The organism is Desulfocurvus thunnarius (assembly GCF_055390965.1).
In genome coordinates this window covers 902,315-1,012,163 of record NZ_AP042411.1, presented here as the reverse complement: position 1 = coordinate 1,012,163, position 109,849 = coordinate 902,315, and the positions used below count along the sequence as shown (strand labels likewise).

The following is a 109,849-nucleotide window of genomic DNA, read 5'->3' as shown; positions in this document are numbered from 1 at the left end:
CGGTACACCGGGAAATCCGCCGCCAGGGGCCCGGGCATGCGGCACTCGCGGGCCATGAGCGCGCGGAAGTCCTCCGGGCGCGCCGTCAGGGCCTCCACGGCCCGGGCGTAGGCGGCCAGGAAGGCGGCGCAGGCGCCCATGCGCTCCTGGCGCAGGCAGACCACGGTCAGGGGCAGGTCCAGGGTTTCGTCCGTGGCCAGCACCTGCCCGCCCTGGCGTTCCACCAGAGTCGCCAGGGGCTCGGGCAGGATGGCGAAGCCGAGCTGCCCGGCCATGAGCATCTGCATGCGGATGGGAATCTTTTTGACCTCCATGCGCGTGAAGGTCCGGTCGGCCGCCGCGTCGCCCGGGGCCATGCGCCCGAGCAGGAATTCCATGACGGTGGTCCGCGAGTAGCCCAGGGGCGCGCCGGGGACGGCGCCCTTGGGCGAGGTGACCACGGCGAACATGCGCTGGCCCGGGGTGGTGCGGTAGCTCACGGTGGCCACGCGCATGGGCACCCCGGCGCGGATGAGGGTCAGGGTGGCCACCAGATCGCCGAAGTAGCCGTCGAGCTGCCCGCTCTGCATGGCCGTGTCGCGTTCCATGGCGCTGGCGAAGGGCACCAGCTCCACGTCCAGCCCCTGGGCGGCGAAGCAGCCTTCCTGCGCGGCCACGTGCAGGGGCAGGGTGTCCAGCACGGGCAGCACGCCCAGGCGCAGGGCCTGGGCCCGGGCCGGGCCCGCCAGGGCCAGCAGCAGCATCGCGGCCAGCGCCGCGCAAGCCAATCGCCGCATAGGGGCAGCCTCCTCGGGGGAAAACGGTGGCGTTCGGGCTCCCTGGATACAACGGGACGGCGGCCCCGGCAAGGGCGGGGCCGGGCCCTAGCCCTCGGTCAGGCTCAGGGCGCCCAGGCGGGCCTTGAGGTACTCCAGCAGCAGGATGCCCACGCGTTCGGCGCGGTCCAGGGTGTCGGCGTAGACGTTGCCGCGCATGAGCTTGCCGAAGTCGCCCCCGGCCAGTTCGGGGTGGTCGGCGTAGGCTTTTTCGAAGGCGGCGGCATAGGCCACGATGCGCCGTTCCAGTTCGTTTTCGGGCAGGGCGCCCAGTTCGCGGGCCTTGGCGGCGAGGTCCGCGGCGGGGGGCAGGCGGTCCGAGCCGAGCACGGCGTTGAAGGCGTCGGCAAAGCGGCGGCACCCGGCCAGGATATGCTTGGGTCGGACCACGTTCATCTTGGCCCACCCGGCGCGCAGCCATTTGAAGACCACGCTGGTGGTCGTGGCGCCGCCGGGGTTCTCCACGTAGGCCGTCACGGACCAGGAACCGTACATGTAGGTGTCCATCCAGCCCATGCCGCCCCGGGTCAGGCCGTCGATGCCGGAGTAGAAGTACTGCCAGTTGCCGTCGTCGAGCACCACGCCCTTCTTGCCCACGTCGGACAGGCCGTCCTGGGTGGCGATGGACAGCAGCACGGTCCGGCCCTTGTAGCGCATGAGCACCAGGGCGCGGTCCAGGGTGTAGCGGTAATAGCCGCCGCTGAAGGTGTCGGGGGTGATTTCCTCGAACTCGCGGCCGTGCAGGACCACGGGGGCGTCCAGCGTGTCGAGCACGGTCCACAGCCCGGGGTGGGTCAGGATGTCGCTGCCCGGCTCCCAGCCCGAGACGCGGATCACCGACGGATGGGTCAGATAGGCCGGGACCTCGGGGTTGTAGGCGTATTCGAGGATGCGCGCCAGGGAGCTGTCCATGATTTCGCTGCTCATGGCGCCGCTGGCACCGTCCATGGCGGGCAGGTCCAGCCCGTCGCCGGGTCCGGCCAGGATGTAGTCCAGCAGGGGCGCGGCGGCCTGGGGGTCGAAGGCGGCCCGGCGGTCGCCCGCCAGGGCCAGCAGGCCTTGCACGGCGGCCACGGCCTCGGCCGGGGGCTGGCTTGCGGCGCCCGGGGCCGCGGAAGCGTCGGAGGCGTTGGCTTCGCCCGGCGCGGACAGCATGGGCAGGCTGCCGTTGTCCGCCGGGGCGGGCGGCGCGGCCAGGGCCAGGGTCAACAGCAACAGCACGCCGCAGGCCCCGGCGCGGAAACAGGAGTACTTCATAGAATATGCCCGGAAAAATCCCCGGGTTGCAGGATTCCCGGAAGATGACGTTTTCGTGACCACAGGGTGACGATAATCGTGAAAGGCCGCCATGGCAAGGCCCCGGCGGCAGGGCGGGCCCCGGTGGCAGGGCGGACCCTGGGCGGGGGGCGGGTTCCGGCGGGGCTAGAAGGTGTAGCCCACGCTGAAGGAGCCGAAAAGCTGCCCGTCGTGCTGGCCCTCGAACTCCGGGGAGCGGTAGACGTGGGTGTAGGTGAACGTCCAGCGCCGCCAGATGACCGAGGCGCCGCAGAACACGTCGGCCACGAAGGGCTTGCGCGTCACGCTGTGGCTGTCGCGCCAGGTGTTGCCGTCCAGGAAGATGTTGCGGGCCACGGCGCGCCCGTCCACCCCGGCGAAGACGTTGTAGCCCAACTCGCCGGTGACCTGGGGGTCGTCCTTGGCGCCCGGGGCGCTGACGATGGAGCCCGGACGGATGAGGGAGGCCCCGAAGTCGGCGGGCAGGTTGCGCCCCAGGCGCACCTGGGCGCCCGCGTTGGCGTAGGTGAACACGTTGCCCAGGGTGCCGCCGTAGTGGGGCAGGGCGTCCACGGCCCAGCCTTGGCCCAGGTTCACGAGCAGCGGCCGCTGGGTGCGCTGCCAGGTCAGGTTCAGGGTCGGCTCGTCGTGCAACTGGTTGTCCCAGCCGCGGGAGCGGAATTTGTTGATGAGGTGGTGCCAGCTATCCTGCACGAACTCGCCCCCCGCCGAGGGCCCGACGATGCCCACGGTCATCTCGAAGGTGTCCAGGCGCGTGGCGTTCTTGGCGTGCAGGGCCAGGGCGGCGTAGGTGTAGCCCGCGTAGGGCCGGTCGTCGGTTTGCAGGGCCTCCTCGCGGGTGGCCGTGGGGGTGTAGATGCTGTTGCCCACGGAAAAGCCGACGTTGTAGGTCGTGCCCTCGGGGCGGCCGCTCATGAGCGGGATGGCCTCCAGGGCCTCGGCCAGCCAGGGTGCGTGCTCGCGCAGGAATGGCTCCTGGGCGTAGCGCGGCAGGTCCTTGGAGAGCACGGAGATGTGGAAGGCGTTGGTGTAGTGCTCGTCGGTCCCGGCGAAGAAGTCGTTCTCGTCGTAGAAGGTGACGGTGTAGGAGTCCTCGGGGGCCAGGGGCGCCTCTTCGCGGGCGTCCGCCCGGGCGGCGTCTTCGGGGGCCCCCTGGGCCGGGGCGGGAGCCGGAGCCGCCAGCAGGATCAGGCACAGCAGCAGCGAAACCAACGGGTTACGTGGCATCGAGGTCGTCCTTGTATTTGCGGTAGAGCCCCCGGAACTGGTGGTAGCCCAGGCCCAGCAGGCGTGCCGCCGTTTTCTGCTGGTGGCGGGCCGAAGTCAAGGCCCGGCGCAGCAAATCCAGCTCCAGGGCGCGTACGGTGTCCGGGAGAGACAGGGGCAGGGAAAGAGGCTGGGCCGGAGTGGACGGCACGGCGGGAGCCGGGGTGCTCCGCGCGGGGGCGCCGGGTTCGACGGGAGCGGGGCGCCAGGGCGAGGCGAACGGGTCCAGCGTCATATCCTCCGCCGCGTGCAGAGGGCCGCCCCGGGCGCGGTACACGGCGCGCTCCACGGCGTTTTTCAGTTCGCGGACGTTGCCCGGCCAGGGGTGGGCCTCCAGGGCGCGCAGCACCTCGGGGGAAAGCTCCGGGGCCTCGCCGCGGCCCAGCTCCACGGCCATGCGCGCCGCGAAGTGCCGGGCCAGCAGGGCCACGTCGCCCGGGCGTTCGCGCAGGGGCGGCACGGTCAGCACCTCGAAGCTCAGGCGGTCCAGCAGGTCGCGCTTGAAGCGCCCGGCCCGGGCCAGGGCGGGCAGGTCCACGTTCGTGGCGCCCACGACGCGCACGTCCACGCTCACCGGGCGCGAGCCGCCCACGCGCTCGAAGCTGCCGTACTCGACCACGCGCAGGATTTTTTCCTGCACCGGCAGGGGCATGGCTCCGATTTCGTCCAGGAACAGCGTGCCGCCATCGGCGCGCTCGAAGCGCCCGGCGCGGCGGGCGGCGGCCCCGGTGAAGGCTCCGGCCTCGTGGCCGAAGAGCTCGCTCTCCACCAGCGTTTCGGGCAGGGCCGCGCAGTTCAGGGCCACGAAGGGCCCGGCCCAGCGCGGCGAAAGGTAGTGCAGCCGCCCGGCGGCCAGTTCCTTGCCCGTGCCGCGCTCGCCGACCACGAGCACCGGCCTGTCTACCCCGGCGGCGGCGGACAGGCGCTCCATGAACTCCAGGAAGGCGTCGGACTGGCCCAGGGCCTCGGGCAGGGTGGGAAGATCCTGAGTTGGCATTTTTTACCATTTTTGAGTTTTAAAAACTATTTCAAAGCGAACAATACCATTGAGCCGGAGCAGGGTCAATGTAATGGAATCAAATGAAACCGTATGGTTATGTGCAGAATTTCCGGCGGCACACATCCTGCTTCAGGGCGGGCATGCACCGGCACACTGCGCGCCGCGATCCACAAGAAGACAAGGAGGCCGCCATGGGCGTTTTCAACCGTTTCAAGGACATCGTCAGTTCCAACATCAGCGCGCTGCTCGACGGCGCCGAGGACCCGCGCAAGCTCATCCGGCTCATGGTCCGCGAGATGGAGGAGACCCTGGTGGAGCTTAAGGCCAACTGCGCGGGCATCATGGCCGAGCGCAAGGCCCTGGAGCGCGAGCGCGAAACCGTGGCCGAGGCCGGGGCCAAGTGGCACGCCCGGGCCGAACTGGCCGTGGCCAAGGGCCGCGAGGACCTGGCCCGCGAGGCGCTCCTGGAAAAGACCGCCCTGCTGCGCCGCCAGGACGCCCTGGACGCCGAGGCCGCGCACCTGGAAGCCCTGGTGGACCAGGCCCGCGAGGACATCGCCCGCCTGGAGGACAAGCTGGCCTCGGCCCGCGAGAAGCAGCGCCTGCTGGAGCAGCGCCACGCCCGGGCCCGCTCGCGCACCCGCGCCGGGCAGACCCTGACCCGCGCCGACAGCTCCGACGCCATGCGCCGCTTCGACAGCTTCGAGAGCCGCATCGAGCGCCTGGAATCCGAGGCCGAACTGGCCGCCCCGGGCCGGGGGGCGAACCTGGAACAGGAGTTTGCGCTCCTGGAAAAGGACGATATCATCGAGGCCGAGCTGGCCGAACTGAAGGGCCGCTCCAAGGCGGCCCCCAAGGCGCGGGCCGCGAAGACCGACGCGAACGACTGACGCCCCCGGCGGACCGGGGGCCAACCCGAGGCGGTGGCCCATGCATGGAATGTTTGCCCTGTTCATCCTCATCCCGCTGCTGGTGCTGGCGGGGATCATCGCCCTGGTGGCGCGGCTGTTCCAGGGCTCCCTGGCGCGCAGGCAGCCTCAGGAGCGGGAGGACGAGACGCGGATGATCCAGGAAATCTACAATAAGCTGTCGCGGATGGAGGAGCGCGTGGACGTGCTCGAAACGCTGCTTCTGGAAGACGCGCGGCGCGACCGGGAGGACGGTCATGGCCAGACGTGACGGATATGGCTGCGGACGCGGCCACTCGCGGCGCGGCGCGGCGCGCGCCCGCACCGGCTCCGATGGGCGCCCCGGGGGCGGCGGGCCCTACCGCTCGCGCCGGGGCATGGTTCTCGGCGTGTGCCGGGGGCTGGCCGAGCATCTTGATTTTCCCGTGTTCTGGGTCCGTGTGTTCACGGCGCTGGCCATTGTGTTCACCGGGCTGTGGCCCGGGCTGGCCCTGTATTTCATCGCCGGGCTGTTCATGAAGTTCGAGCCCGTGCTGCCCGTGCATTCCCCCGACGAGCGCGAGTTCTACGACGCCTACGCGGCCTCGCGCGCCGGGGCCCTGGCGCGCATCCGCGACAAGTTCGAGCGCCTGGAGCGGCGCATCCGGCGCATGGAGGACGTGGTCACCTCGCGCGACTACGCCTGGGAGGAGCGCCTGCGCCAGCGGCGCTAGCCGGTTTGCTCCGCCGCGCCACCGGGCTCCGAGCCGGAAAGAGCCGGAGGGCATTGCCCTCCGGCTCTTTCCGCCCGGGGGGCGGACGTTTTTCCACTTCCGGCCCCGGCGCCCGCCAGCCCAGGCGGGCCGTGGATTCTCCTCGACGGCGCGGCACCAATCCGGTATCATTACAAATACGCCTCCGCTTCCGCGCGGCCCTGAAGCCGCGCCACTCCGTGCCGCTTCCTGGGCCGGAGCCGCCTCCCGGCGTTGCCCCGCCGCCGTTGCCGGGAGGGCGCGCATCGTGGCGGCCCTTCGCGCTTCCGCCCGGGGCCGTGCGGGCATCCGCCCGCCGGTGGTGCCCGCCGTGACCCGCCGCCGGGCCGTGTGGGCAACGGGTGCCGCCTGAACCTCAAACAGCGACGGACCATGACCGAACGTACATCCTCCCTCCCGCTCCCGGACGAGCCGCGCTTCCGCCATCCCGGGCCGCCCCTGTATTCCCAGCTTGCGGACTACCTGCGCCAGCAGATCACCGGCGGCGCGCTGCAACCCGGCACCCGGCTGCCCAGCCTGCACGAACTGGCCGGACAGTTCGGCGTGGCGCGGGTCACGGCGCGCCAGGCCGTGCAACTGCTGGTGGAGGAGGGCTTCCTGGCCAGCCGCCAGGGCCGGGGCACCCACGTGGTGCATCGCCTGCCGAGCATGACCTACGAGAACATGCGTACCTCGTGGAGCGCCATGGTCAAGCGCATCGAGGGCGCGCAGGTGGAGCTGCTGCACGCCGCCGACGTGACCTCCTGCCCGCTGCTGACCGCCGACGAACCGCACCCGGCCCCGGTCTACCATTACATGAAGCGCGTGCACATCAAGGAGGGCGTCCGTTTCGCGCTCATCGAGCTGTACCTCGACAAGCGCATCTACGACCTGGCCCCCGCGCGCTTCAACGAGACCACGGTCATCCCCGTCATGGGCGAAATGGACGTGTACATCGAAAGCGCCCGCCAGATTCTGACCATCGGCACGGCCTCGGTGGAGGCCGCGCGCCACCTGGACATCCCCATCGGTTCGCCCGTGGCCCTGGTCGATCGCGTGGCGCGCGACCGTTCGGGCTGCGCGGTGTACGTGGCCAGCATGGTCCACCCCGGGCAGCGCGTGCGCTTCGACATCGACCTTGTGCGCTAGGCGCGCCACGCCGCCCGCGCGGGCGGCCACAGCCTGACAGCCCCCGGTCGACTGGAGTCGGCCGGGGGCTGTGCGTATGGAGGTGAGGGGGGGAAAACGGGGTCAGGCTTCGGCGGACACCAGCGGGGTGAAGCGCTGCTGCATCCAAAGCTGGGCCGCGAGGATGCCCACGGCAGCCACGGTGACGGCCATGGTCTGGGCGGCGTCCAGGCCGGCGCCGAAAAGCACCACCCAGAACGCGACGACCATGCCCGCCAGGGCCAGGGGCCAGTCGCGCGCCGCGAAGGGCCGGAGCATGGCGCCGTAGAGCAGGCCGCTCATGGCGGTCAGGCCCACCAGGATGCAGACCAGGGAGCAGCCCGCCCAGACGGGATCGGCGAAGTCCCAGGAGAAGACGGGGTTGTAGACGATGAGGAACGGCAGGATGAAGCCGCTGAGGGCCAGGCGGAAGCCGTGAACGCTGGTGATGGCGTAGTTGCCGCCCGAGATGCCCGTGGCCGCCAGGGAGGCCAGGCCCACGGGCGGGGTCACCGCCGCGATGATGGAAAAGTAGAAGCAGTACATGTGGGCCTGGAGCAGGTCCACGCCCAGGGGCGTCAGGGTCGGGATGATGATGATGGCGCACAGGGCGTAGGCCGCCGCCGGGGGCACGGCGCAGCCCAGCACCAGGGCAACCAGCATGGTCACCAGCAGGGCGATGAAGAGCTGGCCACCGGCCAGCAGGTGGATCAGGCTGGCCAGCTTGCTGCCCAGGCCGGTGGAGATGAGCGTCTGGGCGACCATGCCGATGAGCGCCAGGGAGATGCCGATCTTGGCGCCGGTGATGGCGCCGCTGACCAGCGAATCGACCACCTCGCGCAGTGTGGGCCGGGTGTCCTTGACGGCGAAGCCGGTGACGGCCGTGACCACGCAGGCCCAGAAGGCCGTGTTGGCCGGGCCGTAGCGCAAAAGCAGCATGGCGAAGATCAGCCCGATGGGCACGATGAACACGAACATGCGCCGCCGGATGAGCCGCCAGTCCACCTCCAGATGCACGGTCTGAAGGTTCTTGCGCACGGACAGGAACTGCACGCCCACGGCCACGGCGAAGTAGAACAGCGCCGCGGGCAGCAGGGCCGCGACCATGACCACCGCGTAGGGCTGGCCGATGAAGGTGGCCATCATGAAGGCCGCCGCGCCCATGACCGGGGGCATGAGCTGGCTGCCCGTGGCCGAGCAGGCCAGCACGCCGCCCGCCTCGTCCACGGTGTAGCCCGACTTGCGCATGTACGGCAGGACGAAGGGCCCGGTGATGGCCACGTTGGCCACCGGCGCGCCGGAGACCATGCCGATGAGCGAGTTGGAGAACACGGCGGTCAGCCCCGCGCCGCCGCGCAGGCGGCGGCCCAGAATCTTGCCGACCTCCATGAGCAGCCCCTCGACCTTGAAGATGCCCAGCAGCGCGCCGAAGACCACGAACATGAACACCTGGTCGGCGCTGATGGACATGAACAGGCCGTAAAGGCCCGACAGGCCCACGCTCAGGTAGGAGATGACGTAGTCGAAGGAGAAGGGCGTGTGGTACAGCGGGCCGCTCAGCAGGTGCCCCAGGAAGAAGTAGCCCACGAAGACCAGGGCCACCACCAGCAGCGGCAGGCCCCAGCTCAGGTAGGTGCCCAGGGAGGTGCACAGGATGAGGCAGACCCCGACGACCAGGGCCGCCCGGCTGGGGAAGCCCTGGGACATCTCAAGTTCTTCGATGTTCAGGTACACGTAGGCGCAACCGGCCAGGGCCACGGCCAGGCACAGGTACAGGAAGCCCTTGAACGCCGGGCTCTTGGCCTTGCGCGCGTAGCTCACGAAGATGAGGAAGAAGAGGAAGGCGAAGTGGATGGTCTGGTGCTCCCACTGGCCGAAGAAAAGATACTGCGAGGCCACGGCGTGGTAGGCGACCATGCCCAGGGCGCCGATGGTCAACAGCAGCTTTGAAAGGGATATGCGTGATTCCATGATGCCTCTGCCCCCGTTCTGGTGTGTTGGTGCTGCGGCCCGGCCCGGGTCCGCGCCCGGGCCGGGCCGGTGTCCGGCCTAGAGGAGCCCGGCCTCCTTGTAGGCCCGCAGGGCGCCGGGGTGGAAATCTTCCACCTTCCAGCCCTTGACCAGGGCCTCGCGGCTCATGAGCGAGCCCATGGCGTGGTACTGGGCGAAGGCCTCGACGTTGTCGATCATGGCCTTGGTCAGGATGTAGGCGTACTCCTCGGGGAAGTCGGGATGCACGCAGAAGGCCTGGATTTCGGCACCGGCCCACAGGGGGCCGGCCTGGCCTTCCACGGTGTTCGCCGGCAGCTCGAAGGGCAGCAGGGTGATGTCCTTGACGGCGGTGTTGTCTACGGCCTCGCGGGTCCAGTCCAGGTGGGTCAGGCTGCGGCCCGAGGCCATGACCTCGACGGTCTGCGGGCTGGGCGAGAAGGCGGCGTGGATGGGGTCGAGGTAGCCGCCGATGACGGCGGCGTCCACCTGGCCGTTGACCAGGGCGTTGGCGGCCTCGGTGGTGCCCACGAACTGGATGCGCAGGCTCTTGTAGAACTCGTCGGTGTAGCCGTTGCGCAGCAGGGCGTCGGGCTCGTAGCCCCAGACGATCTGCGGCACGCGGCCCAGGGCGATGCGCTTGCCGTGCAGGTCGGCCATGGTCTTGATGCTCTTGTCGGTGGTCACCAGCCAGGTGATGGCGTAGTTCAGGGTGCCGATGACCTTCAGGGGCTCGTAGGTCTGCTTGAAGGGCTTCATGCCGCGCTGGGCCAGCCACTCGATGCCCGAGGTGGCCACGACCACGGTGTTCTTGCGCGCGGCCTCGTCGCCGCCGAGCTTCATGACGTTGAAGGCCTGGCCGGGGGTTTCGGCGTGGGAGACGGTCACCGGGTAGTCGCCCTGGTTGACGATGCTCTCCATGGCCGTGCCCAGCACGTAGCTGCCCGTGCCGAAGGGGGTGCTCAGCAGGATGATGGTCGGCTTGTCGGCCGCCGGGGCGGTTTGCGCCATGAGAAAAATGCACAACAGGGCCGCGATGCAGGTGGAAAGAATGCGTGTCATGGTCCGTCCTCGCAGGATGTCAGAGGTTCCATTGTTGGTTGTTGTCCCTACGCACACACCATATGGGCGACCTGGAACATCTTCAGGGCGTCCAGGTCCGGTTCCACCCCGAGCCCGGGGGCGTCGCTCAGGGTCATTCTGCCGTCGCGCAGCGGGGGATACGGCGTGGCCAGCATCTCGCGCAGCGGGTTGGCGTTGCAGTCCACTTCGAGCATCCCGTCGCCGCCGACGGCGGCCAGCAGGTGCGCCGAGGCCATGAGGCCGATGCCGCCGCCCAGATAGTGCGGGCAGTAGCGCTTGCCCGCCGCCAGGACGGCCGTGGCCACCTCGCGGCAGCGCGTGAGCCCGCCCCACTTGCATACGTCGGGCTGGACGACGCCGAAGACCGGCCCGGAGGTCGCCTCGGCGAATGCCGCCGTGCTGCGCATGTTCTCGCCGCCCGCCAGGGGCAGGGGGCTCGCGGCGGCCAGTTGCCGCCATGCCTGGGCGGGGCTGTCGCAGCGCAGGGGCTCCTCCAGCCAGAGCAGGGGCAGGCTGCCGATGCGCTGCACCATGTCCAGGGCCTGGGGCAGGCTCCAGGCCTGGTTGCTGTCCACGGCGAGGGTTTCGCCGGGCTCCAGGGCGCCCAGGGCGCTGTCCAGGTTTTCCATGTCGCGGGCCTCGCCGAAGCCGATCTTGATCTTGAAGGCCCGGTAGCCTTCGCTCCGGGAGCGGGCGATGGTCTCGGCCACGCCGGGGTGGTTGATGCCGCTGGCGTAGGCGGGCATGACCGTCATGCCCGCCGTGCCCAGCAGGGCGTGCAGCGGGCGGCCCGCCCTGCGCGCGGCCATGTCCCACAGCGCGATGTCCACGCCCGCCACGGCCTGGGCCAGGGGCCCGGGCTCGTCGGCCTGGAGCGCCAGCACTTCCACGCCCCGGGTCATTTCGTCGAAAGCCTCCGCGGGGTCGGCGAAGGTCTTGCCCAGAACGTGCGGCACCACGGCGGTTTCCACCAGCCGGGCCCGGTGCTCGGCGCCGCAGGAGGGGAAGTTGCACCAGACCTCGCCCCAGCCGTGGTTCCCCTGGCCGTCCTCCACGCGCACGATGACCGCCGGGCGGTCGTGCATCGTCCCGAAGGACGTGCGGACCGGGACGGCGATGGGCGCACGGAAGACGCGGATTTCAACTTTTGCGATCGTTACCGGACCGGCCAGTACAGCCATGATCCTCTCCTGTGGTTTGGTGTTGGCCTGTGTCTTTCCGCATGGCCCGGTGAGCCTGTGCGGATTCTCCTCGTATTGCAGGAGGTTGGCCGCCGCTTCCCCTCCACGGCACCCCGGCGGGAGCGCCTCTTGTGCTTAAAAGTACTAAGATACTACTCACCATACCTATTTTGAGTCAAGCGCTCTTTCGAGAGCGGGGCAACGTTGCCCGCAAAAGGTGAAACGACGCGGATTGTGCGATGATTATCTTTTTATTTTGCTATGTTGCATTTTAAGCAGCGCACGGAGGCCGCCGAAATCAAGCGCGAGGTTTTCGGGACGGGAACCTTCTTTTTTGTAGGATTGCCCTGCCGCGGGTGGTGGGCCGGGCGGATTGCGCTTTGCGGCACATGCGCCCCGGGCCGTGCCGCAAGGCGCTTCGGCGGAACGGCAAGCCCGGCGGCGCCTGCGCTCGGCCGGGACCGGGGAGGGGAAGCGGGAGGGGACGGGGAGCGGGAGGGCGCGCCGGGGCGAGCCGGGGAGCGGGCGATTTCCGGCGGCGTCCGCAGGGACCGGATGCGTTCCGGTCCCTGCGTTTCGGGCTGCCCCGGGGGGCCGCGCGCGGGAATGCAAAGGAGGAAATGAAAAAATTCCAGACACCTCTTGCCGGGGCGCGGTTTTTTTGTTTTCCTAGAGCGCAAGGTCACGGCCTTCGTCCGGCGGGTATCCGGGGCGCGAGACCGTGGCGCCACTGTTGCACCGCGCGGAACGGACCGCAGCGGAGGAAAACCAAGGAGAACCAGAGATGAAACGGATCATTGCCATTGGCCTGTCCACCGTGTTCGCCACGACGCTGTTCGCCGCCGCCGCCATGGCCGACGGCGCGGCGCTTTACGGCGCCTGCAAGGGGTGCCACGGGGCCGACGGTTCCAAAACCGCCATGAACGTGTCCCCGGCCCTCAAGGGCCAGAGCGCCGACGAACTGCTGACCAAGCTCAAGGGTTACAAGGAAGGCACCTACAAGGTGCAGGACAAGACCGCGCCCATGATGGCCAAGTTCGCCAAGAAACTGAGCGACGAGGAGCTGAAGACCCTTGCCGACTACATCGCCACGTTCTAGCCGGAGCCTTGCGGCCCGGTGCGGCCTTTGGGCCGTGGCGGCATTTCTCGGGGCGGCCCTTGCGGCCGCCCCGGTTTGCGTCGCCCGGGCCCAGGACGGCCACGCCCACCAGGACCACGCCGCGCCGCAGGGTGCGGCCACCGGGCACACGGGGCACGACGCCGCGGCCTCCGTGCCCGCTGGCGGCCAGGGCCACGGCGCCCATGCGGACCAGGACGGCCACGCGGCCCACGACCAGTTCACCCCGGCGCCGGACATGCCCGCCCACGACCACGAGGCCATGCAGGCCGAGGCGGCCAGAAGCGACATGCCCGTGGGCGTGGACGAACACCTGGGCGAATACGTGCCCCTGGATACGGTCTTCACCGATTCCCGGGGCCGCGAGACGACCCTGGGCCAGGCCATGGGCGCGCCCACGCTGATCCTGCCGGTGTTCTACACCTGCCCCAACGTCTGCAACATCCTGCAGGGGGCCATGGCCCGGGTGCTGCCCAAGGTCAGCCTGACCCCCGGGCAGGACCTGAAGATCGTCTCCATCAGCTTCGACGAGCGCGACACCCCCGAAACCGCCGCCCGCAGCAAGCGCAACTTCGACGCCGCCCTGGGCCAGGGCTTCCCCCCGGACCACTGGACCTTCCTCACCGGCAGCCGCGAGAGCATCGCCACGACCATGGACGCCCTGGGCTTCCGCTTCCAGCGCATGGGCGACGACTTCGCCCATCCGGTGGTGGTCGTGGCCGTGGCGCCCGACGGCAAGATCGTGCGCTATCTTTACGGCTCGGATTTCCTGCCCTTCGACGTGACCATGGCCGCCACCGAGGCCGCCAAGGGCACCCCGGGCATATCGGTCAAGCGCCTGCTGTCCTACTGCTACAGCTACGACCCCAAGGGGCGGCGCTACGCCTTCAATATTCTGCGCGTCACGGGATTCACGGTTCTTGGCACCATCGCCCTGCTGCTGGTGGTTCTGCTGGCGGCGGGCAAAAGGAAACGCCGTTAGCGGAGCGCACATGAACGACGCAAGCGCCGCCTCCGGGAGCTTCTGGGACGCCCGGGGCCTGGGCTCCTGGCTGTTCACCATGGACCACAAGCGCATCGGGCTGCTCTACCTGTGGTGCGTGCTGGGGTTCTTCATCGTCGGGGTCACCCTGGGCCTGCTCATCCGCCTGGAGCTCATCGCCCCGGGCCCGACCATCATGGGCCCCCAGACCTACAACGCCATGTTCACCCTGCACGGGGTGATCATGATCTTCCTGGTGGTCATCCCCAGCATCCCGGCGTCCTTCGGCAACATCATCCTGCCGCTGCACCTGGGCGCCGAGGACGTGGCCTTCCCCCGGCTGAACATGTTCTCCTGGTGGCTGTACGCCATCGGCGCCGTCACGGCCCTGGCCGCGCTGTTCACCGGCGACGGCCCGCCCGACACGGGCTGGACCTTCTACGTGCCCTTCTCGGCGGTGACGAGCACCAACGTCTCCGTGGCCGTGGCCGCCGTGTTCATTCTCGGGTTCTCGTCCATCCTCACCGGGCTGAACTTCATCGTCACCATCCACCGCCTGCGCGCCCCGGGGCTGACCTGGACGCGCCTGTCGCTCTTCGCCTGGGCCCTGTACGCCACGGCCTGGATCCAGCTCCTGGCCACGCCCATCCTGGGCATCACCGGCCTGCTCATCATCGCCGAACGCGTGCTGGACATGGGCGTCTTCGACCCCACCCGGGGCGGCGATCCCATCCTCTACCAGCACCTGTTCTGGATATACTCCCACCCGGCGGTGTACATCATGGTCCTGCCCGCCATGGGCGTGATTTCGGACATCATCCCCGTGTTCGCGCGCAAGGCCATCTTCGGCTACAAGACCATCGCCGTCTCCAGCCTGGCCATCGCCTTCGCGGGCTCGCTGGTCTGGGCGCACCACATGTTCGTTTCGGGCATGAGCGACACGGCGGTGATGGTCTTCTCGCTTCTGACCTTCGTGGTGGCCATCCCCTCGGCGATCAAGGTCTTCAACTGGGTCAGCACGCTGTACAAGGGCTCCATCCACATGGAGCCGCCCCTGGTCTTCGCCCTGGGCTTCATCTTCCTGTTCACCATGGGCGGCATCACCGGGCTGGTCCTCGGCGCGGCGGGCACGGACATGCACGTCCACGACACCTATTTCGTGGTCGGGCACTTCCACTACGTGATCTTCGGCGGCACGGGCATGGGCCTGTTCGCCGCCATGCACTACTGGCTGCCCAAGGTCCACGGCCGGATGTACAACAAGCGGGTGGCCACGTGGTCGGCCGTCATTCTCATCATCGGCATGAACGGGCTGTATTTCCCCATGTATCTCATGGGGCTGGCGGGCATGCCCCGGCGCTATTACGACTATCTGCCGCAGTACACCGCCATGCACGAGGCCTCCACCGTGGGCTCGTGGGTGGTGGCCGCGGGGTTGGCGCTGATGTTCGTCAACCTGTGGCGCGGGCTGCGCTCGGGCCCGCGCGTGGGGCCGAACCCCTGGGGCGCGGCCACCCTGGAATGGACCCTGCCCTCGCCGCCGCCGGCCCACAACTTCGCCACCGAGCCGGTGGTGGAGCGCGGCCCCTACGACTTCCGGGGGGTGCACGCCGATGAGTGAGCCGCACAAGGACTATGAAGGCGCCAAACTGGGCATGTGGCTGTTCCTGTTCACGGAGATCCTGCTCTTCGGCGGACTGTTCGTGCTCTTCGCGGTGTACATGGCGCGCCACCACGACGCCTTCCACGTCGCCAGCGGCAACCTCGACGTGCGCATGGGCACGGCCAACACCGTGGTGCTCATCACGTCGAGCTGGCTGGTGGCCATGGCCGTGGCGGCCCTCAAGCGCGGGCAGGTCGCCCCGGCCCGGCGCCTGACCCTGGGCACCATCGCCTTGGCCGGGGTCTTCCTGGTCATCAAGTACTTCGAGTGGAGCGCCAAGTTCCACCACGGGCTGTACCCCGGCTCGGAGCATCTGGCGGCCCAGCCCCCGGGCGAGGCCGTCTATTTCGCCATGTACTACGCCATGACCGGCCTGCACGGCATCCACGTCACCGTGGGCATGGCCGTGCTGGGCTTCGCGTGGTGGTTCATGCGCACCGGGCGTTGCACGCCGGAGCACTTCGTGTTCCTGGAAAACGGGGCCCTGTACTGGCATCTGGTGGATCTGATCTGGATCTACCTGTTCCCGCTGTTCTACCTGGTGGGCTGAGGAGGAGCGCATGACGCACGACACGACGCACACGCACCACGGCCCGGGCTACGGGATGCTTACGGGCATCTGGTGCGGCCTTCTGGTCCTCACGGCCGTCACCGTCTGGGTGGCGGGGGTGAACCTGGGCTTCTGGAACGTGGTGGTCGCCATGGCCGTGGCCACCGCCAAGGCCACCCTGGTGGTCCTGATCTTCATGCACCTCAAGTACGAGAATTGGGTCTTCAAGGGCTTCGTGCTGATGACCTTCGCCATCCTGGCCATCTTCATCGGCTTCACCTTCTTCGACACCGCCTACAGGTAGGGCCGCCATGACCGAGCAACTTTTCAGCGCCGCGAGCGAGGTGGACCGGGCCTTCCTGTTCATCCTGGCTTTCGCCGTGGGCGCCCTGGTGCTGGTGACGGTGCTGATGCTCTATTTCACCTGGCGCTATCACCACACCCGCAATCCCGAGGCCGTGGAGATTCCCGGCAGCCTGGGCCTGGAACTGCTGTGGACCATCCTGCCCACGGTCATCGTCATGAGCATGTTCTGGTTCGGCTGGACGAGCTTCAAGGCCATGCGCACCGTGCCCGAGGGCGCCATGGAGGTGGCCGTCGAGGCGCGCATGTGGTCCTGGGCCTTCACCTACCCCGGGGGCAAGCGCTCGGCGGTGCTCGTGGCCCCTGTGGGCGGCGACGTGAAGCTGTCCATGACCTCGCGCGACGTGATCCACAGCTTCTACGTGCCCGCCCTGCGGCTGAAGATGGACACCGTGCCGGGGCTGACCACCACGGCGTGGTTCAACGCCAGCGCCCCGGGCGAGTTCGACATTCTGTGCGCCGAATACTGCGGCCTCAAGCATGCCAACATGATCACCACCCTGCGCGTGGTGCCCGCCGAGGAGTTCCGGCAGTGGCTGGCGGGCACCGACGCGGTCGGCTCCCGGGCCCGGGAGCTGTTCGAGACGTACGGCTGCACCGGCTGTCACGACTTGGCCGGAGGCGCGGGCGCGGGCCCGCCCCTGGACGCCCTGGGCGGACGCGTGGCCGACGTGCTCCTGCCCGACGGCCGCAAGGAGCGGGTCACCGTGGACGCGGACTACCTGCGCCGCGCCCTGCTGGAGCCCGAGGCCGAGATCGTCGAGGGCTACGATCCGATGATGCCGTCGTACCAGGATCAGATTCCGGAAGAAGACCTGGAGGCCATGGTCCAGTGGATGCTCACCGGCGACACCGCCGGGCCGCCCCCCGGGCGCGAACTGGCCGAGGCCGAGGGCTGCATGTCCTGCCACTCCACCGACGGCTCGTACATCGCCGGGCCGAGCTTCCGGGGGCTGGCGGATTCCATGCGTTCCGTGCGCGACGCCTCGGGGGCCCTGCGCGAGGTGCGGGCCGACGACGCCTACCTGCGCCAGTCCATCCTGGACCCCGGAGCCCTGGTGGTGGAGGGCGAAACGCCCATCATGCCCGGGTACGATTCCCTGGACGCCGCGCAGGTGGACCAGCTTGTGGAGTACATCCGCAGCCTGGGCCCGCAGGACGGCGCCGGAGCCGGAGCCCCGCAGCAATGACGCGGCGCGACCTGCTGGCTCTGACCCGCCCGGGGGTGAGCCTGGCCGTGGGCGGGGCCACCCTGTGCGGGGCGCTGCTGGCGGACGGAGGGCCGGGCCCGGGCGCGGCCTGGGCCGTGCCGGGCGCCGTGCTGCTCTGCGCGGGCTGCTCGGCCCTGAACCAGCTCCAGGAGCGCGAACGCGACGCGCGCATGGCCCGCACGGCGGACCGGCCGCTGCCCGCCGGGCGCATGGCCCCGGGGGCGGCTCTGGGGCTGGCCCTGGCGCTGTGCGCGGCGGGGCTGGGGTTCTTCATCCTGGCTGGCGGCGCAGCCTTGGCCGGGGTGGGGCTGGCGGTGGTCGCGCTCTACAACGGCCTGTACACGCCCCTGAAGCCCCGGACGGGCGCGGCGCTCCTGGTGGGCGCCCTGGCCGGAGCCCTGCCGCCGCTGTGCGGCTGGCTGGGCGCCGGGGGCGCCCCGGACGCGCCGCTCATCTGGGCCGTGACGGCCATGGTCTACCTGTGGCAGGTGCCGCATTTCTGGCTGCTTGCGTGGCGGCGGCGCGCGGAGTATCAACGGGCCGGGTTCGCTCCGCCCTTCGCCGCGCTGCCCGCGCGCTCGCGGGGGCCGGTGCTGGCCTTGTGGACGGGCGCCTACTGCGTCGGCATCTGTCTGGCCGTGGCCCTGGCCCTGGGCGGGGCCGCCGGGCGGGCGGGCGCCGTGGGCGGGCTGGCGGCAGCCGCGCTGGCCGCCGGGCTGGCCGTGGCCGCCGTGGCCCCGGGGCGCGGCGCGCGGGCCCTGGCCGCCGTCAACGGTTCCATGGCCCTGGCCCTGGCCGGAACGCTGCTGGCGGCCTGGCCTTTCTAGGTTTTCGCTTCGGCCCGTCGCCCGGGGCGCTCCCCGCTCCGGGTCCGCAACCCCTGTTTCCCGCCGGAGGCGTTCATGCTCTGGATTCATCCCCTGGTGCAGCTTGCCGCGACCCTCTTGGCCCTGTGGACCATGGAAATGGGCGTGCGGCGTTTCTTTTTCGTCCACCTGGGGCGGCGCTCGGTGGTCTTCCCCTGGAAGGCCCACGTGCGCTGGGGCAAGGTGGCTCTGGTGGGCTGGCTGGCCGGGCTGGTCATCGGCGTGCTGGCCATGCGCCTGTCCTTCGGCACCTGGGGCATCAGCGGCGCGCACTATACCGTCAGCGCGGTCATGGCCGCGCTGATCGGCGCGGGCTACGCCAGCGGCCACCTGCTTGACCGCGTGAAGAAACGCCGCAAATACCTGCATATTTTTCATGGCCTGAACAACACGGTGCTGCTGGCCCTGGCCCTGTATCAGGTCTGGTCGGGCTGGGGGCTGCTGCACATGTTCCTGTTGTCCGAATAAGCCAGCTCGCTGTGCAGTCCGCTGCACATGCTTGTGCCGATTCCTGCGCCGCGCGCGGGGCCTGGAGCCCGCGCGCGGCGTTGTTTGTGGTCTATCATCCCGCCGTCATTGATGCCGCCGCCCTGGCAGGCCTCTTGCAATCCCGACTGCGCAAGTCGTGAATGTGTGCAGCCCCTTGCACGCGACCGGCGCCGCTCCCCGGCGGCCCGGGCGACCAAGCTTCGAGAGGTTCCCATGCGCAAGAGGATTTCCACCCCCGGCGGGTTGACCTTCGCGGTGCTGGCCCTGGCCCTGACCCTGGGCGCCGCGCCCGCCAAGGCCTTCTTCGGCCTGGGCTCCAAACACGCCGCCGTGCGCCCCCAGGGCGACGCCGTGCGCATTCCCCTGGCCGAGATCAACGACGGCGCCGCGCACTTCTACGAGTTGAGCGACGGCGGCAAGGGCATCCGTTTCTTCGTGGTCCAAAGCCGGGACGGCGTGGTCCGCGCGGCCTTCGACGCCTGCGACGTGTGCTACCACTCGCGCAAGGGCTACACTCAGGACGGCGCGCAGATGGTCTGCGTGAACTGCTCCCAGCGTTTCGACGTGGCGCGGGTGAACGAGGTCAAGGGCGGCTGCAACCCCGCGCCGCTGGAGCGCCGCGTGGACGGCGACACCCTGAGCATCCCTCTGGCCGCCCTGCGCGCGGGCGCGAACTTCTTCTAGCGGGGCGCCCGTGAACATCCTGACCATCGCCCTGCGCAGCGGGCGGCGCCGCTGGCCGCGGACCCTGCTGCTGCTGGCCGTCTTCACCCTGGGCGTGACGAGCATCGTGGCCCTGGGCCACGTGTCGCGCGTGGTGGGCGAGAGCCTGGAGAAGAAGCTCACGGCTTTCGGCGCCAACATCCTGGTTTCCCCACGTTCGGAAACGCTTTCGGTCAGCTACGGCGGGCTGCGCCTGGGCGACATGCTCGTGGAGGTGCGCACCCTGGACGAGGCCGACGTGCGCGCCCGCGTGGCGGGCATCGCCAACGCCGCCAACGTGGCCGCCGTGGCGCCCAAGCTGGTGGCCATGCGCGAGCTGGACGGCGTTGCCGTGGGGTTGGTGGGCGTGCGCTTCGACGAGGAGCGCAGGATGAAAGGCCACTGGAGCGTGGACGGCGCGTGGCCCGAGGGGCCCGGGCAGGTGCTGCTGGGCGCGCGGGTGGCCGAACGCCTGGGCCTGGACCCGGGCGACACTGTGGCGGGCCTGGGCGCTCCGGCCACGGTGGGGGGCGTGCTGCGGCCCACGGGCGACGACGACGACGGCGTGATCCTGGCCGACCTGGGCTTCGTGCAGGAGCTTACGGGGCGGCCCGGGGCCGTCAGTTTCATTGAGGTCGCGGCCCTGTGCTCCGGTTGCCCCATCGAGGACATGGTGGCCCAGCTCGGCGCGGCCATCCCCGGGGTGGAGGTCAAGGCCCTGCGCAGCGTGGTGGAGCAGCGCATGCTCTCCGTGCATTTCGTGCAGCGGCTGATCCTGGCCGTGAGCGTGGTCATCCTGCTGACCGCCTGCGCCATGATCGGGTTGTCCATGCTCTCGGCGGTGAACGAGCGGCGCCGCGAGATCGGGCTGCTGCGCTCCCTGGGCTACTCGCGCGGGGCGGTGTTCACCCTGTTCAGCGCCGAGGCGCTGTTCCTGGGGCTGGCGGCGGGGCTGGCCGGGTTCCTGGCGGGTTACGCCCTGAGTTTCAAGGTCGTGGCCGCGCTGCATATCGCCGACGTGGCCGAACTGGCCTTCATGCCTCTGGCCCTGGCGGCCACGGTGGCGTTCATGGCCGGGGTGTCCGTCGTCTCGGCGGCGGTCCCGGCGTGGAAGGCTTCGCGCGTGGAGCCCTCCGAAGCCCTGGTTTCCCTGTAAGGAGGCGCCATGCTCACGGCACGCGGCATCACCAAGACCTACCGTTCGGGCGGGGCGCCCGCCCCGGCCCTGGCCGGGGCCGATCTGGACGTGGCCCCGGGCGAGTTCGTGGCCATCGTGGGCCGCTCGGGCTCGGGCAAGTCCACGTTTCTGTCCATCCTGTCCACCCTGCTGGCGCCCGACGGCGGCAGCCTGACCCTGGACGGGCGCGACCTGACGACCCTGCCCGAGGCGGGGCTGAACGCCCTGCGGCAGCGCGATTTCGCCATGGTCTTCCAGCAGCACCACCTGCTGCCCTACCTCACGGCTCGGGAGAACGTGCTGCTGCCCTTCATGGGCAGCCTGGCCCCGGTGCCGCGTGCGGCGCGGGCCTTTGCGGGCGAGTGCCTGGAGCGCGTGGGCCTGGGCGGCAAGGGCGGGCGGCTGCCCGGGCAGCTCTCGGGCGGCGAGCAGCAGCGCGTGGCCATCGCCCGGGCCCTGGTCAAGCGCTCGCGGGTGCTCTTTGCCGACGAGCCCACGGGCAGTCTGGACAAGGCCACGGCAGAGGGCGTCATCGGCCTGCTGCGCGGCTTGTCCGCCGAGGGGCTGGCCGTGGTCATGGTCACCCACGACGCAGGCTACGCGGCGCGGGCCGACCGCGTGGTGGCCATGGCCGAGGGCCGGACGACCCCGGCGCCGGACGCGGGGAGGTGCGCCTGAGGAACGCGGCCGGACCGGGAGGTGCGCGGCGACGGCTCCGGCCCCGGAATTCGGCCTGCCCCCTGGCCCTGGCGCCGGGAATCTGCTATTCTGGTTTTAACCCGGATTCCGTGCCCCGCGCGGCGCGGGAGCCGGACATCGCGAGAGGGGGCGGAGAGGTAGGACAACTATTTGATTTTTCTATTGATAAAAAGACCATCGATAGACATTGACAAGGGATGGCGAATCCTTAGTATTCCAGTCGAGTTTTTGCCGACCACACGCCTCCGCCCGCCCGGAGGCGGCCTGGCCGGGCACCGGTATCCCCCCCCTCAATGCCGGTGACCGCCTGGGCCGCTTCCCGGCAGGCGGGGGCGCCCGTTTTCGGAAGCCCTGGTCCGGCGGAGCCGCCCGCCGCACCCGGGGTTCGCCTTTCCGGCGGCCCGTCCGGGCCCGGCCTTTGCCCCCTCCCGCCCCGCGCGCCCCTTGCGTTTCCTCTTGGCCTCCGCCGTTGTCCGCCTGCGCCGGGGCCGCCTTCCGCCTCCCGCCGCCGTCCGCCGTGCGGCACGTTTTACGGTTTTCGCGCTGCTTCGGGTCAGCTTTGGCCTCCGCGGGGCTTGCCCCCGGCGGGCTTGTGCGCCACAGTGGACCGGGGTCCGGCCTTGCGCCGCCCCGCCCCCGCGAGAACCATCACCGGCCCCAGCGGCCAGAGGACACGCCATGGAACTGACCACCGTCGCCGTCCACAACCCCGACGGCCTGAACCTGATCCTGGGCCAGTCGCATTTCATCAAGACCGTGGAGGACATCCACGAGGCCGTTGTCGGCGCCGTGCCCGGCGCGAAGTTCGGCCTGGCCTTCTGCGAGGCCTCGGACAAATGCCTCATCCGCCTGACGGGCACCGACGAGGACTGCATCGCCCTGGCCCGGCGCAACGCCGGGGCCATCGGCTGCGGCCACAGCTTCATCCTGTTCATGCGCGACATGTTCCCCATCAACATCGTGAACACCGTGCAGGCCGTGCCCGAGGTTGTCCGCCTGTTCTGCGCCACGGCCAACCCGGTGCAGGTCGTCGTGGCCGCCACGGAGCAGGGCCGGGGCATCCTCGGCGTCATCGACGGCTTCGCGCCCAAGGGCGAGGAAGGCCCCGAGGACGTGGAGCGGCGCAAGGGATTCCTGCGCATGATCGGCTACAAGCTCTAAGGGTCGCCGGGCCGCGCTGGTCGGGCGACCAGCGTGCCCGCGCCCTTGACAATATTGAAGCCATCTTCGTATAGGTCTATGCCTTTTAAAGTTTCCAGTGTGGGGACCAAAACCCGGTCCCGGACCACGGAGGGATCGGGTACAGACGGCTAACACAAGGGAGAAATCAATGTCGGATGCGCTGAAGAACCAGAGGACCTACGCCCTCGTCGGCCACGGCGGCTGCGGCAAGACATCGGTTGCCGAGATGCTGCTGTTCCAGACCGGTGTCATCAACCGTCTGGGCAAGATCGAGGAGGGCACCACCGCCCTGGATACCGAGCCCGAGGAAATCAAGCGCCGCGGCTCCATCCAGCCCGCCTTTGCCAGCTACCCCTGGAAGAAGGCCACCCACTTCCTGATCGACACTCCCGGAGACACCAACTTCACCGGCGACATCGCCTACTCCCTGACCGCCGCCGACGGCGTGGTCTTCGTCGTGGACGCCGTGGACGGCGCCAAGCCGCTGACCAAGAAGCTGTGGGACGAGGTTCTGGCCTCGGGCCGCCCGGCCATGGTTTTCGTCAACAAGATGGACCGCGACCGGGCCGACTTCGACATGGCCTTTTCGTCGTTGACCGCCGTGCTGGGCATCCGCCCCGTGCTGCTCTACATGCCCATCGGCGAAAAGGACGCCTTCAAGGGCGTGGTGGACGTGCTGGGCAACAAGGCCCTGTTCTTCGAGGACGGCGGGAAGCTGCGCGAGGGCACCGTGCCCGGCGACATGGCCGCCGACGTGGAGAGCCTGCGCGAGACCATGATCGAGAACATCGCCGAGAGCGACGAGACGCTCATGGAGAAGTACCTCGAGGAGGGCGAATTGAGCCCCGAGGAGGTCGGCCAGGGCCTGCGCTCGGGCGTGCTTTCCGGCGGGCTGGTGCCCGTGGCCTGCGGCTCCGCCCTGGAGAACAAGGGCGCGGGCTTCATCCTGGACATCGTGCAGGACCTCTTCCCCAGCGGGCTGGACCGCGGCTCCTGGCTGGGCGAGGACGGCGTCGACCGCGAAAGCTCCGCCGAGGCCCCGGTGGCCGCCTTCGTCTTCAAGACCCTGGCCGACCCGTTCGCCGGGCAGCTTTCGGTCATCCGCGTGCTCTCGGGCACGCTGTCTCCCGACAGCACCCTGCACAACACCGCCAGGGGCGACAAGGAGCGCGTGGGCCAGCTTCTGGTGCTGTGCGGCAAGGAGCAGAAGCCCTTGAAGGGCGAGGCCGGGCCCGGCGCCATCCTGGCCCTGGCCAAGCTGAAGCTCACCGGCACCGGCGACACCCTCTGCGACCCGCGGGAGCCGTTCACCCTGGCCAAGCCGAACCTGCCCCCGGCGCTGATTTCCTACGCCCTGGCCCCCGAGGAAAAGGGCGAGGAGGACAAGGTCTACTCCGCGGTGAACAAGCTGCTGGACGAGGACGTGTGCCTGCGCCTGACCCGCGACGCCGAAACCGGCGACATCCTGCTCTCCGGCTCGGGCCAGTTGCACATCGAGATCAGCGTGGAGAAGGCCCGGCGGCGCTACAAGGTCGGCATCGTCCTCAAAACGCCCAAGATTCCCTACCGCGAGACCTTCAAGGGCAAGGCCGACGTGCAGGGCCGCCACAAGAAGCAGTCCGGCGGGCGCGGCCAGTTCGGCGACTGCTTCATCCGGCTGGACCCCCTGCCCCGGGGCACGGGCTACGAGTACGTGGACGCCATCGTCGGCGGCTCCATCCCCCGGCAGTACATCCCCGCCGTGGACAAGGGCATCCAGGAGGCCGCCGCGCGCGGCGTGCTGGCCGGTTATCCGGTGGTCGACTTCCGCGTGACCTGCTACGACGGCTCCTACCACGCGGTGGACTCCTCGGAAATGGCTTTCAAGATCGCCGGGTCCATCGCCTTCAAGAAGGCCGCCGAGGTGGCCAAGCCCGTGCTGCTGGAGCCCATCGTCCAGGTCAGCGTGTTCGTGCCCGACGAGTTCATGGGCGATGTCATCGGCGACCTTTCCAGCCGCCGGGGCAAGGTGCTCGGTTCGGACTCCAAGGCGGGCATCACCGAGGTCAAGGCCCACGTGCCCATGGCCGAGGTGCTCCAGTACGCCCCGGACCTGCGCTCCATGACCGGCGGCCAGGGCACCTTCACCATGGAGTTCGATCACTACGAGGAGGCCCCGCCGCAGGTGGCCGAAAAGGTCATCGCCGAGAGCAGGAAGGACCAGGACTAGCCCGGCTCCGCCCACGGCGCCCCGAGAAATCCCAGGCCGCCCTCCCCCCGCCGGGGGGAGGGCGGTTTGTGCATTCCCGTGGCGGGCTTGGCCTTGTTTTGACACCGGTTTTCCCGTACATTGCGCGCATCGCGCCGTCACCCCAACGCGCCCTCGGGCGGAACGCAGTCCCTGATGCTACGCAACATCATATTTTATATTGCTTTTTTCCCATTGACCCTGTTCTTCTCCGCCGTGGCCGCCGCCTCGCGCCGGGCCGCGCCCTGGGCCGCGCGCACCTGGTCGACGTGGATCGTCCGCGTGGCCGGGCTGTCCGTGCGGGCCGACCTTGCGGCCCTGGACCCCGCCCAACGCTACATCTTCATCGTCAACCACCAAAGCCAACTGGACATTCCGGTGCTGACGCACGTTTTGCGCGCGCGCCATGTGGGTTTCGTGGCCAAGGAGTCGCTGTTCCGCATCCCGCTGTTCGGCAGGGCCCTGGAGTGCGCCGGGCACGTCAGCGTGGACCGCGGCAACCCCCGCCGGGCCATGAAGAGCCTGGAAGAGGCCGCAAACAAGGCCCGCGAGGGCGCCAACATCCTGGTCTTCGCCGAGGGCACCCGCCAGAGGAACCTGGAGGCCCTGGGCGAGTTCAAGGTCGGCGGCATGATCCTGGCCCTGAAGACCGGGCTGCCCGTGGCTCCGCTGGTTGTCCACGGCACGGGCGAGGCCCTGCCCAAGGGCCGCCTGCTGCTGCGCCGTGCGCCGATCCGCGTGCGCGCCCTGCCCCCCGTGCCCGCCGGGAGCTACACGCTGAAGCAGCGTGAGCAGCTCCGCGACGACCTGCACGCCATGATGAACACCGCCTACCAGGAGCTGCGCCGTGACTGAGCACGACGTGACCCTGACGCCCCTGGGCGGCCTGGGCGAGATCGGCATGAACTGCATGGTCCTGGAAACCCGGGAATCCATGTTTCTCATCGACTGCGGGCTGATGTTCCCCGACACCTACCTTTACGGCATCGACGTGGTCATTCCGCGCTTCGACTACGTGGTGGAGAACAAGGAACGTCTGAAGGGCATCGTGCTGACCCACGGCCACGAGGACCACATCGGGGCCCTGCCCTGGCTGCTGCCCCACGTGGACGCGCCGGTGTACGGCTCGGAATTCACCCTCGGGCTTGTGGCCGCTAAGCTGCGCGAGCACAACCTGGAGCAGTATACCGACATGCGCGTGGTTCAGGACCGCGAGCGCGTGCAGATCGGCAATTTTTACGTCAATTTCTTCCCCGTGTGCCATTCCATCGTCGGCGGCTACGGCCTGGGCATTGAAAGCCCGGCCGGGCGCATCGTGCATACCGGGGACTTCAAGATCGACCGCACGCCGACCCACGGCCAGGAGACGGACCTGGAGGCCTTCGAGCGCTTCGCGCGGCCCGGGGTGCGGCTCATGCTGTCCGACTCCACCAACATCGAGCGCGAGGGTCACGCCCTGACCGAGCGCGAGATCAAGGCCTCCCTGGGCGAAATCTTCCGCACCGCCCCGGGGCGGATCATCGTGACGCTGTTTTCCAGCCATATCCAGCGCATGCAGGAGATCTTCGAGCTGGCCGAGCAGTACGGGCGCAAGGTGGCCGTCAGCGGCCGGAGCCTGGTGCGCAACATCGAGCTGGCCCGCGAGCTGGACTACATCCGTGTGTCCTCGGGGGTGCTCATTTCCCTGGAAGACCTGCCCCGCCACAAGGACGAGGAACTGGTGCTGCTGGTCACGGGCTCCCAGGGCGAGCCCCTGGCCTCGCTCTCGCGCATCGCCGCCGGGGAGCACCGCCAGTTGCGCATCCGCAAGGGCGATCTGGTGCTCATGTCCTCGCGCTTCATTCCCGGCAACGTGCGGGCCATCACCCAGATCATCAACAACCTCTACCGCCTGGGCGCCGAGGTGCTCTACGAGAAGGTCCAGGCCATCCACGCCTCGGGCCACGCCCACCGCGAGGAACTGCGGCTCATGCTCCAGACCGTGCGCCCGACCTTCTTCGTGCCCGTGCACGGCGAATACCGCCATCTGGTCAAGCACTGCCGCCTGGCCCGCGAGTGCGGGGTGGCCGTGGAGCGGACGCTGATTCTGGAAGACGGCGACCCGCTGACCATCAGCCCCTCGGGCATCCGGCTGCACGAGCGCGTGCCCACGGAGTGCATCTACGTGGACGGCAAGGGCGTGGGCGACGTGGGCCAGACCGTGCTCAAGGAGCGCCAGCTCCTGGGCGGCGAGGGCATGGTGGTGGTCACCCTGGTGGTGGACAAGGAGACGGGCGAGATTCTCGTCGGCCCGGACCTGGCCTCCAAGGGCTTCGTCTTCGAGCAGCGCTACAGCCACGTGCTCGAAGACGCCAAGTGCATCATCCTGGACATCTTCGAGAACATCCGCCCCGGAGAGACGAGCAAGCTCAAGGAGCGCATCCGCTCGTCCCTGCGCCGCTTCTTCCGCCGCGTGCTGGACCGCGACCCGGTGGTCGTGCCGCTGGTGATGCTGGTTTAGGCCGATTCCTTCGCGCGGGGCGCTGTTCGCGCCCCGTGCCTTCCTTGCTCCCCCCTTCCTTGCTCCCCCCCTTCCCTGCCCGCAGGCGGGCGCCCCGTGCGGGCACAGTTGTTCCCGTTCGGGGACGCGGCTTCCGGAATCGCGTCCTCCGGGCGGAACGTTTTCCGGCCTCTGGGGCCCCGTTTTGCTGTGCCCCTGTGAATGTGTAGTTATTTCAAAGTATTATGTTCGTGGCACGGCCCTTGCCTTGAAAGCGGGCAGCGCGCCTTGAGAAGAGGCCCGCTTTTGCTGGAAAAACTACAAGGAAGGAGCACGACATGACATGCGTTTCCCGGAGGAATCTGCTCTGCGCCATGGGCGGAGCCGTGGTCGGAGGATTCATCGGTCTGAGGCCGCTTTCGGCGGCCATGCCCGAAATGCGGGAGGAGACGACCTGGACCGCGCACGCGCTTGACCCCGACGAGTGCGCACCCTACGCCTACGCGGGATACTGGAACAAGGGCTACGGCTGCTGCTACGGCGCGTTCTACAGCATCGTGGGCGTGATGGGCAAAAAGTTCGGCGCGCCGTACAACCAGTTCCCCTTCCATGTGATGGAGGTCGGCAAGAGCGGCATTTCCGACTGGGGCACCATCTGCGGCGCGCTGCTGGGCGCGGCCTCGGCCATGGCGCTGTTCTGGGGCCGCAAGGAGCGCGACCCCATGGTCACGGAACTGTTCCGCTGGTACGAGCAGACGGCCTTCCCCCTCTACGACCCGGGCGAGGACGCCATGGGCGTCAAGGGCGCGATTCCCACCCACGCCAGCGGTTCGGTGCTCTGCCACGTTTCGGTCTCCTCCTGGAGCTTCGCCACGGGTATCCCGGCGGATTCCAAGACCCGCTCCGAGCGTTGCGGGCGGATCACCGCCGACGTGGCCCGCAAGGCCATCGAGATCATCAACGCCAAGATCGGCGGCCGGTTCGCCCCGACGCTGGCCCGGCCGGAGTCCCTGACGTACTGCGGCGAATGCCACGGCAAGGACAAGGAAGCGCCCTTCCTCAAGGGGCTTCAGGAGTGTACGCCCTGCCACGCGGGCACGGACCATACCCAGAACAAGTTCCTGAATCACCCGTAATCGCCGCACCCGCATCCAGCGCTCCGCGCCGGGGGGAGACTCCCCCCGACGCGGGGCCTGCGGGCCCGGTGCCGCACGCCGCCCGAACGCGCCCGTTTCGCACGGGCAGGTGGGCGGCGCGCGGGTTCTTCCCTCCCGTTCGTCGGCCTTTCGGCCAGGGGGGCGGGGGCGCGGCGCGTGCCGCCCCTCCGGTCTTTTCTCCTGGCGAAACGGGTCGCTGCGGCCTTGTGCGCCGCGTCCTTCTTTTCTATACTGCAGGCGTTTCCGTGCGGAAACGGGTGGCGGCGAGGCGGGCCGCGCGGCTGTATTTCACCACGGGGAAAGGACAGCCGAATGCAGACGATTCTTTTGGTCGCCTGGGATGCGGAGGCGCGCGACGGCGCGTCCCGCGTCCTGCGCGAGGCCGGGTACGGGGTGGAGGTTGTGGAAGATGCCTTCCAGGCCATGGTCGCCCTGGGCTCCCGGCGCTACGGCCTGCTCATCTCCGGCGACAACCCCCCGGGCATGACCGGGCTCGAACTGCTGGCCAAGGCCGCCGAGCACTATGTGGCCACGGGCGTGTTTCTCATCGCCGAGCGGCCCGACGTGGCCCTGGCCGTGCAAGCCATGCGCCTGGGCGCCTTCGACGTGCTGACCCGGCCCTTCCCCGAGGAAACGCTGCTCCTGGCCGTGGAGCGCTATTTTCATCTCCGCAAGCTGCGCCACGACAGCCTGAACCTGTCCTCCTGGAAAGGCCTGGAAGACATGATCGGCGGCCTGTCCGTGCAGCCGGTCATCGACCGCATCCAGGCCCTGGCCGACACGGGCATTCCCGTGCTGATCCAGGGCGAGAGCGGCACGGGCAAGGAACTGGTGGCCGACGCGCTGCACCACCTGAGCTCGCGCCGCGGCAAGCCCCTGGTCAAGATCAACTGCGCCGCGCTGCCGGAGCAGCTTTTGGAATCCGAACTGTTCGGCCACGTCAAGGGCGCCTTCACCGGGGCCCACCGCACCCGCCAGGGCAAGTTCGAGTCCGCCAACGGCGGCACGCTCTTCTTCGACGAGGCGGGCGAGATGGGCCTGCTCATGCAGGTCAAGCTGCTGCGCGTGCTGGAGGAGGGCGTCATCACCCGCGTGGGCGGCAACGCGCCCATTCCGGTGGACGTGCGCGCCATCTTCGCCACCTCGCGCGACATCGAGGCCATGGTGGCGGCCGGGGAATTCCGCAGCGAACTGTATTACCGCATCAACGTCGTGCCCATCCTGTTGCCCCGGCTCCAGGACCGCGGCGACGACATCGCGCTGCTGCTCCAGCATTTCCTGAACATCTACCGCGAACAGTTCGGGCGCGGGCAGCTTACGCTTTCCCAGCGCGCCCGCAGCGCGCTGCTGGCCTACGACTACCCCGGCAACATCCGCGAGCTGCGCAACATCCTGCAGGGCGCGGTGCTCCTGGCCGAAAACGGCGTCGTGCGCCTGGGGCACCTGCCGCAGCGCGTGCGCCAGACCGTGCTGGCCCAGGAATCCGGCGAGACCGGGGAGGAGCGCCCCGGCCTGGCCGAGGGCGTGCGCCGCTACGAGCGCGACCGCATCCTCCAGGCCCTGGAGCACACCGGGGGCCGCAAGTGCGAGGCCGCGACATGGCTGGGCGTCACGCGCAAGGTGCTGTGGAAGAAGATGCGGGACCTGGGCATCCGGGCCTGAGCGCGGGCCGGGCCCGATGCCGCCTGCGCCCGGTGTGGGCGGCGGGACTATTCCAGGGGCAGGGCGATGGTGAAGCGCGCCCCGCCGTCGGGGGTGTTGCGGGCGGTGAAGGTGCCCCGGTGGTTGCGGGTGACGATGAAGTAGGACACCGACAACCCCAGACCCGTGCCCTGGCCCGGGCCCTTGGTGGTGAAAAACGGTTCGAAGACGCGGGTGCGCAGGGCCGGGTCCAGCCCGGGGCCGTTGTCTTCCACCTCGATGCGCACCCAGCCCGGAGCCAGGCCCGCGCGCAGCACGATCCGCGCCGGGCGGGAGCGGGGGGCGCCGTCCTGGAGGATGGCCTGGGCCGCGTTGCGCAGCAGGTTCAGGAGCACCTGGACCATCTCGGTGCGCACCACGGGCACGGGCGGCAGATCCGGGGCGTATTCGCGCAGCAGGCCCACGCGATTGAAGCCGCCCCGGCCGTCCTGGCCGAATTCGTTGGTCGCCAGGGCCACGGCCTCCTCAATCAGGTCGGTCACGTTCTCGAGGGTCCGCTGCGAGGTGGAGGGGCGGCTGAACGTCAGCATGCGGGCCACGATGTCCGCCGCGCGGGCGCCCGCCTCGCGGATGGCCTCCAGGGCGCGCAGGATGCCGCGTTCCTCCATGTATTCGCGCACCCGGGCCAGTTCCACGCCGCAGTTGTCCGTGGCGCGGTCGTTGGCGGGCACGCCGTCCTGCACGCGGCGCAGTGCGTTCTGGGCGCTTTGCACGATGATGCCCAGGGGGTTGTTGATCTCGTGGGCCATGCCCGCCGCCAGCCCGCCCAGGGAGAGCATTTTTTCACCCTGCACGGCGGCCTCCTCCAGCCGCGCGCGTTCGGTCACGTCGTCCACGCGCACCACGGCGCGGGTCTGGGTGTCGGCCAGGGGGAAGACGGTGATCTCCTCGTAGCGCAGGCGGTTGCCCTGGGTGTGCACGCGGCGCGGCAGGTGCCTGCGCGTGCCGCTGGCGGCGGCGGCGGCCAGCTCGGGCAGCACGTCCCGCAGGTGCGGCAGCAGGTCGTCCAGGCGCTGGCCCATGGCCTGGGGCCGGGGGATGCCCGTCTGCTCCCAGGCCGTGTGGTTCCACAGGGTGACGCGGCCCTCGGCGTCCACCCCAGCAAGCAGCGAGGGCATGGCGTCGATGACCCCGGCGATGGACCCCTGGGCCTCGCGCAGGGCCTTCTCGGCCTGGGCGCGCACGGTGATCTCGCGCTCCAGGCGCAGGTTTTTGTCCTCCAGCTCGCCGGTCTTGCGCCGGACCTGCACGCGCAGGGCCACGGTCCACAGGGCGAACAGCAGCAGCGCGGCCACGGCGACCCACAGGATGGAGTTCAGCCAGGGCGGCAGGCCTTCGTCACGAGGGGCGTCGATCCAGCGGCGCAGGGCCTGGTGGTAGGTCGATGCGGGGTCGGCCTTCATGGCCGCCAGGTCTTCGTCAAGGGCCCGGAGCAGGGCGGGGTCGCCGTTTTTCGGGGCGGCGATGCGCATTTCGATGGGGTTGAACAGGATGGGTGTGGCCCGGACCTTGTAGCCGCTTGCCCGGTGGGCGGCGAACAGGTGGTTGACCACGCCCAGGTCACCCTGCCTGGCTTCCAGCGCGCGCAGGATCGCATCGGCGTCGTCGGCGGCGCGTTCCTCGAACCGGACACCGAAGCGGCCCATGGTTTCCTTGAACGCGCGGGCGTGGATGTCTCCCGTCAGGAGCAGCACGCTGTGCCCCTGGATGTCGAGGAAGGTGCTCACGTCCACCCCGGGCCGGGCGTAGACCTGGGCCCAGTTGATCAGTGCGGTCAGACTGGTGAAGTTCAGGCGGGCGGCGCGCTCCTGGCAATAGGCCACGGCGGGCAGCAGGTCGACCTCGCCGCGCTGGGCCAGGGCCAAGGCCTCGGCCCAGGGGCGGTGGACCCAGGTCAGTTCCCAGCCGCGCGCACGCGCGGTGTGCTCCACAAGCATGGCGAACACGCCGACGGGGTTGCCGCTCTGGTCGCGGAACAGCACCGGGGGGTTGTCGTAATAGGCAACGCGGACAGCCCGGGCGTGACCGGGGGCGGGGCAGATGAAGCAGAGGACGAGAGCCAGGGCCGCGAGCAGGGATCGGATCATTGGGCTCCGCGCATGGAGTTCCGGAGAGTGGCCTGGGTTGGAGCGGGGCTCCGGGCCGGGCGAAGGCTCACGCTACCGCTGTGGCGGCGGGCAGGCAAGGAATTTGTGGGGCGCGCGGAATACGGCGCGGGGGGCGCCCGGGGGAGAGGATCAGCCCAGGAGTTCGCGGTCCTCGGCGACCATGCGCGCCGCGATGTCCTGGCCGTTCGCGGAGTAGGTTCCGGCCTCGACCATTGCTTTCAGCCGGGCGACTTTGTCGGCGCGGGTTTCCGGGGTGTTGCGGATGGCGTCCATGGCGGCGTTCATCAGCCGTGCGTCCTCGCTGACCACGACCTCGTCGCGCTGGACCGTCGATTTCTTGGCGGCCCTGGAGTTCTCGTCCAGGCGCTCGGCGTCCTGCTGGATCTTGATGTTCCCGTAAGGGGACTGTCCGTTCCTCACGCCATTGATGGTCACGCGGCACCTCCCTGGAGCGCGGCCGGGGCCGGGCGCTCCGTTGCATGCTTGGATACACTAGTCGCTTCCCGAGCGGGTTGTCAAACCCTTGCCCGGAAATATGCAACAAGCGGGCCAAAAAGACGGGGCCCGACCGGATGGCCGGGCCCCGCAGGCCAGGCAGGGCTGGGAGACGCGTTGGTGCCGGTGCGGTCGTCCTTTCGCCTTTGCGGCTACGGGGCGGGCGCGAAGCCGGCGGCGCCGAGGGACTGGATCAGTTCTCCCTTGGAGTTGTACACGGGCGACGCCTCCAGGGCCGGGAGCCGCGCGGCGAGGGCCTGGTCGCCCAGGGCCTGGCGCCGCAGGCGGGCCTTGCCGATCTCCTTCATCACGTTGGCGAAGGACTGGTCCCTTGGCGCGGGTTGCATCTCCAACCCCTTCCCGGACGCGATGAGCGGGGAAAGAGTCATGATGAAACCTCCTTGTTTCCACGGGCGCAATCCCTGAGCCGCTACCTGCCAGTTTCATCGGCCGGGAACCGGATTCTCTTTAGCGGAAAAAGAGTGAACGAAATCAGCACGCATCGCGGATGCAACAGAAAATGCAATGCGCGGCGGACTGTTGCGTCGTGCGCCTTGGAGTGCGGCCAGTGTTGCCGCATTGGGCTGATACGGCGTTCAACTTTTTGTTTTCAGACGTGGACAGCGCTCGGCCAGGGCACATCCGGCGCAGCCTCCGGAAAAGGGCAGCCCGGTGAGCAGGGCGTAGCGGCGGCACAAGGTGTCGTGTTCGGGCCAGGACAGGCCGAGTTCGTGCACGGCGGCGGTGATGGCGGGGTGCCCTTCGGGCACGGGCGCGCAGCCGTGGGCCGCCAGTTCCGGCGCCAGGGTCGCGGCGGCGGCCATGACGCAGTGCACGGCCAGGGCATGCTCCAGGAATCCCTGGGCCGGAGCCAGGGCAAAGCGGCGCTCCACTGCCTGCTCCAGGGCCTGGTCCAGCCACAGCAGCATCCAGGCGCCCTGGGTTCCCGCGTCGATGCGCCAGGCGTGCAGGGCGGCCAGGGTGGCGGGCCACAGGCGCTCCAGGGCCGCGAGGTCGGCCGGAGCCAGGGGCCCGGTCTGGGTGGTGCGGATCAGGGCGGCGGAGTCAAAAACCGGACGCGGATCGAGGCGGACGAGACGGTAGCTGGCGGGCAAGGAAGACGCTCCTGGACTGGCTGGAATCGGGCCCGGGCCGCTCCCGGGGTGGCGGCCTCCTCGCAACATCCATGCCAGCGCGCGGCCCGGGGCTGGACAGCCGGGCCCGGGAACCCTAGCATGATGCTGCGGGCATTGGCCGCCCGCAGCGGGAGGTTTCATGGCCCTGACCAGCGACAACGCCTACGCCAAGGCCCTGCGCGCGCCGCGGGTGACCCTGCCGCCGTACACGGTGCACACGGCGCGGGCCTCGGCCCGGGCCGACGAGGCCGCGCGCGACGCCGTGCGCCAGGAGGGCTTTGCCCGGCGCACCCAGGCGGGCGCGAGCCCGCAGGATCTGTTCATGCGCTCCCAGGGCGGGGCCGCCCCGGCGCGGGGGCCCGAGGCCGAGACCGGGCGGCTGCTGGAAGCCCGGGCCTAGCGGCCCGCTCCCGCAGGGCGGACTGCCGCCGCGTCGCCCCAAAAAACCGGCCCGCGCGCCTGTTCCGCTTCGCGCCGGGCCTGTTTTTTGCGCCGTCGGCGCACCGTTGCCGCACGGCCCGGGAAAAGGAGGGGAGCAGCCGGTCAGCCGTTCTCGCCGCTGAGGTCCAGGGCGATGCCCTCGTTGCGCGAACGCAGGGCCGGGTCCTTGGCATAGGCCGCCTCGCGCAACTGGCGCGCCTCGCGCAGCTCGGGGTTCTGCTCCAGGGCCTGGAGGCTGAAGGCCACGGACTGGGCGTAGTTCTCGCTGTGGAAGTGGGCCCGGGCGATGTTGAACAGCAGGTGGTCGTCGTCCTCGGCATGCAGTTCCAGGGCGCGCTTGTAGTATTGCAGGCACTCCTCGAACAGGCCGCTCTTGCGCAGGCTGATGCCGAACTCGTTGAACAGGTGCTTGTGCTGCGGGGCGAACGCGCTGGCCATGGACACGATCTTGCGGAAGGTGTGCCGCGCGCGGGTCTTGTCGTCCAGGCTCAGGTAGGTCAGCCCCAGGCCGAAGTTGGCGCGGATGTGGTCCTCGTCGATGGCCAGGGCGTTGCGGTAGGCGTACTCCGCGCTGTAGAATTCCTCCTTGGCGCGATGCTCGTCGCCCGCGTCGGTCAGCCTTTCGACCTCGCGCATGCGCGGGGCGACCTTCTCCATGTAGATGCCCGGCTCGGGGTAGAAGCGGTCCACCACGTCCTGCACGGGCACCTCGCGGGGTTCGCCCGAGGGCAGGTATTCCTTGTTCAGGCCGCGCACGGTGGTCCGGCCCTCGCCGTCGCGCTCCAGATACCAGAAAATCTTCTTCTTTTCCTTGCGCTTGGTCGCCCCGAACCCCACGGTTTTGGTGATGACTTCGGAGAAAACCCCCCGGAAGGGGAAGGGAATGGCCAGCCCGCCGGGGTCCTGGCCCGCGGCGGGGGCGGGGGAGGCGGGCTGTGTCTGTTGCGTCTGGGGCATGGATGCGGTTACCTTCCTGGTGTGGCTTCCCGCCCTCTGCGGTCCGGTTCCGGCAGGCTGTCGCCTGGGGGCTGTCGCAAACGGGCACGAATCTACCCTGACTTTAATCTTCTCGATTCGGCGGTCAATACCCGGGAATCGCGGCCAAGTCCGTTCAGGGCGATTTTACGTCATGAAGCTTGAAAATGGTCCATTTTAGTGAGGATCGGTGCAAATTGTGCGTTGATAATGGAATCCAACACGTTGGCGAAGTGTGTCTTTTCCATGACCCGGATCGGGCCCGGCGCGGCGTCGCGTTGCGGGCCGGGCTGCTCTCGGCCCTGCTGCTGCTGGTGTTGGCGCTTCCGGCGCGGGCCCAGTACCTGGGGCCGCTGGACGCGGCGGGTCTGCACGCCCTGGTGGACGCCCAGCGCGGCAAGGTCGTGGTGCTCAATTTCTGGGCCACGTGGTGCCCGCCGTGCCGGGTGGAAATGCCCGAGCTGACGGCGCTGCGCGCGGCCTTCGACCCCCGGGAGCTGTTCATGGTCGGGGTGTCGCTGGACTATGGGCCCGAGGCCCCGGCGCGCTTCGCCCTGACCGACAACCCCGGCTACCCGCTCTACCTGGCCGAGGACGACGTGCTTGCGGCTTTCAAGGTCGGTGCCATTCCCAGGACCATGATCTGGGCCCCGGACGGAACCCGGGCCGAGGATCACGTGGGCGTCCTCGACCGCCGGGCCTTGGCGGGCACCGTGTCGCGTCTGCTCGGGCGGGCGGCGCAGTAGGCTCCGCCCCCCGGGGGGGCCGCTCTTTTGCGGCCTCCGGGCCGGGCGGTGAATTTCAGGAACCACTCTTTTCTTTCATTGTCCCTGGTTTTGCCCTATTCTGACACGACCACGCGCCCCCCACCGGGACGGGGGTGTCGCAGGGAGGAGAGATCGACCGTACTGGACACCGGGATTTGGTGCATGAAGATCCGTACCAAAATACTCACGGGATATTTCCTCATCTTCACGGTGACCATCCTTCTGGGCATCGGGATACTCTACTCGCAGCTCAAGACCTCGCTGCAACGCAACATCGAAACCGAGCTGGCCAACAGCGCCTCGTCCATCGCCGCCATGGTGCGTACCGCGGTGGACGTGTCCATCCGCAACCATTTGCGGGCCGTGGCCGAGAAGAACCGTGAAATCCTCGCCGGGCTGTACGCCCTCCAGCAGGCCGGAGAGTTGACCGAGGCCCAGGCCCAGGCCCAGGCCGCCAGGCTGCTCGGCTCCCAGCGCATCGGCCAGACGGGCTATCTCTATTGCCTGAACAGCAAGGGCGTGGTGACCTTCCACCCCCGGCCCGGCAACCTGGGCCGCGACGTGTCCGAGTTCGCCTTCGTCCGCGAGCAGACCCAGGTCCGCGAGGGGTATCTCGAATACCAGTGGATGAACCCCGGCGAGACGCACCTGCGGCCCAAGGCGCTGTACATGACCTATTTCGCCCCGTGGGACTGGATCATTTCCGCCAGCTCCTACCGCGAGGAGTTCCGTTCCCTGGTCAACGTGATGGACTTCCACGACGGCATCCTGGCCCTGCGCTTCGGCCACGACGGCTACGCGGCGGTTTTCGACGACACGGGCAACGCCGTGATCCACCCGCACCTGAAGGGCAACGTGCTGGACGTGCAGGACGCACACGGGCTGTATCTGATCCGCGAGGTGGTGGCCCGCAAGTCGGGGCTGCTCTACTACTGGTGGCGCAACCCCGGGGAGGCCGAGGCCCGCGAGAAGATCATCACCTTCAACTATCTGCCGGAACTGGGCTGGATCGCCGGGACCACGGGCTACGCCGACGAGTTCTTCGCGCCGCTGCGCTCCCTGCGTCTGGCGGCGATGGTGGCCCTGCCTCTGGTGCTGCTGCTGGGCCTGCCGTTTTCGCTGTGGGTCGGGCTGTCGGTGTCGCGGCCGCTGGAGGCCCTGCGGCGCAGCCTTGCCCGGGCCTCGGAGGGCGACTTCACCCAGCGCGTGACCCCCGACGGCACCCAGGAGATGGCCCAGCTCGGAGGCTATTTCAACGGCTTCATGGACCGGCTGGACCAGTACAACACCTCCCTGCGCCGCGAGGTGGCCGAGCGCCAGCAGGCCGAGCAGCGCGAGGCCCGGGCCCGGGCCCACCTGAAGGACGTGGTCGACTCCATGGCCTCGGTGGTCATCGGCCTGGACGGCGAGGGCTGCGTGACGCTGTGGAACCGCCGGGCCGCCGAGGAGTTCGGCGTCGCGCCGGAGCTGGCCCTGGGGCGCCCGGCCGGGGAGGTCTGCCCCATGTGGGGCCTGTGCCGCGACGCCGTGGCCGCCGCCCTGCGCGAGAATCGCTCCGTGGTGCGCGACAAGCTGCCCGGCCGCCGGGGCGGGCGCACGGTCTACAGCAAGATCGAAGCCACGCCCCTGTGGGCCTCGGGCGATGCCGGAGTCGTGCTGCGCATCGTGGACATCACCGACCGCGTGCGCATGGAAGAAGTCATGGTCCAGACCGAGAAGATGATGAGCGTGGGCGGACTGGCGGCGGGCATGGCCCATGAGATCAACAACCCCCTGGGCGGCATCCTCCAGGGCGTGCAGAACGTGCAGCGGCGCATGGCCGAGGATCTGCCCGCCAACCGCGAGGCCGCCCGGGAGGCCGGAACGACCCTGGAGGCCCTGCGCGGCTACATGCAGCGTCGGGGCATTTTCGCCACCCTGACGGGCATCCGCGAGAGCGGCCTGCGCGCCGCACGCATCGTGGCCAACATGCTGGAGTTCAGCCGCCGCAGCGAGTCCAACCGCATGCCCTGCGACGTGACCGACCTGCTGGACAAGGCCGTGGAACTGGCCGAAAGCGACTACGACCTCAAGAAGCGCTATGATTTCCGCAAGATCAAGGTAGTGCGCGACTACGAGCAGGGCCTGCCGCCGGTGAACTGCGCGGGCACGGAGATCGAGCAGGTCTTCCTGAACCTGCTGCGCAACGCGGCCCAGGCCATGGGCGGCGTGCACGACGACTCCGCGCCGACCCTGCGCCTGGGCGTGCACCGCGAGGGCGACTGGGTGCGCGTGGAGGTGGCCGACAACGGCCCGGGCATGACGGAAATCACCCGCAAGCGCATCTTCGAGCCCTTCTTCACCACCAAGGACGTGGGCGAGGGTACGGGCCTGGGGCTGTCGGTGTCCTACTTCATCGTCACCCGCAACCACGGCGGCACCTTCGCCGTGGAGTCCGAGCCCGGCCAGGGCGCGACCTTCATCATCCGTTTGCCGCTGTAGGCGGGCGCCGCCGGGGTGGGGGCTCAGGCGTCCGTGCGGCCGTTGCCCGGGCGGCGCTTGAGCTGGGCCATCAGGCAGTCGTAGGACTCGCCGCAGGTCAGCAGCGCCCGCTCCAGGTGGTCCAGGTTGCGCGAGATGGCCAGGGCGTAAAGGTCCTGGTCGATGCCCCAGCGCTGGCGGAAATGGTGGACCATGGAGCGCATCTGCCCGCCCAGGGGGCCCTCCATGCGCGGACGGGCCACCTTTTCGTAAAAGGAGCGGGTCTTGAGCATCAGGTCCAGTTCGGAGCTGAAGCCCGGCAGGCCGGCCTCCTCGAACTCCCGGAACAGGCTGGGCAGCTTTTCCAGGTAGTTGCGGTCGGCAATCTGCGCGGCCAGGTCGGCCGTGCCCAGGATGAGCCCGGCCCTGGCGGCCTGGGGCGTGCGGAAGGGCACCTGCGCGGGGTCGCCCGCCAGCTCGGTGCAGCGGATCATGGCCCGGGCCTCGTCCAGGTCGTCGTCTCCGAAGCCGAGGGGGCCCAGGAAGGCGCGCATGATTTGCGCCGAGCGCAGCTCGTGGCCCACGGTATGCCGGGCGCCGGTGCCCAGGGTTTCGTCGCGGCCCTGAATGAGGCCGGTGTCGTGGAAGTAGGCCGCGGCCACGCCCAGCAGGAAGGGCTCCGGGGCGACCTCGCCCAGGGCCAGGGCGTTGCCGTGCAGCAGGCGCAGCGTGGCCAGCACCACGGACAGGGTGTGCTCCAGGTCGTGGTAGCTGGTGTTGCTGGCGCGGTAGTCGGGGTGACGGCCCAGAAAGAGGTCCGTCACGGCGGCGTGGACCCGGCCCAGGGTTTCGCCCTGGGCCGCAAGCCCGAGGGAATCGGCCACCAGCCGCACTTCGGCCAGGACGGCGGCTTCGTCTGCGGGGTTCACCAGATCGTAAAGCTGGGGCGGCTCGGACACGCGCGCTCCTCTGGCCCCGCCTGGGGCCGCTGCAAGGATGCTCCGGGCCGAGGCCCGGCATACAGGGATCGTCCTGAATACGGCAAAACGTCACGCAAAGGCAAGGGTTGCCCGCCCCGTGCGGCTAGACCTCCTGGATGGGATGGACTTCGTTGCAGAAGTCGTCCCATTCGGCGCAGGTGTCGGGGGAGATGGGCGCCGGATAGTCCCGCCCGCAGTGCGGGCAGTGGGCCAGGGCGATGGGCGCCTCCCCGGCGGCCAGGGCCTTGGCGTGGGAGCCCTCCAGAGCCAGGGGCGCGTCGCCGGCCAGGGCCTTCATGTCCTCGGCGGCCAGGGCCAGGGTCGTGTTGCGCCCGCAGTCGGGGCAGGTGCCTTGCACGGTGTATGTCTTGGGGCTCATGGCGTCTCCTGTGGTTGCGGGCGCAATGCCCGGTTGCCCACAAGATAGCATCTCTTGGCTGGCGAGGAAAGCCGGGATCGCCCCGCACTCAACGCGGGGCGGGCGTGGCCGGGGCGCGGCCCGATGCGGCGAGAAAGGCGCCGTTGCCAAGGATTTCCTCCAGGGCGGCGGCGGTGAGCCCGGCGGCGCGGCGCAGATTGCGCATTTCGTCGCCGGGGTCGAAGAGCGGGTAGTCGCTGCCGAAGAGGATGCGCTCGCGCGGGTGGCGGCGGAAGACGGCCACCAGGTCCTGCGGCTCGATGAAGGGCAGGGAGCTGGACGTGTCGATGTACACCCGGCTGCCGATGAGGCACTCCAGGGCCCATTTCCAGTGCTGGTAGCCGCCCATATGCGCGGCGATGAGCGTCAGCCCCGGGTGGTCGGCATGTACGCGCATGAGTTTGAAGGGGCAGGAGGGATTCCGCTCCGGAGGCAGGCGGTCGCCCACATGGACCATCACCGCGAAGCGCCCGGCCATGGCCTCGAACATGGGGTTCAGGCGCGGGTCGTCCAGGCGGAAGCCCTGGAAGTCGGGGTGCAGCTTGATACCGCGCACGCCGCGCTGCTCCAGCAGGTCGAGCTGGGCCTCCCAGGGGCCGTAATCGGGATGCAGGGTGCCGAAAGCCGTGACCTGGGGATTGTCGCGCTGGATGTTCACGGCCCAGGTGTTGGCGGGCACGACCTGGTCGGGGGTGGTGGCGGCGTTGTGCACCACGCAGCCGTCCAGCCCCGCGCGGGCCACCCGGGCCAGCAGATCGTCCAGCGTGCCGTCGCCCACGGGGCGGATGCCGTAATGGCCGCTCAGTTGTTCCAGGACCTTGTGGGCGATCTTGGGGTGGAAGGCGTGGGTGTGGACATCGAGGCGCATGGGTTTGTGCATTGCCCCAAACCCGGGGCCGCCGCAAGGGAATCTTGATTGCGCGATCAATCATTCTCAAGGCCGCGCTAGAGCTCGACTTTGAAGGCACTGCCTTCCTCGCTGCGGACCGTGCGGAAGAATTCGCAGCCCATGCAGTGCTGGAGCCTGCGCATGGAGTCGCCCCGGGCGCGGTGATGGGCGTCGGTGTCGGCCAGGCTCCAGCAGATGCGCCCGGCGCAGGGTCCGGAGTTGGTGCCGTGATGGTATTCGGCCTCGGCCGCCGGGCAGACGCCCAGCTCCCGCGCGCTGTGCCCCCCGGGCTCGCGGCCGCAGTTGCGGTGCACCCAGCAGGGCGTGCGCAGGCCGTGGCCCTTCCAGAGTTCCTGGGGCCGAAAAAGAGTGCGCAATGCTTTGAAAAAGCCTTGGAAAAACGTCCGCATGGTCACCGCCGGGAAACAGTGGCCGCCGTTATGATTGCCCTTCGTCAGCAGACGTATCATATGCGAAAACCGATTGGAAGCGGCGAGACGCAAGGTATTTGATTCGTGTCACGATTGACTTGCCGCTGTGGGCGCACTGCGTGGCGACCGGATGGAGCCGGGGCGGGGATGCGTCGACGTGGCGACTTTAAGTCGCCACGTCAGGAGGCACTGCATGGCATAACCCTGCCGGGACCATGCAGCGGGCGGGCAGCGGCATTGCCGGAGCGCAGGCGGGGCGCCGGGCCCGGGCGGGCTCAGGGCTCCTGAAACAGGGCGCGCAGCCAGCCGGGGATGCGCACCGGGCGGCCCGCGAGGTCCACGCAGGCGTGGCGGGTGCCGCCCGTGGCGTGCAGGGTTGCGCGGTCCTCGGCGTAGACCTCGTAGGCGAAGCAGACCGAGGCCCCGCGCCACTGGCTGATGCCCACGCGCACCAGGGCCAGGTCGTCGTACCGCAGGGGGCGCCTGTAGCGCACGGTGGCCTCGGTGATGGGCAGGGCGATGCCGCGCTCCTCCACCGTGGCGTAGCTCATGCCGCGCTCGCGGATGAAGAAGGAGCGCGCGCGCTCGAAGTAGTGCAGGTATTCGGCGTAGTAGACCACCTTCATGGCGTCGGTTTCGCCGTAGGACACGCGGTGTTCCAGCCAGGCGTCGGGCCGGGGGAAGCCGTCCGGGCCCAGAGGCGCCGCCTGGGCGGTCGGGGCGGTGGGTGTGGTCGCGGTGGGGGGCATGGTCATCCTCGCAGGCGCTCCAGCGCGTGGGGCAGCAGGTCGTGGCCGTGGTCCAGGGTCAGGCCGGTGGCGGCGGCGTTCGCCTCGCTGAAGGCGGGCAGGCCGTGGTCGGCAAGGCGCGGGTGCCACAGCACGAAGGGCACCGGGTCCGGGGTGTGGGTGCGCCGGGCCAGGGGCGTGAAGTGGTCGCAGGTCAGCAGGATGGCCGTGTCGGTGCCCTCCAGGGCGCGGACGATGGGCCCGACCACGCGCTCGTCGAAGCGGCGCACGGCCTCGACCTTGTCCGCCGCGATGCCCGAATGCCCGCATTCGTCGGGGGCCTCCACATGTAGGAACACGAAGTCCCCGCCACGGGCCAGGAAATCCAGGGCGGCGTCCACCTTGCCCTGGTAGTTGGTGTCCAGCAGGCCGGTGACGCCCGGCACCTCGGCCACCTCCATGCCCGAGGCCCGGCCCAGGCCGCGCACGAGGTCCACGGCGGAAACCACGGCCCCGCGCAGGCCGAAGGCCTGGGCAAAGGCGGGCAGCAGCAGCGGGCGGCCCTGGCCCCAGGGCCAGATGGCGTTGGCGCGGGTGGCGTTGGCCGGGGCGGCCAGGCGCGCGGCGGCCCGGCGGCGCAGCTCCGCCAGCCGGGACGAGGCGGCGAAGCGCTCCAGGTCCGGCCCCTGGGGCTGGTCGGTGATGTCGTGGGGCGGGCGGATGTCCAGCGCGGCTTCGGGCTCCCGGGCGCCGCCGCGCTGCACCAGCAGGTGGCGGTACTGGATGCCGGGCACGAAGGTGAACGTCCCGTCGCCCAGGTGGGCCTGAAGGTCTTCCACCAGCGGGGTGGACTGTTCGGTGGTGATGTGCCCCGAGGAGTAGTCGAGCATGGCGTCTTCGGGCCCGGGCCCGGCCACGCGCACCAGGTTCAGCCGCCAGACGAGGTCGTCGGGGTCCAGCTCCAGGCCCTGGGCGGCGGCTTCGATGGGCCCGCGCCCGGTGTGGTGGGCGGCGGGGTCGAAACCCATGAGGGACATGTTGGCCACGTCCGACCCCGGGGGCATGCCGTGGGGCACGGTGCGCGCCGTTCCGGCCACGCAGCGCCGGGCCAGGGCGTCCATGTTCGGGGTGGGCGCGGCCTCCAGGGGCGTGCGCCCGTCCAGTTCGGCCACGGGCCAGTCGCCCATGCCGTCGGCCACGAGGAAGAGGAGTTTGGTCATGAGGGCTTCGCGTGTCGCGGGGGTTGGCGGTCAGTGGGAGAACAGCAGCGGCGCCAGCAGGGCCAGCAGCAGGATGAGCACCGCCGCCACGGCCGCGATGGTGGCCGCCGGGCCCGGGCCTCCGGGGGGCAGAACCCTGCGGAAGAACGTGGCCAGAAGTTGCTGCAGCATGATCCTCCTGTGCGCCCGGAGCGGGGTCGGGCGCGGGGCCGCCGCCCGGCCCGCCGCGTGCGGGCTGCGGGCGGCCGGGCGCCCTGGCCGTGCCGGTCCGGGTCAGGATGCCCTTTCCCGGCCCTTTCGTCCAGTGCCCCCGGCCCCGCCGCGCCTAGAGGATGCGGTAGTGCATGGTCGTGCCCAGGGTCAGGCCCAGAGCCTCGACCTGGCGCATGGCCTTGTGGATGGCGTCGGCCGCCGCCTCGTGGGTCAAAAACACCAGGGGGATGCCCTCGCCCGCGTCGCTGCGGCTCTTCTGGATGACCTGTTGCAGGCTGATGTCGTGGTCGGCCATGACCCCGGCGATGTCGCGCAGCACGCCCGGCGCGTCGGGCACGATGAAGCGCACGTAGTGTTCGCTCACGGCGTCGTCGAGGTCCAGGATTTCCGCCCCGGGCAGGCGGGGGTCCACGAAGCCCAGGTTGTCCGGCGCGTCGTGGCGGATGGTGGCCATGATGTCGGCCAGCACGGCGCTGCCCGTGGGCATGTCGCCCGCGCCGCGCCCGTGCAGCACCACCGGGCCCGCGTTGCCTTCCAGGCGGATGGCGTTGTACGCCCCGCCCACCGAGGCCAGCAGGTAGCCCTCGGGCACCAGGGCCGGGTAGACCCCGGCCTCGACCTTGCCGTCCACCAGCCGGGCCTGGGCCAGCAGCTTGATGCGGAAGCCGAACTCCCGGGCGAAGGCGATGTCCATGGGCGTGACGACGGTGATACCCGTGACGGGCAGTTGGGCGAAGGGATAGTCCACCCCGAAGGCCAGGCGGATGAGCAGCACCAGCTTGTGGGCGGCGTCGATGCCCTGGATGTCCAGGGTCGGGTCGGCCTCGGCGTAGCCGAGCTGCTGGGCCTGACCCAGGGCGGTGCCGAAGTCCAGACCCTTGTCGGTCATCTCGGTCAGGATGTAGTTGGCCGTGCCGTTCAGGATGCCCAGCAGGCTTTGCAGGCGGTTGCCCGCCAGGGCTTCCTTGAGCGGCTGGACCACGGGGATGCCCCCGGCCACGCTGGCCTCGAAGCCCAGATGCACCCCGCGCGCCTGGGCCTGGGCGAAGAGGTCCATGCCGTTCTCGGCCAGCAGGGCCTTGTTGGCCGTGACCACGTGCTTGCCCGCGGCGATGGCCTCCTCCAGGAAGCGCCGGGCGAACCCGGTGCCGCCCATGAGCTCGCAGACCACGGCGATGTCCGGGTCGTCGAGGATCTCGCGGTGGTCGGTCACGGCGCGGGCGCCGATGGCCTCCACGGCGGCGCGGCGGTGCTCGCTGCGGATGAGCACGGCCTTGATGCGGATTTCCTTGCCCGTGCGGCGCAGGATGGACTCGCGGTTCTCGTGGATGAGCCGGGCCAGGCCCTGGCCCACGGTGCCGAAACCGGCCAGGCCGATGTCCAGTCGCTCGGGGCGCCCGGGCTGCTGCGGGTCTAGCACGCGCCCCCCTCCAGGACCTTCTTGATGCCCTTGATGGCCTGCTTGGTGCGGTGGGCGTTCTCGATGAGGGCGAAGCGCACGTGGTCGTCGCCGTAGTGCCCGAAGCCCAGGCCCGGCGACACGGCCACGTGGCCCTCGCGCAGCAGCAGCTTGGCGAACTCCACCGAGCCGAGCTTGCGGAAGGGCTCGGGGATGCGCGCCCAGGCGAACATGGTCGCCTTGGGCGGAACGATCTCCCAGCCCACGCGGTTCAGGCCCTCGCAGAGCACGTCGCGGCGCTCCTTGTAGACGTTCACGATGTCCTGCACGCATTCCTGCGGGCCGTTCAGGGCGATGATCGAGGCGATCTGGATGGGTTGGAAGATGCCGTAGTCCAGGTAGCTCTTGATGCGCGTCAGCGCCTGGACCATGTCGCGGTTGCCGCAGCAGAAGCCCACGCGCCAGCCGGCCATGGAGTACGACTTGGACAGGGAGAAGAACTCCACGCCCACGTCCTTGGCGCCCTTGGCCTGCAGGAAGCTCGGGGCCTTGTAGCCGTCGAAGACCAGGTCGGCGTAGGCCAGGTCGTGGATGACGTAGATGTTGTTTTCCTTGGCGAAATCGACAATGCGCTGGAAGAACTCCAGATCCACCACCTGGGTGGTCGGGTTGTGCGGAAAGCTTATGATCAGCAGCTTGGGCTGGGGCCAGGTCTGGCGCATGGCCAATTCCAGGTCCTCGATGAAGTTGCGGTCCGGGCTGGTGGGGATGCGCCGCACGTCCGCCCCGGCGATGATGGCCGAATAGGGATGGATGGGGTAGGTCGGGTCCTGGGCGAAAACCACGTCGCCCGGGGAGAGCATGACCATGGCCAGGTGCGACAGGCCCTCCTTGGCGCCCATGGTCACCACGGCCTCCTGGTCGGGGTCGATGTGCACGTCGAAGCGCCGCAGGTACCAGTCCGAAATGGCCTTGCGCAGGTTGGGCAGGCCCCGGGAGGCGCTGTAGCGATGGTTGATGGGCTTCTGGGCGGCCTCGACCATCTTGTCCACGATGTGCTGGGGGGTGCCGATGTCGGGGTTGCCCATGCCGAGGTCAACGATGTCGATGTTCTGGCGGCGCATCTTCATCTTCAACTCGTTGACCACGGCGAACACGTAGGGGGGCAGCCTGTGGACCCGGGGGAACTGTTGCATGGGGCCTCCTTGGCGGATGTGTCTTTGCGCCATCCCGGGCGCATGCGGGTTGAGCGCCCCGGCCCGGGGGCCTTGGGGCGCGGGAGTCGCACCAGGGTCGTCATCCCCCCGCGACAGGCCGGGGGGACCGGGATGGCGGGGGGGGGCCGCCTACTCGAACAGGTAGGCGTACTTCTCGGCGACGGCGGCGGTTCGGCCGGCCAGCGCCTGGGCGGCGGCGTCCACGGTGGCGGCGTCCACGGTGCCGACTTCGCTGGCGAGGTAGTGCGTGAGCACGGTCTCGTCGGCGGCGTAAATCCACACGGCGGCATAGACGGAACCGACCTGTTCGCGGCCGGGAAATTCGGGCTGGGTGGTGAGGATGACCTTGATCTTGCGCTCGTCCTTGGCCGAGAGGGCGAAGAGCGACGAGGCGTTCAGGGTTTCCTTGAGGCGGAAGGCCAGGCGCGTGCCGAGCTGGTCCGTGCTGTCGTTGACCACGGCCACGGAGGTCACGAAGCCGCTTTTGGCGGGCTCCGCGGGGCGGTCTTCCACGGCCTCGGCCTTGGGGGCCTGGGGGGCGGCCTGGGCGAAGACGCGCGGCGCGCACAGCAGAAGCGCCGCGACGGTGGCGGCAAACAGCAGGAGATATGTGCGGCGGCGGCCCATGGATGCCCTCGGAAAACAGATCATCTGTGGTGTCCTATCGCCGCTAGTCTTGAGGGGTAAACGCCGTTTTGTCAATACGTGTCTTGTGTTGCAGGAAAGCGTCCACGGCGGGGCGCTCGCGTCCGAGCAGGCGCAGGTCGGCCACGGGCAGGGGCGAGCGCTCGCCGCCGTAGAGCAGCAGGGCGCGGTCCACGAATCCGGCCAGCACGAAGCAGGCCCGCAGGCGCCGGGCCCGGGGCGGGCTGCCCCACACGGCGGAAACGGCCAGCACATGCCCGCGTCCGCCCGGGCCGACGAGCAGATCGCCGCCGCGCAGCAGGGCCTCGCGGGCCGCGCGCGGCACCACGGCGGCCCAGCGTCCCAGGCGCTCCAGAAAGGCCGGATGCACGGCCAGATAGTGGAAGGGGTCGATCTTGACGGCCAGGGACACTCCGGGCACGCCGAGGATCATGGGGTCCTCGCGCCAGGCACGGCCCAGGCCGCGCTGGAGCCGGTCGAGAGTCCGGGCATAATCCTGCATGGCGCGCCTCGCCGTGCCCCGCCGCGCGGGCGGGGTCTACTCCGGAGGATAGTTGGGCTGCGCGCGGACCTGGGCCACGGCCGCGCGCACGGCGTCCTCGATTTCGTCCTGGCGCACGGGCTCGCGCAGCACGATGGACCCCTGCTGCACGTAGCGCGGGGGCAGGCTGTTCAGGGCCAGGGCGTAGATGTCCTGCAAATCTATGGTGTTGGGGATGAATCCCGGATGTTCTCCCAGGACACGGGGAATGGCGTCGATGACCCGCCGCTCGTTGCGGTTGCGGATGAAAAAGAGGCTGGTGTCCCCGATATCGTAACGCGCGATGAGTTCCCTGATCTTGGCGTCCATGACGACCCCCGTGAGGAATATCAATAAGAATAACCGGTCGGGGGTTTTATTTCAAACCGAAAAAAAGACGCGCGGGGCAGGGCCTAGAAGTCGAAGCGCAGGGGCCGCCGGGATGCGGCCCTGTTCTTTTCGCCCTTGCGGCCGTTCCGGCGTCCGGTCACGTGGCGCAGGAATTGTTTGGAAGGCGTGAGGTCCGGATTGATGCGCAGGGACTCTTCCAGGTAGCGGATGCAGTTGGGCAGGTCCTGCATCTCGAAGTAGGCCCGGGCGATGTTGTGCAGCAGGTGGTCGTCCTCCCCGGCCAGGGCCAGGGCCCGCAGGTAGTGTTTGAGGGCCAGGTCCAGCAGGCTTTGCTTGCGCAGGGAAACGCCGAAATCGTTGAACATGTGCTTGTGTTCAGGCACGAAGGGCGCGTCCATTTCGGCCAGCCGGGTGAAGATGTCCACGGCCTTGGCCTTGTTGCCGCGCCGCAGGTAGGTCAGGCCCAGGCCGAAGCCCGCGCGGGCGTTTTTCTCCACGTCCTCTGGGCTGCCGCTCAGTTCGAATCCCTCGATCTCCACGCGCAGCCCGGGCAGGGGCTCCGGGGCGGGCTCGGGCGCGCGCAGGTCCGGGCCGTCCTCCCGGCGCGCCCTGTCCGGGCGCTGGATGTAGAAATCCGGCTCGGGGGTGAAGCGTTCCAGGAGGATGTCCAGCGGCACCATGCGCTTGCGGCCCACGGGGATGAGCTGTTCGTTGATGGGCTGGACCTCGGCCTGGTCCGGCGCGGTCTGGCGCACGAGCCAGTACTGCGTGACGGTGGTCCGGCGCTGGGTCTGGCCGGTGCCGACCTTGCGGGTCTCCCGGGTGGAGAACACGCCCTGGACGGGCGGAGGGGACGGGCGGCGGCTGGGCATGGCGCTCTGGTGCGTGGCCGGGGCGGTTGCCGGGCCGGGAATTCCGGCGCCGGGGCGGGGTTTGCTCCCTGGAGCGGATACTAGCCTGGATGGGGCGGGGGCACAAGCCCGCCGCCGTTTTCGCACCGGGGCGACTGCCGGGGCCGTCAGCGGCCCAGCAGCCCCAGCAGGAAGACCGCGCCCACGGCCAGCACGGTGCCGACCAGGAACCACAGCAGGCTGCGGCGGATACCCGGCCCCGACCGCGCGGGGCGGGCCGTGGCCGCACGCCGGGCCTCGGGCGGGGGCGCCTCCAGGGGCAGGTCCTCCCATGGGGTGTGGCGGTAGTCGGGCACGGGCGCGGGGTGCGCGGGATGCGGCCCGGCGGGGGCGGGTTCCGGGGCCGTGGCCGCCGGGGCAGCCGGGGGCTCCGGAGCGTCCGCGGGGGCGGGCGCGGAAGGCGCCTCCAGGGGCAGATCCTCCCACGGGGTGTGGCGGTAGTCGGGCACGGGCGGGGCCTTGCGCGGGCCTTGCCCGGCGGGGCGCCCGGCCCCGGCATGCGGCGCGGGAGCCGGTTCCCGGGTGTTTCCACTTCCGGCGTCTTCCTCGGCGTCTTGCGCTTGCTGCGCTTCCCGTGCCTCCGCCGCCGCGCGTTCCAGCAGCCGCCAGGCCGTGTGCAGCAGGTCTTCCAGCAGGGCCATGCGCGCCGAGCGGCCCTGCAGGCAGAGCAGCCCGTGCAGCGAGGTCGCGCGGACCAGGGTGCCCTCCGGGCGGCGGGTCAGGGTCAGGACCACCCGGCGGCCCATGTTGGCCAGGGAGAACGGCGGCTTGGCCAGCAGCAGGCCCATGGAGCGGTCGGCGGACAGCAGGCCCAGGCCGCGCAGGTCCACCGCCGCCGCCAGGGCCTCCCAGACCGCGTCGCGGCCCAGGGGACCGTCCGCGCCCCCGGGGCCGTGGGGGAACGTCCAGGCCAGTTCGGTCTGGCGGGCGGAATAGGTCGCGCTTTCCAGCACGGGCTCGTGGTGCCCGGGGGCGGCGCTCCGGGCGCTGGGGGCTGCGGTGGCGGCCATGGGCTCTCCTTGCCGGGGCCGGAGGCCGGAGCGGATCGCAGGCCCCCGGAACCCAAGGCGGACCCACGATGCACCAAATTGCGCCCCCCGGCAACCGGATCGGGCGCCGCGCGCATTGCCCCGGCTCCCAGGGGCTGGCGGCTTCCGGGTCGGCTTTCGCACTGGCGGATGATCCGGAGGGCGGCGGGTGCCGCGTACGGCAGCGTCGCATCTTCGAAACATAGCGTTATTTTTGTATAATACTTTGGAATAAAATATTTTTATCTGCGGTTCCCGGGTGTCGTCTCCCGGGCGCGACACGAGGAGCCAGCGCCCGGGGCGTCATCCGCCGCCGCGTCCAGGGCCGCACGGGCCCGGGCAGCGAAGGCCGCGACCAGGGCCGGGTCCTTGCGGCCGCGCGCGTCCTCCAGGCCGGTGTGCGCGTCCACCCCGGCGGGGCGCACGGCGCGGATGGCCGCCGCCACGTTGTCCGGCCCCAGGCCCCCGGCCAGGATCAGCGGGCGCGGGCAGGCCCGGGCCAGCAGGGCGCTGACGGCCCAGTCGTGCACGCGGCCGGTGGCCCCGGTGGCGCCGCTGGCGGGGTCGAGGCTGTCGGTGAGCAGGGCGTCGCAGTGCGCCGCCAGGGCCCGGGCCTCGGCCAGCAGCGCCTCGCGCCGCTCGGGTGTCGGGTCCGGCGGCACGATGACGCTTTTGACGACGTACAGGTCCGGCCTGCGGGCGCGCAGGGCCGCCAGGGCCGCCGGGGCCATGGGCGCGTGGAGCTGCACCGCCCGCGTGCCCACCGCGCGGCACAGGGCGTCGATTTCCGTCGGGTCCGTCGCGTAGGTGATGCACACCGCCAGCAGTGCGGGCGGCAGGGCGGCCACGATGCTCGCGGCCTGGGCCTCGGTCACGTCCGGGGCATGCACGGCCAGCCGCAGGGGCAGGCCCACGCTGTCCACGCCCAGGCGGGCCAGCATCAGGGCCTCGTCCAGGTCCCGCACTCCGGCGACCTGCACCCGCGGGCAGGGCCTCATGGGGTGCGGCCCCCGCTCCGGGCCGCATCCAGGGCCCGGGTCAGGCGCCGGACGTACAGGGCCGCGATGGCCTCCGGGGCCATGTCCGCCTGGGCGGCGAGGTCGAAGTCCGGCGCCGGAAGCTCCGGCGGGCGCGGCGCCAGGGGCCGGGCCAGGGCGAACTGTTCGCGGGCGGAGGCCTGATCCCCGGCCTCCCGCGCGGCCAGGGCGCGGTCCAGGGCCGACAGCGCGTCCGGCCCCGCGTCCGGGCCGAAGGCCGGGGCCAGGGCGCCGGGCAGGGGCCGCCCGCCCAGCAGGGAGCCCACGGCCCGGCGGGCCAGGGCGGGCCAGCGCGTCAGTTCCGCTTCGGGCAGGGTGAAGTCCACGCTCAGGCCCTCGGGCGGCCAGCGGCGCAGGACTTCGGCCCGGGCGATGTCCGCCCGTTGGGCCAGTTCCGTGGCCTTGGCCTCCAGCCCGGAGCGCGAGTCGCGCAATTCGGCGTCGCGCTTGGCCAGGCTCTCGGGGTTGTGGGCGAAGACGTGGGCGGCCAGCCCCACCGTGGCCTGCTCCAGGTCGCGCAATTCCTGCTGGGCGGCGGCGAAGGTCCGCTTCTGGCGTTCCAGGCGTTCCACGGTTTCGGTCGCCGCACGCAGCGCCCGGGCGCGATTGAGCGCAAGGATTTGCGTTTCCAGGGCCTTGCGCTCGGCCAGCAGTGTGTTCATGCGCTCCTCGGCCTCGTAGTAGCGCAGGCCGAAGGCCGTGAGGGCCAGATCCTGGTCCAGGTCCGCCAGGGCCTTGCGTGCATCGGCGGCGGCCCGGGCGGCCTCCTCGGCGGCGGCGCCCAGGCGCAGCAGGCGCTGCCCGGGGTCCTCGGCACTCTGCGCCGTCACGCGCGTGCGCACCAGCCCGGGCGCTCCGGGCACGGGCGCCAGGGTGCAGGACACGGCGTACTGCGCGCCGATGAGTTGCGCCAGGAGCAGCGCCGTCTCGGCGTCGTCGCCTCGGGGATGGTCCAGCCCGGCTTCGCGGGTCACGGCGCGCAGCAGCCCGTAGGGCGCCGGGCGCGGGGCGTCCAGCCCGCTGACGGGCCCGGCCACGGCCTCGTGCAGCAGCCATTGCAGCGCGCGGCCGACCCCGGGCAGGGCCGGGCTCTCCAGGCGCGGCCGGGCCAGCACGGCCAGCCCCGGGGCCAGAGGTTCCTGCCCGCCCTGGAGGGCCGAGCGCACCAGCCCGCGCGCCCGCAGCCGGTCGGCCAGCATCGCCAGGGATGCGGCCTCGGCGCGCAGGGCCGCCGCGAATCCGGGCGGATCGTCGTCGGGGTAGGCCGTCCACAGGGCCGTGGTCTTCTCGGGGTGGCCCGCGAACCAGTGGCACAGGCCGAGATAGATGGTCGCCACCGGTTCGTGGGGCTCGTGGGCCAGCACGGCCTCGAAGCGCGCCCCGGCCACGGCGTAGCGCCCGGCCTCGAAGGACTGGCGGCCCGTGTCCAGCACGGAGGACAGGGTGGTCAGCACGGGCACCCGGCGCAGGCTCGACGCGTCGTCGACCACGGGCCGGGGGTTGGCGTCGGTGGTCGGCGGCGGCACCGAGGGCGCGCAGGCCGCCAGCGCCAGGGCCAGGACGGCCCCGCGGAGCAGGCAGGCGAGGGCGCCGGGGCGCGGGGCGGGGAGCGGCGTGCGGCGCGGCATGGGGCGCATCCTACGGCAAGCCTCCGGGCTGCGCCAGCACCCGTTCGCGCGGGCCCCGGGCGACCACGCGCCCGGCCTCCAGGCGCAGGCACAGCCCCACCGCCGGGGGGATTTCCGCCGGATCGTGGGTCACGAAAACCAGGGTCACTCCGGCCCCGGCCAGGGCCTGCACCACTTCCAGGAAACGTGCCCGGGCCTCGGGGTCCAGCCCGGTGCAGGCTTCGTCCAGCAACAGCAGCTCCGGCCCCGGGGCCAGGGCCCGGGCGATGAGCAGGCGGCGCATCTGGCCGTAGGACAGGGTGCGCACCCGGCGCTGCCGCATGCCCGCCAGCCCGACCATATCCACCAGCGCCCCGGCCTGCTCGACCTGCTCCGCGCTGGGGCGGTCGTAGAGGCCGACGCTGGAAAAATGCCCGGACAGCACGGCTTCCACGGCGGTCACGTCGTAGCGGTACGCGGCCTGCAATTCCGGGGACACCAGGCCCATGCGGCGGCGGATGTCCCACACGTTCACCGGGCCGGGCAGCCCGAACCACGAGGCCCGGCCCCGGGTGGGCCGCAGCGCGCCCTGGCACAGGGCCACCAGGGTGCTCTTGCCCGCGCCGTTGGCCCCCAGCACGGCCCAGTGCTCCCCGGGGCGCACGGTCCAGTCGATGCCCGCCAGCACCGTGCGGCCCTGGCGCACAACGTCCACCCCGCGCAGGGCCACGTAATGCTCCGGCACCTCCCGGCGCGGCCCGCCCGCCGCCCGGGGCAGGGCCAGGGCCGGGCCCGCCGCAAAGGCCCGCGCGGCCTCGCCCAGCACGGCGTCCGCCGCGCCCTGGCGCACCACCTGTCCGCCTTCCAGCACCGCCGCATGGGTCGCCACGGCGCGCACTTCGTCCAGATGGTGCGTGGCCATGACGAGCTGCGTGCCGCCCGCGGCCAGCCGCACCAGGGCCCGGCCCAGCCGCGCGCGCGCCGCGGCGTCGAGCCCCTGCATGGCTTCGTCCAGCAGCAGCAGGCGCGGCTCGCGCACCAGGGCGCGGGCCAGCACGGCCAGCCGCCCCTGCCCGCGCGAGAGCGAGAGCACGTCGCGCCCGGCCAGGTCCGCCGCGTCCAGGTTTGCCAGGGCGGCCCGGGCCCGTTCCAGTTCCTCCCGCGAGGGCTCGCGGAACAGGTATTGCGTGTCGTGGATGCCCGTGACCACGAAACGCTCCACGCTCATTGCGCGTTCGTCGCGGGTCAGGGCGTCGTGGTCGTCGGGGGTGACCAGGGCCACGGCCGCCCGGGCGTCCAGGGCGCTTTCGGTGCGGCCCCGGCCGAAGTTCCAGCAGCGGGCGCCCCGGTGGCCGAAATGTTCGCCCTGGGCGGGGTGGACCTCGCCGCGGGCCAGACGCAGCAGGGTGGTCTTGCCCGCGCCGTTGGGCCCGGCGAGCACCCAGTGCTGCCCGGGCAGCACCTGCCAGGAGGCGTCCTTGAGCGCGAAGCCGGGGCCCAGGCGGACCGTGCAATGGCGGATGTCGATGACGGGATCGTGCGGCATGGGGGCTGTGGTATCCTCTGCGCCGCCCGGGGGCAAGGGCGCCGTGCGCCCGGGGGCTGGGCGGCCGGTTTCGCGCCCGGCCCGAACGTCCCGGGCCCGGCCCACGGTGGTTGACCGTGGGGCCGGGCCCGGTATGGGGCAAGGGGCCGATGGCCCCTTGCGGAGAGTGTCGGGGCGGAGCCCCGGCGGGTTACTTCGCCGCGTCTTCGGCAGTGGCGGCCTTGCCGAAGCCGTACTTGAGCATGAAGGCGCCCAGGGCGATCACGGCGGCGGCCACACCGCCGATGACGGAGGCGTTCATGGACATGCTGAAGCCGAGGTCGGACAGGATGATGAACGAGGCGCACACGGCGGTCATGAAGGTCGCCGGGACGGTGCAGATCCAGTGGAAGCGCCCGGTCTTGGCCAGATACACGGCGCCGGACCACAGCACGAGCATGGACAGCATCTGGTTGGAGAAGCCGAAGTAACGCCAGATGGACTCGAAGGGCGACTGGGAGATGAGGAAGCCGATGACGAACATGGGCACGGCGATGAACAGCCGCTTGGCGGCCTTGGCCTGGTTGACCTTGAAGGTCTCGGCCACGATGAGGCGCGTGGAGCGGAAGGCCGTGTCGCCCGAGGTGATGGGCAGGATGATGACGGCCAGCACGGCCAGCGCGCCGCCGACGGGTCCGAGCAGGACGTTGGAGGCTTCCTTGACCACGGCGGCGGGGCTGCCCGCGGCGACGACGGCGCCCAGGGCCGCGGAGCTGTCGTAGAAGCTCAGGCCGATGGTGGCCCAGACCAGGGCGATGACGCCCTCGATGATCATGGCGCCGTAGAAGACCATGCGGCCTTCACGCTCGTTCTTCACGCAGCGGGCCATGAGCGGCGACTGGGTGGAGTGGAACCCGCTGATGGCGCCGCAGGACAGGGTCACGAACAACAGCGGCCACAGGGGCAGGTTCTTGGGATGGACGTTGGTGAAGAAGTCCATGTTCGGCAGGATCGGGTGGTCGCTGGCCATGAGCGCGATGGCGATGGACACGGTCATGACCAGCAGCAGGCCGCCCAGGGCGGGGTAGAAGCGGCCGATGACCTTGTCGATGGGCAGGATGGTGGCCAGGAAGTAGTAGGCGAAGATGGCGGCCACGAAAATGGGGGTGGCGACGCCGGTCAGGCCGGTGAGCAGCTTGGCCGGGGCCAGGACGAAGACCACGCCCACGAGCATGAGCAGGATCACGGAGAACACGCGCATGACCTGACGGGCGGGCATGCCCATGTATTCGCCCACCAGCTCGGGGATGCTCGCGCCCTTGTTGCGCACGGAGAGCATGCCGCTCATGTAGTCGTGCACGGCGCCGGCGAAGATGGAGCCGATGACGATCCACAGCAGGGCGGCCGGGCCGTAGAGGGCGCCCAGGATGGGCCCGAAGATGGGTCCGATGCCCGCGATGTCCAGCACCTGGATGAGCAGGAGCTTCCATTTGGGCATGGGCACGTAGTCCACGTCGTCACGCATGGAGTAGGCCGGGGTGACGGCCTTCTCGTCGGGGGCGAGAATGCGGTCCACCACCGCGCCGTAGGTCATGTATCCCAGCACCAGGGCGGCGAGGCACACGAAGAAATAGAACATGGCGATCCTCCGGTTGGCTTGCCCGTCCGAATGGCCCGGACGGCTTCATTTTGAGGATGCCATAGGGCAGGGCCGCACGCTTGTGCAACGCCTTGCGCGTGAAGTGTCGGTTTTGGCGTCTGAAACGCCCTGGGCGGGGCGCAAGCCGCCGGACCGCGCGTCGCGGCTAGGCGGCGGCGGGCAGGGCCTGGCGCGGGATGCGCATGGCCACCAGGGTGCCGCCGCCGGGACGCGAGCCGATCTGCAGGCCGAACTGGGCGCCGTAGATCTGGCGCAGGCGGCGGTTGCAGTTGGCCACGCCGATGCACCGGCCGTCGCCCTCGCTCTCCAGCAGGGCCCGGGCCTTCTGGGGCGGCATGCCCACGCCGTCGTCCTCGACGATGACGTGCAGCTCGCCCGCGAGCACGGCGGCGCGCACGCTGACCATGCCGCCCTCCTCGCGCCCGGCCAGCCCGTGTTTGATGCCGTTTTCCACCAGGGGCTGGATGAGCAGCGCGGGCACGGGCCAGTCGCGGCAGTCGTCGTCCACCAGCAGGGTGGCGTGGATGCGCTCGCCGAAGCGGGCCTGTTCGATGGCCAGATAGGAACGGACCTGATCGAGTTCCTGGGCCAGGGGGATGAACCCGTCGCCGCCGTGCAGGTTGCGGCGCAGGAACACGGCCAGATCCTGGAGCAGCTCGCGGGCGCGCCCGGAGTTGGTGCGGCAGAAGGAGGCGATGGTGTTCAGGGCGTTGAACAGGAAGTGCGGGTTGATCTGGGCTTGCAGGCGACGGATTTCCTCGCGGGCCAGCAGGCGTTCCTTGATCTGGATGTCTTCGAGTTCGAGCTGGGTGGAGAACAGGGCGGCCAGGCCCTTGGCGATTTCGTAGCGCACGGCGTCCAGGCCGTTGCCCTTGGTGCCGTAGAGCTTGAGGGTGCCGACGATGGCCCCGCCCTTGCGCAGGGGCACGATGGCCCCCGAGCGGAACGGGCAGTCGGGCGTACCGCAGCCGATGGCCGCGGCGTCGCGCACGAAGGCCGGGATGCCGGTTTCGAGCACGGCGCGCGTGGCGGAGGTCATGATGCGCTGGCCGGGCAGGTGGTGGTCGTCCCCTTCGCCGACGTGGGCCAGCACGCGCGAGGTGTCCGTCACGGCCACGGCGGCCACGCCCATGCGCTCGAAGATGATCCGCGCGGCGGCCTCGGCGGTTTCGCCCGACAGGCCCAGGCGCAGGTGGACCACGGTCTGCCCGGCGATGGCCAGGATCTGCTGGGCCTGGGTGGACTCGTGCTTTTCGCGGTAGTGCGAGACGACGATGAGCGTCTGCACGAACAGGGCCGCGCCGATGGTGTTGACGATGATCATGGGCATGGCGATGAGCTGCACGAGGCTCACGGCGTCGGCAAAGGGCCGGGCCAGGGCCAGCACCAGGAGCATGTGGAAGCTCTCGCCCGCGAAGGCCAGGGCGGCGGCGGGCTTCCAGTTCAGCGGCTCGCGCAGGCGCAGGGCCAGGAACCCGGCCACCGTGCCCTCCAGGAAGGTCGCCAGCCCGCAGGGCAGGGCCGAGAAGCCGTAGAAATCGATGAGGTTGCGGTGCAGCCCGGCGATGAACCCGGCCCCCGCGCCGACCACCGGCCCGCCCACCAGCCCGGCGGTGATCACGCTCATGGCCCGCAGGTTGGCCACCGAGGCCTGCACCGGGCCGCCGGTGTAGGTGCCCAGGATGCCCATGCCCCCGAAGAGCAGCGTCAGGAAGACGGTGTTGCGCAGGGTGGTGGGCCGCAGGTCCACGTCGCGCAGGGCGCCCAGGGTCATGATGACGAAGGCCGCCGTGAGCATGAGCCCGAAGCGTTCCACAAGGATGACCAGCAGTTCCAGTGTCGTCATGGCTATGCTCCGGCCTAGAGGCCGAGGTGTTCCTTGAAGGCCGCGACGCGGCCCCGGCTGACGGTGACTTCCGAGCCCGCGGCGTCGTCCATGGTGCAGGCGTATTTGCCGTTGAACCAGGGCGAGAACCCGCGCACCCGGGCCAGGTTGACCAGGGCGCCCCGGTTGGCGCGGAAGAACGAATGCGGTCCCAGGCGTTCTTCCAGGGTTTCCATCGTCGCCGGGCCGTGGCAGGGCAGGGCGCCGCGCGCGGTGTGGGCCACCACGCGGCGCTCCTCGGTGCTCAGGAAGACGATTTCCTCGGGCCGCAGCAGGGCGATGCGCCCGCCCTGTTCCACGGCCACGCGGGTCAGCCCGCGCGTGGGAGCCAGGGCTTCGAGCAGGCGCAACACCTCGCCGTCCATGGCCGCGCGGTCGGTGGGCAGGCCCCGGGGCGCGGCCAGGGCGCCGCGCACGCGGGCCAGGCTGCGGGCCAGGCGGTCCTCCTCCACGGGTTTGAGCAGGTAGTCCACGGCGTTGGCGTCGAAGGCGCGGATGGCATAGTGGTCGAAGGCCGTGGCGAAGACGAACTGCGGCGGCCGCTCCGGCCCTTCGGCCAGCACCTCGGCCACCACGTCCAGCCCGCTGCCCCCGGGCATTTCGATGTCCAGGAAGGCCACATCGGGCGCGTGCTCGCGGATGGCGGTCACGGCCTCGCGCGCCGAAGCCGCCTGGGCCACGATTTCCACGTCCGGACAGCGCGAGAGCATGAAGGCCAGCTCGTCGCGCGCGGGCGGCTCGTCGTCGGCGATGACGGCGCGTATGGACATGGGCGGGGTCTCCTTCCGCCGGGCCGGGGCAATGGGCGCGGGCGGCATCGGGCGGATGCCCTCAGCTAATGCCGCCCGGCGGGGGGTGTCAAGGTCGGGGGAGGGACGCCTTTCCTCCTGCTCCTCAGAAGGCGCCCAGGGTCATGCGGTAGATGCGCGCGAGCATGGCCGGGGCCGGGGTGGCGTCCCAGTGGCCGGTGGCCCGGGCCCAGGCGTACAGGGTCAGGAGCACGGCGGCGCAGCCCAGGGCGGGCAGGGCCCAGGGCAGGCGCCGCCCGCCGGGCAGGGCCGGGCCCAGGCAACCGGGCACGGGGCAGGCTCCAGCGCATTCCATGCAGCCCACGCAGTCCGGCGAGTTGACGCGGAGCTTCTCCTGCACGCGGATGCCCCCGGGGCAGACCCGGGTGCAGCGCCCGCACTGCACGCACGAGGCCGCGTCGCGGCGCACGGCCAGGGGCGAGGCCAGGGCCGCGAGCCCCAGCAGCGCGCCGTAGGGGCACAGCGCGCGGCACCAGAAATAGGGCAGCACCAGCCCCAGGGCGCCCAGCAGGGCCAGGACGGCCAGGGTCGTGCCCGAGGGGTTCAGGAAGAAGGCCAGCATGCGCGCGTCGGCGGCGATGTTGAAGGGCGTGCGCAGGAAGCTTTCCAGGGCCCGGGCGTCCATGGCCACCCAGGTGGTCCAGATGAAAAAGGCCAGCAGCAGGTACTTGGGCACGGCCAGGGCCAGGGCCGCGCGCCGGGGCAGGGGCCGCGCCCAGCCCAGGGCCCGCCCGGCGCGGGCCAGCAGGTTGTGGATCAGGCCCACGGGGCAGACGTGGCCGCAGAAGCCCTTGCGCAGCAGCAGGGCCATGAGCAGCGCGGCCACCAGGATGGTCAGCCCGGCGGGATGGACGGGGTCCCACTGGTCATCGGTCAGCAGGCGGCGCAGGGCCATGAAGGCGCTGATGGGCAGGAAGCCCTCCACCGAGGGCGGGCGCGTCGCCGGGCCGGGGCCCTGGCCCATGATCCAGCTCACGAAGCGGTAGAACTCCCACCCGGCCCACAGGCAGGTCAGGGCGAAGGCCGACTGCACGGCCAGGCGCAGCCGCGCGGGGCGGTGGCCGGGGAGGGCCGTCCCGCGCGGGGCGGCGGTCGGAGCGGCGGATTGGTCGGCGGGAGCGGGGCTGGCCGGGGACGCGTCGGGGGCGGATCGGGACATGCGTGGACTCCTTGGGCTTTGCCAACGGCGGCGGGGTGCCGTACCGTGGCGGGGCGGCGTCAGGGTGCCCCGGCGGTCGCCCCGGCGCCTTGACCCGGGTCAAAAAGAACCGGACCGCGCTGCGGGCGGCGGGTCGGGCGCCAGAGCGTCCCTGTACGCCCGGGCCGGGCCCGGGACAAGGCGGTGCGCCGGAATTTGCACAAGAAAATGCGCCTCCGGGCGCGGGAGGACGGAATGGATCAGGAGACGACGGCGTCGGCCCGGGTGATCGGCGCGCTGACGCGGACGGCGGCACGCATCCGCGAGCTGGAGTGCGAGGCCGAGGCGCTGCTGCACGAAAAGGGCGATCCCGAGGGCTCGGCGGCGAAGCTGCGCCGCAAGGCCGAACTGCTGCGCGACCTGCCCGATGAACTGGACGGGCTGCTGGACGGGCTGGACCAGCGGACGCGCGGCCTCGTGGAGCGCAAGGCCGAGAACCTCTGCGCCCGGGCTTCGGCGGCCCTGGGCCAGGGCAGCGTGTTCTGGATGCGCAACCTGCTCTACCCCGAGGACTACGCCGAGGGCGAGCCCAACGAGCTGGAGCGTTTCATCACGAGCCTGGGCCGCTGACCACGCGTTTCAGATCCAGCCCGAAGCGGCGCATGCGGTTCTGCACCGTGCCCCGGCTGACGCCGAGCAGGGCGGCGGCGCGGCTCTTGTTGCCGCCCGTGGCCAGCAGGGCGTCGATGAGCGCCTGGCGCGGGTCGGCGGGCAGGGCCGGGTGCGGGCCCGGGCGCTGGCCTGGGGTGGCCCATCCGGCCCCGGGAGCCGGGGCTTCGGGGGCTGGCGGCGGGCAGGCGCCCGCCGCGCCGCCCACAACGGCGGGGGGCAGGTGCCCGGGGCCCACGGGCCCGGAGTCCGTGAGCACGCAGGCGTATTCCAGGGCGCTTTTCAACTCGCGCACGTTGCCCGGCCAGGCGTGGGCCGTGAGCAGGCGCAGGGCCTCGGGGGTCAGGCCCTGGGGCCCCCGGCCCGTGCGGCTGCGGATGTCGGCCAGGAAGTGCCCGGCCAGCAGCGGAATGTCCTCGGTGCGTTCGCGTAGCGGCGGCACGTGGATGGGGATGACGTTGATGCGATAAAACAGGTCCTTGCGGAAGGCGCCCTCGGCGACCATGCGCTCCAGGTTGCGGTTGGTGGCCGTGATGACGCGCGCGTCGACCTCGATGGGCCGGTTGTCGCCCACGCGCTCGATGCGCTTGCTCTCCAGCACGCGCAGCAGCTTGACCTGGGTGGCCGGGGGCACGTCGCCGATCTCGTCCAGGAAGATGTCGCCGCCGTCGGCGGCCTCGAAGCGGCCCTCGCGGTGGCGGATGGCCCCGGTGAAGGCGCCCTTGACGTGGCCGAACAGTTCGCTTTCGAGCAGGCTTTCGTTCAGCGCCGCGCAGTTGAACTGGATGAAGGGCCGCTCGGCGCGCCAGCCCAGGGTGTGAATGGCGTGGGCGGCCAGCTCCTTGCCCGTGCCCGACTCGCCGAAGATGATCACCGGCGCGTCGGAGCGCGCGGCCTTTTCCAGGATGGCGTACAGCCGCAGCATGGCCGGGGAGTCGCCGACCATGCCGTGGAAGCCCGTGTCCCAGTGACGCGAGAGTTCCTCGATCTTGCGGTCGCGCTCCACCAGTTCGGAGAGGTCGGTCAGCGTCTCCACCCCGGCGATGACCTCGCCGTTGTCCATGAGCAGGGTGGCGTTCTTGACCACGTCCACGCAGGAGCCGTCCTTGCGCACGATGCGGCAGCGCTTGCGGTTCTGCTTGCGTTCGTCGAACAGGCGGCACCAGTGGTCGCGGCCCTCGCGGCGCGAGATGCGGCAGGCGTCGCAGTTGAGCACGGTGCAGGGCCGGCCCAGCAGCTCGCGGCGCGAAAAGCCCGTCAGCCGCTCCAGGGAGCTGTTGACCATGGACAGCCGCCCGTCGGGCCCGACGATGAACAGCCCCTCGTTCATGGTCTCGATGATCTCTTCCAGATACTGCTTCACCGAATCCTGGTTCATGCCCGCCGCCTTGATTTGCGCAGTTGATTAACCACCTGCTCAAATAGCGATCAATTTCCGCCGTGGCAAGGCGATCGTCACATGGCGGAATTTTGGGAATAAACGTTGTCATTTCAGCTTGAAAGAATCATGGCGCTGTGCTGCGTGGTCTTCCGGCACAAGGACTGCTATAGCAGGATAGACCCGAAGAACCTGCACGGCACGGCGGCGCAACGGGTCGCGCCGCAAACGAATACGGAACGTCATGAATCGCAGAAAGTTTCTGAAGACCATGGCCCTGGCCGGGGCCCTGGCCGTGCCCGGCGCCGGGGCGGCCCGGGCCGGAAGCGCCGGGGCCGATGCGCCGGTGGAGCTGGCCACCCTGCTGGACCTGTCGCGCTGCGTCGGGTGCGGCGAGTGCGTGGCGGCCTGCCGCGAGGTCAACGCCGCCAAGTTCCCCGAGCCGGTGCGGCCCTTCCCGAAAATGTTCCCCGCGCGGGTCAGGGCCGAGGACTGGTCCGCCCGGCGGGATGAGGACGGGCGACTCACGCCCTACAACTGGCTGACCATCCAGACCGCCGTGGTCGAAAAGGACGGGCAGGAGCTGGAGGTGCACATCCCCCGGCGCTGCATGCACTGCGTGAACCCGCCCTGCGCGAACCTCTGCCCCTGGGGCGCGGCCTACAAGCGCGCCGACGGCGTGGTGCGCATCAACGACTCCATCTGCCTGGGCGGGGCCAAGTGTCGCGACGTGTGCCCCTGGGGCATCCCCCAGCGCCAGACCGGGGTCGGCCTGTACCTGGACCTGCTGCCCGCCCTGGCGGGCAACGGGGTGATGTACAAGTGCGACCGCTGCCACCAGCGCCTGGACGCCGGGCAGCTCCCGGCCTGCATCGAGGCCTGCCCCATGGACGTGCAGAGCATCGGCCCGCGCGAGGAGATGGCCGCCCGGGCGCGTGCGCTGGCCGCCGAAACCGGGGGCCACGTCTACGGCCTGGAGGAGAACGGCGGCACCAACACCTTCTATGTCTCCCCCGTGTCCTTCGAGGCGCTGGACCGCGCCGTGACCCACGGCCCGGGGCAGCCGCACCTGCGCCCGGTGGCCGATGTCATGGCCCGCGACGAGGCCTTCACCGCGGCGGTGTTCGGCGCGCCGCTGGCCGGGCTGGCCGCCGGGCTGCTCACCGCCGTGCGCGGCCTGCGCGGCGCGGGCGGAGCCGGTTCCGGCAAGCCCGGCTCCGCCGCGGGCCCCGGGAAGGAGGGCGGCCATGACTGAGCGCCGCGCCGCCTCCGGCCGCCCGCACCGCGCCGCGCGCTGGCCGTGGATCACCCTGTGCCTGGCCCTGGGCTTCACCGGCGCGGGGCAGATGCCCATCTTCAAGCGCTATTATCTGGCCGACCTGCCGGGCATGGCCTGGACGGCGGATTTCCTGCTGCTGCACAGCCTGCACCTGCTCCTGGCCGCCGTGTTCCTGGCCTGGGCCGGGGCGGCGCTGGGCGCGTGGCTGGTGCGCCGCCGGGCGCCGACCGCCCTGGGCGGCTGGCGGGCGGGTGTGATCGCCGCCCTGGCGCTGACGGGGCTGGCCCGCGCGGCCAAGAATCTGCCCTGGGTCTGGCTGCCGCCGGAGACGGTCATGGCCGTGGACTGGGCCCACCTGGCCCTGGCTCTGGCCTTTGGAGCCCTGGGGCTGGCGGCCCTGCTACGGCGCGCGGAGCATGTGCGCTAGTCAATTATTGCGCGGCATTGCAGGGTAATTCCGCCCACACTGTAGCATATTGAAATAAACGCCTACATTTTTTTGGGGGAACACTTGGAAATCGCGGCATGAGGGCGTATCGTCTGCGCAGCGGTCAACCCGGGCATGGGGTCCGGGGCCGCAAGCCTTCGCGGAGAAGCCTTCATGAAGTTGTCCACCAGAAGCCGCTACGGAACCAGGATGCTCCTGGACATCGCCGAAAACAGCAACGGCCGCCCGGTCTCGGTGAGCGAGGTCTCGGCGCGGCTGGGGGTCTCGGTGAAATACCTGGAGCAACTCATCCGGCCCCTCAAGCGCGGGGGGTACCTGGCCAGCGTGCGCGGGCCCAAGGGGGGGCACATGCTCACCCGCTCGCCCGAGGAGATCACCGTCGGAGAGGTCGTCCGCCTGCTGGAGGGCGGCATCAACCTGACCGACTGCGTGAGCGACGGCCGGACCTGCACGCGCAGCGGCAAGTGCAACGTCCGCAACGTATGGGTGGAGGCCACGGCGGCCATGAACCGCATCCTGGACTCCATCACCCTGTCGCAGATCAACTACGAGAACTGCGACACGAAGCGCTAGCGCGGGGGGGCGGGCCTCCTGCGCGGCACGGGCCGCAGGGCCGCCGCCGGGGTCGTCGCGGCGGCCCGGCGGGCAACCTGAAACGCAGGGGGTGTCTTCATGAACCGTTTCCCGTCGTTGCGCCCGCGGGCGCTCCTGGCGCTTGTCGTCCTTGTGTGCGGGGTATGCGCCGCGCCGGTGGCCCGCGCGGCCACCGACACGTCCTCGCCCGCCCAGGGCGGCGAGGCGGCCCCGGGGCGCCAACTGGCGCGCCAGGCCACCAAGGATCCGCAACTCTGGATCACCTCGGACCACACCAAGCATGAAGTGCTGCGCCAGCACTTCGCCAAACCCGAGGACGTGACCCGCGCCTGCCTCACCTGCCACACCGAGGCCTCCGCGCAGTTCCACAAGACCATCCACTGGACCTGGATCGACCCCAATGCCGAGCCCGCCGAGCGCATGGGCAAGGGCGGGCTGGTGGTCAACAACTTCTGCATCAGCATCCTGTCCAACGAGCCGCGCTGCACCTCGTGCCACGCGGGCTACGGCTGGAAAGACAAGGACTTCGACTTCACCGATCCGGCCAAGGTGGACTGTCTGGTCTGCCACGACACCACGGGCACCTACGAGAAGTTCCCCTCGAAGGCGGGCTACCCGGTGAGCGAGCCCACGCCCTTCGGGCCCAAGAAGACCTTCCAGCCGCCGGACCTGGCCAAGATCGCCCAGAATATCGGCCGCCCCGACCGCGACAACTGCGGCACCTGCCACTTCAACGGCGGCGGCGGCGACGGCGTGAAGCACGGCGACATGGACAGCTCGCTGACCGCGCCGAGCAAGAAGCTCGACGTGCACATGGGCGTCGACGGCCAGAACTTCCACTGCACGCGCTGCCACACGACCACGGTGCACAACATCGCCGGGCGCATCTACGCCAACCCGGCGGCCACCGAGCGCAAGAGCCTGCTCGAAGACGACCTCGCGCCCCGGATCACCTGCGAGTCGTGCCACAGCGCCACGCCGCACAAGGCCGGGCACAAGGCCAACGACCACACCGACAAGGTGGCCTGCCAGGCCTGCCACATCCCCGAGTACGCCCGCGAAAAGCCGACCAAGATGAACTGGGACTGGTCCACCGCCGGGAAGCTTCGGGACGGCAAGCCCTACAAGGAGGAAGGCCCCTACGGCAAGGACTCCTACGATTCCATGAAGGGCGACTTCGTGTGGGAGATGAACGTGGTGCCCGAATACTACTGGTGGGGCGGCTCCATGACCACCGTGCGCGCCACGGACGTGATCGACCCCTCGGGCGAGGTGCGCCTGTCCTGGCCCGTGGGCTCGGCGGACGATCCGCGCTCGCGGATCATGCCCTTCAAGGTCCACCGGGGCAAGACGCCCTACGACACGGTGAACAGGACCATGGTCGTGCCGCACCTGTTCGGCAAGGACGCCACCGCCCTGTGGGCCAACTATGATTGGGCCAAGGCCATCCAGGCGGGCATGGACTACGCCGGGCTGGACTACTCCGGCGAATTCGGCTTCGTGGAAACGGCCTGGGCCTACCCCACCACGCACATGGTGGCGCCCAAGGACAACGTGGTGGCCTGCTCCGAATGCCACGGCCACCGCGGGCGGCTGGCCAACCTGGCCGGATTCTACATGCCCGGGCGCGACGGCGTGGCCCTGGTGGACTGGGCCGGCTGGGCCGCCGTGCTGGCCTCCCTGGCGGGAGTGCTGATCCACGGCGCCATGCGCGCGGCGTCCCGGTCGCGCAATGCAAAGGAGGATCGGTCATGAGCGGTTCCGTGAAGAACGGCCTGAAGAAGGTCTACCTGTACACGCGTTTCGAGCGATTCTGGCATTGGTTCCAGGCCGCGCTGATCCTCGTGCTGGCCGCCACGGGCCTCGAGGTCCACGGCTCCTTCAGCCTGCTGGGCTTCGAGCGGGCCGTGGCCGTGCACGAATGGTGCGCCTGGGCCTGGCTGGGGCTGTACGTGTTCATCGTGTTCTGGCTGTCCACCACCGGGGAGTGGAAGCAGTACGTACCCACCACCAGGAAGATCTACGAGGTGGCCATGTACTACGCGAGCGGCATCTTCCGCGGCGAGCCGCACCCCGTGCCCAAGACCCAGCGCGCCAAGCACAACCCGCTCCAGCGCCTGACCTACCTGTCCATCGCCACGCTGCTCATCCCGTTCCAGATCGCCACGGGCATCGCCTACCTCTACTACAACGACTGGGCGGCCCTGGGCCTGGCCAGCCTGTCCCTGGAAACGGTGGCCACCCTGCACACCATCGGCGCCTTCGGCTTCCTGGCCTTCGTGGTCGTCCATGTGTACATGACCACCACCGGGCACACCGTCTCGGCCCACGTGATCGCCATGTTCACGGGCTGGGAGGAGGTCGAGGACGAAAAGTCCGTGCCCGAGTGGGAGCGCAAGACCAGTCCCATGTGACCCCCTGTCCGGGCGCGGGGCGGCGCGGCGGCGGTCGCCGCGCTCCCCTGCGCCCTGGTTTCCGGGCCCCCGCCCGGCGCGCGACGGCGTGCCCGGGCGGGGGCTCCCGCTTTGGCGGGGGCCGCGACGATCCGCGCGTGGAGGATGACTTGCGGACTACAGCTTAGGAGACTGCCGCCCCGCGCGCGGAGGATGAAATTCGCTGTCACGAGTTGCAGTGATGGCGAAAAAGCGTCTATGATTCCGGCTCGGAGTCGGCCCGGGCGGGACAGTCCCGCCCCGGGGGCTCCGCAAGCAAGGATACAGGGAGGGCGCCATGATCGCCAGCATGACCCAGGGCAGGCTGCGGCTGCGCAGCGGAGCCTTGAAGGTGGAAGAGATTGCCCGCGAGGCCCGCGAAAGGCTTCTGGACCTCAAGGGCGTGGTGGAGGTGCAGGTCAACCAGCGGGTGGGCAGCCTGCTGGTGCTCTACGACAAGGCGCGCATCGGCGCCGAGGCGCTGCTCAAGCGCGCGGCCGAGCTGCTGCACGTGGACCTCGAGCGCCTGAAGGCCGGGGTGGCCCGGGCGGACAAGGCCCTGCGCACCCCCGAGGCCCGGCGCGCCGTCAAGGCGGGCATGGCCGGGGCGGTGGTCCTGGCCGTGGGCGCGCTGGCCGTGTCGAGCAAGGTCCACGCCGGGGCCGGGGTGCTGTTCCTGGCGCTGGCGGGGGTCCATGCCTTCCAGAACCGCCGGACCCTTTTGCGCTAGCAAGCCGGGCCCGCGTCCGGAAAGCGAACGAGGCCGACGCGCGTTGTGCGCGTCGGCCTCGCGGCGTTTTGGGGGCGGGGGCTAGTGCCGGGGCAGCACCGGGCGCATGCTGTGGGCGCAGGTGAGCACCGTGCCCGCGTTGTGCAGCAGGGCCAGCAGGGCCGGGGAGATCAGCCCCGTCACGCCCAGGGCGATGAACAGGGTGTTGCTGCCGACGATGAAGCCGTAGTTGCGCCGGATGCGGCGCATGGCCCGCCGGGCGATGGCCATGGTGTCCAGCAGGCCGTCCAGGCGCGGGGTGGTCAGCAGCACGTCGCAGGCCTCGCGGGCGATGTCCGCCCCGTGCTTCATGGACACGCCGACATCGGCGCGGGTCAGCGCCGCGGAGTCGTTGATGCCGTCGCCGACCATGGCCACGGTCAGCCCGGCGGCGCGCAGTTCGTCCACGATGGCCGTCTTGTCCGTGGGCAGCACGCCCGCGCGGTATTCTTTTATGCCCAGTTCCCCGGCCACGCGCCTGGCGCTGGCCTCGCCGTCGCCGGTGAGCATGATGATGCGCTCAAGGCCCAGGTTCTCCAGGCGGCGCACGAAGCGCGGGGCGTCGGGGTGGATGGGGTCCTCGATGCAGATGACCCCGGCCAGTTGGCCGCCGATGGCCATGTACAGCGCGGTGTGCCCGCTGTCGGCGCAGCGGCGGATGGACTCCTCGGCGGGGTCCAGGTCCACGCCCTCGTCCTCGTGGACGAAGTGGCGGCTGCCCAGCAGCACGCGCTGGCCGTCCAGGGTGGAGGAGATGCCGTGGGCCAGGATGTATTCCACCTCGGCGTGGCGCTCGCGGTGGTCCAGGCCCTCCTCCTCGGCCTTGCGCACCACGGCCTCGGCCACGGGATGGGGGAAGTGCTCCTCCAGGCAGGCGGCGTGGCGCAGGATGTATTCGCGCGAGTAGTCGCCCACGGGGCAGACATCCACCACACTGGGCCGGGCCTGGGTCAGGGTGCCGGTCTTGTCCAGGATGATGGCGTCGGCCCGGGCCAGGGCTTCCAGGTGTTTGCCGCCCTTGACCAGCACCCCGCGCCGCGCGGCCTCCAGGATGGCCGCGCGCACGGCCAGGGGCGTGGAGAGCTTGATGGCGCAGGAGTAGTCGGCCAGCAGCACGGCGGCGGCCTGGCGCACGTTGCGCGTCACGGCGAAGACCAGCCCGGACAGGATGAAGGAAAACGGTACGATGCGGTCGGCCATGCGCACGGCCTGGCTGTGGACCTCGGCGCGCATGGACTCCGACTCGGTGATGACCCGGGCGATCTGGGCCAGCCGGGTGTGGTCGCCCACACTCTCGGCCAGGATGGTCAGGTCGCCTTCCTCGACCACCGTGCCCGCGTAGACCTCGTGGCCCACGGCCTTGCGCACGGCCAGGGGCTCCCCGGTCATGGAGGACTGGTTGACCATGGCCGTGCCGTCGGCCACCACGCCGTCCACGGGGATGGCCAGGCCGGACCTGACGATGACCAGATCGCCCGCCTGCAACTCGGCGGCGGGCACGCGCTCGGGCTGGCCCCGGCGCAGCACCCAGGCCGGGCGGTCCTCGCCGCGCAGCATGGCCGCGATGTTCCCGCGCGACTTCTCGCGGGTCCATTCCTCCAGGGTTTCGCTGATGTCCAGCAGCAGGTGGATGGTTCCGGCGGTATTGAAGTCGCGCAGGGCCATGGACGAGCCGATGGCCGCCGCGTCGAGCACGGCCACGTCCAGCCTGCCCCGGGCCAGGGAGCGCGCCCCGGCGAGCATGAGCGGCGCGACCTCCCAGGCCAGCCACCAGGGCCGCAGCCACATGGGCAGCAGCAGGCGGCGCAGGGAGAACCTGGCGACCTTGCGGGCGATGATGAGGAAGGGGTTTTCCAGGGCGCCGCGCGCGCGGTCGGCCTCGCAAACCCCGGGCAGCACGCACTCGGCCCCGGGGGGCGTGCGGCGGCACACGGCGGGCTGGCAGCGGGATGCCCCGGCTTCGGGCAGGGCCGGGAGCCCGCCCCCGACGGGAGACGCAGGAGCCTGATCCTTTGCCGCTGCGGGCGTGGGCAGGGCCGGAGCCGAAGTCTGGGCCAGCAGGATGCCCGCGGCCAGGGCCGTCAGGGCCTCGTCGGCGCGCAGTTGGAGCAGGGCCCGGCGGGTGCGCGGGTTGTAGCTCAGGTCCAGGGCCTGGCCGCGCAGGGCGGGGGCGGCTTCCAGGGCCCGGGTGGCGGCATCCAGGGCCGCCGGGCTGCCCGGGGTGAAGCGGATGCGCCCGGGAATCTGGTGGTTGACGATCATGGTCCTTGGGGGGCTGGGGTGGGCGCGCGGGCGCGCGGGGCCGCCCGGGCCCGCCGGGGCCCGGGTGGAAACCGTATCGTGCGGGGCGCCGGGTTAAGCCCCGGCGGAGCCCTTGCCGCCCCGGCCCCGGGCCGGAGCCTTGGCTCCGGCGCGCGGGCCCTTGCCCTTGGGCGCGGCGGTTCCGCCCGCCTTGGGCTTGGCAGCCTTGGTAGTTGCCTTGGGCCCGGCCGTCGCCGAGGCGGCGGGCTTGGCCTTGGCCGCGCCCGCGCGGGGGCCCTTGGCTCCGGATTTGGCGGCAGGCGCCGTCTCGGTCTGGGCGTCCTCCTTGGCCTGGGTCTGCTGGCGGTGGCGGGCCTCGGCCAGGGAGTCCTCAACGTCCTCCATCAGCCGTTCGGCCCAGGCCAGCAGGTTTTCCTTGATGCCGTAGCCGCCGCGCACCAGCCCGCCCAGGGTCTGGCGGGCCTTTTCGTCGCCCGTGGCCGCCGCGACGCCCGCCGCGCCGAGCACGGCGCCAGCCAGGAAATATCCGATGTTGCTCATGACCGGGGCGCCTCCTCGGGGGTTTGGGCCGCGTCCCCCTGGGGGCGGGTCAGTTCACGGGCCTGGGCCACGGCCTGCTCGACCAGGGGCACAAGCCGCTCGCGGTTGCGCCAGGCCAGGTAACAGGCCGCGCCCACGGCGGCGCCGGCCACCAGCCACAGCGCCTTTTCTCCGAGTTCTTTCATAGGGTTCTCCGCTACGGGTAGGGGTTGGAGCGTTCAGGATAGCACGCCGGAGCCGTTCGGCAAAGTCCTAGTCGCCGCCCTTGCGGCAGTCCTCGCACAGGCCGTAGAGGATCATCTTGTGCCCGGTCAGCTCGAATCCGTGGCGCCGGGCCAGGGCCTCCTGGAGGGTTTCGATGCGGGGGTCGAGCACCTCGATGTTGCGGTTGCACCCGGTGCAGATGATATGGTCGTGGTGCGCGCGGCCGAAGTCGTATTCGTAGCGCGCCACGCCGTCGCCCAGGCGCAGTTCGCGGGCCAGCCCGGCCTCCTCCAGCAGCTTGAGGGTCCGGTAGACCGTGGCCAGCCCCAGGCCGGGGTCCAACTCGCGGCCGAGGGTATGCAGTTCCTCGGGGGTCATGTGGTCGTGGCGGTCCATGAAGATGCGCAGCACCACCTGGCGCTGGGGGGTGAGCTTCTGGTTCTTGGCGGCCAGAAACTGCCTGAAGGCGTCGATGGGGTCTTTCATTGGCGTCCTCTCCGGACTGGGGGTCGGGCTGCCGCGCCGGGCCGTTGCGCCGACCAGGTTATTGCCGGGCCGGCCCGCGCGCGGACGGGTGCGCGCGGGCCGGCGGCGGAATGCGGACGGAGGCGGGCCGCCGTCCGTTGGCGGCTGTGGCTAGAGGCGTGTGCCCACCTGGTAGACCAGGGTGGCCGCGCCGAAGGCCAGGGCCGTGTTGAAGACCATGGAGAAGGCCGCCCAGCGCCAGGACGATTCCTTGGCGATGGCCACCACCGTGACGAAGCACGGGGCGTAGAGCATGGTGAACACCAGCAGGCTGATGGCCGTCCAGGCGTTGAAGGCCGGGTCGGCGGCCAGACGGGCCGACAGGCCGCCGGTTTCCTCGGGGTCCACCTCGCCCAGGGAATAGGCCGTACCCAGGGTGGAGACGATGACCTCCTTGGCCGCGAACCCGCCCACCAGGGCGATGTTGGTCCGCCAGTCGTAGCCCGCGAGGCTGGTCACGCTCTCCAGGGCGGTGCCCACGCGCCCGGCCAGGGAGTTGCGCAGGGCCTCCTCGGCCTCCACGTTGTCCACGTCGGCCAGGCGATCCTCGAAGGCCGCCAGGGCCTCTTCGCCCGCTCCGGCCGCCGCGGCGGCGTCCATCTCGGCCTGGACGGCCTCGCGCTGGGCCTCGAAGGCGGCGGTCTGGTCGTCGGGCAGGCCGGGGAAGGTCATGGCCGCCCACAGCAGGATGGAGATGGCCAGGATGATGGTACCGGCCTTCTTGATGTACTGCCAGCCGCGCTCCCAGGTGTGGATGAGCACGCCGCGCAGGGTGGGGATGCGGTAGGGCGGCAGCTCCATGAGGAACGGCGTGGCCGCGCCCTGGATGACCGTGCCGCGCAAAAGGCGCGCCACCAGCAGGGCCATGGCCCAGGCGCCCAGGGTCAGCACGAACATGGCGTTGCCCGCCACGTCGGGGAAGAAGGCGCCGATGAGCAGGATGTACACCGGGACCTTGGCGCCGCAGGACATGAACGGGGCGGTGAGGATGGTCGCCAGGCGCTCGGGCGGGCTGCGCAGGGTCCGCGCGGCCATGACGCCGGGCACGGCGCAGCCGCCGGGGATGCCGCCGGAGATGATGAAGGGCATCACCGAGCTGCCGTGCAGGCCGAAGAGCTTGAACACGCGGTCGAGGATGTAGGCCAGGCGGGCCATGTAGCCCAGGTCCTCCAGGAAGGCCAGGCACAGGAACATGACCAGGATAAGCGGCACGAAGCCGAGCACGCCGCCCACGCCGTCGATGATGCCCGAGATGACGAGGGACTGGAACAGGCCCTCGGGGATGGACGCCTCGGCCACCCCGCCCAGCCAGCCGAAGAACGTCTCCAGCCAGCCCATGGGGATTTCACCCACGGCGAAGGTGAGCTGGAACATGCCGTAGAGCACGGCCAGCATGATGATCGGCCCGAGGAAGGCGTTGGTGACCACCTTGTCCACGCGGTCGGACAGGCGGATGCTTTCCACGGAGGTGTCCTTGCGGACCACGCCCTCGCGCAGCAGGGCGGCGATGTAGCCGTAGCGGTGGTCGGCGATGATGGACTCGGGATGGGCGTTCTCCGTGCGGCGCACATGGGCGGCCACGCGGTCGGCGATGGAGGCGAGGGCGGCGGCCAGGGCCTTGTCGCGCTGGCTCATGGCGATCACGTCGGGGTCGCCTTCCAGGAACTTCAGGGCCACCCAGCGCGCGGGCACCAGCGAGGCCATGAGCCCCGAGCCCTTGACCAGGGGCTCCATCTCGTCCAGGGCGGCGTCGATGTCGCGGCCGTAGGACAGGCGCAGCGGCTCGGTCCTGCCGCGGTTGGCCTCGGCGTAGGCCACGGCCTCGCGGATCAGGGCGTCCTTGCCCTCGCCGTCGCGGGCGATGGTTTCCACCACCGGCACGCCCATCAGCTTCGAGAGCTTGGCGGTGTCGATGCTCATGTGCCGACGGCGGACCTCGTCCATCATGTTCAGGGCCAGGATCAGCGGGGCGCCCAGCTCGAGGAACTGCACGGCCAGGTACAGGCTGCGCTCCAGGGTGTTGGCGTCGAGCACGTCGATGACGGCGTGGGGCTTTTCATTGATGAGGAAGTTGCGGGCCGCCAGCTCCTCCTGGGAGTAAGGCGTCAGCGAGTAGGTGCCCGGCAGGTCGACCACGCGCACGTCGCGGTTGCCCACGCGCAGCAGGCCTTCCTTCTTGGCCACGGTGACGCCGGGGTAGTTGCCCACGTGCTGGCGCGCGCCCGTCAGGGCGTTGAACATCGTCGTCTTGCCGGAGTTGGGGTTCCCGGCCAGGGCGAAGGTCAGTTTCTCAGACATCGGGACACTCCAGGACGGTGACGGTGATGTGGTCGGCCTCGTTGTTGCGCAGGGTCAGGGTGAAGTCCCGCAGGCGGATGGCCACGGGGTCGCGCAGGGGAGCCTTGCCGATGACCTGGATCTCCGTGTCGGGCACGAGGCCCATGTCGCGGATGCGTCTGCCCAGTTCGCCTTCCGCGGTGATCTGGCGGATTTTCGCCCGGCAGTTGATCTTGAGCTGCCGCAGCCCTGTCGTTTGTTGTTCCATGGGGTATCCTCCCGTGCCGGTCCTGCTCCGCGCAGGCAGCGGCGAAAATCGTTGGCGTCTGTCCGCCGAAGGGGCTGGCGCCCGGGCGAGGCTGGCGCTGGCGGCGGAATGCCGTCGGTCGGTTTGCGGATGTCGGCGCGCGGGGCCCTGCACGGCAGGCCACCCGCCGCGCGCGGGCACGTCAACGCTGATATTGAAAATGGTTCTCACTGTCAAGGTTTCCTGGCAGAAAAATGGGATTTGGGTTCGCAACTCCCGGCGTCCGGGCGCAAACCTGCGCGGGGGGGGGCGATTTTCGGGCTGCGGGCGCTGCCGCAACCCGTCCCCGGGGGCACGGTCAGGTGGTCTTTTCCCGAGGTCGGCCAGGCCCCGTTGCCGCAATCCGTATGCGAGGCCGCGTCGCGCGGCGTTCGCGCCAGGAGTTGCCGCATCCCCGCACGGGCGCGGGCGTGGCACGGACGGCAAGCCGTACGGCGAGGACATCTACACACCCACCCCGCGTGCGTGGCCGTGTCTGCGCCTTCCAAAGTTTTGCGGTCTGGCAATCCGCGCATGGCCGCCGGGCCCCGGCCCCGGGGCGCGACCTTGCGGGAGGCGGGCCCGGCGCGGGCGCGGCCGACGGGCAGGGACGCGGCAGGCGATGCGCAGTGGGGAGCCGGGCGGGTCCGGTTCCCGCGCAAGGCGGCGCATGGTTCGTTTCCGCAGGGGAGGCGCCGCGCCTCGGCGCTGTTTTCCGGCCCGGCTGGCAGGGGCGGCGGGCGCCGGTGGATGCCGGGCGACGTTTTGCTGGCGCGGCTGCGCGAAAGCGGTTTCAGGCGACGTGTCGCCTCGGGCTCGGACGGGACCGCCGTCCCCTGCCCGGGGTCATGGCGCCCCGGCCCTGGATTTTCCCTGGTTCGCTCCGGAAATCCCGGCTTGGCTGGAATTCATTATTGACATTGATTTTCAATTTCAATTAGGGTCGGCTCCGCGACGCCCGCCGGGGCGGCGCCTGCCGGACGACGTGTCGGCCCGTGCCCGAAGGCGGCCTTCGGAGGCGGGCCGGGGCGGCTTCCGCCGGACCGGGGGGAATCCGCATGAAAGTCGATACCAAGCTGTCCCTGATTCTGGGCCCGCTCGTGCTTGTGCCAGCGACCACCGCGCTGTTCCTCGCCTACCACGGGCACCTGGAGCAGCTCGAGCTGTTTTTGTGCCTGTTCATCATCCTCTTCGTCATCGGCCTCAAGCCGCTGGCCCACTCCCTGGGCAACGTCATTTTCATGGCCGACATCCGGGCCATGAACAACTTCTGCCTGCGCGTGAAGCAGGGCGACTACGACGCGGAATGGCCCCTGCCGCCCGAGGGTGAAGACGAGCACGAACTCATGCAGCTCAAGCGCAATTTCTACTGGATGGTCCATGCCATCGCCAGCCGCGAGGACTGGCTGCGCTGCCGCCTGAACGACACGGCCCAGAGCATGGAGAAATTCGAGCAGTTGTCCTTCCTGGACGGGCTGACGCGCATCTTCAACCGCCGTTTCTTCGAGATCCGCGTGCGCGAGATGGTCGCCCGGGCCCTGGAGCGCGGCGAGGTCTTCCACCTGATGATGATCGACTGCGACGGGTTCAAGGGCGTGAACGACACCCTGGGGCACCTGGCGGGCGACGACCTGCTGGTGCGCCTGGCGGAGATTCTGCGCCTGTCCACCCGCGAGGAGAAGGACACGCCCTTCCGCTACGGGGGCGACGAGTTCGGGGTGCTGGTGGCGGGAGTGTCGCGCAAGGGCGCGGTGGATCTGGCCGAACGCATCCGGCGCCGCTTCGCGGACCTGGGTATTCCCGGCACGTCCCTCAGCGTGGGGCTGGCCGAGGGGCCAGGGGCGCACCTGGGCGAGGTGGAGCACGTGGCCGACGAACTCAAGCGCGCCGCCGACGAGGCGCTGTACGCCGCAAAGCGCCAGGGCAAGGACCGCGTGATCGCCGCCTGGAACGAGGCCGCGCCCGGAGACGAGGCTCCGGCGGGCGCCGTGGCCGCCCTGGCCGGGGCGGACCCCGCCGCCTAGCGCCTGCGCTGGACGCCCGGCCCGGCCCCGAGCCCGGCGGCTTCGGCGGGGGAGCCTTCGGGGGCGGGTTCGGCCTCGCGGCGCTGGCGGGCCAGCTTCAGGTAGCGCCTGCGCATCTCGTCGAAGGATTCGCGGGTTTCGCGGCGCGCGGCGGGCGTCAGGAACGATGAGAGCTTCTTTTCCAGCACGTGGGGGTTGGTTTCGGTCTTGATGGCCGTCACGCCCTCGACGATGAGCTTGTGCACCAGGATTTCGCGCTCGGTCTTGCCGCGGATGTTCTCGGCGACGGGCGCCAGCACGAAGGTGCCGAGCAGGATGCCGTAGAGCGTGGAAATGAGCGCCACGGGGATGTACTTGAGGATTTCCCCGGTGTTGCCCAGGCCGAAGAGCAGGCCGATGAGGCCGATGACGCTGCCCGCCAGGCCGAAGGCCGGGGCGTAGGCCGCCATGGCCCGGAATACGCGCTCCTGCTGGTGGCGGCGGATCTTGAAGAAATGGATTTCCGTCATCAGGATGTCGCGGATGTCGTCCACGGCGTAGTTGTCGGCGACCATGTTCAGGGCTTCGCGCAGGAAGTTGAAGGTCGTGCGCTCTCCGGCGTGCTCCAGGCTTTGCAGCCCGTCCACCCGCGAGCGGATGGCCAGGTCCAGCAGCACGCCGATCACGTCGTCGGGGTTGGTGCCGCCGTGGCGGTAGGCGCCCCGGGCCACGAGGCAGGCCGTGCGGATGTGCCCCAGCGGATAGGACAGCAGGGTCGCGCCCACGGTGCCCGACACCACCACGAGCATGGCCTCCAGGTTCAGGTAGGCCGCCGCGTTCCCCGCCAGGGCGAAGGTGGCGATGAACACCGCGATGCACAAGGCGGCGCCGATGGCGTTGGAACGGCTCATTGCCCTTCTCCCTTGTAGTCGATGGGTGCGGGAGCCTCGGGCCGTTTCAGCTCGATCTCCACACGGCGGTTGCGCAGCCTGCTTTCCGGGGTCAGGTTGGGCGTGCGCGGTTTGTACATGGAATGCCCGGACACGGTGATCCGCCCGGGGTCCACGTGCCCGGCGTCCATGAGCACGCGGGCCACGTTCAGCGCCCGGGCCACGGACAGGTCCCAGTTGGTCGGATACTCGGGGGTGTGCACGGGGGTGTTGTCCGTGTGGCCGTGGACGTGCACGTCGTAGCTGGCCTTGGCCGCGATGGCCGCCACGGCGGCCAGGAAGCGCAGGCCCTCGGGCTGCACCCGGGCGTCGAAGCGGTCGAAGAGCATGGGTCCGTGCATGCTGATGCGCACGGTGTCTCCGTCCAGCTCCACATGCACGTCGGTCAGGGCCGATTCGGTAACCGCAGCGCTGACGGACTCGAAGAGCTTTTGCGGGCCCGTTTCGGGCAACAGGCCGGGCACATGGCGGTCGTACACCGGCACCTCGCCCTTGCGCGCGCCGACCTCGGAAATCCGGTCCACGTTCTCGAACTCCACATGCCCCCGGAACGCCTGGAGATAATCCATTTTCGCGCTGGCGTAGACGAACAGGACCGTGAACAGCACGAACATGGTCATCATCAGGTCCGCCCAGGGCACGGACCAGTGGACCTCGGGCACGTCGGTGTCGCCGCCGAAGATATCCTCCTCGTACAGCTTGATGCGTCGTGCGCGGGCCACGGCCTCGTCGCGGACGGGGCCGTCCGGCGCGGGCGTGGCGCCTTGCAGGGTCTGGTCGATGGCCATGCGGTCCTTCCTCCTGGGGCGGTCGCCCATGGAAAGCAAGGAACGTGCCTGCCGGGAGCCTGCGGGCTCCGGCCGGGGAGCGGGCCGCGAAACGGGCGGCCCGGGCCGCTTTTCGCGCCGGGGCGTGCGCGCGGGGCGGCGGCTGGCGCCTGTACGGGGCCGGAAGTGTCGGAAAGCCGACGCGCCCTCAGGGCGCGGGCGCGGCTTCCGCGTAGCAGTCCGCCGGGCCCTGGATTTCCGTCAGCAGGGCGTGGAAGGAGCCGACCACGACCTTGCTGGAGATGCGCACCGGGATGCGCCGCTCGTCGGCGGTGACCCAGATGTGCAGCGCGGCGCCGGGGCTTTTCTTGAAGATGCCGCCCACGTGGGACAGGTCCGGCTCCACGAGATAGCAGTCGAACACCCCGGCGGGCACCTCGATGGTCTCGCGGGCCAGCACCGTGGCCCGGCCGAGCACGCATTTGACCCCGTCGGTCACCGGGCGCAGCACCGTGGCACCGACCTCCAGGGGCATGATCCGGAAGGCGTAGAACACCGACAGGGGGTCGAAGGTGTCGGGGTAGACGCCGATGGGATCCTTGGGGCCGTTGGTCAGGTTGGAATACTGGGCCTTGAAGCGGTCCCAGTCGAAGCGCACGGTGATGTCGCGCTCGTAGGAGCCCTCGCGCTGCTCCTTCAGGTAGAGCAGCGAGCGGTTCAGCCCGGTGTCGGTGAAGGCGTCCACCCGGTCGCGGACCTTGTAGAAGAAATCGACGAATTCGGTCGTTTGGGCCCGCATGCGGAAGTGCAGGGCGGGCTCGCCGTCCACATCGGCCACGGGCAGGACCTCGATGGACGATTCCCCGGCGGTCAGGGCGGCCCAGCGCAGCGTGTAGACCAGGCGCTCGCCCGGGCAAAAGGGCAGGCCCTCCAGAGCCGGGGCGGGCGCGGCCCACGCGGCGGCCACGGCCAGCACGGCCAGGAGACGGACCAGGGCGCGCGCGGCGCGGCGGGGGCGGAGCGGGAAGGGCATGGCCCATGATACATCAGGCCCGGCCCGGAGAAAAGGGGGCGCCGGGGGAGCGGCGGGCCGCTCCCCCGGCGCGGGGGTTGTTCGTATCGTCCCTGTGCCGTTATGCCTTGGCGATGGTGATGAAGTGTTCCTGCATGGCGATGGCGCCGCCCGCGGGGTCGATCTTGAACAGGCCGCCGACCATCATCTCCTGGTCGGCGATGCCCCGGGAGGAGCGGGACTCGGCGGGAATCTTGTGGCCGAATCCGTGGACCATGAAGGCCGCCTCGGGGTGGATGAAATCCGTGACCAGGGCCACGGACTGGGCCGAGTAGCCGCCGCCGGAGACGGTGATGGCGTCGCCGTCGGACAGGCCCAGGGCCTTGGCGCGGTCGGTGTGGATCCACACCGGGTTCACGGGCATCTGCTCGTTGAGCACGAAGTTGTTGACCGTGTGGCCCTGGGTGTGCAGCGCGCAGCGGCCGAAGGCGATGCGGAACTGGCCTTCGGGCGGGGCGGCCGGGGATTCGTAGGGCGCCAGCGAGGGCAGGCCCATGCCTTCGAGCTTCTGGCAGACGACCTCGATCTTGCCCGAGGGCGTGCCGAACTTGAGCTCGTCCCAGGTGCGGTACTTGGGCTTGTCGGACAGCCAGACTTCGCCGGTGGCGTCGAAGTCCTCGGGGGTGTAGCCCGTGCCTTCGAGCTGGTAGTTCCACATGTCGCGGGCCGTTTCGAAGGCCAGCTCGGGGCGGCCCAGGCGCTTGGCCAGCCCGCCGAGGATCTCCCATTCGGCCTTGGTGTCGTAGCGCGGCTCCACGGCACGGTCGCGGCGGAAGAAGTAGGTCTTCACGCCCTTCTTTGTGGCGATGGGCGACTCGCGCTCCAGGTAGGTGCTCAGAGGCAGGATCACGTCGGCGTGCCACGCGGTGTCGGACCAACTGAAGGTCGTGGACACCAGCAAATCCAGGTTCTCCCAGATTTTCTTCATCTTCGGCTGGTCGGGCATGGCGTGCAGCGGGTCGTGGCGATGCACGATGTAGGCCTTGATCGGGTAGGGATCACCGGTTTCGATGGCCTCGTAGGCCTTGTTGATCAGGCCCGGGCCCGCGTCGATGTGCTTGAGCTTCCAGCCCGCGCCGTCGGCGCGCTTTTCCTCGGGCTTGGGGAACAGGGCCGCGAAGGACTTCAGGCCCTTCTTGTCGAAGTGGCCGGGGCCGTTGACGAAGGGCAGGCCGCCCTTGGCGCCGATGGCGCCCAGCAGGGCGTTGATGAGGTACGCCGTGCGGCTGACGTAGAAGGACGTGGTGTAGCGCGCGGTCATCCAGCCCGGGTGCCAGATCACGGCGGGGGCGGCGGCCTTCAACTCCTTGCAGAACTTGACCAGCGCCTCGGCGGAGATGCCCGTCTCCTGCTCGGCCCATTCGGGCGTATAGGGCGCCACGAACTCCTGGAGCGTCTCCAGGCCTTCGATGAAACGCTCGGCGTATGCCTTGTCGTACCAGCCGTTGTTCAGCAGGGTGTGGATCACGGCCAGGTTGAAGGCGTAGTCCGTGCCGGGGCGCACGAGGAAGAAGTTGTCGGCCTTGGTGGCGGTGACGCTGGCGCGGATGTCGATGCAGGTGATCTTGCATCCGGCTTCCTTGCCGTCGAGCACGCCGTTGACTTCCTTGACGTTGATGGCCTCGAAGATGTTGCGCGTCTGCAGGATGAGGTGCTTGCAGTTCTTGTAGTCGTAGCCCACGTCCTTGCGGCCCATGCCCATGACGGACTTGGCGGCGTGCTGCACGTTGCGCGCGCAGGCGGCGTCGTGGTTGCAGTAGTTGGGCGAGCCGATGGCCTGCATGAACGCCTTGTGCAGGTCGGCGAAGGGGCCGCCGCGGTCGGACCACAGCACCGCGCGCGGGCCGTACTCGGCCGTGATGGCCTTCAGCTTGTCGGCCACGTAGTCCAGGGCCTCGTCCCAGCTTACGGTCTTCCATTTGCCCTCGCCGCGCGCGCCCTGGCGGATCATGGGCGCCTGGGGGCGCTCCTCGTCCATGAGCAGGGCGTAGCCGGCCCCGCCGCGCGGGCACAGGCCGCCGGCCATGCCGGGATCGTGAGGATTGCCCTGGATGAACGTGACGTTGCCGTCCTCGGTGTCCACCGAGATGGGGCAGCGCACGGAGCACATACCGCAGACGCTGTAGACGGTTTTCTTGGCCATGCTGATTCTCCCTTCGTCTTGCCCCGGGGGGCGGTCATGCCGGAAGCGTTCGGGTTGTTCGGCGCGCCGCAAAGGCGGCACGAGTTCCGTGGATACCGCCATGTACAGCAGTCCGGAAGGGACTGACAACGGATCGGGCACTATTTGTGAATTAAATAATTTGTGATTCCCATGAAGTTTGGTCCGCTGTTTCATCAGGAATTCCGGGGTGTTGATCGCTCAGTGGTTGCAGGGTGGCTGGCGCGGGTGTAAAAAATACTTGCCCCGGGCTCCGGGATGGGGCCTGCTCCACCGCAGGCCGCTGCGGGCGCAACCGGCAACCCCGGGCGCGGCCCCCCGAAAGGGCCCCTCGGGCAGGTCGCGCGGAAGGGCTTGGTATTCCTGGGCTGGCGCAATTGCATCTGCGGCGGGTAAAGACGAGTGAAGCAGTCGGGATGCAGTGCCATAGTATGCGCAGGTTCGTGTTCCGTAGAAAAAAGAAACCATATAAGGATATAGTTCGGGAGCATGTGAAATATATCTAAAAATGGGACCGGGCTTGACACAGACTGTGGAAATGTGGTTCGGAGTACTAGCCTCTGAGACGAAAGGCCTGTTTTTACAGGCGTGCTGTGACCGCTGGAAGCGATGTGGGGTGTCGCTTCCCGGTCTTTCCCGCGAAGCGTCGAGAACACAAGGAGAGAAGGCCATGGCCTTCACCCGGCGGAACCTGACGGAAGCGGCGGCCTGCATTCTGGCCGCCTCGTTCGTTGCGGCCCGCTCCGGGTTTTCCCGGCAGACGCTTCCCGGCGGTGTGGTGGCGCCGCCGGTCGCCTTGCGGGCGGGAGGAACCGAGGCCCACGGTCGGCTTTCGGCCGCGTCGCACCCCGCATAGAGGCGTCGTTCCCGCGCGCCCCCTTTGGGCGGGGCGCGGGGAGTGTCGCAGTAGTTTCAACGGTGTGTGGCCCAATCAACAGAGAGGATGTGTCCCGTGCAAACGCGCTACAAGCCGATCGCCATCGTCGCGGTGCTCCTGGGAGCGCTGGGGGTGGGAGGGTATCTGAGTCCGGGTTCCACGGAAGAGATGCCGACCCGCCTGCTTTTCGAGAACGCTGGCGGCAAGGTGGTCTTCACCCACAAGGTGCATGCCGAGAAGTACCAGATCCCTTGCCAGCAATGCCACCACGAGAGCGATCAGCCCTCGACCAAGCCCCTGCCTTGCGGCTCCTGCCACCCGGCCACCTTCGAGGAAGGATTCATCGCCGGGCATCAGCAGGGCATGGACCAGCAGTACTGCAACCGCTGCCACCACGCCGAACTCTCCGAGCTGAAGTTCGACCACGAGGAGCACAAGGATTACGTGGGCGGCTGCACCGACTGCCACCACGACAGTTCCATCGAGCCCGAGCCGTCGGCCTGCTCCGACTGCCACCAGGAAGAGGGCGACGAGTCCATGCCTTCGCTGATGGACGCCACGCACAAGCGCTGCGCCGACTGTCACGCCGACATGTTCGAGCAGAAGCTTGAGGGATGTGAGAACTGCCACGGCATGGAGAAGGGCGGGAGCATGTACCCCTCCTGTTCCTCCTGCCATTACGAATCCAAGGACATCCCCCTGGCCGCCCGCATGGAGGCCTACCACGTGGGATGCATGCAGTGTCACAAGGAAAAGGGCGCTGGCCCCCACACCCCCCAAGACTGCAACAAGTGCCATTTCCGGTGAGCGCCATGACCAAGCCGAGCTTCAGCCTTCTTAGCGGCGACAGCGGTCCCGTGCAGGCCGGCCCCGAACCCGGGGTGGTGCGTATTCCCCTGCGCGGTCATTCCACCAAAACCATCAAGAAAAAAGCGCCGGTGAACCCCGGGACGCTGGTGGCCGAACACCCCGGTTCCTCCGTGGGCGACGCCCATTCGCCCGTCCTTGGCGTGGTCACCGATATCACCGACTTCGAGGTCGTCGTTACCGCCGGTGCGCCCCAGCCCGCCAAGGAAGGGGAACCCGCGCCCAGCGCCCCCGCCGTGGAGCCCGTGAGCCTGGACGGCCTGTCGCGCGACGACCTCAAGAAGGCCCTCAAGGGCCTGGGCGTGTCCGCCTCGGCCTTCCCCAAGGCCGCAACCCTCATCGTCAACGGCCTGAACCCCGAGCCCGACACCGCCGTGGCCGAGGTACTCCTGGCCCAGTGCAAGCCGACCCTGGAAAAGGGCCTGGCCGTGGTGCAGCGGCTGGTGGAGCCGACCTCGGTGCTGCTGGCCGTGGCTGCGGGCAGCTCCGCCACCCTGGCGGCCAGCACCGCCAAGCAGGTCGCCCCCAAGTATCCCAACAGCCTGAATCCGCTGGTGATCAAGGCCCTGACCGGCAAGGAATCCGCAAGCGGCGTGACCGTGGTCAGCGTCATGGATCTCTATGCCGTGGGCCGCGTCGCCGAGACCGGCCTGCCCCTGGCCGAGACCGTGCTCACTGCGGGCGGCAAGGCCTTGCTGGTCAAGATCGGCACACCGCTGGCCGATGTGCTGGCCCAGGCCGGGCTGACCCCGGCCCCCGGCGATCGGGTGATCGTCGGCGGTCCGCTGCGCGGCAAGGCCGTGCCCTCGCCGGACGCCGGGGTGGCCAAGGGCGACTACGCCCTGACCGTGGTGCCCGAGGCGGCCTTCCCGCCCGTCACCGACAAGGCCTGCCTCAACTGCGGCGAATGCACGCTGGTCTGTCCGTCGCGGATCATGCCCGGCTTCGTGACCCGCTATGTCGAGTTCAAGCTGTTCGACATGGCCAAGAAATTCCACATCGAAGCCTGCATGGAATGCGGCCTGTGCGGCTATGTCTGCACGGCCCGCAGGCCCTTGCTGCAGTTCATCCGGCTGGGCAAGCAGACCCTGGAACTTCAGGCCTCGGCCCTCACCGCCTGCCGCCTGCAGGGCGAGTAACCGAGAAGAGAGGACGCTCCCATGGCGAAAGAGGCAACCGCTCCCACCCTGTACACCGTGGCCGCGCCGCCCCACTGGCACTGCGGCCGCACCGTCACCGGGGTCATGCAGCAGTATATTCTGGCCCTTGTCCCCGCCGCCGTCATGGCGGTGGTCTACTACGGCCTGCCCGCCCTGCGGGTGATGGCCCTGTCGTGCGCCACGGCCGTGGCCGTGGAGGCCCTGTGCTGCCGGGTCATGGACCGCGAATCCAGCGTGGACGATTTCCACGCCGTGCTCGTGGGCCTGCTCCTGGCCTTCCTGCTCCCGGCCATGGCGCCGTGGTGGCTGGTCGTCATAGGCTCGGGCCTGGCCATTCTCATCGGCAAGATGTTTTTCGGCGGCCTGGGCGGCAACCCGCTGTGCCCGGCCATCGTGGGCTGGGCCATCGTCGCCCTGTCCTGGAAGACCCAGATCGACCCCGACGCCATGGTGCTGAACACCATGCTCGTGAACCCGCTGACCCAGTTCAAGTATCTGGGCCTGGAGGCGGCCGCCCAGGTCAGCCTGACGGACATGCTCCTGGGGCGCCAGCTCGGCGGCCTGGGCGCGGCCCAGGTGCTGGCGCTGCTGGCCGGTGGGGCCTACCTCATCGCCCGCGGCATCCTGCGCATCTACATCCCGGCGGCCTTCCTGGCCGGGGTGCTGCTGGCCGGGCTGGGCTTCTACATGGCCGACCCCTCCGTGCATCCGGACCCGCTGTTCCACATGCTGACCGGCAGCGTGGTCCTGGCCGCCTTCTTCCTGGCCACGGACCCCAGTTCCTCGCCGGTGACCCGCTCGGGCATGATCGCCTACGGGCTGACCGCGGGCGTGATGACCGTGCTCATCCGGACCTTCGGCATCTACCCCGACGGCGTGCCCTTCGCGGTGCTCTTCGCGGCCCTGTTCACCCCGGTGTTCGATCTCATCCGGCCCAAACCCTTCGGCGCGAGGTGAGCCATGCGTGAAATCATCAGCATGATCGTCGTGCTCTCGCTTATCAGCGGAGCTTCGGGCCTGTCCCTGGCCTATCTCAAGGAGATCACGGCCAAGCCCATCGAGGACCAGGTGCTCTTCTACGTCCAGGGCCCGGCCATCAAGAACGTGTTCGCCGGGGTGGACAACGACCCCTTGGCTGAACGCAAGAGCTTCGACACCCCCGACGGCCCGGTGACCGTATTTCCGGCCAAGAAGGGCGGCAAGCTCGTGGCCGTGGCTCTGGAAGCCTTCGGCGTGGGCTTCGGCGGCGACATCGGCGTCATCGTCGGTTTCGACCTGAGCGACGACACCCTGGCAGGCATCGGCGTGACCACCCTCAAGGAGACCCCCGGCCTGGGCACGCGCGTGACAGAGCCCAAGTTCCAGGCACAATTCCGGGGCCTGCCCCTGGACCGCGTGGGCCTGGCCAGCAAGGGCGGCAGCATTGATGCCGTTTCCGGCGCCACGGTGTCCAGTACCGGCACGGTGATGGCGGTGAGCAAGGCCGTCGATATCTACAAGGGCCTCAAGCCCCAACTGGAAGGGGCCTTCTAGGGCCGCCCCGAGGAGAAAACAATGAGTTTCGTCAGTGAGTTCACCAAGGGCCTGTGGAAGGAGATTCCCCCCTTCCGGCTGGTGCTCGGCCTGTGCCCCACCCTGGCGGTGACCAAATCCGCCTCGGACGGCCTGGGCATGGGCGCGGCGGTCATCTTCGTGCTCGTCCTGTCCAACGCCATCATCTCCCTGGTGCGCAACATCATCCCCAAAAAGGTGCGCATCGCCTGCTTCATCGTCATCGCCGCTTCGCTGGTGGTCGCGGTGGAGTTGCTCATGCAGGCCTATGCCTATCCGCTCTACCAGAGCCTGGGCATCTTCGTGCCGCTCATCGTGGTCAACTGCATCATCCTGGGCCGCGCCGAGGCGTTCGCCTCCAAGAACCCGGTGCACCTGTCCATCGCCGACGGCCTGGGCATGGGCATCGGCTACACCCTGGCCCTGACCTTCCTGGGCTCCCTGCGCGAGATATTCGGCGCAGGCAAGCTGTTCGGGACGGTGATCTTCGGGCCCGCCTTCAAGCCCTTCACCTTCATGGTCGAGGCGCCGGGCGCCTTCGTCTGCCTGGGGCTGATCTTGGGGGCCATGAACTATCTGTCCATCTGGCAGAGCAAGCGCAAGGGGCTGCCCGAGCCGTCCCTGGCGGCGTCGTGCGGCGGCTGCCGGGCGTGCAGCATGGGCGAATCCAAGCAAATCCTGCAGGAGGGCTAGGCCGTGAACTACTTCGAGTTGTTCATCGCGGCGATCTTCGTCAACAACATCATCCTGGCCCAGTACCTGGGGTGCTGTCCTTTCGTGGGCTGCTCCAAGGACCGGGGTGTGGCCATCGGCATGGGGGCGGCGGTGACCTTCGTGGCCTCCATGGCCACGGCCTTCACCTGGCTCATGCAAAAATACGTCCTGAATCCTTTCGGCCTGGGGTATCTCCAGACCCTGGTCTTCATCCTCGTCATCGCTTCCCTGGTCCAGTTCGTGGAGATGTTCCTCAAGAAGATGGTTCCTCCGTTGTACAAGTCGCTGGGCATCTTCCTGCCGCTCATCACCACCAACTGCGCGGTTCTGGGTCTGGCCATCCTGGCCCAGCGCAACGAGTTCGGGTTGGGTGTGTCGGTGTTCTACGCGTTCTCGGCGGCCCTGGGCTTTACCCTGGCCCTGTACCTCATGGCCGGAATCCGGGAGCGCCTGGTCATCTCCCGGGTGCCCAAGTCCATGCAGGGAACCTCCATCGGCCTGGTCATGGCGGGGCTCATGTCCCTGACCTTCTTCGCCTTCCAGGGCATGATCGGCTAAGGGCCGGCGGATAGCCGCGCAAAGTAGAGGGAGATACCATGATAACGTCGTCGATTCTCGTCATGTTCAGCCTGGGCCTGGCCTGCGCCGTGGTGCTGGCCGTGGCTTCCAAGCTCCTGGCCGTGGAGGAGGACCCCCGGGTGGAGGCCGTGCTCGAGGTGCTGCCCGGCGCCAACTGCGGCGGGTGCGGGTTCGCGGGGTGCGAGTCCTACGCCGCCGCCGCCGTGCGCGACCCCGACGTTCCGGCGGACCGCTGCTGCGCCGGTGGGCCCGATGTGGCCGCCAAGGTTGCGGCGCTGACGGGCAAGGCCGCCGGTTCGGCCGAGCCCATGGTCGCCTTCCGGCGCTGCGCCAAGAGCGAAGGCAACGTCGCCAAGCGCTACGATTACCAGGGCGTGCCCAGTTGCGCCGCGGCAAAACTCCTGGGCAGCCCCGACGCCTGCTCCTATTCGTGCATCGGCCTTGGCGACTGCATGCGGGCCTGCCCCTTCGACGCCATGTACATGGCCCACGGCATGGTCCATGTCATCACCGAGAAATGCACGGCCTGCGGCACCTGCGTGTCCGTGTGCCCCAACCGCGTCATGCAGATCGTGCCCCAGGCGGCGCGGGTCATGGTCCTGTGCTCCTCGCTGGACAAGGGCAAGGCCGTTTCCGACGTGTGCGGCGTGGGCTGCATCAGTTGCATGAAGTGCGTCAAGGAATGCCCGGCCAAGTGTATTGCGCTTGAGGGCGGAAAGATCCATATCGATCATGCGGCCTGCCTGGCCTACGGCCCGTCCTGCCAGGAAGTCTGCGCCGAGAAGTGCCCGCGCGGGATTCTGCGCCGCCTGGGGGCCGGGGCTGCGGCTCAGGCCGAGGAAGCGGCGGCCTAGTCCTGCAACGCTGAACATTCAGCCCGCGCCCTCTGGGCCGGGCATTCGGAGAAGCGCATGAAAAAGGCAACCACTGTGAATATCTGCACCCGGCGTGAGTTCCTGCGGTCCTGCGGCGTGCTGGGCCTGGGGCTGGTCGCGGTGGGCTCCGTGCCCGCCGCCGCCCGCGCCGCCGTCAGGCTGGGTTCCGGCGACCACGTCGTGACCCGGACCCTGCCGCTCATGGGCACCCTGGTGGGCATCACCGCCGTGCACGGCTCCCCGGCTCTGGCCGAGGAGGCCGTGGGCCGCGCCTTCGAGGAAATGCAGCGCCTGTGCGCCGTGTTCGACCGTCATCGCGGCGACACGGCCCTGTCAGTGCTCAACCGCGACGGCCGCCTGTCGGGCGCGCCCGCCGAGCTGCGCGCGGTGCTGGAGCGTTCCCTGTCCCTGCACTCCCTTTCCGAGGGCGCTTTCGACCCCAGTGTCGCCCCGCTGGTGGACGCCCAGCGCGCCCAGGGTTCGGCCCTGTCCCGCCAGGAACTGACCGAACTCATGCCCCTGGTGGACGCCCGCCGGATCGTCGTGGGCAGCGACCACGTGGCCCTGGGCAAGAGCGGCATGAGCCTGACCCTGGACGGCATCGCCAAGGGCTTCATCGCCGATCAGGCCTCGGCCGTGCTTACGGCCTGCGGCGTGGTCAACCATCTGGTCAACGCGGGCGGCGACATCCGCGCCGCCGGAACCAAGGCCCCGGGCCAGCCCTGGACCGTGGCCGTGGAAGACCCGGCCAAGGCCGGGCACTACCCCGCCGTGCTGCACCTGAGCGGCGGCGCCGTGGCGACCTCGGGCAATTACGAGAACTACTACGACCGCCGCCGGGAGGCCCACCACGTGGTGACCCCGGGCAGCGGCATGTCGCCCCACGAGATCGTCAGTTGCACGGTCAAGGCGCCCACGGTCATGGAGGCCGACGCCCTGGCCACGGCGGTGATGGCCATGGGCGCCCGGCGCGGCCTGGCCTTCGTGGATTCCCTTCCCGAACGAGAATGCCTGCTGGTTACGGCCAGCGGTGCGCAATTGCCTTCGCGCCGCTGGGGGTAGGGGGCAGTCCTTGGAACTTACGCCGCCCGGCCGTGCCGGGCGGCGTTGCCCGTTGTAGTCCGCACATTCCAGATACTGTGTTCCAAGAGGAGGCTGAGGATGGCTCGTCGGTTGTTTGGATTCCTGGCCCTGGTGGCCGTAGTGATGGCGATGGTGGCCTGGCTGGCCCCCGACGCCCTGGCGGCCGGTGGGGACCTGCACCACCAGGCCGAGGAAATCGGCAAGGAACTGGGCGGCCTGTGGGTCGTGCCCTTCGCGTGCATGCTGTTGTCCATCGCCATTTGTCCGTTGGCGGTCCCGCATTTCTGGCACCACCATTTCGGCAAGGTCGCCGCCTTCTGGGGTCTGGCCTTCCTGGTGCCCTTCACCATCCAGTTCGGGGCCTCTTTGGCCCTGTACGAGGTGGTCCACACCCTGGTGCTGGAGTACATCCCCTTCATCATCCTGCTGTTCGCGCTGTTCACCATCTCCGGCGGCGTGTGCCTGACCGGCTCGCTGGTGGGCAAACCCGTGGTCAACGTGATCATCCTGGCCATCGGCACGGTGCTGGCGAGCTGGATGGGCACCACCGGCGCGGCCATGCTGCTCATCCGCCCGCTGTTGCGCGCGAACGCCCACCGCAAGTACCGCGTGCACACCGTGGTCTTCTTCATCTTCCTGGTGGCCAACATCGGCGGCTCCCTGACCCCGCTGGGCGATCCGCCGCTGTTCCTGGGCTTCCTCAAGGGCGTGGATTTCTTCTGGACCACCGTGCACATGTTCCTGCCCATGGCCTTCCTGGCCGTGATTCTGTTGTCGCTCTATTTCGTGGTGGACACCATGCTCTTCGCCAAGGAGGGCAAGCCGGTGCCGCCCAACGCGGGCAACGAGAAGCTGCGCCTTGAGGGTTCCTTCAACCTCGTGCTGCTGCTCGGCGTGATCGGCGGCGTGCTCATGAGCGGCATGTGGAAGCCCCACGTCGAGTTCAGCGTGTACCACGTGCACGTCGAGCTGCCGAACCTGACCCGCGACGTGCTGCTGCTGCTGCTGGCCTACGTCTCCCTGAAGACCACCTCCACCGCCACGCGCCAGAAGAACGAGTTCGACTGGTTCCCCATCGTCGAGGTCGCCAAGCTCTTCGCGGGCATCTTCGTGTCCATGATCCCGGCCATCGCCATCCTGCGCGCCGGGGCCGACGGCGCCCTGTCGGGCATCATCGCCCTGGTCACCGACGCGAACGGCGAGCCGGTCAACGCCATGTACTTCTGGCTGACCGGCGCCCTGTCCAGCTTCCTGGACAACGCGCCGACCTACCTGGTGTTCTTCAACACCGCCGGTGGCGACGCCCAGTACCTCATGCACCACGTGGAGACCCTGCTGGCCATCTCCGCCGGTGCGGTGTTCATGGGCGCCAACACCTACATCGGCAACGCGCCGAACTTCATGGTCCGTTCCATCGCCGAGTCCGGCGGCGTGAAGATGCCCAGCTTCTTCGGCTATATGGCCTGGTCGGTGGGTATCCTCATCCCCTGCTTCATCCTGGTGACCCTGCTGTTCATCTAGGGCGCCCGGCTTCCCGGTCCTTCAGGCCCCCGCAGCCCTGTGGCTGCGGGGGCTTTTTGCGGTCCCGGGGCGGTCTCCTCCCGCTGCGGAAGGCCCGCCGCCCGGCCCCTGGCAACGGCCACCCAGGGAGCGCGCCGCCTGGAGGCAAGCGGAGAAAGAAAATTTCCTCCGCCGCGGAAAAAAGCGCGCCCGCCCCTGGAGCCCTGAAGGGATATGGGCGAAGGGGATTCCGAGTCGAATACAATGAAATCAGCGTGTTGAAATCGGTTCTGCCCGGAGCAAAGCGAGAGACTCCAACATTTGTTAAAATAATCACAATTGTGGGGTTTCGTTGGACCGCCGTCCGGCTTTCTGGTGAATGTACGTGAACATCGAGCCGGGAGCGCCGCTGGGAGTGTGGCGCCGAGGCAAAGCCCAGCGAGGGATAAAACCATGAGCAAGTACATGTTCAAGACCAATCAGGACCGGTGCATCAGCTGCAATGCCTGCGAAGTGCATTGCAAACAGAAGAACCACGTCCCTGTGGGCGCCAAGCTTGGCCAGATGGTCACCGTTGGCCCTCTGGACCGTGCAGGCAAGCCCAGGATGATGAACATGTTCATGCCCTGCTACCACTGCGAACAGCCGTGGTGTGTGGCGGCCTGCCCGACCAATGCCATGGTCCGGCGGGAGGAGGACGGCGTGGTGTACGTCCAGCGCGACCTGTGCGTCGGCTGCAAGGCGTGCATCATGGCCTGCCCGTGGGACATCCCCCAGTGGGACGAGGCGGCTGGCAAGGTGATCAAGTGCGACCTGTGCATGGACCGTCTGGACGCCGGGCTTCTGCCCGCCTGCGTCACGGCCTGCACTTCGCACGCCCTGGAGTTCGTCTCCCCCAACGCGCGTTCGGCAAAGACGCGCACGGAGCATGGGCAGAAGATGTTGTTGAAGAAGGTGCTTCGGTAGGCGAAGCCGGGACATTGCAAACCAACCTTAGGAGGGTGGCACAAACATGAGAAACAAGAAATTTCTGCTTCTGGCCCTGCTCGCCGTGGCCGTGCTCCTGATGAGCACGCAGTCGGCCATGGCCGATGCGCTGTCCGAGGCCATTACCCAGGCCACGGAAGCGGGCAAGATCAACGCCGCCGACGCGGCAGGCTACATGGGCATCCCCGGTGCGCCGCAGATCTCCATGATCGTGGCCCTGCTGTGGGCCGTGTGGGTCGGCTGGATCTTCTCGACCGTCGGCGCCTTCGGCGGCATCATGGCCGGTGTCGGCCACATCACCGTCTACGGCCTGGGCAACTACGCCAAGGGCCTGGGCAAGGAGATGAAGCTCAACAAGCTGGTCACGGACTCCATCCGCGTGTCCAACCAGTGGCTGGTGGGCTGCTCGGCCGCCCTGTCCTCGTTCAACTACTACAAGGCCGGACGCCTGGTGCTGCCCCTGGGCATCTCCCTGGCCATCGGCTCCATGGCCGGTTCCCTGCTCGTGCCCTGGCTCACCGCCGGCAAGATCAGCCTGTCGCAGTACGTCGGCTACTTCGGCCTGTTCGTGCTCTTCCTGGGCTGCTACCTGGCCTACGAGATGACCCCCGGCGCCCAGGCGAAGAAGAAGGAGGCCCAGGCTGCGGCCAAGGCCTTCCAGGCCAGCGTGAAGTCCGGCACTCTGGACATGGCCACCCAGGGCGTGAAGATCAAGACCTTCACCCCCTCGCGTTGCGAGTTCACCTTCTTCGGCGTCGAGTTCTCCTTCAACCCGATCATCCCCGTGGTGGGCGGCTTCGTCATCGCCTCCCTGGCGTCCTTCCTGGGCGTGGGCGGCGGCTTCCTGCTGGTGCCGTTCCTGACCTCCGTGGCCGGCCTGCCCATGTACCTCGTCGCGGGCACCTCGGCCCTGGCCGTGTTCATCGGCATGATCAACTCCATCTTCTCCTACATGTTCCTCAAGAGCGTGGTGGTCGACTGGACCATGATCGGCGCCGAGCTGGTGGGCATCGTCATCGGCTCCACCGTGGGCCCGTACACCTCCAAGTACCTGCCCGACAAGGCCCTGAAGATTCTCTTCATCGTCCTGGCCTTCTACGTCGGCCTCAACTACACGGCCAGGGGCTTCCTGGGCCACAACATCCTGCCCCCCTACTGAGCCGGGGCCAGACGACAGCAACCGACCGGCGGGCTTCGGCCCGCCGGTCGGCCTCCCTGGAATCTGCGGAAGGGACGCCTCTTACTCCCCCGCCCCCGAAAGGCCACCGCCGGGGGTCCCCGAGCCATCCGGGAGGTGTCCCTTCCCCAGGTTCCATTCCCGGCTCCGCCCGCCCGGCCCGTTCCGCCCCTTGCCTTGCGGCGTTCCCCGGGATACCCTGCCTGCATCGGGGGTCGGCCCCGGCTCCTTAACCATCAGGACTGCCCATGCTCATCGAATTCGAACAAGCCCTGGACCCGCTCTTCATCTGGATGTTCCGCTTTCCGCTGCCGCCGCTGGCTGCCTTCGGCGTGGGCCTGACCCTGCTGGCCCTGGCGGTCACCATCGTCGGCGAGCTGGCCATGGCCGGGGCCTATTTCCTGAACCGCAAGCATTTCGCCAAGATCAACCGCGAAATGATCCTGAACAACAACAACTCCATCCGCGCCCTGTCCCACGGCGACAAGGTGAGCTACAAGGCCTGCAACAGCCTGGCCAACGACGCCTTCGGGCGCAATTTCTTCTCGGGGCTGGCCCTGTTCGCGTCGAGCATCTGGCCCGTGGCTTTCGCCCTGGGCTGGCTGGCCCTGCGCTACGGCTCCGTGGAGTTCCCCCTGCCCCTGGTGGAACGCACCGTGGGCGCCAACTTCTTCTTCGTGCCGCTGTACATCGTGGTCCGGGTGGCCTTCTGCAAGGCCAAGCCCTGGCTGCCCGTGTTCCGCACCATCCGCGCCGCCGTGCTGGCCAACCAGGACCCCGGGGAGCGGATGCTCTCCTGGGCCGACCTGCTCGCGCCCCAGCAGGGCAAGCGCCAGGGGTAAAATCCTCCGGGAGGCGCCATGCACGAGACCAGCCTCGGCCAGGTGCTGTGCGACTACCTGACCGGGGAACACATCGAAGAAACCAGCTACGAGGACTGCCGCCAGGCCCTGGCGCACCTGCTCGTGCAGGAGCGCGGCTACCCGCGCGACCGCCTGCGGCCCAAGGTGGGCATCGAGTTCCTCGTGGACGGCAAACCCTACTGCCGCGTGGCCGACCTCGTGGCCCGGGACGAGGCCGACCGGCCGCTGCTGGTGCTCTTCTTCACCGCCGGACAGCCCGGCACCTTCGACCGCGAAATCGTCGCCGCCGCGCGGCTGCTGCCGGGCGGCCCCGCGCCCCTGGCCGCCGCCACCGACACCCGCGAGGCCATCCTGCACGAAACCGCCCGCGGCACCCGCATCGGCTCCGGCCTGGACGAGGCCCTGCCGCGCTGGGAGCACCTGCTGGAACTGGCCCGCCGACACCCGGCCCCGGCTCTGGACGCCGTCCGCCTGGAGCGCGAACGGCGCATCCTCTACACCTACAGCGAATTCATCTACGCAAGCTGCTGCCACACCTGCCCCCCGAAACCTTCCAAGGCGTAGGCGGCGGGAAGAACCGGGCGAGTGGGAAAAGAGGCCTTTTCCAGCGCCAAAGGTCCCCCTCTCCCGGCCTCACACCCATGCGCTTCCCGGAGTGGTCCATCCACTTTTCATCGCAAGATCAAGAAACACCCCTTACCCCCGGAATGCGTTTTCCGGAGCGGGGCGGTTCCCCGTGGGGCGGGCAGACTGCGAAGCGCGAGGGCTCGCAGGAGGGACGGTTCGGCCCCAAGGCCGAATTCCGTAAGACAAGCGGGCCGGATTCCCGAACGGGAATCCGGCCCGCTGTTTTTGCAGCATGAATTTTTAATTCCCGCCCCCCCGTCTCCGGCTGGCGGCCGGAGACGGCGTGCGGGGTCAAGGGGCCGTCGGCCCCTTGCGGGTGCAGGGCGGAGCCCTGCCCGCCGGAGGCCCTTAGCGGTCGGTGGCCAGTCGCAGGCCCAGGCCCATGAACAGCGCGCCGGAGGTCACTGCCACGGCGCGGCGCCAGCGGGCGAGGAAGGCGGCCACGGGCGGCGAGGCGACGGCGCAGGCCACGAAGGAGTACCAGCCCCAGCCGATGAGCGTGACGGTGCTCACGGCCAGAATCTTGAACCACAGCGGCGAGCCGGGGGGGACGCCCATGGCGAAGAGGCTGGCGAAGAACATGGCGGCCTTGGGGTTGGAGAGGTCCACGAGCAGGCCACGGCGGAAGGAGTTGCGCTTGCTTGCGGGGCTCGCGACGGCGTCGGCCTGGACGACGGGGGCGCGGCCGCTGGTGAGAATGAGGCGCAGGCCGGTCCAGGCGAGGTAGAGGCCGCCGACGAGGCGCACGGCCTCGTAGACCCAGGCGGCGGTGCGGAAGAGCAGCGCCAGGCCGAGGAGGCTGCCGCCGGCCCACATGGCGGTGCCCACGCCGATGCCCAGGGCGGTGCGCAGGCCGTGGGCCCGGGAGCGGGTGGCGGCGGCGTGGGCCGTGGCCAGGAAATTGGGCCCGGGGAGCAGGACTCCCAGGGTCCAGACGCCGACGAGGGCGGCGAAATCGAGCCATTGGATGCTGGTCATGGCGGTTTCCTGACGGGCGGTTAGGTGTGTTTCGGGCCTGGGGGCGTTTCCGGAGGGTGGACCTCGATGCAGTCGTTGGGGCACCAGGCCAGGGCCCTGTCCAGGTCTGCGCCGTCCGGGCAGTCGGGGCGCACGACCACTTCGCCCTGGGTTTCGTTCCAGGCGAAAAGCTCGGGGCAGGCCTCGACGCAGGCCAGGCAGCGGCTGCACCGGGGCTGGATGATGGAGCAGGGGGGCTGGGCCATGCGGGCGGTCAGTCCTTCTGGATTTCCTGGCGCAGCAGGTGGGCCAGGAGCAGGGCCTGCTCGCGCAGGGCGGGGATGGCGGCGATGGAGCCGTCGAGATCGCCGCTGCGGGCGGAGGTCTCCACGCGTTCGGCGGCCTCGCGCATGGCGGGGGCGCCGATGGTCGCCGAGGCGCCCTTGAGGGAGTGGGCCGTGCGCAACAGCCCTTCCAGTTCGCGGGTTTCGGCGGCCAGCTCCAGGGCTTCGAGCTTGGTCGGCAGGTCGTCGATGTAGACGCGGAACAGGGTCAGCAGGAAGTCCCTGTCGCCCTTGAGCCGGGTCATGGTGGCGTCCAGATCGAGGACACCGGTCTGGTCGTGTGGCATGCGCGCACCTCGTTGCGGTCGGGGCCAGGCATTGGCTCCGGGTCCGGTACGGAACCCTAGCACAGCCTGGGGCGGGGGCCAAGGTTTTCCGGCTGGCGCGGCAAAAGTTTCGTCAGCAATTCCCTCGCGTTCCGGTGGGAAAGTGCGGACGGGAGGCCGGGGGGGACCGCTGGGGGGAAAACCTTGCCGCGCGTCGTGGGGCGTCGGGGTTTTGGCGCGGGAGTGCGCGGGTGTTTTTTGGATGGCAACATACCTGGATTGTTGCAAAAAAGACGCCCGGGTGGGGATCCGGGCGTCTTCAGGAGGAAAAGCTGTCGTTTCGTGCGTCAGCTTTGGGGGACGGCAAGCACGAACCGTGCCGCCAGCGACGTTTTCGGCCCGTGTGGCGCGGATTTTCAGCCGCGGCGCCCCAGGTACTCCAGGAATTTGCGGCCCTCCTCGAAGTCGGGGTCCAGGCCGAGGGCTATCTCGATGTGTTGCAGGCAGGCCAGTTCGTCGCCCAGTTCGAAGTGGGCCCGGGCGAGGTTGAAGTGCAGGTGTTCGTCGGTGGGGTCCACTTCCAGGGCGCGGGTGTAGAAGCGGATGGCGTCCTCGTGCAGGCCTTTGCGGCGCAGGCTGATGCCGAAGGTGTTGAACTGGCGGCGCTGTTCCTGGCGGAAGGTGTCGTCGTTGTTGAGCAGGATGTCCACGATTTTGCGGACCTTGGCGAAGCGGCCCTGCTCGCTGTAGACGGCACCCAGGCCCAGGTTGGCCTGGGCGTTGGTCTCGTCCATCATCACGGCCTTGAGGAATTCCTTCTCGGCCTGACCGAGCAGGCCTTCCTGGAAAAACCGCTCGCCCAGCTCCAGTTTTTTTTGGAGCGATTTCAGGGCGGGCAGGGCCCGGGTTTCGTAGTAGGCGGGTTCGGGGTGGAAGGTCTTGAGGAATTCGCCCTTGGACAGGATGGTGCGCATGCCCGAGGGCACATGATTGGCGCCCATGGGCTGGACCTCGAAATCATCGTCGGAAAGGCGCCTGGCGAACCAGTACGTCTGCTGGGTGTGGGACCGGGTGGTGGTGCCGGTGCCCACGTCCTGGTCCTGCTTCTGGGAGTAGGCGCCGAGAATCTGGGGGTACATTGCGCTTGCGTCCTTCCTTGGCCCGGTCGGTCGGGCGGGCGGAGCCTAGCGCAAAGCGTCCGCGCTGCCAAGGCCGGTGTCCCCGAGCTGCTTGCGGCAGTAGCGCTGGAATTTTTGGGCCACCTCCAGGTCGGGGTTCAGGCGCAGGCAGTGTTCCAGGTGGGTCAGGGTGGCCACGTGGTCGCCCTTGTCGAAGTAGACCCGGGCCAGGTTGAAGTGCAGGTTCTCGTCGGCGTCGTTGTATTCCAGGGCCTTGCGGTAATAGGTCAGGGCCTCGTCGAGCATACCCTGCTTGCGCAGGCTCATGCCCAGGGTGTTGAAGCGCGCGCGTTGCTCGACCTGGAAGGTCTCGTCGTTGTTGAGCAGGATGCCCAGGACCTTTTTTACCTTGAGGAATTCACGCTTTTCGGCGTAGACCGCGCCCGCGCCCAGATTGGCGGGCACGCTCAACTCGTCGATCATCAGGGCCTTGAGAAAGGCGCGTTCGGCCTCGTCCAGGCGGCCCTTGGCGAACTGCTCCTCGCCCTCGGCGATCTTTTTTTGCAGCGAGCGCAGGGCGGGCAGGGTGTTGCGTTCGTAGTAGGCGGGCTCGGGGCTGAAGGCGGCCAGGAACTCACCCTTGGGGAACACGCTGCGCAGGCCCGAAGGCACGTGGTTGGCGTTGAGCGGCTGGACCTCGAAGGCGTCGTCGCCTGTGCGGCGGACGTACCAGTAGGTGGTCTGGCTGTAGGACCCCTGCGTGGCGCCGGTGCCGACATCGGCCTCGGCCTGGCGGGCGTAGACCCCGAGAATCTGCGGATAGACGGACATGGGCCCTCCTTTGCGGCGCGGGTCCGGCGAAAGCATTGCGCATGCAGCGTAACCCAAAAGGATTGCCGATTCCAGGGGGGGTGCAGGGAAAGGAAATTCCGGCTCAGGCCAGGGGCAGCCAGATGGGCGCCTGCTCCTGGCCGCTGTCGCAGCGCGGCAGGGACACGGTGAACACCGCGCTGCCGCCCTCGCGGGTCATGGTCATGACTCCGCCCATCTGCTGGACCAGGCTGTAGCAGTTGGGCAGGCCGAAGCCGCCGTCCTCGTAGGGCAGGTAGAGGCGTTCGGGGTCTATGTCGCGCAGGCTGCGCAGCTCGTAGTCGAAGCTGGCGCACACGGATTCGCCGGTGGCGAAGGTGCGCACGTTGAGCGAGCCGCCGCTGGTCAGGGCCCGGGCGGCGTCGTGCAGCAGGATGGAGAAGACCTGGTCGAGGATTTCGGGGTCGGCGCAGACCTCGGGCAGGCGGGGCTCGAACAGGGCCTGCACGGCGATGTCGGCCTCGGCCAGCCCGGGCATGAAGCGCTCCAGCGCGGCGGTGAGCACCGGGCCCAGGGCCAGGGGGCCGGTGTGTACGGCCACGGGGTTCAGGTAGCCCCGGATGCGCTCCAGGAGTTTTTCCAGGCGCAGGGATTCGCGCAGGATGATCTCGGTTTCGGGAAAGTCGGGCGCCTTGGCCGAGAGGCGCCGGGCGAAGCCGCCGATGGACATGAGCGGATTGCGGATTTCGTGGGCCACCTCCTCGGAGATGGCGCCGATGGTCTTGAGCTTTTCGTCCATGACCCGCGAGTGCTCCAGGTAGATGCGCTCGGAGATGTCCATGAACACGCCGTCCAGGGCGCTGGCGCCGGGCTCGGGGCTGCGGGGCATGGTCTTGAGGATGCCGTGCACGTCGAACCCCCGGCGGTGGACCATGCGGCACTGGACGGTCAGGGGGTAGCGGCTGGCGAAGGCCTGGGCCAGCACCTTGCGCACGCGGCCCCGGTCCTTCATGCGCACGCGCGAGGACAGCCAGTTGTCGCCGGCTGTGGCCTCCTCGGGCGAAAAGCCGAGCATGGGCTGCACGGCGTGGTTGACGAATTCCAGGCTCAGGTCCTCGCGCAGGCGGAAGATGAGCAGGGGCACGTTCTGGATGAGGGTGGAATAGCGGCGCTCGGCCAGGGCCGCCCGGCGGCGCAGGGCCAGCCGCTCGTGGAAGCGCGACAGGCACAGCCGCAGGGCCTCGGGGGTGTAGGGCTTGACCAGGTAGTCCGACGCGCCCAGTTGCAGGGCGCGGATGACGCGCGCGGAGTCCGCCGCGCCGCTGACGAAGACCAGCTCGATGCCCGGCCACTTCTCGCGCAGGCGCGCGGCCAGGTCCAGCCCGTCCATGTCGGGCATGACCACGTCCACGAAGGCCAGCACGGGTGCGGCGCCTTCGGCCTCCAGGGCGTCGGCTCCACGCATGTAGGCCTCGGCGGCCAGCCCGGCGTCGGCCAGAGCCCCGGCCAGGGCGTGGCAGACCACGGGGTCGTCGTCCACCACCAGGGTGCGCAGGGTATGGTAGTGTTCGTGCCAGTCCACGGGTGCTCCGGGAGGTCGAGCCTCGGTGGATATTGAACACCATGGCCCCGGGAAAGGCAACCGCTTTCCCCTGGCCGCCCGGCGGGGGCGCAGGGGCGCCCGCGCCCGGGCGGGAAAGCCGGGCGAGAGCGGGCCGGGGCCGCCCGGGGGTGGATAATCCGCGCCGGGCCGGGTATGTTCGGAAAACAGGTGATGAACGCGGCGCCCGGGCGGGCGCAGGCAAGGAGGTGCAACATGGCGCAACGAGTGGGATTCCTGGGCCTGGGCATCATGGGCCGGGCCATGGCCGAAAACGTCCTGCGGGCGGGGTTTCCGCTCACGGTCTACAACCGCACCCCGGACAAGGCGGCCATCCTGGCCGAGCTGGGGGCCCGGGTGGCGTCCACCCCGCGCGAGCTGGCCGGGGCCAGCGACGTGGTCGTGGCCATGCTGAGCGGGCCGGAGGCGCTCTATTCCGTGCTCGCCGGGGAGGACGGCGCCGCGCGCGGCCTGGACAAGGGCAAGATCTTCGTGAACATGAGCACCATCTCCCCGGCCTACGCCCGCGAAATCGCCGGGGGCCTCAGGCCCCTGGGCGTGCAGTACGTGGACGCGCCGGTGTCGGGCTCCAAGCGCCCGGCGGAGGAGGGCTCCCTCGTGGTGCTCGCCGCCGGGGCCGACGCGGCCATCGACGCCGTGGAGCCGATCCTGCTGGCCATGGGCCGCAAGGTGGTGCGCTGCGGGGCCGTGGGCCAGGGCTCCATGGCCAAGATGAGCGTGAACCTGCTGCTGGCGGGCATGATGGCCGGGCTGGCCGAGGCCCTGACCTTCGCGCGCAAGGGCGGGCTGGACGACGCGGCGCTGATGGACATCGTGGCCTCGGGGCCCCTGGCCTGCCCGCTGTTCGCCATGAAGGGGGAGATGCTTTCCAGCGGCTACTACCCGCCGCAATTCCCCCTGAAGCACATGGCCAAGGACCTCAAGTTCGTGCTGGACACGGCCTACGACACGGGTGCGGCCACGCCCCTGGCCGCCGCGTTGTCGCAGCTTTACGGCGTGGGCCGGGCCCGGGGCCTGGGCGACATGGACTTCGCCGCCGTGGCCCGCGTGCTGGAGGAATTGGGCGGCGGCAAGGCGGGGGGCAAGGGCTAGGCCGCGCCCCGGTCGCCCGTGCCTTGGCGTTTGCGACTGGGGCCTTGTGACCGGGCCTTTGCGTAAAAAACCGGGCTTCTTCGCCGTTGCGGTGGCGAGGAAGCCCGGTTTTGCGTGGCCTGCGGCTGGGGGGGCGCGGCCCGTGCGTCTAGCTGCCCCGGCGCAGGGTGGCCAGGGCGATGCCGCCCACGATGAGCGCGCCGCTGGTGGCGTGGACCCAGGTCAGGGGTTCGCCCAGCAGGGCCACGGCCTCCAGCCCGCTGAACAGCGGCAGGGTGTAGTAGATGAGCCCGGCCATGGTCGGCCCGGCCTGCTCCAGGGCCCGGGCCCACAGGAAATACGCCGCCACGGAAGCGCCCACGCCGATGTAGAGCACCGCGCCCACAACGCGCAGGGTCACCTGCGCGCCGCCCGGGGGCAGGCTCCAGGCCTCCCACAGCGCCCAGGGCACCAGCCCCGCGGCGCCCAGAGCGAACGTCGCCGTCAGCAGGGCGCCCTGGTTCAGCTCCGCCGGGCGGTGGCGCAAGAGCAGGCTGTAGCAGGAGAACAGCAGGGCCGCCAGGAGCATCAGCGCGTCGCCGGGGTTGAATTGCAGCTCCAGCAGCCGCGCGGGCTCGCCGCGCGTCACCAGCAGCACCACCCCGCACACGGCCACCCCGGCCCCGGCAAAGGCCCGGGCCGTGACCCGTTCGCCCAGGAACAGAGCCGAGATGGTCATCAGGAACACCGGGGTGGAGGTGGCGATGAGGGCCATGTTCATGGCCTCGGTATGCCGCCCGGCGATGTAGATGAGCGTGTTGAAGGTCGACACGCCAAGCAGCGACGAGGCCAGGACGTAGCCCAGGTGGCGGCGCAGCAGGGCCCGCTGGCGCAGGGTGGCGGCCAGCCCGAAGGGCAGGATGGCCGCCGTGGCCGTGATCCAGCGCAGAAGCGCAAGGCGCACCGGGGGGAAGACCTCGCCCAGCCCGCGCGAAACCACGAAATTACCCGACCAGATCATGGTCGCGCCCAGGGCGCAGAGGCAGCCGATGAAAAAAGCGGAACGGCGCATGACGGTGGCGGTGCCCGGCCGGGCTCAGGTGCCGCCGCGGGCGGCGAGGATGCGCTCGATGAGCCCGGTGGTGGCGTAGCCGGGCAAAAGCGGCAGGGACAGCACCCGGCCCCCGGCGGCTTCCACCACCTCGCGGCCCACGATGCGCTCCACGCTCCAGTCCCCGCCCTTGACCAGCACCTCGGGGCGCAGGTCGCGGATGAGTTCCAGCGGCGTGTCCTCGGCAAAGGAGGTCACCAGGTCGGTGCTGGCCAGGGCGGCGAGCACGAACATGCGGTCGGCCACGGGGTTCACCGGGCGGGTCGGGCCCTTGAGACGGCGCACCGAGGCGTCGTCGTTCACGCCGACCACCAGCAGGTCGCCCAGGGCCCGGGCCCGGGCCAGCAGATCGGCGTGGCCGGGATGCAGGATGTCGAAGCAGCCGTTGGTGAAGACCACACGGCGCCCGGGGCGCAGGGCCGCCAGACGCGCGGCGGCCTCGGCCCGGGGCACGACCTTGGGGCAGGGCGGCAGGGCGGCGGGGCTCACCGGCGCACCGCCAGCCCTTCGCAGCAGCCGAAGAGCACCAGGGTCAGCCAGTCCTGGGCGAACTCCAGGCGCGCGGCCTCGTCGGCCAGCACGGCTTCGGCCCGGCCCGGGGCCATTTCCAGGCGGCCCAGCAGGCCGGTGTCGCGGATGAAGTCGCCGAAGGAATCGAGCTGGTACAGGGCCAGGGCGGCCATGTTGGCCCGGCGCGGGTCCACGGGTTTCCCGGTGGCCTTGATGCGGGCCATGAGGCGCATGGTGCGGTCGTTGCTGGCGTTGTAGATGGCCAGCTCCTGGTCCGTCAGCCAGGTGGCGGGGGTGAAGGCGCTGTCCTGGCCGAAGCCCTTGCAGTGACTCTCGCGGACCAGGAAGAAGCGCTCGCGTACGGCGCCGTCCTCGTCCAGGCGCGTGGCCCGGCCCAGGGGATAGGTCCGGCAGGCCGAGGGCCGGTCGGGGTAGACCGTGCAGCCCTGCGGGCTGACGAAGGGGCAACTGCGGCGCTTGTCGTCGCGCATGCGCAGGCGCATGAGGGGCAGGCCGGTGTCCGGCGCCAGGGCCACATGGGCCCGGGTGCGGACGAACTCGGCGCTGGGCTCGCCCAGGGCCCGGCGCAGGCGCAGCACGTCGTAGGGCGTGAGCATCAGGTTCAGGTCGCCGCAGCAGGCGTTGAAGCAGGGCACCTGCGGGTGGCAGGCGAAGCGGAATTCCTGGTCCGGCGCCAGTTCGGGCAGGCTGTCCAGGAAGCGTTGGGTGGCGTCGTTGTCGTGCATGGCGGCGTCCTTGCTGGTTGAGCGGGGCATCCCACGCGGGGCGGGCAAAGTCAAGCCGCCGGGCGGCCCGGCGGAGGGAGAGGGGTGCTGCGGAACGCTGCCCGGGTGCCGCTTCCGGGGCGTCTTGCGGGCGGCCCGGGCCTGGGGTAGGGTGCGCCAACACCACCGTCATCATGGAGATTTCGTCATGAAACGACTGCATCTTTTCGTGCTTTGCGCCCTGGCCCTGGCCGTTCTGGCCGGGTGCGGACCCAAGACCAACCTCGTGCCCCTGGAATACCTGGCCGTGGGCCAGGCCGAGAACCTGTGCGCCCAGCCTCTGGGCATCGGCCCCTTTGCGGATCGCCGCTCCGGCGCGGACATCGGGCGTGATCGCAACATCGCCCTGTACCCCGCCGGGGGCACGGTGGAGCAGTGGGTCGCCCGGGCCCTGCAAACCGAGCTGGGCGCCCGGGGCTGCGAGGTCGTCCGCGCGGACCAGGACTCGCCCTTCGTGCCCGACCAGCGCCTGCGCGGCGAGGTCGTCAAGCTTTCGGTCACGCGCGACGGCTTCGACTACGTGACCGAGCTGGAACTGAACCTGACCCTGGAGCGCGGCGGCAAGACCGTGCTTCAGAAGACCTACCGCGGCCGCTGGGAGCGGACCTTCGTCACTCCGTCGGACACGCGCTTCCGCGATCTGCTGCGCCAGGCCTTGCAGGACGTGCTGCGCGACGTGGCCCACGACCTGCGGCCGCTGCTCCAGGGCTAGCCCGGCGGGGCGTCCTTCTCCCGGGCCCCCCCCCGGGAGGAGGACGCCTGTACTGCTTTTCCTCTTTTCCTCTTTTGCGCACCTGTTTCGGTGTGCTATGTTGCGGCAACTATGGCAGCCTTCAAAGCTCCTTCGCCCGGGCCCTGGCGTACCGGATGCCTGATCGCCGCCGCCGTGGCCCTGGCCTCGACGGCGCAGTGGGTTCTTTTGCGTCCGGACGCCTGCAGCGGGCTGCACTTTACCCTTATCGTCCTGGGCGCGCTGGTGCTGGTCGCCGGGCCTCTGGGCATGGCCCTGTGGGCCGGGCGTCGCCAGCGCCGGACCCTGGTGGCCGAGGTCGAGCGCGGCGAGGTGGCGCGCAGGCTGCTGCGCCAGAGCCTGGCGCGGCAGCGGGCCGTGTTCGAGGGCTCGGAGATGGTGGCCATGATCCTGGCCGAGGGCACCGGGCCCAGGCCGCGCATCGCGGAGTTCAACCCCGGTGCGGAGAAGATGTTCGGCGTGGCGCGCGAGCAGATGCTCGGCAGGCCCCTGGACGAACTTTTCGCCGGGGACGGCCGCCAGACCCTGGCCCGGATTCTGGACGCCCTGGGCCGGGACCGCGGGCGCGTGGCCGAGGAATACGAGATGGCCCGCCGGGGCGGCGCGGTGTTTCCGGCGCTGGCCGAGCTGTGCGCCGTGCACGGCCAGGGCGGAATGGAAGGCCTGTTGCTCACGGCGGTGGACATCGCCAAGCGCAAGCATTCCGAGGCCGTGACGTACCTGCTCTACCGCATTTCCGACGCCGTGAGCGCCACGCGCGACCTGAATCATCTCTACGAAAGCATCCACGGCATCTTCATGGAAATCCTGCGGGCGCGCAATTTCTTCATCGCCCTGCTGGACGAGAAGAACGACCGCCTGGTGTTCCCCTATTTCCGCGACGAGATGGACGGCTCGTTCTTTGAAGTCCGTGACATCTCCAACCCGGGGACATCGAGCCTGACCCTGGAGGTCATCCGCACCGGACGCCCGCTGATGCTGACCCGGGCCGAAATGATCGAACGCCGCCGGGACACGGGGCTGACCCCCGTGGGCACCATGTCGCGGGTCTGGCTGGGGGTGCCGCTTCTGGTGCGCGACAAGGTCATCGGCGCCATGGCCGTGCAGGACTACACCGACGCGACCTACTTCAGCCGCGAGGACATCGGCATCATGGAGGCCGTCTCGCGGCAGGTGGCCCTGGCCATCGAGCGCAAGATGAGCGAGGAGGCCCTGCACGAGGCCGGGCGCGCGGCCAACGCCGCCTCGCGCAGCAAGTCCGAATTCCTGGCCAACATGAGCCACGAGATCCGCACGCCGCTCAACGGCATCCTGGGCATGGCCGACCTGACCCTGGACTCCGAGCTGACCACCGAGCAGCGCGCCAACCTGGAAATGTTGCGCGACTCGGGCCGGGCGCTCTTGCGCGTGCTGAACGACATCCTGGACATTTCCAAGATCGAGGCCGGCAAGCTGGAACTGACCGAGGAACGCTTCCTGCTGCGCCAGTTCGTGCGCTCGGTGGCCGAGATTTTCGCCGTGGAGGTGCGCCGCAAGGGCGTGGCCCTGCACTGGACCGTGGACGACGACGTGCCCGACCGGCTGCTGGGCGACGGCGGGCGGCTGCGCCAGGTGCTGGTGAACCTGGTGGGCAACGCCGTGAAATTCACGGACCGGGGCGAGGTCGCGGTGCGCGTGACGCGCGAGCCGCTGCCCATGGGCGGCGGAACCGACGCGCCGGGTGCGCCGGTGGCCCTGCACTTTTCCGTGCGCGACACGGGCTGCGGCATCCCCAAGGACAAGCAGGGCGAGATTTTCGAGAGCTTCAGCCAGGTGGACGGCTCCCTGCGCCGCCGCTACCAGGGCACGGGCCTGGGGCTGACCATCTCGCGCCGCCTGGCCGAGATGATGGGCGGGGGCATCAGCGTGCAGTCCGAGCCCGGGCAGGGCTCGTGCTTCGAGTTCACCGCCGTGTGCCGCGTGGCGTCGGGCGAGGCCCAGGCCGCCTGCCCGCAGGGGCCGTGCGCCCCCGGGCCGCTGCGCATCCTGCTGGCCGAGGACAACATGGTCAATATGATCTACGCCCGGCGCGTGCTGGAGCGCATGGGCCACGAGGTGGTCACGGCCAACTCCGGGCGCACGGTGCTGGAGGCCCTGGGCCGCGAGCGCTTCGACTGCGTGCTCATGGACATCCAGATGCCCGACATGGACGGCCTGGAGGCCACGCGGCGCATCCGCGCCCTGCGGTCCGGCCCGACGCCGTCCACGGTGTCCATCGTGGCCATGACGGCCCACGCCATGCGCGGCGACCGCGAGCGTTTCCTGGCCGCGGGCATGGACGCCTACCTGGCCAAGCCCATCGACCCCGAGCAGTTGGCCGGGGTTCTGGCCGCGACCCTGGCCGGGCGTTCAGCGGAGACTTGACACGGCGGCCAATGCCGCTAGGGTATGGGATACGTAGCGGGGAGTCCGGGCCCCAGGGGAGGCGATCATGGCAGAGTCGGATGCGGGCGGAGTGCGCCAGTACCTGAGCTTCGTGCTCGACGACGAACTGTACGCGCTGGACATTTCCAAAGTCCGCGAAGTGCTGGAATTCCAAAGCGTGACGCGGATTCCGCGCGCGCCGGAATTCATGCGCGGGGTCATCAACCTGCGCGGCCACGCCGTGCCGGTGGTCGACCTGCGCCTGAAGTTCGGCATGCAGGCCACCCGGCAGACCGTGGACACCTGCGTCATCATCGTCGAGGCGGCCATGGAGGGCGAGGGCGTGGTTCTCGGCGCCCTGGCCGACTCGGTGCGCGAGGTCTTCGAGCTGGCCGGGGAGGACATCGCCCCGCCGCCGCGCATGGGCACGGGCATCCGCGCCGAGTTCATCCACGGTATGTCCAAGGTCGGCGAGCGCTTCATCATGATCCTGGACATCGACCGCGTGTTCTCGGCCCAGGAGCTCACGGCCGTGGCGGTCGAAGCCCCGCAGGACGTGCCGCCCACCGCCGCGCCCGAGGCGGCCCTGGCCGGGCTCTGAGCCCGCCCCGCCTCCGGCGGTCAGGTTCCGGCCCTGTGGAAAAGGCCCCGACGCAGCGTTGCGCCGGGGCCTTTTGCACGCCGGGCGGGGCCTTACGCCGCGCCCGGCTCCGCGTGGGCCAGCAGGGCCTCGATCTCCAGCGGCTCTCCGCGCGCGGCGTCGCGGCGCAGGCTCAGGGCGCCCTTGGGGCAGGCGTTGACGCAGACTCCGCAGCCCATGCACAGCGCCGGGTCCAGCCGCGTGACGCCGCCCTCGAAGGTCAGGGCGTGGAACTGGCAGCGCTTGGCGCACAGCCCGCAGCTCACGCAGGTTTCGCCGTCCAGTTCGGCCACGTAGCCCGAGGAGCAGAGCATGGGGATGCCGTTGCGCTGGGCCTGCATGGCTCCGCAGCAGCAGGAGCAGCAGTTGCAGATGGCGTAGAAGCGGCCGAGCAGGGCCTCCTTGAAGAAGGCATGGTGCACGTGCCCGCGCCGGTCCTCCTGCTCCAGGATGGCCACGGCCTCCTCGGGGCTGATCCGGCGGCTCTTGTCCGGGTGGTGCTCCAGCACGAAGCTGGCGAAGGGCTCGCCCACGATGAGGCACACGTCCAGCGGCAGGCAGGGGTTTTCGCGCGCGGAGCGGCAGGGGCACTCCAGGGCCACGATGCGCTCGGGGTGCCGGAGCACCAGGTCGCGGGCCCGCTTGTAGGGGATGATTTTTTCCAGGTTGCGGATCTCGATGTCGCGGCGCACGGTGACGAGACGCCGGGCTTCGTCCAGGGGCAGGGCCTTGCCGTGGTAGCTGTCGGCCCAGGAGATGCGCTCCGGGTCGGTGCCGTCGTCGGGCCCGGTGGGGTACAGGCGCGTGGCCAGGGCCGCCAGGGGCGCGAGCAGGCGGCGCATGGGGTGCGTGCCCACGCCCAGGCCGATGTACGTGTACGGCCAGCGCAGGTAGATGTAGCCGTGCAGCCGCTCCAGCAGCGGATAACGCGGAATCTTGGCGGCCTCTTTCAGGTAGCGCAGGGTGGAGGGCTTGAGCAGGGGCATGGTCGGTCGTTCCGGGCTTGGGCTTTCTTGGGCTAGAACCAGATTTCCATCCGCAGGCCGCGCGCGTCGTGCGGCGGGGCCTGCCCGGGCAGGCGCAGGGCCCGGCCCTGACGGCGCGCGCAGGCGGCGGCCAGGCAGGCCACGGCGTCGAGCAGGTCGTGGGGCGCGGCGGCCACCGTGCCACAGCGTACGCCCTTGTCGGCCCAGGCGCAATCCGCGCCGCACAGCAGCTTCCGGCGGGCTTCCAGGCCCGGGGCGCCGTGCTTGGAGGGCAGGGTGCGCCCGGCCAGCCGGGCCAGGGTCAGCTCGGGGTAGGTTTCGACCACGCGTTCCTGCAGGGCCGGGGTCATGGCCGCGTCCACCTCGCGCAGCCGGGGCACGATGCCCCACACGGGCAACCCGGCTCCCACGCCGCGCGCCGCGCGGTGCAGGGCCTGGAACCGGCCGGGCGTGGCGGCGGCCAGGGTCTCGCGCGGCGGGGCCAGGAAGACCCGCGACCCGGTCCCGCGCGCGGCCGTTTCCGCAGGCCCGGCCAGCCGGAGCAACTCCTCGCGGGCCAGCAGGTCGCAGCGGCGCACCCCGGCCCCCGAGGGCAGGCCCACGGGCATGTCCAGCCCCGCGCAGGGGCAGTGCGCCACGGCGCGCAGCACGGCGGCGAAGTCGGGCAGCAGCAGGATGCGCGGCGGCGCGGCCAGGGGCCAGCCCGGGGCCAGGGCCACCACCCAGCCGCCCTTGCAGGCGTCGATGCCCGCCAGCAGGGGTGCCCCGCTTTCGGGCGGGAGCGGGGCGCGGCTGGGCGCAGTGGCGTGCGTGGCGTCGGGCATGGCGTTTGCGCGGGCGGGAAGGCCGTATTCGGCCAGGGTAGGCAGGGCGGCGCGCGGCGTCAAGCCGGGCGGAGGGTTGGGAGGGGAAGGCCCCCTTCGATATTCCGGCCTCGGGGCTGTTCGCGGGCCGCAAAAACGTGTATGCCGGAGAGGAACCGCTTCCGGGCCGCGCCCGGGAGAAGCCGAGGGGGAAGCTCATGCGTCTGGCCGTTCTTGCCGATATCCACGGCAACTCCTTTGCCCTGGCCGCCGTGCTGGAGCACGCCGCGCGCCAGGGCGCGGACCTGTTCGTGAACCTGGGAGACATCCACTACGGCCCGCTGGACCCGGCGGGCACCGCCGACCTGCTGGCCGGCCGACCCATGGTCACCATCGCGGGCAACCAGGACCGCCTGCTGCTCACGCCGCCCCCGGAGCCCGGCCCGACGCTGGCCTACGTCCTGGCCGCGCTGCCCGCCTGGGAGCTGACCCGCCTGGCGGCCCTGCCCTGGGCCATGACCCTGGAGGCCGGGGTGCTGCTGTGTCACGGCACGCCTTGCGACGACACCCGCTACCTGCTGGACGACGTGACCTCGGGCCGCCCCGTGCTCCGCCCGGCCGGGGACGTGGAGGCCGATCTCATGGGCTGGAACTACCCCCTCGTGCTCTGCGCCCACTCGCACATCCCGCGCGTGCTCGACACGGGCCGCCGTCTGGTGGTCAACCCCGGCAGCGTGGGCCTGCCCGCCTATGCGGACGACCAGCCGCCCCACGCCATGAGCTGCGGCTCGCCCCACGCACGCTACGCCGTGCTGGAGCGCACCGGGGCGGGCTGGCGCGCCGAGCTTTTTGAGGTCGTGTACGACTGGCAGGCGGCCGCCGCCCTGGCCGAGGCCAACGGTCGCGCGGACTGGGCGCGCTGTCTGGCCACGGGGGTGGCCGAGCCCCCGGCCCGCGACGCCGCTCCCGCCGCCCGGCCTGCCGGGCCCGGAGCCCGGCAAGGAGCTTCGTGATGCCCCGCCCCGTCTCCGTTCCCGTCTCCGCCCCGGCCCCGGATCACGACCCCGCCGCCGAACGCACCCGGCGTATAAAGGCAATGCGCGAGCTGCTGGCCCGCCGCCTGGACGCCGCCTCCCGCGAGGTGGTGCCCTGGTTTTTCGCCCAGATGCCCGACTACTACTTCCGCACCCACGGCGAGGAGGAGCAGGCCGCGCACCTGCGGGCCCTGGTTTCCGGCCAGGTGTTGACCCAGGGCCAGGTGGTGACCCTGGAAAGCCCCTGCGGCACGCGGCGCACGGTGCTTTCCCCGGGCGGGGGCATGGACGAACTGGCCGCCGCCGTGGCGGGCATGGCCCCGCGCAGCATCCTCGGCGCGCGTATGCTGCACACCCGCGACGGCCGTCTGCGCCTGGATACGTTCATCACCGCCCCGGCCCGCCGGGTGGACCCCGACGGCCCGGCCTTTGCCGCCGCCGTGGAGCGCGCGCGCGCCGAGGGCGGCCTGCCCGCCCGGCAGGCGGCGGAGTTCCGCCGCTTCCTGGCCGGTGCCACGGACGACTGCGTGCAGCGGTTCGAGGCCGGGCGCGCCATGCGCCACTTCGCCCTGTGGCGGCGCATCCGGGGCCGCGAGGGCGTGGAGGTGACCCTGGAGCCCGGGGTCTACCCGGCCCAGTCGCGGCTGGTGGTGGCCATGATGGAGCCGCCCGCCCGGGGCGCGCTGCTGGCCATCGTGCGCATCCTGCGCCGGGCCGGGGCCGAGGTCGCCCGGGCCTACGCCGACGTGTATGCCACGCCGCAGCGGCCCTTCTGCGTGGTCAGTATCTATCTGCCCGAGGACAGCCCGGCCCTGGCCCCGGAGCGCTGGGCCGAACTGGCCGCCGCGCTGCGCACGGTGAAGTGGCAGGCGCCGGACCAGCCCCTGGACGCCCTGCTGGGCGCGCCCGCCTTCACCCTGGCGGACGTGGCCCTGCTGGGCGCGTCAGCGGCCTTTGCCCACCAGTTCCTGCACGGGCTGGACCCTTACGCCTACACCACGGCCAACGTCGCGGCGGCGGTTCTCGGCCAGCCCGGGGCGGCCCGGGCCCTGTTGGACTATTTCGCGGCCCGTTTCGACCCGGCGGCGGCCCGGGGCCGCGCCCGGCGCGAGGCCGAGGCCCTGCGCGCCCTGCGCGCGGCCCGTGCGGCCATCGCGCCCGGCGCCTCGGGCGTGCCCGCGCGGGTCTTCCAGGTCCTGGAAACCTTCGTGACCCACACCCTGCGGACCAATTTCTACCTGGAGGGCCGCTTCGGGCTGGGGTTCCGGCTGGCCCCGGCGGTGCTGACCCGCCTGCCCGGCCGCCCGGGGCCCGGCGGCCATGCGGGCCCTCCGGGCACCGGCGCCGGGGGCGAGGCGCCCTACGGCATCTTCTTCTTCCACGGGGCGCACTATCAGGCCTTCCATGTGCGTTACCGCGAGATGGCCCGGGGCGGGGTGCGCATCGTGCCCACGGCGGACCCGGCGCAGTTCGAGCTGGAGGCCGGGCGCCAGTTCGCCGAGGTCACGGCCCTGGCCATGAGCCAGCAGAGCAAGAACAAGGACATCCCCGAGGGCGGCTCCAAGGCCGTCCTGCTCCTGGGCCCGGGGGCGGACCGCGACCTGGCCCTGAAATCCATGGTGGACGCCCTGCTGGACCTCATCCTGACTTCCAGGGCGGGGGGCAGGGAGCGCCACAGCCTGCGCCGCGTAACGGACCACCTGGGCCGCGACGAGGTCGTCTACCTCGGGCCCGACGAGAACATCACCCCCGCGCACATCGAATGGATCGTGGCCCGGGCCCGGGCCCGGGGCTACCGCTGGCCCGCCGCGCTCATGAGTTCCAAACCGCGCACGGGCATCAGCCACAAGCGCTACGGCGTGACCTCCCTGGGCGTGGTGATTTTTGCCGAGGAAATCCTGCGCCTGCTGGGCATCGACCCGCAGACCCAGCCCTTCTCGGTCAAGTTCACCGGCGGCACGCGCGGCGACGTGGCCTCCAACGCCATGCGCATCCTCATTCGCGACCACGGGCCCCGGGTGCGCATCGTTTCGGCCTCCGACGGCCACGGCGCCCTCTACGACCCGGACGGCCTGGACCACGGCGAGCTGCTGCGCCTGGCCGACGCGGACCTGGGCGTGGCCGAATTCGACCCCGGGCTGCTGCGCGGGGCGGGCGCCTTTTGCGTGC

107 protein-coding genes (2 of these 107 cut by a window edge) are annotated in these 109,849 nt (G+C 69.9%); 52 read left to right on the top strand and 55 right to left on the bottom strand.

Going from position 1 to position 109,849, the window contains the following annotated elements:
• The 4 genes from ACZ5KV_RS04420 to pspF all read right to left on the bottom strand — a co-directional run.
• Nucleotides 1–776 carry the 5' portion of an ABC transporter substrate-binding protein gene (locus ACZ5KV_RS04420; protein WP_464241136.1) on the bottom strand. 118 nt of this gene lie to the left of the window's left edge, so 776 of the gene's 894 nt are visible here — the first part of the coding sequence; the start codon lies at nt 774–776; its stop codon lies beyond the left edge, outside the window.
• Between the two features lie 87 nt (nt 777–863).
• Entirely contained in the window at nt 864–2,072 is a 1,209-nt protein-coding gene (locus tag ACZ5KV_RS04415) for a hypothetical protein (protein ID WP_464241135.1), read from the bottom strand.
• A 165-nt stretch (nt 2,073–2,237) separates the two neighbouring features.
• Nucleotides 2,238–3,338 carry a lipid A deacylase LpxR family protein gene (locus tag ACZ5KV_RS04410; RefSeq protein ID WP_464241134.1) on the bottom strand — a complete coding sequence of 367 codons (1,101 nt, stop codon included), beginning with the start codon at nt 3,336–3,338 and terminating at the stop codon, nt 2,238–2,240.
• Nucleotides 3,328–4,374 carry a phage shock protein operon transcriptional activator gene (gene pspF / locus ACZ5KV_RS04405; RefSeq protein ID WP_464241133.1) on the bottom strand — a complete coding sequence of 349 codons (1,047 nt, stop codon included), beginning with the start codon at nt 4,372–4,374 and terminating at the stop codon, nt 3,328–3,330. Before pspF ends, ACZ5KV_RS04410 begins: the two co-directional genes overlap by 11 nt.
• A gap of 194 nt (nt 4,375–4,568) precedes the next feature.
• Here pspF and pspA point away from each other — a divergent pair, with 194 nt between their 5' ends.
• The 4 genes from pspA (at nt 4,569) to ACZ5KV_RS04385 (ending at nt 7,165) form a co-directional block, all read left to right on the top strand.
• Nucleotides 4,569–5,267, top strand: coding sequence for a phage shock protein PspA (gene pspA, locus ACZ5KV_RS04400; protein WP_464241132.1), 699 nt, complete (start codon nt 4,569–4,571; stop codon nt 5,265–5,267).
• A gap of 40 nt (nt 5,268–5,307) precedes the next feature.
• A complete protein-coding gene (locus ACZ5KV_RS04395; RefSeq protein WP_464241131.1) occupies nt 5,308–5,556 on the top strand; it encodes an envelope stress response membrane protein PspB in 249 nt (82 codons plus the stop codon).
• Nucleotides 5,543–5,998, top strand: a complete 456-nt coding sequence (locus ACZ5KV_RS04390) for a PspC domain-containing protein (RefSeq protein WP_464241130.1) — start codon at nt 5,543–5,545, stop codon at nt 5,996–5,998. Before ACZ5KV_RS04395 ends, ACZ5KV_RS04390 begins: the two co-directional genes overlap by 14 nt.
• A gap of 411 nt (nt 5,999–6,409) precedes the next feature.
• Nucleotides 6,410–7,165 (top strand): GntR family transcriptional regulator, encoded by a 756-nt coding sequence (locus ACZ5KV_RS04385; RefSeq protein ID WP_464241129.1) that lies wholly within the window; start codon nt 6,410–6,412, stop codon nt 7,163–7,165.
• A gap of 102 nt (nt 7,166–7,267) precedes the next feature.
• Here the strand turns inward: ACZ5KV_RS04385 and ACZ5KV_RS04380 are convergent, their stop codons facing one another.
• From ACZ5KV_RS04380 to ACZ5KV_RS04370, 3 genes are all read right to left on the bottom strand, one after another.
• Complete coding sequence (locus ACZ5KV_RS04380) at nt 7,268–9,154, bottom strand: TRAP transporter permease (protein ID WP_464241128.1); 1,887 nt, start codon at nt 9,152–9,154, stop codon at nt 7,268–7,270.
• Nucleotides 9,155–9,232: 78 nt separating this feature from the next.
• On the bottom strand, nt 9,233–10,234 hold the full coding sequence (locus ACZ5KV_RS04375) for a TAXI family TRAP transporter solute-binding subunit (protein ID WP_464241127.1): 1,002 nt from the start codon (nt 10,232–10,234) through the stop codon (nt 9,233–9,235).
• A 47-nt stretch (nt 10,235–10,281) separates the two neighbouring features.
• Nucleotides 10,282–11,436 carry a mandelate racemase/muconate lactonizing enzyme family protein gene (locus ACZ5KV_RS04370; RefSeq protein WP_464241126.1) on the bottom strand — a complete coding sequence of 385 codons (1,155 nt, stop codon included), beginning with the start codon at nt 11,434–11,436 and terminating at the stop codon, nt 10,282–10,284.
• 784 nt (nt 11,437–12,220) lie between these two features.
• On the opposite strand from ACZ5KV_RS04370, the gene ACZ5KV_RS04365 reads away from it, so the two are divergent.
• The 17 genes from ACZ5KV_RS04365 to ACZ5KV_RS04285 all read left to right on the top strand — a co-directional run bounded on the left by ACZ5KV_RS04365 (nt 12,221) and on the right by ACZ5KV_RS04285 (nt 29,962).
• Entirely contained in the window at nt 12,221–12,535 is a 315-nt protein-coding gene (locus ACZ5KV_RS04365; RefSeq protein WP_464241125.1) for a c-type cytochrome, read from the top strand.
• 34 nt (nt 12,536–12,569) lie between these two features.
• Nucleotides 12,570–13,535: an SCO family protein gene (locus ACZ5KV_RS04360; protein ID WP_464241124.1), complete on the top strand. Its 966-nt coding sequence runs from the start codon at nt 12,570–12,572 to the stop codon at nt 13,533–13,535.
• 10 nt (nt 13,536–13,545) lie between these two features.
• Complete coding sequence (ctaD, locus tag ACZ5KV_RS04355) at nt 13,546–15,156, top strand: cytochrome c oxidase subunit I (protein WP_464241123.1); 1,611 nt, start codon at nt 13,546–13,548, stop codon at nt 15,154–15,156.
• Nucleotides 15,149–15,748 (top strand): cytochrome c oxidase subunit 3 family protein, encoded by a 600-nt coding sequence (locus tag ACZ5KV_RS04350; protein WP_464241122.1) that lies wholly within the window; start codon nt 15,149–15,151, stop codon nt 15,746–15,748. Before ctaD ends, ACZ5KV_RS04350 begins: the two co-directional genes overlap by 8 nt.
• Nucleotides 15,749–15,758: 10 nt before the next feature.
• Entirely contained in the window at nt 15,759–16,052 is a 294-nt protein-coding gene (locus ACZ5KV_RS04345) for a cytochrome C oxidase subunit IV family protein (protein WP_464241121.1), read from the top strand.
• 7 nt (nt 16,053–16,059) lie between these two features.
• Nucleotides 16,060–17,301 (top strand): cytochrome c oxidase subunit II, encoded by a 1,242-nt coding sequence (gene coxB, locus ACZ5KV_RS04340; protein ID WP_464241120.1) that lies wholly within the window; start codon nt 16,060–16,062, stop codon nt 17,299–17,301.
• On the top strand, nt 17,298–18,149 hold the full coding sequence (locus ACZ5KV_RS04335) for a UbiA family prenyltransferase (protein ID WP_464241119.1): 852 nt from the start codon (nt 17,298–17,300) through the stop codon (nt 18,147–18,149). Before coxB ends, ACZ5KV_RS04335 begins: the two co-directional genes overlap by 4 nt.
• Nucleotides 18,150–18,224: 75 nt before the next feature.
• Complete coding sequence (locus tag ACZ5KV_RS04330) at nt 18,225–18,656, top strand: DUF4079 family protein (protein ID WP_464241118.1); 432 nt, start codon at nt 18,225–18,227, stop codon at nt 18,654–18,656.
• 234 nt (nt 18,657–18,890) lie between these two features.
• Nucleotides 18,891–19,361: a Fe-S-containing protein gene (locus ACZ5KV_RS04325; RefSeq protein ID WP_464241117.1), complete on the top strand. Its 471-nt coding sequence runs from the start codon at nt 18,891–18,893 to the stop codon at nt 19,359–19,361.
• Between the two features lie 10 nt (nt 19,362–19,371).
• Nucleotides 19,372–20,535 carry an ABC transporter permease gene (locus tag ACZ5KV_RS04320; RefSeq protein ID WP_464241116.1) on the top strand — a complete coding sequence of 388 codons (1,164 nt, stop codon included), beginning with the start codon at nt 19,372–19,374 and terminating at the stop codon, nt 20,533–20,535.
• Between the two features lie 9 nt (nt 20,536–20,544).
• Nucleotides 20,545–21,234 carry an ABC transporter ATP-binding protein gene (locus ACZ5KV_RS04315; protein WP_464241115.1) on the top strand — a complete coding sequence of 230 codons (690 nt, stop codon included), beginning with the start codon at nt 20,545–20,547 and terminating at the stop codon, nt 21,232–21,234.
• Nucleotides 21,235–21,933: 699 nt separating this feature from the next.
• Nucleotides 21,934–22,416, top strand: a complete 483-nt coding sequence (locus tag ACZ5KV_RS04310; protein ID WP_464241114.1) for an adenosine-specific kinase — start codon at nt 21,934–21,936, stop codon at nt 22,414–22,416.
• Nucleotides 22,417–22,585: 169 nt separating this feature from the next.
• On the top strand, nt 22,586–24,646 hold the full coding sequence (gene fusA / locus ACZ5KV_RS04305; RefSeq protein WP_464241113.1) for an elongation factor G: 2,061 nt from the start codon (nt 22,586–22,588) through the stop codon (nt 24,644–24,646).
• A gap of 174 nt (nt 24,647–24,820) precedes the next feature.
• Nucleotides 24,821–25,519, top strand: coding sequence for a lysophospholipid acyltransferase family protein (locus tag ACZ5KV_RS04300; RefSeq protein WP_464241112.1), 699 nt, complete (start codon nt 24,821–24,823; stop codon nt 25,517–25,519).
• A 46-nt stretch (nt 25,520–25,565) separates the two neighbouring features.
• Nucleotides 25,566–27,164, top strand: a complete 1,599-nt coding sequence (locus ACZ5KV_RS04295; protein WP_464241803.1) for a ribonuclease J — start codon at nt 25,566–25,568, stop codon at nt 27,162–27,164.
• 317 nt (nt 27,165–27,481) lie between these two features.
• Nucleotides 27,482–28,279: a split-Soret cytochrome c gene (locus tag ACZ5KV_RS04290; RefSeq protein WP_464241111.1), complete on the top strand. Its 798-nt coding sequence runs from the start codon at nt 27,482–27,484 to the stop codon at nt 28,277–28,279.
• 333 nt (nt 28,280–28,612) lie between these two features.
• Nucleotides 28,613–29,962, top strand: coding sequence for a sigma-54-dependent transcriptional regulator (locus tag ACZ5KV_RS04285; protein WP_464241110.1), 1,350 nt, complete (start codon nt 28,613–28,615; stop codon nt 29,960–29,962).
• A gap of 47 nt (nt 29,963–30,009) precedes the next feature.
• Here the strand turns inward: ACZ5KV_RS04285 and ACZ5KV_RS04280 are convergent, their stop codons facing one another.
• From ACZ5KV_RS04280 to ACZ5KV_RS04265, 4 genes are all read right to left on the bottom strand, one after another.
• On the bottom strand, nt 30,010–32,088 hold the full coding sequence (locus ACZ5KV_RS04280) for an ATP-binding protein (RefSeq protein WP_464241109.1): 2,079 nt from the start codon (nt 32,086–32,088) through the stop codon (nt 30,010–30,012).
• Between the two features lie 150 nt (nt 32,089–32,238).
• Nucleotides 32,239–32,544 carry a flagellar biosynthesis anti-sigma factor FlgM gene (gene flgM / locus ACZ5KV_RS04275; RefSeq protein ID WP_464241108.1) on the bottom strand — a complete coding sequence of 102 codons (306 nt, stop codon included), beginning with the start codon at nt 32,542–32,544 and terminating at the stop codon, nt 32,239–32,241.
• Nucleotides 32,545–32,756: 212 nt separating this feature from the next.
• Entirely contained in the window at nt 32,757–32,993 is a 237-nt protein-coding gene (locus ACZ5KV_RS04270) for a hypothetical protein (protein WP_464241107.1), read from the bottom strand.
• A 207-nt stretch (nt 32,994–33,200) separates the two neighbouring features.
• Nucleotides 33,201–33,719, bottom strand: coding sequence for a hypothetical protein (locus ACZ5KV_RS04265; protein WP_464241106.1), 519 nt, complete (start codon nt 33,717–33,719; stop codon nt 33,201–33,203).
• 160 nt (nt 33,720–33,879) lie between these two features.
• On the opposite strand from ACZ5KV_RS04265, the gene ACZ5KV_RS04260 reads away from it, so the two are divergent.
• Nucleotides 33,880–34,140: a hypothetical protein gene (locus ACZ5KV_RS04260; RefSeq protein WP_464241105.1), complete on the top strand. Its 261-nt coding sequence runs from the start codon at nt 33,880–33,882 to the stop codon at nt 34,138–34,140.
• Between the two features lie 143 nt (nt 34,141–34,283).
• Here the strand turns inward: ACZ5KV_RS04260 and ACZ5KV_RS04255 are convergent, their stop codons facing one another.
• Complete coding sequence (locus ACZ5KV_RS04255) at nt 34,284–35,138, bottom strand: tetratricopeptide repeat protein (protein WP_464241104.1); 855 nt, start codon at nt 35,136–35,138, stop codon at nt 34,284–34,286.
• 251 nt (nt 35,139–35,389) lie between these two features.
• Here ACZ5KV_RS04255 and ACZ5KV_RS04250 point away from each other — a divergent pair, with 251 nt between their 5' ends.
• Nucleotides 35,390–35,902, top strand: a complete 513-nt coding sequence (locus tag ACZ5KV_RS04250; RefSeq protein ID WP_464241103.1) for a TlpA family protein disulfide reductase — start codon at nt 35,390–35,392, stop codon at nt 35,900–35,902.
• Between the two features lie 183 nt (nt 35,903–36,085).
• A complete protein-coding gene (locus tag ACZ5KV_RS04245; protein ID WP_464241102.1) occupies nt 36,086–38,404 on the top strand; it encodes a cache domain-containing protein in 2,319 nt (772 codons plus the stop codon).
• A gap of 23 nt (nt 38,405–38,427) precedes the next feature.
• Here the strand turns inward: ACZ5KV_RS04245 and ACZ5KV_RS04240 are convergent, their stop codons facing one another.
• The 21 genes from ACZ5KV_RS04240 to ACZ5KV_RS04140 form a co-directional block, all read right to left on the bottom strand.
• Complete coding sequence (locus ACZ5KV_RS04240; RefSeq protein ID WP_464241101.1) at nt 38,428–39,342, bottom strand: hypothetical protein; 915 nt, start codon at nt 39,340–39,342, stop codon at nt 38,428–38,430.
• 124 nt (nt 39,343–39,466) lie between these two features.
• The gene (locus tag ACZ5KV_RS04235) at nt 39,467–39,742 is read right to left on the bottom strand and encodes a hypothetical protein (protein ID WP_464241100.1); all 276 of its coding nucleotides are present in this window, start codon (nt 39,740–39,742) and stop codon (nt 39,467–39,469) included.
• 88 nt (nt 39,743–39,830) lie between these two features.
• On the bottom strand, nt 39,831–40,649 hold the full coding sequence (locus ACZ5KV_RS04230) for an amidohydrolase family protein (RefSeq protein WP_464241802.1): 819 nt from the start codon (nt 40,647–40,649) through the stop codon (nt 39,831–39,833).
• A 77-nt stretch (nt 40,650–40,726) separates the two neighbouring features.
• On the bottom strand, nt 40,727–41,047 hold the full coding sequence (locus ACZ5KV_RS04225) for a two-CW domain-containing protein (protein WP_464241099.1): 321 nt from the start codon (nt 41,045–41,047) through the stop codon (nt 40,727–40,729).
• Nucleotides 41,048–41,376: 329 nt separating this feature from the next.
• Nucleotides 41,377–41,850, bottom strand: a complete 474-nt coding sequence (locus ACZ5KV_RS04220; RefSeq protein ID WP_464241801.1) for an acyl-CoA thioesterase — start codon at nt 41,848–41,850, stop codon at nt 41,377–41,379.
• A gap of 2 nt (nt 41,851–41,852) precedes the next feature.
• Nucleotides 41,853–43,049, bottom strand: a complete 1,197-nt coding sequence (locus ACZ5KV_RS04215) for a cofactor-independent phosphoglycerate mutase (RefSeq protein ID WP_464241098.1) — start codon at nt 43,047–43,049, stop codon at nt 41,853–41,855.
• A 30-nt stretch (nt 43,050–43,079) separates the two neighbouring features.
• The gene (locus tag ACZ5KV_RS04210; protein ID WP_464241097.1) at nt 43,080–43,220 is read right to left on the bottom strand and encodes a hypothetical protein; all 141 of its coding nucleotides are present in this window, start codon (nt 43,218–43,220) and stop codon (nt 43,080–43,082) included.
• Nucleotides 43,221–43,374: 154 nt separating this feature from the next.
• Entirely contained in the window at nt 43,375–44,682 is a 1,308-nt protein-coding gene (locus ACZ5KV_RS04205) for a homoserine dehydrogenase (protein WP_464241096.1), read from the bottom strand.
• Nucleotides 44,676–45,857, bottom strand: coding sequence for an aminotransferase class I/II-fold pyridoxal phosphate-dependent enzyme (locus ACZ5KV_RS04200; protein WP_464241095.1), 1,182 nt, complete (start codon nt 45,855–45,857; stop codon nt 44,676–44,678). The genes ACZ5KV_RS04205 and ACZ5KV_RS04200 overlap by 7 nt, the downstream gene beginning before the upstream one ends.
• Before the next feature lie 150 nt (nt 45,858–46,007).
• A complete protein-coding gene (locus tag ACZ5KV_RS04195) occupies nt 46,008–46,529 on the bottom strand; it encodes a hypothetical protein (RefSeq protein ID WP_464241094.1) in 522 nt (173 codons plus the stop codon).
• Between the two features lie 19 nt (nt 46,530–46,548).
• Nucleotides 46,549–47,025, bottom strand: a complete 477-nt coding sequence (locus ACZ5KV_RS04190) for a hypothetical protein (protein ID WP_464241093.1) — start codon at nt 47,023–47,025, stop codon at nt 46,549–46,551.
• Nucleotides 47,026–47,061: 36 nt separating this feature from the next.
• Nucleotides 47,062–47,373 carry a late competence development ComFB family protein gene (locus tag ACZ5KV_RS04185; protein ID WP_464241092.1) on the bottom strand — a complete coding sequence of 104 codons (312 nt, stop codon included), beginning with the start codon at nt 47,371–47,373 and terminating at the stop codon, nt 47,062–47,064.
• An 83-nt stretch (nt 47,374–47,456) separates the two neighbouring features.
• Nucleotides 47,457–48,266: a tetratricopeptide repeat protein gene (locus tag ACZ5KV_RS04180; protein ID WP_464241091.1), complete on the bottom strand. Its 810-nt coding sequence runs from the start codon at nt 48,264–48,266 to the stop codon at nt 47,457–47,459.
• A gap of 146 nt (nt 48,267–48,412) precedes the next feature.
• On the bottom strand, nt 48,413–49,315 hold the full coding sequence (locus ACZ5KV_RS04175; RefSeq protein ID WP_464241090.1) for a hypothetical protein: 903 nt from the start codon (nt 49,313–49,315) through the stop codon (nt 48,413–48,415).
• Between the two features lie 260 nt (nt 49,316–49,575).
• Entirely contained in the window at nt 49,576–50,331 is a 756-nt protein-coding gene (locus ACZ5KV_RS04170; protein WP_464241089.1) for a phosphoribosylanthranilate isomerase, read from the bottom strand.
• Nucleotides 50,328–51,998, bottom strand: coding sequence for a hypothetical protein (locus ACZ5KV_RS04165; protein WP_464241088.1), 1,671 nt, complete (start codon nt 51,996–51,998; stop codon nt 50,328–50,330). The genes ACZ5KV_RS04170 and ACZ5KV_RS04165 overlap by 4 nt, the downstream gene beginning before the upstream one ends.
• A 10-nt stretch (nt 51,999–52,008) precedes the next feature.
• Nucleotides 52,009–53,523, bottom strand: a complete 1,515-nt coding sequence (locus tag ACZ5KV_RS04160) for an ATP-binding cassette domain-containing protein (protein WP_464241087.1) — start codon at nt 53,521–53,523, stop codon at nt 52,009–52,011.
• A 190-nt stretch (nt 53,524–53,713) separates the two neighbouring features.
• Nucleotides 53,714–55,141 (bottom strand): carbon starvation CstA family protein, encoded by a 1,428-nt coding sequence (locus ACZ5KV_RS04155; RefSeq protein ID WP_464241086.1) that lies wholly within the window; start codon nt 55,139–55,141, stop codon nt 53,714–53,716.
• A gap of 166 nt (nt 55,142–55,307) precedes the next feature.
• On the bottom strand, nt 55,308–57,008 hold the full coding sequence (locus ACZ5KV_RS04150) for a LytS/YhcK type 5TM receptor domain-containing protein (RefSeq protein ID WP_464241085.1): 1,701 nt from the start codon (nt 57,006–57,008) through the stop codon (nt 55,308–55,310).
• A 14-nt stretch (nt 57,009–57,022) separates the two neighbouring features.
• Nucleotides 57,023–57,817 carry a LytR/AlgR family response regulator transcription factor gene (locus tag ACZ5KV_RS04145; protein WP_464241084.1) on the bottom strand — a complete coding sequence of 265 codons (795 nt, stop codon included), beginning with the start codon at nt 57,815–57,817 and terminating at the stop codon, nt 57,023–57,025.
• Nucleotides 57,818–57,941: 124 nt separating this feature from the next.
• Nucleotides 57,942–59,015 carry a 4Fe-4S binding protein gene (locus ACZ5KV_RS04140; protein WP_464241083.1) on the bottom strand — a complete coding sequence of 358 codons (1,074 nt, stop codon included), beginning with the start codon at nt 59,013–59,015 and terminating at the stop codon, nt 57,942–57,944.
• A gap of 234 nt (nt 59,016–59,249) precedes the next feature.
• Between ACZ5KV_RS04140 and ACZ5KV_RS04135 the strand changes: the two genes are divergently transcribed.
• On the top strand, nt 59,250–59,624 hold the full coding sequence (locus tag ACZ5KV_RS04135) for a hypothetical protein (protein WP_464241082.1): 375 nt from the start codon (nt 59,250–59,252) through the stop codon (nt 59,622–59,624).
• Here ACZ5KV_RS04135 and ACZ5KV_RS04130 read toward each other — a convergent pair.
• Nucleotides 59,605–61,041: a sigma-54 interaction domain-containing protein gene (locus tag ACZ5KV_RS04130; protein WP_464241081.1), complete on the bottom strand. Its 1,437-nt coding sequence runs from the start codon at nt 61,039–61,041 to the stop codon at nt 59,605–59,607. The genes ACZ5KV_RS04135 and ACZ5KV_RS04130 overlap by 20 nt on opposite strands.
• Before the next feature lie 244 nt (nt 61,042–61,285).
• Between ACZ5KV_RS04130 and ACZ5KV_RS04125 the strand changes: the two genes are divergently transcribed.
• The 6 genes from ACZ5KV_RS04125 to ACZ5KV_RS04100 all read left to right on the top strand — a co-directional run bounded on the left by ACZ5KV_RS04125 (nt 61,286) and on the right by ACZ5KV_RS04100 (nt 66,524).
• Nucleotides 61,286–62,296 carry a 4Fe-4S dicluster domain-containing protein gene (locus ACZ5KV_RS04125; protein ID WP_464241080.1) on the top strand — a complete coding sequence of 337 codons (1,011 nt, stop codon included), beginning with the start codon at nt 61,286–61,288 and terminating at the stop codon, nt 62,294–62,296.
• Entirely contained in the window at nt 62,289–62,747 is a 459-nt protein-coding gene (locus ACZ5KV_RS04120) for a 4Fe-4S ferredoxin (RefSeq protein WP_464241079.1), read from the top strand. Before ACZ5KV_RS04125 ends, ACZ5KV_RS04120 begins: the two co-directional genes overlap by 8 nt.
• Nucleotides 62,748–62,921: 174 nt before the next feature.
• Nucleotides 62,922–63,341 carry an RrF2 family transcriptional regulator gene (locus ACZ5KV_RS04115; protein WP_464241078.1) on the top strand — a complete coding sequence of 140 codons (420 nt, stop codon included), beginning with the start codon at nt 62,922–62,924 and terminating at the stop codon, nt 63,339–63,341.
• Nucleotides 63,342–63,440: 99 nt separating this feature from the next.
• Entirely contained in the window at nt 63,441–65,117 is a 1,677-nt protein-coding gene (locus ACZ5KV_RS04110; RefSeq protein ID WP_464241077.1) for a tetrathionate reductase family octaheme c-type cytochrome, read from the top strand.
• On the top strand, nt 65,114–65,776 hold the full coding sequence (locus ACZ5KV_RS04105) for a cytochrome b/b6 domain-containing protein (protein ID WP_464241076.1): 663 nt from the start codon (nt 65,114–65,116) through the stop codon (nt 65,774–65,776). Before ACZ5KV_RS04110 ends, ACZ5KV_RS04105 begins: the two co-directional genes overlap by 4 nt.
• A 316-nt stretch (nt 65,777–66,092) precedes the next feature.
• On the top strand, nt 66,093–66,524 hold the full coding sequence (locus ACZ5KV_RS04100; RefSeq protein ID WP_464241075.1) for an HMA2 domain-containing protein: 432 nt from the start codon (nt 66,093–66,095) through the stop codon (nt 66,522–66,524).
• An 81-nt stretch (nt 66,525–66,605) separates the two neighbouring features.
• On the opposite strand, the gene ACZ5KV_RS04095 is transcribed toward ACZ5KV_RS04100, so the two are convergent.
• From ACZ5KV_RS04095 to ACZ5KV_RS04070, 6 genes are all read right to left on the bottom strand, one after another.
• A complete protein-coding gene (locus ACZ5KV_RS04095; protein ID WP_464241074.1) occupies nt 66,606–68,825 on the bottom strand; it encodes a heavy metal translocating P-type ATPase in 2,220 nt (739 codons plus the stop codon).
• 93 nt (nt 68,826–68,918) lie between these two features.
• Nucleotides 68,919–69,365, bottom strand: a complete 447-nt coding sequence (locus tag ACZ5KV_RS04090) for a hypothetical protein (RefSeq protein ID WP_464241073.1) — start codon at nt 69,363–69,365, stop codon at nt 68,919–68,921.
• Nucleotides 69,362–69,550: a hypothetical protein gene (locus ACZ5KV_RS04085; RefSeq protein WP_464241072.1), complete on the bottom strand. Its 189-nt coding sequence runs from the start codon at nt 69,548–69,550 to the stop codon at nt 69,362–69,364. Before ACZ5KV_RS04085 ends, ACZ5KV_RS04090 begins: the two co-directional genes overlap by 4 nt.
• Nucleotides 69,551–69,617: 67 nt before the next feature.
• Entirely contained in the window at nt 69,618–70,055 is a 438-nt protein-coding gene (locus ACZ5KV_RS04080) for a Fur family transcriptional regulator (protein ID WP_464241071.1), read from the bottom strand.
• A gap of 150 nt (nt 70,056–70,205) precedes the next feature.
• The gene (gene feoB / locus ACZ5KV_RS04075; RefSeq protein WP_464241070.1) at nt 70,206–72,392 is read right to left on the bottom strand and encodes a ferrous iron transport protein B; all 2,187 of its coding nucleotides are present in this window, start codon (nt 72,390–72,392) and stop codon (nt 70,206–70,208) included.
• Nucleotides 72,385–72,639 carry a FeoA family protein gene (locus ACZ5KV_RS04070; protein ID WP_464241069.1) on the bottom strand — a complete coding sequence of 85 codons (255 nt, stop codon included), beginning with the start codon at nt 72,637–72,639 and terminating at the stop codon, nt 72,385–72,387. The genes feoB and ACZ5KV_RS04070 overlap by 8 nt, the downstream gene beginning before the upstream one ends.
• Nucleotides 72,640–73,715: 1,076 nt before the next feature.
• On the opposite strand from ACZ5KV_RS04070, the gene ACZ5KV_RS04065 reads away from it, so the two are divergent.
• Nucleotides 73,716–74,681: a GGDEF domain-containing protein gene (locus tag ACZ5KV_RS04065; protein WP_464241068.1), complete on the top strand. Its 966-nt coding sequence runs from the start codon at nt 73,716–73,718 to the stop codon at nt 74,679–74,681.
• Here the strand turns inward: ACZ5KV_RS04065 and ACZ5KV_RS04060 are convergent.
• From ACZ5KV_RS04060 to ACZ5KV_RS04045, 4 genes are all read right to left on the bottom strand, one after another.
• A complete protein-coding gene (locus ACZ5KV_RS04060; protein WP_464241067.1) occupies nt 74,678–75,571 on the bottom strand; it encodes a motility protein A in 894 nt (297 codons plus the stop codon). The two genes, ACZ5KV_RS04065 and ACZ5KV_RS04060, sit on opposite strands and share 4 nt — an antisense overlap.
• On the bottom strand, nt 75,568–76,398 hold the full coding sequence (locus tag ACZ5KV_RS04055; RefSeq protein WP_464241066.1) for an OmpA/MotB family protein: 831 nt from the start codon (nt 76,396–76,398) through the stop codon (nt 75,568–75,570). The genes ACZ5KV_RS04060 and ACZ5KV_RS04055 overlap by 4 nt, the downstream gene beginning before the upstream one ends.
• A 187-nt stretch (nt 76,399–76,585) precedes the next feature.
• Nucleotides 76,586–77,410 carry a DUF3108 domain-containing protein gene (locus tag ACZ5KV_RS04050; protein ID WP_464241065.1) on the bottom strand — a complete coding sequence of 275 codons (825 nt, stop codon included), beginning with the start codon at nt 77,408–77,410 and terminating at the stop codon, nt 76,586–76,588.
• 100 nt (nt 77,411–77,510) lie between these two features.
• Entirely contained in the window at nt 77,511–79,592 is a 2,082-nt protein-coding gene (locus ACZ5KV_RS04045) for a molybdopterin-dependent oxidoreductase (protein WP_464241064.1), read from the bottom strand.
• 688 nt (nt 79,593–80,280) lie between these two features.
• Between ACZ5KV_RS04045 and ACZ5KV_RS04040 the strand changes: the two genes are divergently transcribed.
• From ACZ5KV_RS04040 to ACZ5KV_RS03975, 14 genes are all read left to right on the top strand, one after another.
• A complete protein-coding gene (locus tag ACZ5KV_RS04040; RefSeq protein WP_464241063.1) occupies nt 80,281–80,466 on the top strand; it encodes a hypothetical protein in 186 nt (61 codons plus the stop codon).
• Nucleotides 80,467–80,562: 96 nt separating this feature from the next.
• The gene (locus tag ACZ5KV_RS04035) at nt 80,563–81,294 is read left to right on the top strand and encodes a cytochrome c3 family protein (protein WP_464241062.1); all 732 of its coding nucleotides are present in this window, start codon (nt 80,563–80,565) and stop codon (nt 81,292–81,294) included.
• Between the two features lie 5 nt (nt 81,295–81,299).
• Nucleotides 81,300–82,493, top strand: coding sequence for a 4Fe-4S dicluster domain-containing protein (locus ACZ5KV_RS04030; RefSeq protein ID WP_464241061.1), 1,194 nt, complete (start codon nt 81,300–81,302; stop codon nt 82,491–82,493).
• 21 nt (nt 82,494–82,514) lie between these two features.
• The gene (locus ACZ5KV_RS04025) at nt 82,515–83,471 is read left to right on the top strand and encodes an RnfABCDGE type electron transport complex subunit D (RefSeq protein WP_464241060.1); all 957 of its coding nucleotides are present in this window, start codon (nt 82,515–82,517) and stop codon (nt 83,469–83,471) included.
• 3 nt (nt 83,472–83,474) lie between these two features.
• On the top strand, nt 83,475–84,047 hold the full coding sequence (rnfG, locus tag ACZ5KV_RS04020; RefSeq protein ID WP_464241059.1) for an RnfABCDGE type electron transport complex subunit G: 573 nt from the start codon (nt 83,475–83,477) through the stop codon (nt 84,045–84,047).
• A 21-nt stretch (nt 84,048–84,068) separates the two neighbouring features.
• A complete protein-coding gene (rsxE, locus tag ACZ5KV_RS04015; protein ID WP_464241058.1) occupies nt 84,069–84,758 on the top strand; it encodes an electron transport complex subunit RsxE in 690 nt (229 codons plus the stop codon).
• Nucleotides 84,759–84,761: 3 nt separating this feature from the next.
• Nucleotides 84,762–85,337: an electron transport complex protein RnfA gene (locus ACZ5KV_RS04010; RefSeq protein ID WP_464241057.1), complete on the top strand. Its 576-nt coding sequence runs from the start codon at nt 84,762–84,764 to the stop codon at nt 85,335–85,337.
• A gap of 38 nt (nt 85,338–85,375) precedes the next feature.
• On the top strand, nt 85,376–86,212 hold the full coding sequence (gene rnfB, locus ACZ5KV_RS04005; protein WP_464241056.1) for an RnfABCDGE type electron transport complex subunit B: 837 nt from the start codon (nt 85,376–85,378) through the stop codon (nt 86,210–86,212).
• A gap of 57 nt (nt 86,213–86,269) precedes the next feature.
• Nucleotides 86,270–87,295, top strand: coding sequence for an FAD:protein FMN transferase (locus ACZ5KV_RS04000; protein WP_464241055.1), 1,026 nt, complete (start codon nt 86,270–86,272; stop codon nt 87,293–87,295).
• A 99-nt stretch (nt 87,296–87,394) separates the two neighbouring features.
• Complete coding sequence (locus ACZ5KV_RS03995) at nt 87,395–88,837, top strand: sodium:proton antiporter (protein ID WP_464241054.1); 1,443 nt, start codon at nt 87,395–87,397, stop codon at nt 88,835–88,837.
• A 432-nt stretch (nt 88,838–89,269) separates the two neighbouring features.
• Nucleotides 89,270–89,782, top strand: coding sequence for a 4Fe-4S dicluster domain-containing protein (locus ACZ5KV_RS03990; protein ID WP_464241053.1), 513 nt, complete (start codon nt 89,270–89,272; stop codon nt 89,780–89,782).
• Between the two features lie 46 nt (nt 89,783–89,828).
• Nucleotides 89,829–90,962, top strand: coding sequence for a sulfite exporter TauE/SafE family protein (locus ACZ5KV_RS03985; RefSeq protein ID WP_464241052.1), 1,134 nt, complete (start codon nt 89,829–89,831; stop codon nt 90,960–90,962).
• A 266-nt stretch (nt 90,963–91,228) separates the two neighbouring features.
• A complete protein-coding gene (locus ACZ5KV_RS03980) occupies nt 91,229–91,822 on the top strand; it encodes a hypothetical protein (RefSeq protein WP_464241051.1) in 594 nt (197 codons plus the stop codon).
• Between the two features lie 18 nt (nt 91,823–91,840).
• Nucleotides 91,841–92,407, top strand: coding sequence for a type I restriction endonuclease subunit R (locus ACZ5KV_RS03975; protein ID WP_464241050.1), 567 nt, complete (start codon nt 91,841–91,843; stop codon nt 92,405–92,407).
• Between the two features lie 411 nt (nt 92,408–92,818).
• On the opposite strand, the gene ACZ5KV_RS03970 is transcribed toward ACZ5KV_RS03975, so the two are convergent.
• The 6 genes from ACZ5KV_RS03970 to ACZ5KV_RS03945 all read right to left on the bottom strand — a co-directional run bounded on the left by ACZ5KV_RS03970 (nt 92,819) and on the right by ACZ5KV_RS03945 (nt 97,547).
• The gene (locus ACZ5KV_RS03970) at nt 92,819–93,448 is read right to left on the bottom strand and encodes a LysE family translocator (RefSeq protein WP_464241049.1); all 630 of its coding nucleotides are present in this window, start codon (nt 93,446–93,448) and stop codon (nt 92,819–92,821) included.
• Nucleotides 93,449–93,468: 20 nt separating this feature from the next.
• A complete protein-coding gene (locus ACZ5KV_RS03965) occupies nt 93,469–93,693 on the bottom strand; it encodes a ferredoxin (protein WP_464241048.1) in 225 nt (74 codons plus the stop codon).
• Between the two features lie 8 nt (nt 93,694–93,701).
• Nucleotides 93,702–94,058 (bottom strand): Hpt domain-containing protein, encoded by a 357-nt coding sequence (locus ACZ5KV_RS03960; RefSeq protein ID WP_464241047.1) that lies wholly within the window; start codon nt 94,056–94,058, stop codon nt 93,702–93,704.
• 395 nt (nt 94,059–94,453) lie between these two features.
• Nucleotides 94,454–95,176 carry a tetratricopeptide repeat protein gene (locus tag ACZ5KV_RS03955; protein ID WP_464241046.1) on the bottom strand — a complete coding sequence of 241 codons (723 nt, stop codon included), beginning with the start codon at nt 95,174–95,176 and terminating at the stop codon, nt 94,454–94,456.
• 45 nt (nt 95,177–95,221) lie between these two features.
• Entirely contained in the window at nt 95,222–95,986 is a 765-nt protein-coding gene (locus ACZ5KV_RS03950) for a tetratricopeptide repeat protein (RefSeq protein WP_464241045.1), read from the bottom strand.
• Nucleotides 95,987–96,089: 103 nt separating this feature from the next.
• Entirely contained in the window at nt 96,090–97,547 is a 1,458-nt protein-coding gene (locus ACZ5KV_RS03945) for a response regulator (RefSeq protein WP_464241044.1), read from the bottom strand.
• Nucleotides 97,548–97,781: 234 nt separating this feature from the next.
• Here ACZ5KV_RS03945 and ACZ5KV_RS03940 point away from each other — a divergent pair, with 234 nt between their 5' ends.
• Nucleotides 97,782–98,678 carry an NAD(P)-dependent oxidoreductase gene (locus ACZ5KV_RS03940; RefSeq protein ID WP_464241043.1) on the top strand — a complete coding sequence of 299 codons (897 nt, stop codon included), beginning with the start codon at nt 97,782–97,784 and terminating at the stop codon, nt 98,676–98,678.
• A gap of 148 nt (nt 98,679–98,826) precedes the next feature.
• Here ACZ5KV_RS03940 and ACZ5KV_RS03935 read toward each other — a convergent pair whose 3' ends face one another.
• From ACZ5KV_RS03935 to ACZ5KV_RS03925, 3 genes are read right to left on the bottom strand one after another with little or no spacing between them, the layout of a single operon-like run.
• The gene (locus ACZ5KV_RS03935) at nt 98,827–99,729 is read right to left on the bottom strand and encodes a DMT family transporter (protein ID WP_464241042.1); all 903 of its coding nucleotides are present in this window, start codon (nt 99,727–99,729) and stop codon (nt 98,827–98,829) included.
• A 24-nt stretch (nt 99,730–99,753) separates the two neighbouring features.
• Complete coding sequence (gene rfaE2 / locus ACZ5KV_RS03930; protein ID WP_464241041.1) at nt 99,754–100,257, bottom strand: D-glycero-beta-D-manno-heptose 1-phosphate adenylyltransferase; 504 nt, start codon at nt 100,255–100,257, stop codon at nt 99,754–99,756.
• A complete protein-coding gene (locus tag ACZ5KV_RS03925; RefSeq protein WP_464241040.1) occupies nt 100,254–101,024 on the bottom strand; it encodes a YkgJ family cysteine cluster protein in 771 nt (256 codons plus the stop codon). Before ACZ5KV_RS03925 ends, rfaE2 begins: the two co-directional genes overlap by 4 nt.
• 187 nt (nt 101,025–101,211) lie before the next feature.
• Here ACZ5KV_RS03925 and ACZ5KV_RS03920 point away from each other — a divergent pair, with 187 nt between their 5' ends.
• The 3 genes from ACZ5KV_RS03920 to ACZ5KV_RS03910 all read left to right on the top strand — a co-directional run bounded on the left by ACZ5KV_RS03920 (nt 101,212) and on the right by ACZ5KV_RS03910 (nt 104,818).
• Nucleotides 101,212–101,775, top strand: coding sequence for a YajG family lipoprotein (locus ACZ5KV_RS03920; protein WP_464241039.1), 564 nt, complete (start codon nt 101,212–101,214; stop codon nt 101,773–101,775).
• Nucleotides 101,776–101,886: 111 nt separating this feature from the next.
• Nucleotides 101,887–104,217 carry an ATP-binding protein gene (locus tag ACZ5KV_RS03915; protein ID WP_464241038.1) on the top strand — a complete coding sequence of 777 codons (2,331 nt, stop codon included), beginning with the start codon at nt 101,887–101,889 and terminating at the stop codon, nt 104,215–104,217.
• A gap of 67 nt (nt 104,218–104,284) precedes the next feature.
• A complete protein-coding gene (locus ACZ5KV_RS03910) occupies nt 104,285–104,818 on the top strand; it encodes a chemotaxis protein CheW (protein ID WP_464241037.1) in 534 nt (177 codons plus the stop codon).
• A 92-nt stretch (nt 104,819–104,910) separates the two neighbouring features.
• Here the strand turns inward: ACZ5KV_RS03910 and ACZ5KV_RS03905 are convergent, their stop codons facing one another.
• Nucleotides 104,911–105,843, bottom strand: a complete 933-nt coding sequence (locus tag ACZ5KV_RS03905; RefSeq protein WP_464241036.1) for an ATP-binding protein — start codon at nt 105,841–105,843, stop codon at nt 104,911–104,913.
• 32 nt (nt 105,844–105,875) lie between these two features.
• Nucleotides 105,876–106,667 (bottom strand): DUF429 domain-containing protein, encoded by a 792-nt coding sequence (locus tag ACZ5KV_RS03900; protein ID WP_464241035.1) that lies wholly within the window; start codon nt 106,665–106,667, stop codon nt 105,876–105,878.
• A gap of 197 nt (nt 106,668–106,864) precedes the next feature.
• Here ACZ5KV_RS03900 and ACZ5KV_RS03895 point away from each other — a divergent pair, with 197 nt between their 5' ends.
• Together ACZ5KV_RS03895 and ACZ5KV_RS03890 are read left to right on the top strand one after the other, a co-directional pair.
• The gene (locus ACZ5KV_RS03895; protein WP_464241034.1) at nt 106,865–107,659 is read left to right on the top strand and encodes a metallophosphoesterase family protein; all 795 of its coding nucleotides are present in this window, start codon (nt 106,865–106,867) and stop codon (nt 107,657–107,659) included.
• A gap of 83 nt (nt 107,660–107,742) precedes the next feature.
• Nucleotides 107,743–109,849: the 5' portion of an NAD-glutamate dehydrogenase domain-containing protein gene (locus tag ACZ5KV_RS03890; RefSeq protein WP_464241033.1), read on the top strand. The gene runs 887 nt beyond the window's last position; only the first 2,107 of its 2,994 coding nucleotides appear in the window; its start codon is at nt 107,743–107,745; the stop codon falls past the right edge of the window.

Excerpts from the sequence above, each read along its gene's own strand:
- ACZ5KV_RS04380 (WP_464241128.1), bottom strand. The coding sequence starts at position 9,154 with ATGGAATCACGCATATCCCTTTCAAAGCTGCTGTTGACCATCGGCGCC.
- ACZ5KV_RS04300 (WP_464241112.1), top strand. The coding sequence starts at position 24,821 with ATGCTACGCAACATCATATTTTATATTGCTTTTTTCCCATTGACCCTG.
- ACZ5KV_RS03915 (WP_464241038.1), top strand. The coding sequence starts at position 101,887 with ATGGCAGCCTTCAAAGCTCCTTCGCCCGGGCCCTGGCGTACCGGATGC.
- ACZ5KV_RS04185 (WP_464241092.1), bottom strand. The coding sequence starts at position 47,373 with ATGGACGCCAAGATCAGGGAACTCATCGCGCGTTACGATATCGGGGAC.
- ACZ5KV_RS03975 (WP_464241050.1), top strand. The coding sequence starts at position 91,841 with ATGCACGAGACCAGCCTCGGCCAGGTGCTGTGCGACTACCTGACCGGG.
- ACZ5KV_RS03895 (WP_464241034.1), top strand. The coding sequence starts at position 106,865 with ATGCGTCTGGCCGTTCTTGCCGATATCCACGGCAACTCCTTTGCCCTG.
- ACZ5KV_RS04105 (WP_464241076.1), top strand. The coding sequence starts at position 65,114 with ATGAGCGGTTCCGTGAAGAACGGCCTGAAGAAGGTCTACCTGTACACG.
- ACZ5KV_RS04045 (WP_464241064.1), bottom strand. The coding sequence starts at position 79,592 with ATGGCCAAGAAAACCGTCTACAGCGTCTGCGGTATGTGCTCCGTGCGC.
- ACZ5KV_RS04060 (WP_464241067.1), bottom strand. The coding sequence starts at position 75,571 with ATGAGCCGTTCCAACGCCATCGGCGCCGCCTTGTGCATCGCGGTGTTC.
- ACZ5KV_RS04390 (WP_464241130.1), top strand. The coding sequence starts at position 5,543 with ATGGCCAGACGTGACGGATATGGCTGCGGACGCGGCCACTCGCGGCGC.
- ACZ5KV_RS04025 (WP_464241060.1), top strand. The coding sequence starts at position 82,515 with ATGGCGAAAGAGGCAACCGCTCCCACCCTGTACACCGTGGCCGCGCCG.
- ACZ5KV_RS04270 (WP_464241107.1), bottom strand. The coding sequence starts at position 32,993 with ATGACTCTTTCCCCGCTCATCGCGTCCGGGAAGGGGTTGGAGATGCAA.
- ACZ5KV_RS04050 (WP_464241065.1), bottom strand. The coding sequence starts at position 77,410 with ATGCCCTTCCCGCTCCGCCCCCGCCGCGCCGCGCGCGCCCTGGTCCGT.
- ACZ5KV_RS03995 (WP_464241054.1), top strand. The coding sequence starts at position 87,395 with ATGGCTCGTCGGTTGTTTGGATTCCTGGCCCTGGTGGCCGTAGTGATG.
- ACZ5KV_RS04030 (WP_464241061.1), top strand. The coding sequence starts at position 81,300 with ATGACCAAGCCGAGCTTCAGCCTTCTTAGCGGCGACAGCGGTCCCGTG.
- ACZ5KV_RS04220 (WP_464241801.1), bottom strand. The coding sequence starts at position 41,850 with ATGCCCCCCACCGCGACCACACCCACCGCCCCGACCGCCCAGGCGGCG.
- ACZ5KV_RS03990 (WP_464241053.1), top strand. The coding sequence starts at position 89,270 with ATGAGCAAGTACATGTTCAAGACCAATCAGGACCGGTGCATCAGCTGC.
- ACZ5KV_RS03920 (WP_464241039.1), top strand. The coding sequence starts at position 101,212 with ATGAAACGACTGCATCTTTTCGTGCTTTGCGCCCTGGCCCTGGCCGTT.
- ACZ5KV_RS04245 (WP_464241102.1), top strand. The coding sequence starts at position 36,086 with ATGAAGATCCGTACCAAAATACTCACGGGATATTTCCTCATCTTCACG.
- ACZ5KV_RS04040 (WP_464241063.1), top strand. The coding sequence starts at position 80,281 with ATGGCCTTCACCCGGCGGAACCTGACGGAAGCGGCGGCCTGCATTCTG.
- ACZ5KV_RS04150 (WP_464241085.1), bottom strand. The coding sequence starts at position 57,008 with ATGACGACACTGGAACTGCTGGTCATCCTTGTGGAACGCTTCGGGCTC.
- ACZ5KV_RS04260 (WP_464241105.1), top strand. The coding sequence starts at position 33,880 with ATGGCCCTGACCAGCGACAACGCCTACGCCAAGGCCCTGCGCGCGCCG.
- ACZ5KV_RS04370 (WP_464241126.1), bottom strand. The coding sequence starts at position 11,436 with ATGGCTGTACTGGCCGGTCCGGTAACGATCGCAAAAGTTGAAATCCGC.
- ACZ5KV_RS04160 (WP_464241087.1), bottom strand. The coding sequence starts at position 53,523 with ATGCCGCACGATCCCGTCATCGACATCCGCCATTGCACGGTCCGCCTG.
- ACZ5KV_RS04145 (WP_464241084.1), bottom strand. The coding sequence starts at position 57,817 with ATGTCCATACGCGCCGTCATCGCCGACGACGAGCCGCCCGCGCGCGAC.
- ctaD (WP_464241123.1), top strand. The coding sequence starts at position 13,546 with ATGAACGACGCAAGCGCCGCCTCCGGGAGCTTCTGGGACGCCCGGGGC.
- ACZ5KV_RS04410 (WP_464241134.1), bottom strand. The coding sequence starts at position 3,338 with ATGCCACGTAACCCGTTGGTTTCGCTGCTGCTGTGCCTGATCCTGCTG.
- ACZ5KV_RS04195 (WP_464241094.1), bottom strand. The coding sequence starts at position 46,529 with ATGATCTGTTTTCCGAGGGCATCCATGGGCCGCCGCCGCACATATCTC.
- ACZ5KV_RS04095 (WP_464241074.1), bottom strand. The coding sequence starts at position 68,825 with ATGATCGTCAACCACCAGATTCCCGGGCGCATCCGCTTCACCCCGGGC.
- ACZ5KV_RS04140 (WP_464241083.1), bottom strand. The coding sequence starts at position 59,015 with ATGTCCCGATCCGCCCCCGACGCGTCCCCGGCCAGCCCCGCTCCCGCC.
- ACZ5KV_RS04180 (WP_464241091.1), bottom strand. The coding sequence starts at position 48,266 with ATGCCCAGCCGCCGCCCGTCCCCTCCGCCCGTCCAGGGCGTGTTCTCC.
- ACZ5KV_RS03935 (WP_464241042.1), bottom strand. The coding sequence starts at position 99,729 with ATGCGCCGTTCCGCTTTTTTCATCGGCTGCCTCTGCGCCCTGGGCGCG.
- feoB (WP_464241070.1), bottom strand. The coding sequence starts at position 72,392 with ATGTCTGAGAAACTGACCTTCGCCCTGGCCGGGAACCCCAACTCCGGC.
- ACZ5KV_RS03970 (WP_464241049.1), bottom strand. The coding sequence starts at position 93,448 with ATGACCAGCATCCAATGGCTCGATTTCGCCGCCCTCGTCGGCGTCTGG.
- ACZ5KV_RS04290 (WP_464241111.1), top strand. The coding sequence starts at position 27,482 with ATGACATGCGTTTCCCGGAGGAATCTGCTCTGCGCCATGGGCGGAGCC.
- ACZ5KV_RS03940 (WP_464241043.1), top strand. The coding sequence starts at position 97,782 with ATGGCGCAACGAGTGGGATTCCTGGGCCTGGGCATCATGGGCCGGGCC.
- ACZ5KV_RS04125 (WP_464241080.1), top strand. The coding sequence starts at position 61,286 with ATGAATCGCAGAAAGTTTCTGAAGACCATGGCCCTGGCCGGGGCCCTG.
- ACZ5KV_RS03980 (WP_464241051.1), top strand. The coding sequence starts at position 91,229 with ATGCTCATCGAATTCGAACAAGCCCTGGACCCGCTCTTCATCTGGATG.
- ACZ5KV_RS04200 (WP_464241095.1), bottom strand. The coding sequence starts at position 45,857 with ATGCAACAGTTCCCCCGGGTCCACAGGCTGCCCCCCTACGTGTTCGCC.
- ACZ5KV_RS03900 (WP_464241035.1), bottom strand. The coding sequence starts at position 106,667 with ATGCCCGACGCCACGCACGCCACTGCGCCCAGCCGCGCCCCGCTCCCG.
- ACZ5KV_RS04385 (WP_464241129.1), top strand. The coding sequence starts at position 6,410 with ATGACCGAACGTACATCCTCCCTCCCGCTCCCGGACGAGCCGCGCTTC.
- ACZ5KV_RS04280 (WP_464241109.1), bottom strand. The coding sequence starts at position 32,088 with ATGATCCGATCCCTGCTCGCGGCCCTGGCTCTCGTCCTCTGCTTCATC.
- ACZ5KV_RS04170 (WP_464241089.1), bottom strand. The coding sequence starts at position 50,331 with ATGAGGCCCTGCCCGCGGGTGCAGGTCGCCGGAGTGCGGGACCTGGAC.
- rsxE (WP_464241058.1), top strand. The coding sequence starts at position 84,069 with ATGAGTTTCGTCAGTGAGTTCACCAAGGGCCTGTGGAAGGAGATTCCC.
- ACZ5KV_RS04315 (WP_464241115.1), top strand. The coding sequence starts at position 20,545 with ATGCTCACGGCACGCGGCATCACCAAGACCTACCGTTCGGGCGGGGCG.
- ACZ5KV_RS04335 (WP_464241119.1), top strand. The coding sequence starts at position 17,298 with ATGACGCGGCGCGACCTGCTGGCTCTGACCCGCCCGGGGGTGAGCCTG.
- fusA (WP_464241113.1), top strand. The coding sequence starts at position 22,586 with ATGTCGGATGCGCTGAAGAACCAGAGGACCTACGCCCTCGTCGGCCAC.
- ACZ5KV_RS04065 (WP_464241068.1), top strand. The coding sequence starts at position 73,716 with ATGAAAGTCGATACCAAGCTGTCCCTGATTCTGGGCCCGCTCGTGCTT.
- ACZ5KV_RS04365 (WP_464241125.1), top strand. The coding sequence starts at position 12,221 with ATGAAACGGATCATTGCCATTGGCCTGTCCACCGTGTTCGCCACGACG.
- ACZ5KV_RS04330 (WP_464241118.1), top strand. The coding sequence starts at position 18,225 with ATGCTCTGGATTCATCCCCTGGTGCAGCTTGCCGCGACCCTCTTGGCC.
- ACZ5KV_RS04230 (WP_464241802.1), bottom strand. The coding sequence starts at position 40,649 with ATGCGCCTCGATGTCCACACCCACGCCTTCCACCCCAAGATCGCCCAC.
- ACZ5KV_RS04190 (WP_464241093.1), bottom strand. The coding sequence starts at position 47,025 with ATGCAGGATTATGCCCGGACTCTCGACCGGCTCCAGCGCGGCCTGGGC.
- ACZ5KV_RS03985 (WP_464241052.1), top strand. The coding sequence starts at position 89,829 with ATGAGAAACAAGAAATTTCTGCTTCTGGCCCTGCTCGCCGTGGCCGTG.
- ACZ5KV_RS04285 (WP_464241110.1), top strand. The coding sequence starts at position 28,613 with ATGCAGACGATTCTTTTGGTCGCCTGGGATGCGGAGGCGCGCGACGGC.
- ACZ5KV_RS04235 (WP_464241100.1), bottom strand. The coding sequence starts at position 39,742 with ATGAGCCCCAAGACATACACCGTGCAAGGCACCTGCCCCGACTGCGGG.
- ACZ5KV_RS04000 (WP_464241055.1), top strand. The coding sequence starts at position 86,270 with ATGAAAAAGGCAACCACTGTGAATATCTGCACCCGGCGTGAGTTCCTG.
- pspF (WP_464241133.1), bottom strand. The coding sequence starts at position 4,374 with ATGCCAACTCAGGATCTTCCCACCCTGCCCGAGGCCCTGGGCCAGTCC.
- ACZ5KV_RS04210 (WP_464241097.1), bottom strand. The coding sequence starts at position 43,220 with ATGCTGCAGCAACTTCTGGCCACGTTCTTCCGCAGGGTTCTGCCCCCC.
- ACZ5KV_RS04375 (WP_464241127.1), bottom strand. The coding sequence starts at position 10,234 with ATGACACGCATTCTTTCCACCTGCATCGCGGCCCTGTTGTGCATTTTT.
- ACZ5KV_RS04215 (WP_464241098.1), bottom strand. The coding sequence starts at position 43,049 with ATGACCAAACTCCTCTTCCTCGTGGCCGACGGCATGGGCGACTGGCCC.
- ACZ5KV_RS04055 (WP_464241066.1), bottom strand. The coding sequence starts at position 76,398 with ATGGCCATCGACCAGACCCTGCAAGGCGCCACGCCCGCGCCGGACGGC.
- ACZ5KV_RS04345 (WP_464241121.1), top strand. The coding sequence starts at position 15,759 with ATGACGCACGACACGACGCACACGCACCACGGCCCGGGCTACGGGATG.
- coxB (WP_464241120.1), top strand. The coding sequence starts at position 16,060 with ATGACCGAGCAACTTTTCAGCGCCGCGAGCGAGGTGGACCGGGCCTTC.
- ACZ5KV_RS04080 (WP_464241071.1), bottom strand. The coding sequence starts at position 70,055 with ATGAAAGACCCCATCGACGCCTTCAGGCAGTTTCTGGCCGCCAAGAAC.
- ACZ5KV_RS04255 (WP_464241104.1), bottom strand. The coding sequence starts at position 35,138 with ATGCCCCAGACGCAACAGACACAGCCCGCCTCCCCCGCCCCCGCCGCG.
- ACZ5KV_RS04110 (WP_464241077.1), top strand. The coding sequence starts at position 63,441 with ATGAACCGTTTCCCGTCGTTGCGCCCGCGGGCGCTCCTGGCGCTTGTC.
- ACZ5KV_RS04115 (WP_464241078.1), top strand. The coding sequence starts at position 62,922 with ATGAAGTTGTCCACCAGAAGCCGCTACGGAACCAGGATGCTCCTGGAC.
- ACZ5KV_RS04070 (WP_464241069.1), bottom strand. The coding sequence starts at position 72,639 with ATGGAACAACAAACGACAGGGCTGCGGCAGCTCAAGATCAACTGCCGG.
- ACZ5KV_RS04310 (WP_464241114.1), top strand. The coding sequence starts at position 21,934 with ATGGAACTGACCACCGTCGCCGTCCACAACCCCGACGGCCTGAACCTG.
- ACZ5KV_RS04165 (WP_464241088.1), bottom strand. The coding sequence starts at position 51,998 with ATGCCGCGCCGCACGCCGCTCCCCGCCCCGCGCCCCGGCGCCCTCGCC.
- ACZ5KV_RS04120 (WP_464241079.1), top strand. The coding sequence starts at position 62,289 with ATGACTGAGCGCCGCGCCGCCTCCGGCCGCCCGCACCGCGCCGCGCGC.
- rnfB (WP_464241056.1), top strand. The coding sequence starts at position 85,376 with ATGATAACGTCGTCGATTCTCGTCATGTTCAGCCTGGGCCTGGCCTGC.
- ACZ5KV_RS04395 (WP_464241131.1), top strand. The coding sequence starts at position 5,308 with ATGCATGGAATGTTTGCCCTGTTCATCCTCATCCCGCTGCTGGTGCTG.
- ACZ5KV_RS04155 (WP_464241086.1), bottom strand. The coding sequence starts at position 55,141 with ATGTTCTATTTCTTCGTGTGCCTCGCCGCCCTGGTGCTGGGATACATG.
- ACZ5KV_RS04325 (WP_464241117.1), top strand. The coding sequence starts at position 18,891 with ATGCGCAAGAGGATTTCCACCCCCGGCGGGTTGACCTTCGCGGTGCTG.
- ACZ5KV_RS03955 (WP_464241046.1), bottom strand. The coding sequence starts at position 95,176 with ATGTACCCCCAGATTCTCGGCGCCTACTCCCAGAAGCAGGACCAGGAC.
- ACZ5KV_RS04085 (WP_464241072.1), bottom strand. The coding sequence starts at position 69,550 with ATGAAAGAACTCGGAGAAAAGGCGCTGTGGCTGGTGGCCGGCGCCGCC.
- pspA (WP_464241132.1), top strand. The coding sequence starts at position 4,569 with ATGGGCGTTTTCAACCGTTTCAAGGACATCGTCAGTTCCAACATCAGC.
- ACZ5KV_RS03965 (WP_464241048.1), bottom strand. The coding sequence starts at position 93,693 with ATGGCCCAGCCCCCCTGCTCCATCATCCAGCCCCGGTGCAGCCGCTGC.
- ACZ5KV_RS03905 (WP_464241036.1), bottom strand. The coding sequence starts at position 105,843 with ATGCCCCTGCTCAAGCCCTCCACCCTGCGCTACCTGAAAGAGGCCGCC.
- ACZ5KV_RS04415 (WP_464241135.1), bottom strand. The coding sequence starts at position 2,072 with ATGAAGTACTCCTGTTTCCGCGCCGGGGCCTGCGGCGTGCTGTTGCTG.
- ACZ5KV_RS04130 (WP_464241081.1), bottom strand. The coding sequence starts at position 61,041 with ATGAACCAGGATTCGGTGAAGCAGTATCTGGAAGAGATCATCGAGACC.
- ACZ5KV_RS03960 (WP_464241047.1), bottom strand. The coding sequence starts at position 94,058 with ATGCCACACGACCAGACCGGTGTCCTCGATCTGGACGCCACCATGACC.
- ACZ5KV_RS04350 (WP_464241122.1), top strand. The coding sequence starts at position 15,149 with ATGAGTGAGCCGCACAAGGACTATGAAGGCGCCAAACTGGGCATGTGG.
- ACZ5KV_RS04100 (WP_464241075.1), top strand. The coding sequence starts at position 66,093 with ATGATCGCCAGCATGACCCAGGGCAGGCTGCGGCTGCGCAGCGGAGCC.
- ACZ5KV_RS04135 (WP_464241082.1), top strand. The coding sequence starts at position 59,250 with ATGGATCAGGAGACGACGGCGTCGGCCCGGGTGATCGGCGCGCTGACG.
- ACZ5KV_RS04090 (WP_464241073.1), bottom strand. The coding sequence starts at position 69,365 with ATGAGCAACATCGGATATTTCCTGGCTGGCGCCGTGCTCGGCGCGGCG.
- ACZ5KV_RS04175 (WP_464241090.1), bottom strand. The coding sequence starts at position 49,315 with ATGGCCGCCACCGCAGCCCCCAGCGCCCGGAGCGCCGCCCCCGGGCAC.
- ACZ5KV_RS03910 (WP_464241037.1), top strand. The coding sequence starts at position 104,285 with ATGGCAGAGTCGGATGCGGGCGGAGTGCGCCAGTACCTGAGCTTCGTG.
- rnfG (WP_464241059.1), top strand. The coding sequence starts at position 83,475 with ATGCGTGAAATCATCAGCATGATCGTCGTGCTCTCGCTTATCAGCGGA.
- ACZ5KV_RS04295 (WP_464241803.1), top strand. The coding sequence starts at position 25,566 with ATGAACTGCATGGTCCTGGAAACCCGGGAATCCATGTTTCTCATCGAC.
- ACZ5KV_RS03950 (WP_464241045.1), bottom strand. The coding sequence starts at position 95,986 with ATGTCCGTCTATCCGCAGATTCTCGGGGTCTACGCCCGCCAGGCCGAG.
- ACZ5KV_RS03925 (WP_464241040.1), bottom strand. The coding sequence starts at position 101,024 with ATGCACGACAACGACGCCACCCAACGCTTCCTGGACAGCCTGCCCGAA.